We start from the raw sequence: 112,889 nt of genomic DNA on the forward strand, positions 1-112,889 counted from the left end.
ACCCGGGCTGCCAGGTCTCGGGCACGGCGGTCACGGTGCTGCTGCAACCCGGTGACAACTGGATGATGCATGTGGCGGCCGAGCAGATCCAGCCGGGCGACGTGGTCGTCGCGGCGGTCACCGCCGAGTGCACCGACGGCTATTTCGGTGACCTGCTGGCGACCAGCTTCCAGGCCCGTGGCGCGCGCGCGCTGATCATCGATGCCGGCGTGCGCGACGTGAAGGTGCTGCAGGAGATGGGCTTCCCGGTCTGGAGCCGCGCCATCAGCAGCAAGGGCACGATCAAGGCGACGCTGGGCTCGGTGAACATCCCCGTGGTCTGTGCCGGCATGCTGGTCACGCCCGGCGATGTCATCGTGGCCGACGACGACGGCGTGGTCTGCGTGCCGGCCGCGCGGGCGGCGCAGACGCTCGAAGCCGCGATCAAGCGCGAGAGCTTCGAAGGCGAGAAGCGCGCCAAGCTGGCCAGCGGCGTGCTGGGCCTGGACATGTACAAGATGCGCGAGCCGCTGGCGGCTGCGGGCCTGAAGTACATCGACTGAGTCACCTCGACCGAATCAACGCACCCACAACCAAGAGACAAGACCCATGACCACGACCCGCCAAGCCGCCAAGCGGCACACCCTGCGCCAGATCGGCCTCGCCACGCTGGCCAGTGCCGCGCTGCTGGCCGGCCTGCCCGCACAGGCCGAGGACTTCCCGAGCAAGCCCGTGCGCATCATCACGCCCTTCCCGGCCGGCGCCGGTCCGGAAGCCGTGCTGCGCGTGCTGGCCGAGAAGCTGCAGAAGAAGTGGGGCAAGCCGGTCGTGGTCGAGAACAAGCCCGGTGGCAACGGCTTCATCGCGATCGACGCCTTCAAGCGCGGCGCTACCGATGGGCATGACCTGATCCAGCTCGACAACGTCCACCTGGTCGCCTATCCGCACCTGTTCAAGAAGCTGCCGTACGACCCGGTGAAGGACTTCGACGTCGTCGCGCCGCTGTTCCGCACCTACTTCTTCGTCGGCGTGGCCTCGACCAGCCCGTACCGCACCGTCGGCGACATCCTGGCCGATGCCAAGGCCCATCCGGGCAAGCTGAACTACGGTTCGTGGAGCGTGGGCAACCCCGTCCACCTGGGCTCGGCGCTGCTGGAGTCGATGACCGGCACGGAGATGCAGCACATCATCTACAAGGAAACGTCGATGCTCTACACCGGCGTGGCCAACGGCGAACTGAACTGGTCGCTCGGCTCGCTGGCCACGGCCGGCCCGCTGCAGCGCACCGGCAAGCTCAAGTTCATCGCCGTGACCGCGCCGAAGCGGCATCCGGCCTTCCCGGACGTGCCCACCGTGGCCGAGTCGGGCGGCCCGGCCGGCTACGAGGTGACCGGCTGGACGGCGGTCGCCGCGCCCAAGGGCCTGCCCAAGGCGGTCGCCGACAAGATCCAGAAGGACATCAACGAGGCGCTGGCCGAGCCCGACATCGCGCAGCGTTACGCGACCTTCGGCTACGAGCAGTTCCCGGTCACGCGCGATCAGTTCAACGCCTTCATCGGCAGCGAATCGACCAAGTGGGCCGGCGTGGTCCAGCGCGCCAAGGCCTCGCTGGACTGAGGCCGACATGGCACACGACGGCATCGTCAAGCGCGTCGGCATCGTCGGCGTCCTCGGCTATGGCGAGGTCGGCCGCATCCTGGCCGAGGACCTGCGCGCACAGGGCGTGGCGGTCTGCGCCTTCGACCTGAAGCTGGCCCGCACGGCGGATATGGCCACGCGCGCCCCGCTGGTCGCGCATGCACAGGCTCACGGCGTGAGCCTGGCCGACAGCCATGCGGCGCTGGCCGCACAGGCCGACCTGATCCTGAGCGCGGTGACCGCCAGCCAGGCGGTGCCGGTGGCGCAGGCCTGCGCGCCGGGCGTGCGCAACGGTGCCTTCTTCCTGGACTTCAACTCGGCCTCGCCCGGCGCCAAGCAGCGCGCCGCCGCGCTGATCGACGCGGCCGGCGGCCGTTATGTCGAAGGCGCGGTGATGACCAGCATCCCGCCCTACCGCATCCGCGTGCCGCTGCTGCTGGGCGGCGCATCGGCCGACGCGCTGCTGCCGGTGCTGGCCGCCCTCGGCTTCGCGCCGAAGGTGTCGAGCACGACGCTGGGCGTGGCATCGGCCACCAAGATGTGCCGCAGCGTGATGATCAAGGGCCTGGAGGCGATGGTCATCGAGAGCTTCACGGCGGCGCGCTTCCACGGCGTCGAGGACGCGGTGATCGCGTCGCTGCACGAGACCTTCCCCGGCATCGACTGGGAGAAGCAGGCGAGCTACTTCTTCCAGCGCGTGATCGAACACGGCCGGCGCCGCAGCGAGGAAGTGCGCGAGGTCGCCGAGACCGTGCGCGAGGCCGGCCTGACGCCCTGGTCGGCCAGCGGCACCGCCGACCGGCAGGCCTGGGTTGCCGACCTGGCCGACGACGGCCTGTTCGGCCCCAAGGGCACGCCCGGCTTCGCCCGCAGCGCCGACTGGCGCACCGAGGCCGACCGCATCCTGGCTGCCGTCCAACCCCACAAGGAATGACCTCCATGAGCAAGCCCACCACGGGTGACTTCACCAAGACCGCCGGCTGGATGGACTGGTACACCGGCCCGGCCAAGCCGCGCTTTGCGTTGCCGGCCGGCGCGGTCGACGCGCACTGCCACGTCTTCGGACCCGGTGCCGAGTTCCCCTACGCCCCCGAGCGCAAGTACACGCCCTGCGACGCCAGCAAGCACCAGCTCTACGCCCTGCGCGACCACCTGGGCTTCGCGCGCAACGTGGTCGTGCAGGCCACCTGCCACGGCGCCGACAACCGCGCGATGGTCGATGCCCTCGTGAACAGCGGCGGCAAGGCACGTGGCGTGGCCACCGTGCGGCGCAGCGTCAGCGATGCCGAGCTGCAGGCCATGCACGACGCGGGCGTGCGCGGCGTGCGCTTCAACTTCGTCAAGCGCCTGGTCGACTTCACGCCCAAGGACGAGCTGCTGGAGATCGCCGGCCGCATCGCGAAGTGGGGCTGGCACGTCGTCATCTACTTCGAGGCGGTCGACCTGCCCGAGCTGTGGGACTTCTTCACCGCCCTGCCCACCACCGTCGTGGTCGACCACATGGGCCGCCCGGACGTCAGCAAGCCGATCGACGGCCCCGAGTTCGAGCTGTTCCTGAAGTTCATGCGCGAGCACCCGAACGTCTGGAGCAAGGTCAGCTGCCCGGAGCGCCTGTCGGTCACCGGCCCGAAGGCGCTGGACGGCGAACAGGCCGCCTACCGCGACGTCGTGCCCTTCGCCCGCCGCGTGGTCGAGGCCTTCCCGGACCGCGTGCTGTGGGGCACCGACTGGCCGCACCCGAACCTGAAGGACCACATGCCCGATGACGGCCTGCTGGTCGACTTCATCCCGCACATCGCGCCGACGGCCGAGCTGCAGAAGAAGCTGCTGGTCGACAACCCGATGCGGTTGTACTGGCCCGAAGAAGCCTGACGCGGAAGACGCCGTGACGAGCCTGCGCCTGACCCTCATTGCCGGTGCCGCGCTGCTGGCGAGCTGCAGCAGCCTGCAGCCCGCCACGAAGCCGCTGGCCTGCGAGGCGCTGCCGGCGGCGCTGGCGACGCTGTCGTCGCCGCCCGCGCTGCAGTCGGTGCGGCTGACGCTGGCCCGCCAGGTCGCGGCCGATGCCCAAGGCAACCCGGCCCATTGCCTGGTGCAGGGCGAGGCCAACCCGCGCACCGGCCTCGACGGCCGGCCCTACGCGATCGGCTTCGAGATGCGCCTGCCCGACGACTGGAGCCGGCGCTTCGTGCACCAGGTCAACGGCGGCAACGACGGCAAGGTGGTGCCGGCCCTGGGCGCCCTGGGCATCCAGCAGCGTCACGCGCTGCAACGCGGCGACGCGGTGATCAGCTCGGATGCGGGCCACAGCGAGGACTCGCCCGCCAACGCCGCCGCCGGCCTGGCGCGTGGCAACGTCTTCGGCGAGGACCCGCAGGCGCGGCGCGACTATGGCTACGCCGCCAACGACACCGTCTACCGCATCGCGCAGGCGCTGATGGCCGGTCGCTACGGGCAGAAACCGCAGCGCAGCTACATGCTGGGCTGCTCCAACGGTGGCCGTCATGGGCTGGTCGCGGCCAGCCGCTACGGTGACCGCTACGACGGCATCCTGGCCGGCGCACCGGGCTTCAACCTGCCGCGCGCGGCGGTCCAGCATGCCTGGGACGTGCAGAGCTGGCAGCAGGCCGATGCCGACATCCGCCGCGCCTTCAGCCCGGCCGACATGCGGCTGGTGGCCGACCACGTGCTGGCGCGCTGCGATGCGCTGGACGGCTTGGCCGACGGCATCGTCGCGGACCTGGCGGCCTGCCAGCCGCGCGTGAATCTGGCCGAGCTGACGTGCCCTGGCGCCAAGACCGCCCAGTGCCTGAGCGCCGCGCAGGTCGGTGCCCTGCAGCGTTCGCTGGCAGGGCCACGCAACAGCCGCGGCGAGGCGCTCTACAGCGACTGGCCGTGGGATGCCGGCATGGGCGCGGGCAACTGGCGCTTCTGGAAGCTCGAAAGCCAGATTCCGCCGTGGGACCGCCTGCCGCTGATCGCGACGATGGGCGCCGGCTCGCTGGCCCATGTCTTCACGACACCGCCGACCGCCATGCCCGGCACGCCGGCCGCGCTGCTGGCCTACCTGAGCCGCTTCGACTTCGACCGCGACGCGCCGGGCATCCTCGCCACGTCGGGCGCGTACAGCGAGTCGGCGATGGCCTTCATGACGCCGCCCGATGTCGACGACCCGAAGCTCGCGACCTTCCGCGCCCGGGGCGGCAAGCTGCTGGTCTATCACGGCCACAGCGACGCGGTGTTCTCGGTCCACGACACGCGCCGCTGGGTCGAGCGGCTGCAGGCCAACGGCGGCGCCGATGCGGTGCGCCACTACGGCGTGCCCGGCATGGCGCATTGCAGCGGCGGCCCGGCGACCGACCAGTTCGATGCCTACGGCGCGCTGGTCGACTGGGTCGAGCAGGGCCGCGCCCCGGCCGCCCTCGTCGCCACGGTCAACCCGGCCAACCCCGAGCTGCCGGCCGGCTGGTCGAAGCAGCGCAGCCGGCTGCTGTGCCCCCATCCCCAGGTTGCCCGCTACCTCAGCGGCAACCCCGAATCGGCCGCCAGCTTCCGCTGCCTGGCGCCCTGAAGAACCGTTCCAGGAGACCCGACCCATGGCCCTCGACAAGCCCTACCAGGACGTGCCCGGCACGACCATCTTCGACGCCGAGCAGTCCCGCAAGGGCTACTGGCTGAACCAGTTCTGCATGTCGCTGATGAAGGCCGAGAACCGCGAGCGGTTCAAGGCCGACGAACGCGCCTACCTCGACCAGTGGCCGATGACCGAGGAGCAGAAGCAGGGCGTGCTGACGCGCGACCTGAACCGCTGCATCGCGGCCGGCGGGAACATCTACTTCCTGGCCAAGATCGGCGCCACCGACGGCAAGAGCTTCCAGTTCATGGCCGCCAGCATGACGGGCATGACCCAGGAGGAGTACATGGCCATGATGCTGGCCGGCGGCCGCTCGGCCGAAGGCAACCGCCACCTTGGCGAGGACGGCGACGCGCAGCCCCACCGGCAGCCGCAAGGCAAGGCCAACCAGAAGAAGGAGGCCTGACATGGCCCGCATCACCGCATCCGTCTACACCTCCCACGTGCCGGCCATCGGCGCGGCGCTCGACCTGGGCAAGACCGCCGAGCCGTACTGGCAGCCGGTGTTCGCCGGCTACGAGCCGAGCAAGCAGTGGATGAAGGACAACAGGCCCGACGTGATCTTCCTGGTCTACAACGACCACGCGACGGCCTTCAGCCTGGAGATGATCCCGACCTTCGCGATCGGCTGCGCGGCCGAGTTCCAGCCGGCCGACGAAGGCTGGGGCCCGCGCCCGGTGCCCAAGGTGATCGGCCATCCGGACCTGGCCGCGCACATCGCGCAGAGCGTGATCCAGGACGACTTCGACCTGACCATCGTCAACAGGATGGACGTCGACCACGGCCTGACCGTGCCGCTGAGCCTGATGTGCGGCCAGCAAAGCCCGACCGACGGCGCCTGGCCCTGCCCGGTCATCCCGTTCGCGGTCAACGTGGTGCAGTACCCGGTGCCCAACGGCCGGCGTTGCTACAACCTCGGCCGCGCGATCCGCAAGGCGATCGAGAGCTACGACGAGCCGCTGAACGTGCACATCTGGGGCACCGGCGGCATGAGCCACCAGCTGCAGGGCGCGCGCGCCGGCCTGATCAACCGCGAGTGGGACAACGCCTGGCTGGACCAGCTGATCGCCGACCCCGAGGCCGCCGCCGCGACGCCGCACATCGACTACGTGCGCGAGGCCGGCAGCGAGGGCATTGAACTGGTCATGTGGCTGATCGCGCGCGGCGCGATGGCCGATGCCGACGGGGGTCCGAAGCCCACGCTGCGTCACCGCTTCTATCACGTGCCCGCCTCGAACACGGCGGTCGGACACGTCATCCTCGAGAACAACGTCTAAGGAACGAACGACATGAGCGACAAGACGATCAAGGTGGCCCTGGCAGGCGCCGGCGCCTTCGGCATCAAGCACCTGGACGGCATCCGCAACATCGACGGCGTCGAGGTGGTCTCGCTGATCAGCCGTGACCTGGAGAAGACCCGCGAGGTCGCCGCCAAGTACGGCATCGGCCACGTCACCACCGAGCTGGACGACAGCCTGTCGCTGCCCGAGGTCGACGCCGTCATCCTCTGCACCCCCACGCAGATGCACGCCAGCCAGACGCTGGCCTGCCTGAAGGCCGGCAAGCACGTGCAGGTCGAGATTCCGCTGTGCGACGTCTACCGCGAGGGCCAGGAGGTGCTGGCGCTGCAGCGCCAGACCGGCCTGGTCGCGATGGTCGGCCACACCCGCCGCTTCAACCCGAGCCACCAGTACGTCAACGGCAAGATCAGGGCCGGCGAGTTCAACATCCAGCAGATGGATGTGCAGACCTACTTCTTCCGCCGCACCAACATGAACGCGCTGGGCCAGCCGCGCAGCTGGACCGACCACCTGCTGTGGCACCACGCCGCGCACACGGTCGACCTGTTCGCCTACCAGTGCGGCTCGCCGATCGTGAAGGCGAACGCGATCCAGGGCCCGATCCACCCGACGCTGGGCATCGCGATGGACATGAGCATCCAGCTGAAGGCCGCCAACGGCGCGATCTGCACGCTGAGCCTGTCCTTCAACAACGACGGCCCGCTCGGCACCTTCTTCCGCTACATCGGCGACAGTGCGACCTACATCGCGCGCTACGACGACCTTTACACCGGCAAGGAAGAGAAGATCGACGTCTCCGGCGTGGCCGTGTCGATGAACGGCATCGAGCTGCAGGACCGCGAGTTCTTCGCCGCGATCCGCGAGGGCCGCGAGCCCAACAGCAGCGTGGCCGGCGTGATGGACTGCTACCGCGTCCTGCACGAGCTCGAACAGCAGCTCAACGGCTGAGCCAGCCCTTGCGCTTCATCCTCTCGGTCACCGTCCCGATCTACCTGCTGATCGGGGTGGGCTGGCTCGCCGTGCGCGGGGGCCTGTTCCAGAAGGCCGAGATGCGCGTGCTGGGCCGCTTCGTCGTCAACTTCTGCCTGCCGGCGCTGGTGTTCACGGCGCTGTCGCAGCGCCGCATCGCCGAGGTGCTGCACCCGGTCTACCTGCTGGCCTATGCGGCCGGATCGCTGCTGATGCAGCTCGGCGGACTCTGGTACGCGCGCCGCGTGCGCGGCCTGCCGCTGTCGCCGGCCGCGCTGCGCGGGCTGGGCATGTCGGCGTCCAACAGCGGCTTCGTCGGCCTGCCGATCGCGCAGCAGGTGATCGGCCCGATCGCCGGCGTCGTGCTGGCGCTCAACATGATCGTGGAGAACCTGCTGGTGCTGCCGCTGGCGATGGCGCTGGCCGACAGCGGCGCGCAGCAGCGCAGCCGCATGTGGCCGGCGCTGGCCGTGTCGCTGCGCGGGCTGCTGCGCAACCCGCTGATCCTGTCGATCCTGGCCGGCCTGCTGTGCGCGCTGACCGGCCTGCGCCTGCCCGAGCCGGTGGCCCGCACCGTCGCGCTGGTGTCGACCGCATCGAGCCCGCTGGCCCTGTTCCTGATCGGCGGCACGCTGGTCGGGCTGCGCCTGCAGGGCATGTTCGGCGCGGTGCTGGAGGTCGTCTTCGGCAAGCTGGTGCTGATGCCGCTGACGATGGCCGCGCTGCTCTGGCTGCTGCCGCCGGTCGACCCGCTGCTGCGCACCGGCGCCGTGCTGTTCGCGGCGATGCCGATGCTGAGCGTCTACCCGGTGCTGGCGCAGAAGCACCACGACGAGGACTTCTGCGCCGCCGCGCTGCTGGCCGCGACGGTGGCCTCGTTCTTCACGATCAGCGCGCTGATCTGGGGCCTGGGCGAGCTCGACGGCTGGCTGCCGTGAGCGGCTCGCCCGGTCGTTCAGAGTTCCAGATCGGTCGCCTGGGTCGGGCCGGTCTCGCCTGAGGCTTCGGCGGCGATCTGGCGCAGCGCGGCGACGAAGACCTCCGGCGGCTGGCCGCCCTCGATCAGGTGGGTGTCGTTGACGATGAAGGCCGGCACCGACTGGATGCCCAGCTCCTGCCAGTACTGCTCGCGCTCGCGCACCGCGTCGGCATGGGCGTCACCGGTCAGGATCACGGCGGCCTCGTTCGGGTCCAGCCCGACCGCATCGGCCAGCCGGATCAGCAGGCCCGGATCCCCCGGGTCGCGGCCATCGGTGAAGTGCGCGCTCAGCAGCGCCCGCTTGAGCGCCAGCTGGCGGTCGCCGCCGTCGGTCTCGTCGACCTCGCCGGCCCAGTGCAGCAGCCGGTGGGCGTCGAAGGTGTTGTAGGTGCGGCTGCGCTTGTCCATCGAGAAGGCGAAGCCGACTGCGGCACCGCGCTCGGCGATCTTGGCGTGCATCTGCTCGATCTGGGCCGGCGAGGAGCCGTACTTGCGGCTCAGGTAGTCGACGATGTCGGCGCCACCGGGGCCGAGCGTCGGGTTCAGCTCGAAGGGCTCGAACCGGATGCGCGGGGCCAGTTCGCCCTCCAGCTGTTCAAGCGCCCGCATCAGCGAGCTGACGCCCACGGCGCACCAGGGGCAGACCACGTCGGAGACCACCTCGATGGTCATGGGCTTGTGCTGCGCGTTCATCTCGACACCTGCTGACCCGCCTCGCCGGCGACACCCATCGCCCGGGCGTCGGGCCCTGAGGGAGCGAAGTCTAGGACGGTCGGAGCATCCGCACCGGCATCGGCCTACAGTCGCGCGATGGACCGCATCACCAGCGTTCAGCTCTACATCCGCGTGGTCGAGACCGGCAGCTTCAGCCGCGCCGCGGTCGAGCTCGGCATCACCCAGCCCACGGCCACCAAGGCGGTCGCCGCGATGGAACAGCGGCTCGGCGCGCGGCTGCTGCACCGCTCCTCGCGCGGGGTCACGCCCACCGAGGTCGGCGCGATCTACTACGACAAGTGCAAGCGCATCGCGCACGAGATCGACGAGGCCGACAACCTCGCCACGCTGCTGCAGAGCCGCGTCGGCGGCACGCTGCGCGTCAGCACCTCGGTCGCCTTCGGCCGGCGCGTGCTGGTGCCGCGCGCGCTGCGCTACATGGCGCTGCACCCGGGCGTGACGATCGACCTGAGCTTCGAGGACCGCTACGTCGACCTGGTCCAGCAGGGCGTGGACCTGGCGATCCGGATGGGCCGGCTGGCCGATTCATCGCTCGGCGCGCGTTACCTGGGCGACAACCCGTGGGTCATGGTCGCCTCGCCCGACTACCTCGCACGGCGCGGCCGGCCGCAGGGGCTGGACGACCTGGCGCGGCACGACTGCCTGGTCTACAGCAGCGTGCAGGGCGACGACCGCTGGAGCGTCGGCGCACCGGGCGGCACGCCACCGCAGTCGATCGCCGTGCGCGGCCCCCTGCGCTCGAACAACCTGTCGGCCGTGCTGGCCGCCGCACGCGGCGGGCTGGGGCTGGCGATGCTGCCGTGGTACGTGGCGCGCGAGTCGGTCGAGAACGGCCGCGTGATGCCGGTGCTGACCGACCACACGCTGCCGTCGCAGGAGATCCACGCCGTCTTCCCGTCGCCCAAGCTGGTGCCCTCGAAGGTCACCAGCTTCATCGCCCACCTGCAGGAGTCGCTGCAGGGGCGGTGGTGGGAGATGGCCGATCCGGGCTGATCAGCTCCGGATCAGGTGGTCGAACGCGCCGAGCGCCGCCTTGGCGCCCTCGCCGACCGCGATGACGATCTGCTTGAACGGCACGGTCGTCACGTCGCCGGCGGCGTAGATGCCGGGCACGCTGGTCTGGCACTTGGCGTCGATGATGATCTCGCCGAAGCGGCTCAGCTCGACCGTGCCGCGCAGGAACTCGGTGTTGGGCACCAGGCCGATCTGCACGAACACGCCGGCCAGTTCGAGCGTGTGCTCGGCACCGGAGACGCGGTCCTTGTAGCGCAGGCCAGTCATCTTCTGGCCGTCGCCGATGACCTCGGTGGTCTGCGCGTTCACGTGCACCGTCACGTTGGACAGGCTGCGCAGCTTGTTGACCAGCACCTGGTCGGCCTTGAGCTGGTCGGCGAACTCCAGCAGCGTGACGCTGCGGACCACGCCGGCCAGGTCGATGGCGGCCTCGACACCCGAGTTGCCGCCGCCGATCACCGCGACGTCCTTGCCCTTGAACAGCGGGCCGTCGCAGTGCGGGCAGTAGGCCACGCCCTTGGTCTTGTAGGTGTCCTCGCCGGGCACGTTCATGTTGCGCCAGCGCGCGCCGGTGGCCAGGATCACCGTGCGGGCCTTCAGCTCGGCGCCGTTCGCCAGCTGGACCGAGGCCAGCGCGCCGGGCGCCGAGGCCGGCACCAGCGCCTGCACGCGCTGCAGCGTCATCACGTCGACGTCATAGGCCTTGACGTGGGCCTCCAGCGCGGCGGCGAACTTCGGGCCGTCGGTCTCCTGGACCGAGATGAAGTTCTCGATCGCCATCGTGTCCATCGTCTGGCCGCCGAAGCGTTCGGCCACGATGCCGGTGCGGATGCCCTTGCGGGCCGCATAGACCGCCGCCGCCGCGCCGGCCGGGCCGCCGCCGACGATCAGCACGTCATAGGGCGCCTTCTCGCTGAGCTTGAGCGCCTCGCGCGCCGCCGCGCCGGTGTCGATCCTGGCGAGGATCTCGCCGAGCTCGATGCGGCCGCTGGAGAAGTCGGCGCCGTTCAGCTCGGTCTTGGGCACGGCCATGATCTGGCGCGCCTCGACCTCGGCCTGGAACAGCCCGCCGTCGATCGCGACGTGGCGCACACGCGGGTTCAGCACGGCCATCAGGTTGAGCGCCTGCACGACGTCCGGGCAGTTGTGGCAGGTCAGGCTCATCCAGGTCGTGAAGCTGAAGTCGCCCTGCAGCGCGCGGATCTGCTCGACCACGGCCGCCTCGACCTTCGGCGGATGACCGCCGGCCCACAGCAGCGCCAGCAGCAGCGAGGTGAACTCGTGGCCCATCGGCAGGGCGGCGAAGTGCACGCCCATGTCGTGGCCGACGCGGGTGATCTGGAACGAGGGACGGCGCTCGTGGCGACCGTCGAAGCGGGTGGCGATCTTCTGCGGCGCGATCGCGGCGATCTCGGTGATCAGCTCGCGGATGTCGGCGGCGCCCTGCGAGTCGTCGAGGCTGGCGATCAGCTCGATCGGCTGCGTGATCTTCTCGAAGTAGGCGGCCAGTTGGCCCTTGGTGGTGTCGTCCAGCATGGTGCGGTCCTTTCGGTGACGTGTCGCGGGGGCGAGTCGATTCCCGGCCCAGTTGAAAGCACGCCGGCCTCGGCCGTCACATGCTTTCAACTGCTCCGCAGCAAACTTTCTCGCATCGCTCGGTGCATCGTCTTCATCCAGCGCAGACGGTGGATCCGGCTTGGCCGGTCCACCCGTCTGGCCCCCCTTGAGGGGGGAGCGGCATCAAGCCGCTCCGGGGGGTGGGCCAGGAATCAGATCTTGCCGACGAGGTCGATGGAGGGAGCCAGCGTCTTCGCGCCTTCCTTCCACTTGGCCGGGCAGACCTGGCCGGGGTTGGCGGCGGTGTACTGGGCAGCCTTCAGCTTGCGCAGCGTTTCCGACACGTCACGGGCGATCTCGTTGGAGTGGATCTCGGCGGTCTTGATGACGCCGTCCGGGTTGATCACGAAGGTGCCGCGCAGCGCCAGGCCTTCTTCGGCGATGTGAACGCCGAACGCGTTGGTCAGCGTGTGGGTCGGGTCGCCGACCAGCGGGAACTTGGCCTTGCCGACGGCCGGCGAGGTCTCGTGCCACACCTTGTGCGAGAAGTGCGTGTCGGTCGTGACGATGTAGACCTCGGCACCGGCGGCCTGGAAGGCGGCGTAGTTGTCGGCGGCGTCCTCGATCTCGGTCGGGCAGTTGAAGGTGAAGGCGGCCGGCATGAAGATCAGGACCGACCACTTGCCCTTCAGGCTCTCGTCCGACACGGTGATGAACTTGCCGTTGTGGAAGGCCTGGGTCTTGAACGGCTGGACTTGGGTGTTGATGATGGACATCGTGTTTCCTCGGGTTGTGGAGAGGGGTGGTGAAGAATCTATAGCCTGAATGCTATCGACGTTTCATGTGCGATTGCATCAACGATCTCAATCACCCTCGTTAACCCGCCGCTATCGACCTCCGCTCATCCGTTGTCTGCGCAAGCCTGCGCCGCTGGCGCCGCCTCAGTCCGGCGCGCCCATCAGCGAACGCGAGTTCTTCGGGTCGCGGAACACCAGCGGGCGTTCGACCACCCGGCCGGCGTCGGCCGCCTGGACCGCCTTCATCACCTCGGCGTGGTGCGGGCTCTTCGGGCAGACCGGGTCGGCGGCGGTCGGGTCGTTGGCCAGCAGGAAGGCCTGGCAGCGGCAGCCGCCGAGGTCCTTTTCCTTGTCCGGGCAGGACACGCAAGGCTCCTTCATCCAGCCGGTGCCGCGGTAGCGGTTGAAGCCCTCGCTGTCGCGCCAGATGTGGGCGATGCCGTGATCGCGCACGTTCGGGAAGCTCAGGCCCGGCAGCATCTTGGCGGTGTGACAGGGCAGCGCGGTGCCGTCCGGCGTGACGGTCAGGAAGACGTTGCCCCAGCCGTTCATGCACTTCTTGGGCTGGCCCTCGTGGTAGTCCGGCGCGACGAAGAACAGCCGCATCCGGCCTTCGAGCTTCTGCCGCCACGCGTCGGTGACGGCCTCGGCGCGGCGGATCTGGTCGGAGGTCGGCAGCAGCTGGTCGCGGTTGAGGTGGGCCCAGCTGTAGTACTGCGAGTTGGCCAGTTCGAGGTACTCGGCCCCGAGCGCCTCGGCCATCGCGATGATGCGGTCGATGTGGTCGATGTTCAGGCGATGCAGCACCACGTTCATCACCATCGGCCAGCCGTTGGCCTTGATGCGCTCGCCGACCTGCTGCTTCAGGCCGAAGGTCTTGGTGTGGCTCAGGAAATCGTTGAGCTCGCGGGTCGAGTCCTGGAAGCTCAGCTGGACATGGTCCAGCCCGGCCGCCTTCAGCGCGGCGGCGCGGGCGTCGGTCAGGCCGACGCCGGAGGTCAGCAGGTTGGTGTAGTAGCCCAGCCGGTGCGCCTCGGCGATCAGCAGCTCCAGGTCGTCGCGTTCGAGCGGCTCGCCGCCCGAGAAGCCGCATTGCACGGCACCCAGTTCACGGGCCTCGCGCAGCACGCGCAGCCAGTCCTCGGTGGACAGTTCCTGCGCCTTGCCGGTGGCCGCGAAGTCGAGCGGGTTGTAGCAAAACACGCAGTGCAGCGGGCAGCGGTAGGTGACCTCCGCGAGCAGCCAAAGCGGCGGGCCGATCGGCGGGTTGACGGGTGCCGCGCTCATGACCAGCGCACCCAGCCCTGTTGCCGCGCCATCTGCAGGAAGGCGATCACGTCGGCGCGCAGGCCCTGCGCACCGAAGGCCGATTCCAGCTGGCTCACCAGCTGAGCCACCGAGACGACGCCGTCGCAGCGGCTCAGGATCTCGCCGGCGCTGCGGTTGAGCTTGACCATGCCCTCGGGGTAGAGCAGCACGTGGTTGCCCTGGGCCTGCTCCCACTGCAGGCGGAAGCCGGCGGCGACGGCGGGCACGCTGTCGTCGTGCAGGTCGATCGTCGGGCTCATGCGTTCACCCCGTAGCGCTGCGCCATCGCGTCGTTCATGGCCCACAGGATGTCGAGCTTGAACTGCAGGATCGTCAGCGCGCGTTCCTGCTGCGCGCGGGTGCGGAAGTGCGCCAGCGTCACGGCCAGTCCCTGTTCGACATCGCGCCGCGCCTGGCTGACGCGGTTGCGGAAGTAGCTCAGGCCCTCGGTCTCGATCCACGGATAGTGCTCGGGCCAGGTGGCCAGGCGCTGCTTGTGGATCTCGGGCGCGAACAGCTCGGTCAGCGACGAGCAGACCGCCTCCTGCCACGGCGCCTCGCGGGCGAAGTGGATGTAGGCATCGACCGCGAACTTCACCGCCGGCACGACATGGCGCAGGTCGGTGATCTCCTCGCGGCTCAGGCCGGTCGCCGTGCCCAGGCGGATCCAGGCCTCGATGCCGCCAGCATCCTTGACCTCGCCGATCTCGAAGCCGTCGTGGTCCAGGATGCGCTGGATCCAGCCGCGCCGCACCTCGCGATCGGGGCAGTTGGACAGCACGGCGGCGTCCTTCACCGGAATGGCGATCTGGTAATAGAACCGGTTGGCGACCCAGCCGCGGATCTGCTCGGGGCTCGCGCGGCCGGTGTTGAGCATCACGTTGAACGGGTGGTGGATGTGATAGCTGCGGCCACGCTCGCGCAGCTTCTGCTCGAAGGTGACGGCGTCCCAGGCGGGCGCGTCGGCCAGCGCGGCGGCGGCCTCGGGGCTCAGGGGCGGCAGGGTGGCGTGGTTCATGGCGGGGCCTCTTGCGGGGTCAGAACATCAGTTCGAGGCCGTCATGCGTGACCTCGACCCCGTGGGCCTCGACGGTGCGGCGCTCGGGCGAGGCCTCGTCGAGGATCGGGTTGGTGTTGTTGATGTGGATGAGCAGCTTGCGGGTGCGCGCCGGCAGGCGGCCCAGCACCTCCAGCATCCCGCCGGGGCCGGACTGCGGCAGGTGGCCGATGTCGCGGGCGGTCTTGCGCGAGAAGCCGAGCTGGATCATCTCGTCGTCGGTCCAGAAGGTGCCGTCGACCATCACGGCGTCGACGCTGTTCATGGCCTCCCACACGGCCGCGCTGATCGCGCCCAGGCCGGGGGCGTAGAAGACCCGCCCGCCGGTGGCCGTGTTCTCCAGGATCAGGCCGACGTTGTCGCCGTCGACCGGCGACTCGCGGTGCGGCGAATACGGCGCCGGCTTGCTGTCCAGCGGCAGCGCGGTGATGCGCAGGTGGGCCAGCCCGGGCGTGCCCGGCGCGGTCGGGAGCGTGACGGGCGTGCCGTCGATCGGCAGCTCGTGCCAGTCGACACCGCAGTAGTGGCCCAGCACGCGCAGGATCGGGTTGCCCTGGCTCAGGTCCTCATGGGCCGGCCGGGTGCTCCACAGCGGCAGCGGCGTGCCGCGTTCACGCAGCATGAACAGGCCGGTGCTGTGGTCGATCTGGCCGTCGCACAGCAGCACGGCGGCGATGCCGGTGTCGCGCAGCGCACGGGCCGGCTGCAGCGCCGGGCTGCGCTGCAGCTGGGTCAGGATGTCGGGCGATGCGTTGACCAGCAGCCAGTCGTCCGGGCCGCCGACGGCGATCGACGACTGGGTGCGGGCGCGGTGGTGCGGCGAGCCGGCGCGCACCGCCGCGCACTGGCGGCAGTTGCAGTTCCACTGCGGGAAACCACCGCCGGCGGCGGAGCCCAGCACGCGCACGGTCAGGGCTTGCGGGGCGAGGGTCGGGGAGTCGGTCACGGGGGCGGTCACAGGGCGGTCTCGGCAGCAGTCTCGAGGACGTCAGACGCGACACGGCCCGGCGTCGGAACGAGTCCGGGCCGGGCCGTGGCGGCTCGCAAGGGGACGTGGTGTCGCGGTGCCCGCTCAGCGGGCGGCGACGTACATCGTGATCTCGAAGCCGAAGCGGAAGTCGATCGCGGCGGGGGTTTCCCAGGTCATGGCAGTCTCCAGTTCAAGTGTCGAAGGGGGTTCGGAAGCACCGGTGGTGTTCCGATGCGTAGCCAGTGTCGGCAATCGACGCGGCGCTGTCGTCGCTCGGACCATGAGCCGGGGCTCATGAAAATCGCCATTCGGCGGGCGGGTAGTCCCCAGCCTCCGGGGCGCCGCCAGGCCGCCGCGACGCCGGGACAATCGCGTCATGGCCAGCATCACCGCCCATTCCGAACCCGTTGCCGACGCCAGCATCGCCACCGCGCGCACCAGCCGCCGCAGCCTGCGCTTCAAGGTCCAGGTGCTGCTGGCCGTGCTGATGGCGGGGTTCGTCGCGGCGCTGCTGCTGCTGCAGATCTTCGCGACCCGCAGCAGCGTCCACGAGGAGATCGTCGCCGGCAACCGCGTGGCCGCGCAGATGCTGCAGCGGGTCGGCTGGGTCTACCGCCTGTCCGGGCCGGACGGCATGCTCGATTTCCTGCGCCAGCTCGGCCGGGTGCGCGCCAACGAGATCACGCTGGTCGACCGCGAGGGGCGGCCGATCTACCGCTCGCCGCCGTCGGTCTACAAGCAGGGCCGCGAGGCTCCGGCCTGGTTCACCGACTGGATCGCGCCGCCGCCGCAGCGCCAGATCATCGAGCTGCCCGGCGGCGGCAAGCTGACGGTCGAGGCCGATGCCTCCCGCGCGGTGCTGGACGGCTGGGACGACCTGCAGCGCCTGGCCGCGCTCGGCGGCGTGGCGCTGTTGCTGATCAACGCGCTGGTGTTCTGGTTCGTCGGCGTCACGCTGCGACCGTTCGCGACCATTCTGGAAGGCCTCGGCCGGCTTGAACGCGGCGACTATGCGGCCCGCCTGCCGGCCCTGCCGGGGCGCGAGGCCGGCTCGATCGGCACGGCCATCAACCGCATGGCCGCCGCCGTCGAGGACCAGCTGCAGGCCCGACTGGCCGCCTACGAGGCCCAGCGTTCGCTGGCCGAGAGCCGCGAGATCGCCCATCAGGTCGAGCTGCACACCGAACGCGAGCGGCGCGAGATCGCCCGCGAGCTGCACGACGAGCTGGGCCAGTCGGTCACCGCGATGCGCAGCCTGGCGATGTCGCTGTCCAACCGGCTGGCCACGCGCGACTCGGCTGGTCAGGCCACCGCGACGCTGATCGCCGACGAGGCCGGCCGGCTCTATTCCGTCATGCACGGCCTGATCCCGCGCCTGACGCCGCTGGCGCTCGACAGCCTGGGCCTGGCCGACGCGCTGGCCGACCTGGCCGGCGGCGCGCGCCAGCACCCGGGCGCACCCCGCATCGAGCTGACGGTCACGCCGTTGCCGGCCGACCTGGACGGCGACCTGGCGCTGGCCGCCTACCGGGTCGTGCAGGAGGCCCTCAACAACGCGCTGCGCCACAGCGGCGCGACGCTGCTGCACATTGCCGTCCAGCTCGATGACCTGCCCGGCCAGCCGCGCCTGCGGGTGCGGGTCGACGACAACGGCTGCGGCCTGCCGGCCGACTGGCAGCGGCCCGGCCACTACGGCCTGCGCGGCCTGCGCGAGCGGGTCCGCAGCCTCGGCGGCACGCTGGCGGTCGAGGCGGCCCAGCCGGGCGGCGAACGACCGGGCGTGCGGATCGAGGCCGATCTGCCGATCCTGGCTGCCGGGGCGATCGGCACGGGAGCCGGCCGATGATCCGCGTCATGCTGGTCGACGACCACACCATCGTCCGGATGGGCTTCAAGATGCTGCTGGAGTCGGCCGATGCCGGCATCGAGGTGGTCGCCGAGGCGGCGTCCGGCGACGAGGCGCTGGCGCTGGTCGAGCGGGTCCGGCCCGACCTGCTGGTGCTGGACCTGTCGATGCCCGGCATGACCGGCCTGGAGCTGCTGCGCCGGCTGCGCGCCCGCGACGACACGCTGCGCGTGCTGGTGCTGTCGGCCCACGAGGACACCGCCCACCCGCGCCGCGTGCTGGCCGCCGGCGCGCAGGGCTACCTGAGCAAGCGCGGCGCGCCCGAGGCCCTGGTCGACGCGATCCGCCGCGTCGCCGCCGGCCAGCGCTACATCGACCCGGCCATCGCCCAGAAGCTCGCGCTGGCGCAGCTCGGCAACGAGCCCAACCCGGTCGACGCGCTGTCCGAGCGCGAGTTCGAGGTCTTCGTGATGCTGGCCCGCGGCGCCAGCGTGGCCGACATCGCCAGCCGCCTGAAGCTCAGCGCCAGCACCGTCGGCACCCACCTCTACAACGTCAAGCAGAAGCTCGGCGCGGCCAACCAGGCCGAGCTCACGCTGCTCGCGCTGCGCTGGGGCCTGCTGGAGGCATGAGCGGTCGCGAGGGGCCACGGGCCGAGCGCCGGGCCGCCCCAAGCCGGCCCGCATCCCCCCGGGGGATCGACGGGCGTATTCGCCCGGCGAGGGGCCCACATCACACCTGCACCCGAGTGCCCAGCTCCACCACCGCGTTGTCGGGCAGTCGGAAGTAGGCGGCGACGTCGCTGGCGTGGCGGCTCATGACCGCGAACAGCGCCGCGCGCCAGGCCGCCATGCCGGGGTCGGCGGCCGGCACCACGGTCTCGCGGCTCAGGAAGTAGCTGGTTTCGAACACCGGCACGCGCAGCCCGTGCGTGGCCGCCAGCGTCAGCGCCTGCGGCACGTCGGGCGTGTTCATGAAACCGTAGTGCAGGGTGACGCGCCAGAAGCCGTGGCCGAGCGGCTCGACCTCGATGCGCTCGGTCATCGGCACCCACGGCACCGGCTCGAACACGACCGTCAGGATCACGTTGCTGCGGTGCAGGACCTGGTTGTGCTTGAGGTTGTGCAGCAGCGCCTGCGGCACCGTCGCCGGGTCGGCCACCGGGTAGACCGCCGTGCGGTCGGCGCGGCAGATGCCGGTGGTGTCGAGCGCGTCGACGAAGGGCCGCAGGTCCAGCCCTTCCTGGCGGATGCCCGCCAGCAGCCGGCTGCGGCCACGCGCCCAGGTGCTCATCGCGACGAACAGCAGCAGGCCCAGCGCCAGCGGGAACCAGCCGCCGTCGAGGAACTTGACCGCGCAGCCGGCCACCAGCAACAGGTCCAGCACGAGGAAGAAGGCGGTCGCGCCGATCGCCAGCGGCGCCGGCACGCGCCAGGCGCGCCGCACCACGAACCAGGTCAGCAGCGTGGTGATCAGCATCGTCAGCGTCACCGCGATGCCGTAGGCCGCCGCGAGCGCGGACGAGCTGCCGAAGTGCAGCACCGCCGCCACCACGCCGGCCAGCAGCACGGCATTGACGGCCGGCATGTAGATCTGGCCGGCCTCGCGGGCGGAGGTGTGGCGCACCCGCATGCGCGGCAGGAAGCCGAGCTGGATGGCCTGCTGCGTCATCGAGTAGGCGCCCGAGATCACCGCCTGCGACGCGATGATGGCCGCCGCCGTCGCCAGCACGACGGCCGGCAGCACCCAGGCGTCGGGGAAGAGGCGGTAGAACGGGTTCTCGATGGCGCCCGGATCGGCCATCAGCAGGGCCCCCTGGCCCAGGTAGTTCAGCGCCAGCGACGGCAGCACCAGGCCGGTCCAGGCCAGCTGGATCGGCCGGCGGCCGAAGTGGCCCATGTCGGCGTAGAGCGCCTCGGCGCCGGTCAGCGCCAGCACGATCGCACCGAGCGCGGCGAAGACGTGCCAGCCCCGCGCCAGCAGGAAGTCGAGCGCGTGCACCGGGTTCAGCGCCGCGAGGATGGCCGGCGACTCGGCGATGTGGAACAGGCCCGACACGCCCAGCGTGACGAACCACAGCACGATCACCGGCCCGAACCAGCGCCCGACCGCCGCCGTGCCGTGGCGCTGCATCGCGAACAGGCCGATCAGCACGAGCACCGCCAGCGGCACGACCCAGGCGTCCAGTGCCGGCGTGACCAGCTGCAGGCCCTCGATGGCACCGAGCACCGAGATGGCCGGCGTGATCACGCTGTCGCCGTAGAACAGCGTCGCGCCGAACACGCCCAGAAGCAGCAGGCCGTGGCGCAGCCGGGGCTGCTCGCGCACCGCCTGCGCGGCCAGCGCCGTCAGCGCCAGCCCGCCGCCTTCGCCGTGGTTGTCGGCGCGCAGGATCAGCACGACGTACTTCAGCGTCACCACCAGCATCAGCGCCCAGAAGATGACCGAGACCGCGCCGATCAGGTTGGCCGCGTCCAGCGGCACGCCGTTGGCGGGCGAGAAGACTTCCTTCATCGTGTAGAGCGGGCTGGTGCCGATGTCGCCGTAGACGACGCCGATGGCGCCCAGCGTCAGCGCGGCCAGGCCCTGGCGGCGATGGGACGACGGCTGTGCGGCGTCGTGGCTGTTGCCGTTGCTGTTGCCGTTGTCGGTCGGGTGACGCGACGTGGGCAGGTCGGCACTGGCGGAACGGGATTCGGGCATGGACATGACCCTGGAAACTGCGAGGCCCCGAGCGTGCCGCCGCTCGCATCAGGATCGCATCAGGACGCCGTCAGCCACGCATCACGACCCAGGCCGCTCCGGATCGGCCAGCCGGTAGCCGATGCCCGGCTCTGTCAGCAGCAGCCGCGGATCACCCGGCGTGGCTTCCAGCTTGGCGCGCAGCTGGCCCATGTAGAGCCGCAGGTACTGGGTCTGGTCGACGTGTTCGGCGCCCCAGACATCGGCCAGCAGCTGGCGGTGCGTGACCACCTGGCCGGCCTGCCGCACCAGCCGCGCCAGCAGCTTGAACTCGGTCGGCGTCAGGTGGACCTCGACGCCGTCGCAGCAGACCCGGTGGGCCGGCAGGTCGACGCAAAGGCCACCGGCCTCGTAACGGGTCTGGGCTGGCGCGACGACCGCGCCGCGATGACGCCAGGCCACGCGCATGCGCGCCAGCAGCTCGGCCAGGCTGAACGGCTTGACGAGGTAGTCGTCGGCACCGGCATCGAGCAGCGCGACCTTGCCGGCCTCCTCGCCACGCGCCGAGATCACGATCAGCGGCAGCGATGCGCGGCTGCGCAGCTCGGTGACCAGTTCGGTGCCGTCGCCGTCCGGCAGGCCCAGGTCCAGCAGCACCAGGTCCAGACCGTGCGTGGCCAGCGCCTGGCGGGCCTGCGCCCGGGCGTCGGCCAGGCTGGCGGCGGCCAGCACGCGGTGACCTTCGACGCTGAGCGCCTCGCGCAGCGTGGTGCGCAGCTCGCGGTCGTCCTCGACCAGCAGCACGGTGCGGCTCATGTCGGCGCTTCCATCGGCAACGAGAGTTCGAAGCTCGAGCCGCCGTGGCCGCGCGGGCGCAGCACCAGCTCGCCGCCGTGCACGCGCGCGATCGAGCGGCACAGCGCGAGCCCGAGTCCGGCGCCGTGGCGGCCGTCGCCGGCCGGATCACCGCGCCCGGCATCGCCACGGGCATAGGGCTCGAAGATGCGGCCGCGCAGCGCCGGTGGCACGCCCGGACCGCGGTCGCGCACGGCGATGACGACCCGTTCGGCGGCGACCCGCGCCAGCACCTCGACCGGCCGGTGCGGCCCGCCGTGCCGCAGCGCGTTGTCGAGCAGGTTGTCGAGCAGCTGGACCAGCAGCACCGCGTCGACCCGCAGCAGCGGCAGCGGGCCGATCAGGCGGGACCGCAGCGGCGCTTCCGGGTGGCGGGCGCGGACCCGTCTCAAGGCCGTGCCGACCAGTTCCTCGACCGATTCCCAGTCGCGCCGCAAGGCCAGGCCGGGCGCGTCGAGCCGGGCCAGCTGCAGCGTGTTGTCGGTCAGGCGGGCCAGCTGCGTGGCCTCGTCGACGATGGTCGCCGCCAGCCGGCGCCGCTGCGCCGCGTCGAGCCGCTCGCCCTGGTCGTGCAAGGACGACGCCGCGCCGAGGATGGTCGCCAGCGGCGTGCGGTGGTCGTGTGCGATGGCCGCCAGCAGCGTGTTGCGCAGCCGCTGGGCCTGCGCGGCCGCGTCAGCCTGACGCGCCGCCTCGCGGGTGGCGGCCCGGTCCAGCGCCGCGCCCATCAGGTCGCACAGCGCCTGGGCCTGGTCACGGGCCGGCATGGGCCAGGGCTCGGCGTCATCGCTCACGCCGGGCAGGCGCAGCAGCGCGACGCCGTGCACCGCCGAAGGCCCGCGCAGCGGCAGGTACCAGGCCGGCTGTTCCTCGTGCCGGCCGGTGCCGGGGCCCATCGGCCGGCCGGTGTCGCGGCACAGCACCAGCCCGGCGATCTCGTCGGCGCTGCAACCGGGCGGCGGCGCATCGGGCGGCGGCGCGTCAGGCCCGATCTCGATCGCCACGACGACCGACTGCACGAACCCGGCAGCCTCGGCCAGCTCGGTGCGCAGCCGCGGCAGCAGCGACGGCAGGTCCGCCGCGTCGCGCAGGGCCTCGCCGAAGCGGCGCAGCTGTTCGGACCGGCGCTCGCCCGCCCGCGCCGCATCGGCCAGCGCGCGCTGTCGGGCGACCAGCAGCGTGACGATCCAGCTGACCACGAGCACGGTGACCAGCAGCAGCACGTGCTGGTGCAGGGCCACCTGCCAGGTGCCGCGCGGCGGCACGAAGGCGAGGTCGAAGGCCAGCACGGCCAGCCCGCTGGCGACCAGCGTCCGGCCCGGCGACCCCCACGGCGAGGCCAGCGCCGACCCCAGCACCAGCAGCAGCGCACCGGTGGCCAGCTCGATGTGGCGGTCGAGCAGGAACAGCAGCCCGAAGGTGGCCGCCCAGACCGCCAGCGCGGGCCAGCCGCGCCGCCCGTCGCGCCATCCTGAAGACCGTGAGTTCATGGCGACGAAGCTAGCACGGCCGGCCTCAGGATCGCGTCAGGACGGGGCGGCGGCGACACTTCACGCCATGCTCTTCAGCCCTCTCGAACGCCGTCTGCTGCCCTACATCGCGGTGCAGGCCGGCGTGTCCACGCTGGTCGGCTTCGGCGCCGTGCTGGTCCATGCCGAAGGCGGCATCGTCGCCACGGTCACCTACACGCTGGTGATGCTCAGCGCGGTCATGGCCGGGCTGTCGCTGGTCTATGCCAGCGGCGCGCTGTGGCGGGTCGACAGCCGGCGCATGAGCCGGGCGGCGATGCTGCTAGCCGCCGGGCTGCTGCCGTTCGCGCATCGGCATCCGGGCCTGCTGGCCCTGGCGGTCGGCGGCTTCATCGGCCTGGCCTGGGCCGGCCGGCACTGGATCGAGCTGCGCCAGGTCGAGGATGCCGAGCGCGACAGCTACGCCTCGCACGTCACCGTCACGTCGGTGGTCGTCAGCCTGGTGGTGATGGCACTCGCCAGCCTGTGGCTGACCTGGGCCGGCGACGGACCGGACGCCACGCGCGGCCTCTACCGGGGCTATGCCGCGCTGGCGGCGTTCGGCGCGCTGGCCACCGTGCACCGCCTGCCGGACACGCCGCCGGTGCGCCTGCATCGGCCCTGGGCGCTGGTGCGGCAGGCGGGCTGGCGGGCGTCGATGCGGCTGTACGGGCTGTCGTCGGTGATGTTCGCGGTCGGCACGGTGATGAGCGCCAGCGGCGCCATGCAGGCGCTCGGCAAGGCCAGCCACTACGGCTGGGTCGCGACGCTGGCGACGCTGGCCGGCGCGTTCGGCCTGTGGGCGCTGCGGCACCGCCGCCATGCCGGCAACCGGGTCCGGACCATGGCCCTGTCGACGCTGGGCCTGGCCACCGCCCACCTGCTGCTGGGTGCCAGTGCCTGGGTACCGGCCCTCTACGTGCTGCACCTGGTCATGCAGGCCGGCATCAGCCCGTTCTGGCAGGCCAGCGAACAGGTGCTGCACCAGCGCGCGATGGACTTCCACGGCTCGCTGGCCGACCGCATCGCGATGCGCGAAGCGGGGCTGTGGCTGTTCCGGATGATCGCGCTGGGCGGTTTCTGGACGGTGATGCACGACGCGACGCCGGCCACCATCCTGGCCAGCGGCGCCGGCCTGATGGCGCTGGCGACGACGCTGGAGTTCCTGATCGGCCGGGCCTGGTTGCGCCGTGCCGATCAGGCCGACGGGACGGGTCTAGGCGCCTGACGCCGGCGTGATCGGCGTGCCAGGCGCGACGGGCGGCTCGCTGGCCATGCCGTGTTCGCGCCGCCAGGCGATCGCGGCATGCACCGCCAGCTGCTGCGCCTCGGTCATGCGCGACCAGCCGGCGATCTCGTCGAGGCGGCGCAGGCAGCCGGTGCAATGGCGCTGGGCGGCGTCCAGCCGGCAGACGTTGATGCAGGGGCTCGGCACGCGCCCGGGCGGCGTGGCCTGGGGGCGGGCGGTCGTCATGGTGTGCCCGCCGCAGCCGGTGCGACGCCCTCCACGACATCCCGCACCGGCGCGTCGCCACACAGCCGGGCCAGCTCGGCCGGGCTGAGCGGGAAGACCGCGCACGGATGGCCGGCCGCCGCCCAGATGACCGGGAAGCGCCCCAGCGAGGCATCGACCAGCACCAGCGGCGCGTTCAGGTGGCCGACCGGCGACACGCCGCCGATCGAGAAGCCGGTCTGCGCCTTGATGTAGGCCGCATCGGCACGGCCGATCGGGCCGGCATGGGCGACCACGCGGGCCTCGTCGACGCGGCGGTCGCCGGCCGTCACGACCAGCACGGCGACGTCGTCGGCGCGGCGCCGGAAGATCACGCTCTTGGCGATCTGGCCGAGCGACACGCCCAGCGCGTCGGCCGCTTCCTGCGCGGTGCGGGCCGGCACGTCCAGCCAGTGGACCGGGTGGCCGTGGCCCCGGGACGCCAGCTCGGCGACGACGCGGCGGACCGGCTCGGGGCGGTCGGGGTCGTCGACGCGGACGAGGGAGGTGGACGCCAGCGGGCGGTCGATCGGATCGGTCATGGGGCACGCGTTCAACGGGGAAGGCGCGATTGTCCAGCGCCCGGGATAGGCCGCAGCGGCGCTAGGCGATGTCGTCGACCAGACCGTCCGGGCCCAGCTCGGCGGCGAGGCCCGAACGCTGGATCAGCGAGCGGGCCTGCGCCTGCGGGGCCGCCAGCACCAGCGCGATGCCGGCGCGGCCCAACTGGCGGTGCAGCTGGCGCAGCGCGTCGACGCCGGAGGTGTCGATCCAGATCAGCCGGTCCAGGTCCAGCACCAGCCGGGTCGTGCCGGCCGGCAGGCGTGTCTCCAGCCCTTCGAGCTTGCCGACCGCGCCGAAGAACAGGGCGCCCTGCAGGCGCTGCAGCACGGTGCCTTCGGGCAGATCCGCCAGATCGGGCCGGTCGACCGGCTCGACGCTGAACAGCTGGCTCATGCGCCAGATGAAGAAGCCGCAGGCCAGCAGCAGGCCGACCTCGACGGCGACCGTCAGGTCGAACACCACCGTCAGCACGAAGGTGCCCAGCAGCGTCGTGCGGTAGGGCAGGTTGAACTGGCGCAGATGCGCGAAGGCGCGCCACTCGCCCATGTTCCAGGCCACGAACAGCAGGATGCCGGCCAGCGCGGCCAGCGGCACGTGCTGCGCCAGCGGCGCGGCGACCAGCATCACGACCAGGATCGCGGCCGCGTGGACCATGCCGGCGACCGGCGTGCGGGCGCCGGCGCGCACGTTGGTGACGGTGCGGGCGATGGTGCCGGTGGCCGGGATGCCGCCGAACAGCGGCGTCACGAGGTTGGCCACGCCCTGCGCCATCAGCTCCTGGTTCGGATCGTGGCGCGGGTGGTCGGCCAGGTTGTCGGCCACGCGGGCACACAGCAGCGACTCGATCGCGCCGAGCAGGGCGATGGTCACCGTCGGGATCAGCAGCAGCTTGGCGCTGGCCCAGCTCAGCGCCGGCAGCTCGATCGGCGGCAGGCCCTGCGGGATGGCGCCGAAGCGCGAGCCGATGGTCTCGACCGGCAGGTGCAGCCACGCGGTCGCGGCGGTCGAGGCGACCAGCACGACCAGCGTGCCGGGCAGGTGCGCGGCGATGCGGCCGATGCGGGCCCGCCAACCCTGCGGCGCGACGTCCATGCGGTAGGACTTGGGCCACAGCACGACCACCGCGAGGCTGGCCAGGCCGATCAGCAGCGCCAGCGGATCGAGCCGCGGCAAGGCGCCGGCCAGCACGCCGAGCTGGGTCAGGAAGTCGGCCGGCAGCTTGTCGATCGGCAGCCCCAGCAGGTCCTTGACCTGCGACAGGCCGATCAGCACCGCGATGCCGTTGGTGAAGCCGGTGACGATGCTGACGGGGATGTAGCGCACCAGCGCGCCGAGACGGAACCAGCCCATCAGCAGCAGCAGCACGCCGGCCAGCATCGTGGCGATCAGCAGGTTCGCCAGGCCGAAGCGCTCGACGATCCCGTAGACGATGACGATGAAGGCGCCGGCCGGCCCGCCGATCTGGACCTGCGAGCCGCCCAGCGCCGAGATCAGGAAGCCCGCGACGATCGCGGTGACCAGACCTTGTTCGGGCTTGACGCCCGAGGCGATGGCGAAGGCCATCGCGAGCGGCAACGCCACCACCCCGACCGTGAGTCCCGCAGCCGCGTCGGCCGCGAACGTCCGTCGGTCATAGCCGCGCCAGGCGTCGAGCAGGCGCGGGTGGAAGCGGTGGAGTGGCGGCAGGGTCTCAGGAGCCGGAGGCGGCCGAGGCGGCCGGAGCGGCGGCCGGTTCCGAGGCGGCGGCCGATGCGGCGCCGGAGGCGGCCGGGGCGGCCTCATGCGTCTCGGTGCCGTGCTTCTCGCCGCTCATGTCGATGTCGCCACCCTTGCTGAGGACGAACAGCGCCAGGGCTGCGAACAGGATGAAACCAACGACGAGCTTCCACATGACGGATGTTCCTTGGGTCTTGAGAGATGGGGAAAAGGTGCGGCCCGATCCTGTGCCGCGAGGTGGCCATGATGCGGTCGGGCACTGACGCACCGCTTGCGCTGCGCCAAACGACGACGCCCGGCACGGGGCCGGGCGTCAAGAGGGTGCCGACCCGACCGATGCGCGTGGCATCGGCCGGTCTGCGCGGGACTGGGATCAGTCGCCGGCGTAGATGTCGACGTCCTTGGTTTCCTTCACGAACAGCAGACCGATCACCAGGGTGATGGCAGCGATCGTGATGGGGTACCAGAGGCCGTAGTACATGTTGCCGTTCTGGGCCACCATCGCGAAGGCGATCGTGGGCATCAGGCCGCCGAACCAGCCGTTGCCGATGTGGTACGGCAGGCTCATCGAGGTGTAGCGGATGCGGGTCGGGAACATCTCGACCAGCATGGCGGCGATCGGGCCGTAGACCATCGTCACGTAGATCACCAGGATCGACAGGATCAGGATGACCTTGACCTTGTCCAGCTTGGCCGGGTCAGCCTTGGCCGGGTAGCCGGCTTCCTTCAGCGAACCCGTCAGTTCCTTCTTGAACGCGGCGATGGCCTTGCCCGACTCGTCGTCGAACTTGTGACCGCCGGCGGTCAGGACGCCGGTCGGAACCGCCAGTTCCTTGTCGCCGATCTTGACGATCGTCGGGGTACCGGGCGCCACGGCTTCGTTCACGTAGCTGGCCGAGTTCTGGGCCAGGGCACGCTTGGCGATGTCGCAGGGGTTCGTGAAGTCGACTTCACGGGCGATCGGGCTGCCCTGGAACGAGCAGGTCTTCGGGTCAGCCTTGACCGAGATCTGGGCGGTGGCTTGCGCCTTGGCCAGGTCCGGGTTGGCGGCTTCCGTCAGCGCCTTGAACAGCGGGAAGAAGGTCAGGATCGCGAGCAGCAGGCCGGCCATGATGATCGGCTTGCGGCCGATCTTGTCCGACAGGGTGCCGAAGACCACGAAGAACGGGGTGCCGATGATCAGCGACGCGGCGACCAGCAGGTTGGCGGTGGAACCGTCGACCTTCAGCACGCTGGTCAGGAAGAACAGCGCGTAGAACTGACCCGTGTACCAGACCACGGCCTGACCGGCGACCAGGCCGAACAGGGCCAGCAGCACGATCTTCAGGTTCTTCCACTGGCCGAACGACTCGGACAGCGGGGCCTTCGAGGTCTTGCCCTCTTCCTTCATCTTCTTGAAGGCGGGCGACTCGTTCATGCTCAGGCGGATCCACACCGAGATGGCCAGCAGCATGATCGAGACGATGAACGGCACGCGCCAGCCCCAGTCGGCGAAGGCTTCCTCGCCGACGATGGTGCGGGTCGACAGGATGACGATCAGCGACAGGAACAGACCCAGCGTCGCGGTGGTCTGGATCCAGGCGGTGTAGGCACCGCGACGGCCGTGCGGCGCGTGCTCGGCGACGTAGGTCGCGGCACCACCGTACTCGCCGCCCAGGGCCAGGCCCTGCAGCATGCGCAGGCTGATCAGGATGACCGGAGCGGCCACGCCGATCGACGCGTAGTTGGGCAGCACACCGACGATGAAGGTGGCCAGACCCATGATCAGGATCGTCACCAGGAAGGTGTACTTGCGGCCGATCATGTCGCCCAGACGACCGAACACCAGCGCGCCGAACGGACGCACGATGAAGCCGGCGGCAAACGCGAGCAGCGCGAAGATGAAGGCGGCGGACGGATCCAGGCCGCTGAAGAACTGCTTGGCGATGATCGCTGCGAGCGAGCCGTACAGATAGAAGTCGTACCACTCGAACACCGTGCCCAGCGAGGAGGCGAAGATCACCTTCTTTTCCTCGGCGGTCATCGGAGTTGCGGCGGCCGGTGCATTGGCGGTGGTGCTGGCCATGAAATCTCCTGGGAAGAAACTTGAGACGCTGCGGGTGCGGCGCTTGGGGCGGACTGTCAAAGGAGCCACTGACCAAGTCCTGACGCCCTTCCAACACAAGCTGACAACCCACGGGTTAACCCGCGCGTGATTTTTTGCATGGCGAGATTTCACGGACATCTCGACACCTGTCGAGGGTTAGTCCCACCTAGGAACAGTCCCGAGCCTCGTCAGGAAAGCCACGCCAGGACAGCCAGCCACAGCGGTGCGCTGAAAGCGAACAGCACGGTCGACACCACGATGACCGCGCTGGCCTCGCCTTCGCGGGTGCGGTAGCGCTGCGCGAACAGCAGCGCGTTGCTGCCGATCGGCAGCGCGGCGGCCATCACCAGCACCGACAGCGGCAGACCGCGCAGGCCGAAGATCCACCAGCCCGCCGCGCCGATCAGCGCCGGCAGCAGCAGCAGCTTGAGCAGCACCCGGCCCAGCAGCGCCCGGGGGTCGGTGGCCAGGCCGTGCTGTGCCAGCGAGGCGCCGATCAGGATCAGGCACAGCGGCACGCCGGCCTGCCCGAGCGTCACCAGCATGTTGTCGACAACCGGGTGCAGCGTCAGGCCGGCGAGCCGCCAGCCCATGCCCAGCAGCACCGGCAGCACGACCGGGTGCAGCAGGCTCTGGCGCAGGATGCCCGCCAGCATCGGCAGCAGCGCGGCGCCCTGGCCCTGGCGGGCGGCGGCGCGCGCCAGGTCCACCTCGGCCAGCACGGTGATCAGGCTCAGGATGCCCAGCGCATGCAGCGCGACGATGGCCAGGTGCAGCTGCAGGCCGGCCTCGCCGAACAGCGCCGCCGCGAACGGCAGGCCGACCTGGACCGAGTTGCCGAAGGTCAGCCCGACCGAGCGCACCGCCGGATCGGCCGGATGGGCATCGGCGACGTCATGCGCCGCCGCGCGCCGGCGTTCCCACCACCAGACCGCCAGCGCCCACAGCGACAGCGGGCCGAAGAAGGCCAGCAGCAGCGGGCCGGGCAGGTGCGACAGGTCCAGCACCGCCATGGTCCGGAACAGCAGCGCGGGCAGGAAGATCCCGAAGGCGGCACCGGCCAGCGCACGCTGGCCCTCGGCACCGCCGAGCAGGCCGCGACGGGTGGCGATCCAGCCGATCGCGATCATCGCGAAGAGCGCCAGCAGCTTGAAGGCAAGGTCCCAGGTCATGGCCGCAGTGTCGCGGCTGACGGCCTGCGTCCGTCTCAGCCCAGCGGGTCGGGATCGTGGAAGCGCAGGCGCAGCGCCTCGAAGGTGTCGACCTCGGCCATCAGGGCCTCGACGATGCCGGCATCGAGCCGGCCGCGGCTGGCCAGCCGGCGCAGCTCGGCCAGCGTGGTCTCGACCGGCCAGGCCGGCTTGTAGGGCCGCTCGCTGCGCAGCGCGTCGTAGATGTCGGCGACCGCGACGAGGCGGGCCGCAGCCGGCACCTCGTCGCCCTTGAGACCGCGCGGATAGCCGCTGCCATCGAGGCATTCGTGATGCGCCGCGACGATCTGGCGCAGCACCTGCACGCCCGGCAGGTGCTCCAGGCCGAAGGTGCTGACCATCTCCTCGACGATCTGTTCGCCCTTGGTGACGTGGGTGGTCATCTCGGCCCATTCGTGCGGTTCGAGCCGGCCGGGCTTGAGCAGGATCTCGTCGGGCACGCCGACCTTGCCGATGTCGTGCAGCGGCGAGAACAGGAAGACGTGTTCGATGAACTCGTCGTCCCAGCCACGTTCGGCCGCCAGCCGGCGCGCCATCAGGCGGGCGTAGGCCGAGATGCGGCTCAGGTGGCTGCCGGTCTCGATGTCGCGCAGGTTGGCGAAGGCCTGCGCCAGCTTGATCGAGCCGACCAGCATGCGCATGGTGGTCAGCTCCTGGCTCAGCAGCAGCGCGACCAGGTTGGCATAGGGGCGCAGCCGTTCGCACACCAGCGCGCTGAAGGCGCCGGGCGTCAGGGCGTCGAAGAACAGCAGGCCGAGCAGGCGGTCATGCTCGAACAGCGGGATCGTGTAGGAGCTGCGATAGCCCTGTTCGACCAGCCAGCGCGTGTGGGCATGTTCGTGGCTGGCGCCTTGCAGGTCGACGCCGATGTCGTCGATGACCCGTTCGCCGCGCCGGGCCACCAGCTCGCTCAGCGGCTGGCTGTCGGCGAGCCGGAAGCGGTAGGCCCGCAACGGTTGTGCCGACACCGTGCTGTGGACGAAGGTGACCAGCTCGTCGCCATCGGCCTCGTAGAGCGCGCAGGCGATGCGGTCGACCGCCGGCACGGCCCGCCGGACCTGGGCGTGCAGGCTGGCCAGGCGTTCGGTGAGGCTGTCATGACTGCGCGCCCCCACTTCGAGCAGGTGCAGTGCATCAGGCTGTGTCATGGGCTGGTCCAGCGGTGCGGCGGATCGCCGTCAGACCGAGGACAGCGCGCAACTTTACTCGCGCGCTTTCAGGCCGAACCATGAAAAAGGCCCGCTGCAGCGGGCCTTCCAGACGATCGGTGTGGCGCGGATGGCTCAGGCCGGATCGCTTTTCGCAGTCCGGGCCGCCTTCTTGGCCGGCACCCGCGCGGCACGCGGCTCGAACTCGAAGACAACCTTGCCTTCCTTCTTGTCATAGCTCAAGAAGGCCTTGAACTTGCGCCGCGTCTTGTTGGAGACGAAGCCGTCGAGCAGGTCGGTCTTCCCGCCGGCCAGCAGCTTGCGCACCTGCTCGTGCGTGACCGGCTGCTGCAGGATGATCGCGCCGGTCTTGAAGTCGCAGGTCTGGTGCGCACCGACCGCGTGCTCGCAGACGTAGTTGGTGCCATGTTCGTAGACATGGCCGGCGCACTTCGGGCAGGCGCCCAGGCTCTCGGCGCCGCTGAAGTCGACCGGCTCGCCGTCCTCCTGGGCCTTCTTCTCGTCCTCGCCGAAGTCGAACTCGAGCTTCCAGTTGTGGATCTCGTCGTCGCGCACCAGCTTCAGCTCGGCGGTGAAGGGCCAGCCGGCCTTGGAGCGGAAGCCCTCCAGCGGGCCGATGCGGTGGTCGCGCAGGAAGGCGTCGGCCTCGTGCAGCTCGAAGCTGCGGCCGGCGGGGATCTTGGTGATCGAGAAGCCGCAGCCGGCGCCTTCGGCCACGTCGGTGGCCTCGGCTGTCTTGCCGACACACGCAAAGCGGCGGTAGTTCTCTTTCACGGTGCCGCCGCAGTTCGGGCAGGGCGCGGACAAGGTCGCGTAGTCGCCGGGGATCGTGTCGCGGTCGTATTCCTTGGCCTTGCGCACGATGCGCTGGGCCATGTCGGCAATGCCGGCCATGAACTCGTCGCGGCTGAGCTTGCCCTTCTCCATCTGCGCGAGCTGGTGCTCCCACTGGCCGGTCAGCTCGGGCTTGGTCAGGTCCTCGACGGCCAGGCCGCGCAGCAGCGTCATCAGCTGGAAGGCCTTGGCGGTCGGCACGAGGTCGCGGCCGTCGCGGTACATGTACTTCTCGAGGATCAGCCCTTCGATGACCTGCGCGCGCGTGGCCGGCGTGCCCAGGCCCTTCTCCTGCATCGCGGCCTTCAGCTCCTCGTCGTCGATCAGCTTGCCGGCGCCTTCCATCGCGCTCAGCAGCGTGGCCTCGTTGTAGCGGGCCGGCGGACGGGTCTTTAGCGCGGCGATGCGCAGTTCCTCGGCCGACACGCGCTCGTCGGGCTGCACCGGCACGAGGTTGGCGTCCTCGTCCTGCGCTTCCTTGCCGTAGACGGCCAGCCAGCCCGGGTTGACCAGCACCTTGCCGTTGGTCTGGAAGCTCAGCGTGCCGCCCACCGCCTTGGCCAGATCGGCCGGCAGGCCGTTGCCTGCGGACACCTCGGTGATCCGGGTCGTGACCATGAACTCGGCCGACGGGTAGAACACCGCGATGAAGCGCTTGACCACCATGTCGTAGAGCTTGGCCTCGATCTCGGTCAGCGCACGCGGTGCCTGCAGCGTCGGGATGATGGCGAAGTGGTCCGAGATCTTGGTGTTGTCGAAGATCCGCTTGCTCGGCTTGACGTAGCCGTCGTTGAGCGCCTTGCGGGCATGCTGGGCCAGCTCGCGCAGCGGGCCGGGCAGGTCCTCGTCGGCAATCATGCCCAGCGTCTGTTTCGCCACCGGCAGGTAGTCCTCGGGCAGCGCGCGCGCGTCGGTCCGGGGGTAGGTCAGGACCTTGTGCTTCTCGTACAGCGCCTGCGCGATCGACAGCGTGGTCTTGGCCGAGAAGCCGAAACGCGAGTTGGCCTCGCGCTGCAGCGTCGTCAGGTCATACAGCAGCGGGCTGGCCTGGTTGCTGGGCTTGGCCTCCTCGCGGACCCGGCCGTGCTGGCCGCGCACCGCCGCGGCGATGGCCTCGGCATCGGCCGCGTTCCACAGCCGGTCGGCGCGACGTTCGGCGTCATCGTCCTTCTTGAACTTCGGGTCGAACCACTTGCCTTCGTAGAGGCCGGCGGCGGCGCCGAAGTCGGCCCGGACTTCCCAATAGGGACGCGAGACGTGCTTGCGGATCTTCTCCTCGCGTTCGACCACGATCGACAGCGTGGGCGTCTGGACCCGGCCGACGGTGGTCAGGAAGAAGCCGCCGTCGCGCGAGTTGAACGCGGTCATCGCGCGGGTGCCGTTGATGCCGACCAGCCAGTCGGCCTCGCTGCGGCTGCGTGCGGCCTGCGCCAGGCCCTGCATCTCGGCATCGCCGCGCAGCTTGGCGAAGCCGTCGCGGATCGCCTGCGGCGTCATGCTCTGCAGCCACAGCCGCTGCACCGGCTTGCTGCCGGCCTTCGCGCCGAGCGCGTACTGCTCGATCAGCCGGAAGATCAGCTCGCCCTCGCGCCCCGCGTCACAGGCGTTGATCAGGCGGGTCACGTCCTTGCGCTTGATCAGCTTGACGACCGCGCTGAGGCGGCCCTTGCTCTTGTCGATCGGCTCCAGATCGAAGTGGGGCGGCAGCACCGGCAGGTTGGCGAAGCTCCACTTGCCGCGCTTGACGTCATAGGCCTCGGGCGCCTTGATCTCCACCAGGTGACCGACCGCCGAGGTGACGACGTAGTCGTCGCTCTCGAAGTGCTCGGCGAATTTTTCGAACTTGCCCGAGGTCGACGTCAGCGCGCGGACGATGTCCTGCGCGACCGACGGCTTCTCGGCGATGACCAGTGCTTTGCTCATGTCTTGTGACCTTGTCGGCCCCGGCAGTGCCCGGGGCGCTCCATACAATCCGGCTCTCTCGCGCGCACGCACACACATGTACGCATGTGCACGCGCGCACCCACACCCTCAATCTAACCAATTCCGAAACCCACATGCCCACGCGCCGAGCCCGCCCTGCCGCCCCCGCCCCGGTCGTGAGCCAGGACACCCGGCGCATCCAGGTCCGGCGTTCGGGGGTCCACGGCAAGGGCGTGTTCGCGCTCAAGCCGCTGGCCGAGGGCGAGACGCTGATCGAATACAAGGGCGAGGTGATCGACTGGCCCGAAGCGCTGCGCCGTCATCCGCACGACCCGAGCCAGCCCAATCACACCTTCTACTTCCACGTCGACGAGGAACACGTCATCGACGGCGCCGTCAATGGCAATGCGGCACGCTGGATCAACCACGCCTGCGAGCCCAACTGCGAGGCCGAGGAAGACAACGGCCGCATCTTCATCAAGGCGCTGCGCGAGATCGCTCCCGGCGAGGAGCTGTTCTTCGACTACCGCCTGGTGATCGACGAGCGCTACACGCCCAAGCTGAAGAAGGAATACGCCTGCTGGTGCGGCGCGAAGACCTGCCGCGGCACGATGCTCGCGCCCAAGCGCGGCGGCCGATGAACACGGGGATGTCCGCGAGCCCGACCCTGAACTGGCGCGCCGAGGACCTGTGGCTTGCGCTGCAGGCCGAGGTGCCGGGGCTGTCCATTGAGGTTCTGCCCGTGGTCGGCTCGACCAACACCGCGCTGCTGGACCGCATCCGCCATGGCGACCACGGCCCGGCGATGCTGGTGGCCGAACGGCAGGTGGCCGGACGTGGCCGTCTGGGCCGGCCCTGGAGCGCGGCGCACGGCGCGTCGCTGACCGTGTCGGTCGGCCTGACGATGGCGCCGAAGGACTGGTCCGGCCTGTCGCTCGCGGTCGGGCTGGCACTGGCCGAGGCGCTGCATCCGCGCATCGGCCTGAAGTGGCCCAACGACCTGTGGCTGCGCGACGAGGACCGCAAGCTCGGCGGCATCCTGATCGAGACGGTCAGTGGCTCGGCGGGTGAGCCTGCCGGCGCGGCCCGGTCGGTCGTCATCGGCATCGGCCTGAACATCGCCGCGCTGCCGCCGCAGGCCGATGCGTCGGGCGCGGCGCCGGTCTACGGCAGCGGCTATGCCGGGCTGGCCGAGCTGATCCCGGGGATCGACGCACCGGCCGCGCTGCACCGCATCGCACGGCCGCTCTGGCGGGCGCTGCAGGCCTACGAACGCGACGGCCTGGCGCCGCTGCTGGCGGCCTGGTCGGCGCGCGACGTGCTGGCCGGCCGGGCGGTGCAGGCCGGCGCGCTGCAGGGCGTCGCGCAAGGCATCGCGGCCGACGGCTCGCTGCGCATCGGGCGTGGCGACGGCACGGTCGAGACGGTCCACAGCGGCGAGGTCAGCGTGCGCCCGCAGGCGCCCCGACAGGCCAATGCCGACGACGGAAACGCCGCCGCCACCGGGGGCACACGATGATGCTGCGCCGCCTGTTCGTGCTGCTGCTGCTGGCCAACGCGGGCCTGGCCGCGCATCAGGCCGGCTGGCTCGACGGCCTGCTGGGAACGGCTGCCGGTGCGCACGAACGCGAGCCGCAGCGCCTGGAAGCCCAGGTCGCGCCGGAGGCCCTGCAGGTGCTGTCGCCGGCCGCGCTGGCCCGCCGCATCCCGCCGCCGGTCTGCCTGGAGATCGGCCCGCTGGCCGCCAGCGAACTGCCGCAGGCCGAGGCCGCGCTGCGCCAGCTGATGCCCGAGGGCGGCTGGTCGCAGATCAGCCGCGAGCGCCCGGGCAGCTGGATGGTCTACATGGGGCGTTACGCGTCGCGCGTGACGATGGAGAAGCGGGCCGACGACCTGCGCAAGCACGAGGTCGCGTTCGAGGAAGTGCGCGGCCTGCCCGACTACGAGCCCGGCTTCCTGTTCGGTCGTTATGCCAGCGAGGCCGATGCCAACGCGGCGCGCGACCGCCTGCAGTCGCAGAAGGTGCGCCAGGCCCGTGTGGTCCGGCTGGAACCGCCGACGACCTCGCACGTTTTGCGGATCCAGAAAGCAGACGCCGAGCTGCAGCAGAAGGCTGCTGCGCTCGGCGAGCTGGTCAAGGGTCGGGCGCTGCACGCCTGCCCTCGGTGAGGCGACACATCCCCATCGCGGGGATGTGCCGGTGGCGGCATCAGGCGGCGACGACGCGCACCATCTCGAGCACCTTGTTCGAGTAGCCCCACTCGTTGTCGTACCAGGACACGACCTTCACGAAGGTCTTGTCCAGCGCGATGCCGGCTTCGGCGTCGAACACCGAGGTGCAGACCTCGCCGCGGAAGTCGGTCGCGACGACCTTGTCCTCGGTGTAGCCCAGCACGCCCTTGAGCGCGCCCTGGCTCTGGGCCTTCATCTCGGCGCAGATCTCGGCGTAGCTGGCCTCGCTGTTGAGCTCGACGGTCAGGTCGACCACCGACACGTCGGAGGTCGGCACGCGGAAGGCCATGCCGGTCAGCTTCTTGTTCAGCTCGGGGATCACCACGCCCACGGCCTTGGCGGCACCGGTGCTCGACGGGATGATGTTCTCGAGGATGCCGCGGCCGCCGCGCCAGTCCTTGTTCGACGGGCCGTCGACGGTCTTCTGCGTCGCGGTGGCGGCGTGCACGGTGGTCATCAGGCCACGCTTGATGCCCCACTTGTCGTTCAGCACCTTGGCGACCGGTGCCAGGCAGTTGGTGGTGCACGACGCGTTGGAGATGATGGCCTGACCGGCGTAGGTCTTGTCGTTGACGCCGTAGACGAACATCGGCGTGTCGTCCTTGGACGGCGCGCTCATGATGACCTTCTTGGCGCCGGCCTTCAGGTGGGCTTCGGCGGTTTCCTTGGTCAGGAACAGGCCGGTCGACTCGACGACGACATCGGCGCCGACCTCGTCCCACTTCAGCTCGGCGGGGTTCTTCACGGCGGTCAGGCGGATGCGCTTGCCGTTGACGATCAGCGTGTTGCCGTCGACCGAGACCTCGCCCTTGAAGCGGCCGTGCACGCTGTCGTAGGTCAGCATGTAGGCCAGGTAGTCGGGTTCGAGCAGGTCGTTGATGCCGACGATCTCGACGTCCTTGAAGTTCTGCACCGCGGCGCGGAACACCATGCGGCCGATGCGGCCGAATCCATTGATACCGATCTTGATGGTCATGTCTGACTCCTGGAGGTGACTGGAACGGGGGGACCGTGCCGCGCGGGGCTGGACAGGGGATGTCTAGTGTGGCGCGACGACGGTTACGGCGCGAGTACGAACTCCGCTCAGCGGCCCAGCACCGTGCGCACGGTGGCGACGACGTTGTCCGCGGTGAAGCCGAAATGCTTGAACAGCACGCCGGCCGGAGCCGACTCGCCATAGGTGTCGAGGCCGATCACCGCAGCGCAGCCGTACTTCCACCAGAAGCCGGTGACACCGGCCTCGATGGCAATGCGGGGCAGCTTCGCGGGCAGCACTTCCTTCTGGTACTTCGGGTCCTGGCGGTCGAACACGGTGGTGCTGGGCATCGACACCACGCGGACCGGAATCTTCATCTTGGCCAGCTCGGCCTGCGCGTGCAGCGCGAGCTGGACCTCCGAGCCGGTGGCCACGAGCACGGCCACGGGCTTCTTCTTCAGGCCGACCTCGGCGGGCTCGGCCAGGATGTAGGCGCCCTTGGTGATGACGTCGGCATCGGTCTTCGGCGCATACGGCAGGTTCTGGCGGCTCAGCAGCAGCGCGCTCGGGCGGTGCTTGTTGGCCAGCGCCATGGTCCAGGCGACCGCCGTCTCGGCGGTGTCGGCCGGACGCCAGACGTCCAGGCCCGGGATCAGGCGCAGCACGGCGGCGTGTTCGACCGACTGGTGGGTCGGGCCGTCCTCGCCCAGGCCGATCGAGTCGTGCGTGAAGACGTGGATGACACGCTGCTTCATCAGCGCGGCCATGCGGATGGCGTTGCGGCTGTAGTCGCTGAAGGTCAGGAAGGTGCCGCCGTAGGGGATGAAGCCACCGTGCAGCGCGACGCCGTTCATGATCGCGGCCATGCCGAACTCGCGCACGCCGTAGTTGATGTGGCGGCCGATCTGGCCGGCCTCGTTGAGCACCACGCTGCCATCGGCGGCCACGCGCAGGGCGGGCGTGCTCTTGGTGTTGGTGAGGTTCGAGCCGGTCAGGTCGGCGCTGCCGCCGAGCAGCTCGGGCAGCGCGGCGGTGAAGTGCTCCAGCGCGATCTGGCTGGCCTTGCGGGTCGCGACGGTCTCGGCCTTCTCGTGCGCGGCGGCCACGGCGGCGACGGCGATCTCGGCGAAGTTGTCGGGCAGGTCACCGGCCATGCGGCGCTCGAAGTCGACCGCCAGCGCGGGGTAGTCGCGCACGTACAGCGAGTAGCGGTCTTCCCAGTCGGACTGGGCGGCGGCACCGGCGGCGCGGCAGTCCCAGGCGGCGGCGATGTCGGCGGGGATCTCGAACGGCGCGTGCGGCCAGCCGATCGCCGCGCGGGTCAGCGCGATCTCCTCGGCGCCGAGCGCCTCGCCGTGCGCCTTGGCAGTGCCGGCGCGGTTGGGCGAGCCCTTGCCGATGCTGGTCTTGCAGACGATCAGCGTGGGCTTGTCGGCGCTGGTCTTCGCCTGCGCGATGGCGGCGTCGACGGCGTCGACGTCATGGCCGTCGACCGGGCCGATCACGTTCCAGCCATAGGCCTTGAAGCGGGCCGGCGTGTCGTCGATGAACCAGGGGGCGACCTGGCCGTCGATCGAGATGCCGTTGTCGTCGTACAGCGCGATCAGCTTGTTGAGCTTCCAGGCACCGGCCAGCGCGCAGGCCTCGTGGCTGATGCCTTCCATCAGGCAGCCGTCGCCCAGGAAGGCGTAGGTCCGGTGGTCGACGACGGCATGGCCGTCGCGGTTGAACTCGGCCGCCAGCAGCTTCTCGGCCAGCGCCATGCCGACCGCGTTGGTGATGCCCTGGCCGAGCGGGCCGGTGGTGGTCTCCACGCCCGGGGTGATGCCGACTTCCGGGTGGCCCGGCGTCTTGCTGTGCATCTGGCGGAAGGCCTTCAGGTCGTCGATCGACAGCTCGTAGCCGCTCAGGTGCAGCAGCGCGTAGATCAGCATCGAGCCGTGGCCGTTGCTGAGCACGAAGCGGTCACGGTCGACCCACATCGGATCGGCCGGGTTGTGCTTGAGGTGACGCTTCCACAGCGCGACGGCGATGTCGGCCATGCCCATCGGAGCGCCGGGGTGGCCGGAGTTGGCCTGCTGGACGGCATCCATGGCCAGCGCCCGGATGGCATTGGCGAGCTGGGCGGGGGAGGTGTCGAGGGTGTCGGCCATGCGCACGGAGTCCGGAAAGTGGGTGACTGAAACTGGGACGAAACCGCAGATTTTACCGAGCGTTTCCGGCCCGCCGATCACCGACGGCAGGCCCGGCCGACAGGCGCAGCCACCCGTCCGACACTTGAGTCAGGTCAAGTCGCGCAGGCCCGGCGGCTGCGACGCTGGCGACCTTGCAGCCGGTCATCCCGAACACCCGGCGCACCCGACCAACGGAGCCCGCCCCATGAACCACGCCGCCCTGCGCATCATCCGCGCCGAACACGAGGCGCTCGCCGCCATGCTGCAGTCGATGACGCTGCTGCTGGCGCACTACCGCCGCGACCGCCTCGAACCCGACTTCGAGCTGCTGCGGGCGATGCTGTTCTACATCGACGAATTCCCCGAGCGGCTGCACCACCGCAAGGAGACGCAGCTGCTGTTCCCGATCCTGCGCGAACGCGGCGCGCCGTGTGTCGACACGCTCGACAAGCTCGACCGCGACCACGCCGCCGGCGAACGCGCGATCCGCTCGCTCGAACACGCGCTGCTGGCCTGGGAGATGCTCGGCGAGCCGCGCCGCGAGACCTTCGAGGTCGCGCTGACCAACTACATCGACTTCTACCGCGCCCACATGCGCGCCGAGGAGGACGTGGTCCTGCCGGCCGCGCTGGCCACGCTCGACGAGGGCGACTGGCGCCTGCTCGACGCCGCCTTCGCCGAGAACGCCGATCCGCTGACCGGCCACGCGCCGGATGCCGTCTACGAATCGCTGTTCCGGCGCATCGTCAACAGGGCGCCGGCCCCGATCGGGCTGGGCTGACGACGCCGGCGGGCGGTCCCTAAACTGGCCGGATGAACCCGGCCGACCACCCGACCCAACCGTCTCACCCGTCCCACCCGCCCTTGCGCGCCATCGTCCTGGCCGCCGGGCGCGGCGAGCGCATGCGCCCGCTGACCGACCACACGCCCAAGCCGCTGCTGCCGGTGGCCGGCCGGCCGCTGATCGAATGGCAGCTGCTGGCGCTGGCCCGTGACGGCGTGCGCGAGGCGGTCATCAACACCGCCTGGCTGGAAGACCAGTTCCCCGCCGCGCTGGGCGACGGCAGCCGGCTTGGACTGGGCCTGCGCTACTCGCACGAAGGCGCCCGCTTCGGGCAGGCGCTGGAGACCGCCGGCGGCATCGCCGAGGTGCAGGACTGGCTCTGCGAGGACGGCCGGCCGGCCTTCTGGGTCGTCTCGGCCGACATCTGGTCGCCCGACTTCCGCTTCGATGCCGCGCTGGCCGACCGCTTCGTCGCCAGCGGCCTGGACGCCCACCTGTGGATGGTGCCCAACCCGCCCTTCCACCCGCGCGGCGATTTCGCCCTCGGCCCGGTCCGCGCCGACATCGCGCCGGACGTCCATCTGGCCGTGCCGATCACGCCCGACCAGCCCGGCGCGACCTACGCCAATCTGGCATTGCTGCGCCCGGCGTTGTGCGCACACGTCGGCCGGGGCCGCCGCGAGGCCCTCGGTCCCCACCTGCATCGGGGGGTCGGTGACGCTCGGATTTCGGTCTCGATGTATCAAGGGCGCTGGGAGAACGTCGGCACCCCCGCGCAATGGGAGGCGCTGCAGCCGTCCTGATGGACCGGGTGACCGGCCTGGCGGCCCCCCTGTCGTCGAGGAGCGTCACCGTGAACCCTGTCCTGCTGGCCTGGCCCGAGGCCGCCGCGCTGTTGCGCGGCACGGGCATCCTGCTGATCGCGCTGGGCGCCGTGCTGGCGCTCGAACAGGCCCTCGCCGGGGTGCTGCGCGCGCTGGCACTCAAGCGCGAGCCGCTGGTCTCGGACGGCCACCGGCTGGCGAGCTACCAGCAATCGATCTGGACCTGGTCGGCGCCGGAAGTCCGCGCGCTGTGGCTGGGCCTGCTGGCCTGCGCGATCTGCCTGCGCATGGTCGGCCTGCACGACCCGCTGTGGGCGCTGCCGGCCGGCGTGCTGTTCCTGCTGTCGCTGGCCTGGGACCTGGAGCGCTGGACCTTCGTGGCCGTCAGCCGCTGGCAGATCGCCTGGCGCTGCGGCTGGCGCGGCCGCATCCGGCGCGTGCCGACGGCGCAGCTCGCGCGCGTCCACCGCATCGAGACCCCCGCATGGCCGGCCCGCCGCAAGCCGCGTCGCGACCAGCCGCTGCGGCGCGTCTGGCATCGCCTGACCGGCAGCGGCCAGCTCGGGCTGGAACTGCACAACGGCCACGCCGTGCGCCTGCCCGCCACCGACCTGCTGGTCGGCCGTCCGGCGTTGCGCGCGATGGCCGCGATCCTCAAGGCCCGTCAGGTCGAGGCGATGGCGCAGCGCCAGGAAGACCGCCGGCATCACCAGGCCTACCAGCGCCAGCAGGCCGAGCGGCGCCGTCTGGCGCGCCAGCAGGTCCGCCACGTGGCGCGGCGTCTGGCGCTCGCGCAGGACAGCCAGCCGGGCGCCCTGACGGCGGCCGCCGCCGAGGCCGCGCCGTCGCACGGCCTGGTCAACGCGCCCCCGCCACTGACCGACGGCAGCGCCGCGCTGCAACGCCAGGTCGCGCTGCTGCGCGATGCCCGCGCACGCAGCCGGCAAGGCCGCACCGATGACGCGCCGGCCGGTCGCACCGACCTGCACGACCTGCCCCCGGCCGACCCGACGCGGCCGGCCCCGGACACGCTGATGATGGGTTGAGCCCGCGCCCGTCCCCGCACGGTGGCGCGGGGGAGGGCAAACACAGTCGTTTCGCACGCCGGGCCTTGGGGGCTGACCCCTAGAATTCGCGGCTTTCGCCCTCTGCACCTTGCGGGCTGTCGCGGCCCGCCCGCCACCATGCTGACCTTCCAGCACATCATCCTGCGCCTGCAAGACTACTGGGACCGCCAGGGCTGCGCCCTGCTGCAACCCTACGACATGGAAGTCGGCGCCGGCACCAGCCACACCGCCACCTTCCTGCGGGCCCTCGGCCCCGAACCCTGGAAGGCCGCCTACGTCCAGCCCAGCCGCCGCCCGAAGGACGGCCGCTACGGCGACAACCCGAACCGCCTGCAGCACTACTACCAGTACCAGGTCGTGCTGAAGCCCGCGCCGGCCAACATCCTGGACCTCTACCTCGGCTCGCTCGAAGCCCTCGGCTTCGACCTGAAGAAGAACGACATCCGCTTCGTCGAGGACGACTGGGAGAACCCGACGCTGGGCGCCTGGGGCCTGGGCTGGGAGGTCTGGCTCAACGGCATGGAAGTGACCCAGTTCACCTACTTCCAGCAGGTCGGCGGCATCGACTGCAAGCCCATCACCGGCGAGATCACCTACGGCCTCGAACGCCTGGCGATGTACCTGCAGGGCGTCGAGAACGTCTATGACCTGGTCTATGCGGACGGCCTCAAGTACGGCGACGTGTTCCACCAGAACGAGGTCGAGCAGTCGACCTACAACTTCGAGCACAGCAACGTCGAGTTCCTGCTGACCGCCTTCGGCGCGCACGAGGGCAACGCCCAGCACCTGATCGCCAGCCAGCTCGCGCTGCCGGCCTACGAGCAGGTGCTGAAGGCCGCCCACACCTTCAACCTGCTGGACGCGCGCGGCGCCATCAGCGTCACCGAACGCGCCGCCTACATCGGCCGCATCCGCAACCTGGCCCGCAGCGTCGCGGCCAGCTACCTGGACAGCCGCAAGCGCCTGGGCTTCCCGATGGCCCCGAAGGCCTGGGCCGACGAGGTCGTCGCCAAGCTCGATGCCGAGGCCGCCAAGGCCGCCGCCGCGAAGAACAACGACAAGAAGGCCGCCTGAACATGACCGTCGACACGAAGAACCTGCTCGTCGAACTGTTCGTCGAGGAACTGCCGCCCAAGGCGCTGAAGAAGCTGGGCGAGTCGTTCGCCGGCACGCTGGCCGCCAGCCTGAAGGCCCAGGGCCTGGCCGGTGCCGATGCCGCCGTGACGGCCCATGCCTCGCCGCGTCGCCTGGCCGTTCAGGTCGCCGGCGTGGCCGCCCGTGCCGCCGACAAGGCCCAGCAGACCAAGCTGATGCCGGTCGCCGTCGCGCTCGATGCCGCTGGCAACGCCACGCCCGCGCTGCTCAAGAAGCTGGCCGCCGTCGGCGCCGATGCCAGCGTCGTCCCGAGCCTGAAGCGCCTGCCCGACGGCAAGGCCGAGGCCCTGTTCCTCGACAGCATCGTGCCCGGCGTGAGCCTGGCCGACGGCCTGCAGAAGGCACTCGACGAGGCGCTCGCCAAGCTGCCGATCCCGAAGGTGATGGGCTACCAGCTGGCCGACGGCTGGTTGACCGTGCAGTTCGTGCGCCCGGCCCACGGCCTCGTCGCGCTGCATGGCGCGGACGTGGTGCCGGTCAGCACGCTCGGCCTGAACGCCGGCCGCACGACCACCGGCCACCGCTTCGAGGCCGCGCAGGCGGTCGTCACGCTGCGTGATGCCGACAGCTACGCCGACCAGCTGCGCGACGAGGGCGCCGTGATCGCGAACTTCGACGCCCGCCGCGCCGAGATCGTCCGCCAGCTGACCGAGGCCGCCGGCCGCGAAGGCCTCAAGCCGATCGACGACGAGGCCCTGCTCGACGAGGTCACCGCGCTGGTCGAACGCCCGAACGTGCTGACCTGCCAGTTCGAGCCCGAGTTCCTGGCCGTGCCGCAGGAATGCCTGATCCTGACGATGAAGGCCAACCAGAAGTACTTCCCGCTGCTGGACGGCCACGGCAAGCTGACCCACAAGTTCCTGATCGTCAGCAACATCCGCCCGGCCGATGCCAGCGCGGTGATCGGCGGCAACGAACGGGTCGTGCGCCCGCGCCTGGCCGACGCCAAGTTCTTCTTCGACCAGGACCGCAAGAAGACGCTGGAATCGCGCGTGGCGGGCCTCGCCAAGGTCGTCTACCACGGCAAGCTCGGCACCCAGGGCGACCGCGCCGAGCGGGTGCGCGCCATCGCCCACGCCATCGTCAACCAGCTGCGCATGGCCACCGTGCCCTACACGGTCGAGGCGCAGGACGAGTTCGCGGTGCTCGACAGCAAGGTCCAGCAGGCCGCCCGCCTGGCCAAGACCGACCTGCTGACCGACATGGTCGGCGAGTTCCCCGAGCTGCAGGGGATCATGGGCGCCTACTACGCCCGCCACGAGGGCCTGCGCGACGGTGTCGCCATCGCCATCGAGGACCACTACAAGCCGCGTTATGCCGGCGACGCGCTGCCGCGCAACCACACCGGCACGGTGCTGGCGCTGGCCGACAAGCTGGAGACCCTGGTCGGCCTGTTCGGCATCGGCCAGCTGCCCACCGGCGACAAGGACCCGTTCGCGCTTCGCCGCCATGCGCTGGGCGTGATCCGCATCCTGACCGAGAAGAACCTGCCGCTCGAACTGCCGGCGCTGATCGCCGCGGCCGTGCCGCCGTTCGGCGAGCTGGTGACCGACCCGAGCGCCGCGCTGCTGGGCTTCATGCACGACCGCCAGGCGGTCTCCCTGCGCGACCAGGGCTACAGCGCCCAGGAGGTCGACGCGGTGCTGGCGCTGGCCCCCAGCCGCCTGGGCGACGTGCCGCGCCGGCTGGCCGCCGTGCGTGCCTTCGCCGCGCTGCCCGAGGCCGCCGCGCTGGCCGCCGCCAACAAGCGCATCGGGAACATCCTGAAGAAGGTCGAGGGCCCGGCGGTCGAGGCGCGCGTCGACCATGCGCTGCTGAAGGAAGCCGCCGAGCAGCAGCTCGCCACCGCGCTGGAGACGGTCGGCCCGCAGGCCGATCGCCTGTTCGAGCAGGGCGAGCACACCGCCAGCCTGCAGGCCCTGGCCGCGCTGCGCGCGCCGGTCGACGCCTTCTTCGACGGCGTGATGGTCAACGCCGACGACCCGGCGCTGCGCACCAACCGGCTCGGCCTGCTGGCCTCGCTGCACGCGGCGATGAACCGCGTCGCCGACCTGTCACGGCTGGCCTCCTGAGACGCCACGCGATGCCCGAACGCGCCCCCACCCGACTGGTGATCGTCGACCGCGACGGCACGCTCAACGAGCCGCGCGACGACCACGTCAAGACGCCCGAGGAATGGGCGCCGCTGCCGGGCGCACTGGAGGCCGTCGCCCGTCTCAACCAGGCTGGCTGGCACGTGGTGATCGCCACCAACCAGTCCGGACTGGGCCGCGGCCTGCTGGACATGTCGTCGATGAACGCGGTCCACCAGGTCATGAACGCGAAGCTCGCGCAGCTCGGCGGCCGCATCGACGCGGTGTTCTTCTGCCCGCACGCGCCGGAAGACCAGTGCCGCTGCCGCAAGCCGTTGCCCGGCCTGTTCGAGGACATCGCCGAGCGCATGGGCGTCGACCTCGACGAGGTCTACGCGGTCGGCGACAACATCCGCCACCTGCAGGCCGCGCAGGCCGCCGGCTGCCGCACCCACCTCGTGCGCACCGGCCGCTCGGCCGGGCTCGACGACGCCGGCCTGGCCGCGCTGCTGGCGCAGGTCGGCGGCACGGTCGGCGTGCACGACGACCTGCCGGCCTTCGCCGAACAGCTGCTGGGCGCCGAGCGCAAGCGCATCCAGGACGCCAGGCGTCCTGCTTCCAACTAGATCCCCGACATGCTGAACCTGCTGCGCTCCGCGCTCTACCTCGCCTGGCTGACCGTCACCGTGATCCCGTGGGCGCTGCTCGCGGTGATCCTGTCGCCGGTGCTGCCACGCACGAAGCTCTACTGGTTCTGCGTCGGCTGGCTCAGCCTGTCGATCAAGGCCGCGACGTGGATCTGCGGCGTCCGGTACCGCGTCCAGGGCCTCGAGAACGTGCCCGATGCGCGCGACGGCAAGGCCGCCGTGCTGCTGGCCCCGAAGCACCAGTCGACCTGGGAGACCTTCGCGATGCCGGCGATCATGCCGCACCCCCTCGCCTACGTGTTCAAGCGCGAGCTGCTGTGGATCCCGTTCTTCGGCTGGGCCATCGGCCGGCTCGACATGGTCCACATCGACCGCAGCCGCCGCGCCGAAGCCTGGCGCAAGGTCCAGGAACAGGGCCAGCGGCTGATGGCGCAGGGCAACTGGGTGATCATGTTCCCCGAAGGCACGCGCACGCCGCGCGGTGGCCAGGGCAGCTACAAGACCGGCGCGTCGCGGCTGGCGATCGCCACCGGCACGCCGATCGTGCCGATCGCGGTGACGTCCGCGAAGTGCTGGCCGCGCAAGAGCTTCCTGCTCAAGCCCGGCACGATCGATGTCTCGATCGGCAAGCCCATCCCGGTGCAGGGTCGCCAGGCCGACGAGCTGATGGCCGAGGTCGAGGCCTGGATCGAGGCCGAGATGCGCCGCCTCGACCCCGAGGCCTACGCCGGTCAGGCGGAAGCTGCGGTTTCCGCCACATCCGGCACGAAGCAGGCGTCCTGAAATCGTCTGCGCGCGGTCCGGACACCCGTCGGCACTGCCCCCGCCGCAAGCCCTGTTCTAGACTTGCCGCCCATGAAAAACCGGCGCGTCGCAGCCCGTTCGGACACCGCAATGCCCCAGCTTGAACTGCCGCTGTTCGAGCTTGATGAGCTGCTTCCGACACACGCTGCCGCCGGCACCTCCGCCGTCACCCCGCCGCCCGTGCCCGTCACCCCCGCCAGCCCGCCGATGTCGCTGCGCGTGGCCGACACCCCGCAAGGCGAATCGGCCCTGTGGCGTCACCCGCGCGGCAACCGCGAGATCCGGCTCGGCGGCCAGACCGTCTCCTACGAGCTCAAGCGCGCGCGCCGCCGCACCATCGGTTTCGTCATCGGCGCCGAAGGCCTGGTCGTCAGCGCGCCGCGCTGGGTCGGCCAACCCGAGATCGACGCCGCGCTGCAGAGCAAGACCCGCTGGGTGCTGCGCAAGCTGGCCGACCAGCACGAGCGCATCGAACGCATCGCCGCCGCCCGCGTCAGCTGGCGCGACGGCACCAGCCTGCCCTACCTCGGCGAGCCGCTGCTGATCGTGCTGGACGCCCGCGTCGCCGGCGCCGAACTGCGCGACGGCCGCAGCCAGCAAGCCTGCGCCGACGGCATCGCCGCGCCCAGCCCGCAGGCCGGCCTGGACGGCATGGCGCAGCGCACGCTGCACATCGGCCTGCCGCAAAGCGCCGACGCGACCCAGATCCGCGACGCCGTGCAAAGCTGGCTGCAACGCCAGGCCATCGCCCTGTTCGAGACCCGCTGCCGCCACTACGCCGCCCAGCTCGGCGTGCGCGTCACCCGCTTGCGCCTGAGCTCCGCCCAGACCCGCTGGGGCAGCGCCAGCGCCGACGGCACCGTGCGGCTGAACTGGCGCCTGATCCACTTCAGCCTCGCCAGCATCGACTACGTGGTCGCCCACGAACTCGCCCACCTGCGCGAGATGAACCACAGCGCCGCCTTCTGGGACGTGGTCCGCTCGGTCATGCCCGACTACGAAAGCCGGCGCGGGCAGCTCAAGGATGGGCAGGTGCCGGTGTTTGACTGACGGGCTCCCGTCAGGACAGCGGATTCGCCGCCAGCCACGCCGATTCGGCGTTGTTCCACAGCCGCGTGCGGGTGCCGGGGCCTGGTGGTTCGCCCACGTCACCACACGTCCCGGGCAAGGCTGGCGAGGTATCCCAGGCGTTTGAGAAGATGCGGGCCGCCATCCCAACCGGCACGCCCTGACCACGACACATGACGATCAAGAAGTCCGACCTCTATTCCAAGCTCTGGGCATCGTGCGACGAACTGCGCGGCGGCATGGACGCCAGCCAGTACAAGGACTACGTGCTGGTCCTGTTGTTCATCAAGTACGTCAGCGACAAGTACGCCGGCCAGCCCTTCGCGCCCATCCAGATCCCTGCGGGCGCCAGCTTCGCGGACATGGTGGCGCTCAAGGGCAGGAGCGACATCGGCGACCAGATCAACAAGCGCATCGTCCGCCCGCTGGAAGAGGCGAACCGCCTGCGCATCAAGGCCGACTTCAACGACGACGCACTGCTCGGCCAGGGCAAGGAGAAGGTCGACAAGCTGACCAACCTGATCGGCATCTTCGAATCGCGGGACCTGGACTTCTCGAAGCACCGCGCCGATGGCGACGACATCCTGGGCGACGCCTACGAGTACCTGATGCGCCACTTCGCCACCGAGAGTGGCAAGAGCAAGGGCCAGTTCTACACGCCGGCCGAGGTCAGCCGCGTGATGGCCCAGGTGCTGGGCATCGCCAAAGCCAGAACCAGCCCCGACACCACCGTGTACGACCCGACCTGCGGCTCGGGCTCGCTGCTGCTGAAGGTGGCCGAGGCCGCGCCCACGCCGGTCAGCGTCTACGGCCAGGAGAAGGAAGAGGTCACGAGCGGCCTGGCCCGCATGAACATGATCCTGCACCACAACCCCGGCGCGGTGATCGAGCAGGGCAACACGCTGGCCGACCCCAAGTTCCTGGACGGCGGCCAGCTCAAGACCTTCGACTACGTGGTGGCCAACCCGCCGTTCTCCGACAAGCGCTGGAGCAACGGCCTGGTGGGCGACGCCTACGGCCGCTTCGACGGCTTCGGCACGCCGCCCGACAAGCAGGGCGACTACGCCTATCTGCTGCACATCATCCGCTCGCTCAAGAGCACCGGCCGGGCCGCCTGCATCCTGCCGCACGGCGTGCTGTTCCGCGGCCATGCCGAGGCCGAGATCCGCAAGAGCCTGGTGCGGCGCGGCCTCATCCTGGCCATCATCGGCCTGCCGGCCAACCTGTTCTACGGCACCGGCATCCCGGCCTGCATCCTCGTCATCGACAAGGCCGGTGCGGCTGCGCGCAAGGGCATCTTCATGATCGACGCCGCCCAGGGCTACATGAAGGACGGCCCCAAGAACCGGCTGCGCGAGCGCGACATCCACCGCATCGTCGACGCCTTCACCACGCTGGACGGCAGCGATCCGCGTTACGCCCGCATGGTGGGGTTCGATGAGATCGAGAAGAACGACTTCAACCTCAACCTGCCGCGCTACATCGACAGCAGCACGCCGGAAGACCAGCAGGACATCGATGCCCACCTCAACGGCGGCATCCCCGAGGCCGACGTGCAGGCGCTCGGCCGCTACTGGGCCGTCTGCCCGCAGCTGCGCGCCGCCCTCTTCAAGCCCCGGCGGCCCGGCTACCTGGACCTGGCCGTGGCACCGGCCGCCATCAAGTCCACCATTCACCAGCACCCGGAGTTCCAGGCCTACATGGCCGCCATGAACGCGCACTTCGACCAATGGCGCGCGCCAGCGGCGGCGCGGCTCAAGTCGCTGGACAAGGGCGGGTTCCATCCGAAGGACCTGATCCGGGGTGCCGAAGGTCTGCTGGACCACTACGAGCACCAGCCGACCGCTGCGGGCGGGGCCGCCAGGCTGATCGACCCCTATGCCGTCTACCAGCACCTGATGGACTACTGGGCCCAGACCCTGCAGGACGACGCCTACCTGATCGCCGAAGACGGCTGGAAGGCCACGCCCTACCGCGTGCTGGAGACCAGGAAGAACAAGGACGGCTCTTCGGGCAAGACGGTCGAAAAGGGCTGGGCCTGCGACCTGGTGCCCAAGTCCCTGCTGGTGCAGCACCACTTTGCCGCCGACCAGGCCGAGCTGGACCGCCTGTCCGCCGAGCTGGAAGGCACGCTGGCGACGCAGACCGAGCTGGAGGAAGAACACGGCGGAGACGACGCCGTGTTCGGCGGCTTCGACAAGATCAACGACAAGGAAGTGAAGTCCCGCATCAAGGAGATCGGGGGCGATGCTGCCGCCGACGCAGATTCGGCCGATGAACTGGCCGTGTTGAAGCAGTGGCTGGCCTTGTCAGAGCGGGCCAGCAGCCTGAAGAAGCGCATCAAGACCCTGGACGCCGAACTCGACACCCAGGCCCTGGCCCGCTACGCCACGCTGACTCCCGACGAGGTGAAGGCGCTGGTCGTGGACCACAAATGGATGGCCGCATTGGGTGCGGCCGTGCACGGCGAACTGGACCGCGTGAGCCAGGCGCTGACCGGGCGGGTGAAGGAACTGGCCGACCGCTACGGCCAAACAATGCCGGAACTGGCGCAACAGGCGGACGACCTGGAGGCCCGGGTGGCGGGGCATTTGGCGAGGATGGGGTTTGTATGGGAATAGGCTCGACAGCCGTGAAGGCAATACTTCCGGTTGGTTGGCGACAGGCTCGCGTGATCGACATCGCGGCGAAGCGAGCGAATGCCACAGTAGGCGGCCCGTTTGGGTCGGATCTAGTTGCCAAGGACTATGTCGATTCTGGAGTGCCCGTCATTCGCGGGCAGAATATGGGGCAGCGCTTTGTCTCAGGGGAGTTCGCTTTCGTCACCTCAGCGAAAGCCAGAGCATTGCAGGCGAACGTTGCCAAGCCCTCAGACCTCGTATTTACACAACGAGGAACCTTGGGTCAAGTGGCCCTAGTACCGGCCGCCCCATATGAGGAGTACCTGATTTCGCAGAGTCAGATGAAACTGACCGTTGATTTCAAAGTCGCAGCTCCGGGGTATATCTACCAGTACTTCGCAAGTGCGCTAGGCCAGAAGCAAATTCTTAATAGTGCGATTCAAACCGGTGTACCACACACGAACCTCGGCATATTGCGGAGCTACGCAATTCCACTGCCGCGAAGGTTGGCAGAGCAAGAAGCGATTGCATCAGCCCTCACCGACGCAGACGCCCTGATCGACTCACTGGAGCAACTGCTGACCAAGAAGCGCCAGGTCAAGCAAGGGGCCATGCAGGAGTTGCTGACTGGGAGGCGGAGGTTGCTTCAGGGCGAGGCAGCTTGGCGTCGAACGCCGCTTGGCAGCCTGGGCAAATGGTCGGGAGGCATGACTCCATCGATGGCAAGGATCGATTATTGGTCTCCTGCACAAGTGCCATGGCTTTCTTCTGGAGACCTGAAGACGACTCAACTTTCCGAGTCTGCAAAGTTCGTATCGAAGGCCGCCGTCAGGGATGGAGCGACAACGGTCGTGCCTGCAAAGTCGGTTGTTTTCGTGATGAGAAGCGGCATCCTCCGCAAGTATTTGCCGGTCGGCATCACGCTCAATCCGATGGCGATAAACCAAGATCTGAAGGCGATTCAGCCGACCACGGAAGTCGCCGCTGAGTTCCTCCTACATGCCTTGGCGTATTGGGGGGAGCGCATCTTGGCGACCTGCTTGAAGGCTGGCACCACGGTCGAGAGTCTCGAACCCCGCTGGCTCAAGGCGTTCACGATTGAACTGCCATCGCTGTTGGAACAAATGGCGATCGCTGGTGTGCTATCCGACATCGACACCGAAATCACCGCCCTCGAATCCCGCCTCACCAAAGCCCGCGCCCTCAAGCATGCGATGGCTCAGGCGCTGTTGACCGGGCGGATACGACTGGTGGAGCCTGCCGAGTGAACCCGCTCGACGAAGGCTGGATCCGGGTGTGCCGTAGCAGAATCGGCGCCTGTTCGCCTCTCTCACCATGACCGGAGCGCCCACCATGCCTCGCATCCCTGTTCTGGACGAAGCATCCATGCAGTCCGCCGAGTCGCAGATTCCGCAGTTGGCCCATCGGGCCGGGCTGGCGGCGCACCGGCGTGCGGTGAGCAGCCATGTCACCACCCTGGTCATGAAGGCCCCCAGCGGCGACCTGGTGGCGCGCCAGAGCAGCGGTCTGGAGGTGGTCCTCAAGAAGCTGCCCGCCGCCACGCCCGTGCGCGCGGGCACGGTGCTCAAGCGGGCTGCCCAGCGCGCCGCCAAGACCGGCGGACGGTGAAGGCAGCGGTGGCCGCCGCACAGCCTCGTCTGCGTGTGTTCGCCGGACCGAACGGGTCGGGCAAGAGCACCATCCACGAGATCTTGAAACCCGAGTGGATCGGCGTCTACGTCAACGCCGACGAGATCGAGAAACAGCTGCGCCACACCGGTTCGCTGGACTTGAACAGCCTTGAACTGACGGCAACGGCTGACGTGCTGCAAGCACGCATCCGCACGCATCTGGCGGCCTCGGAACTGTTGGCCAAGCACGGGTTGTCGCAGGTGGCCCAGGCCGTGTCCGTCAGCCCGGATCGCCACTTGCACCTGCCGCCGGAATCGGCCAATTCCTATGTGGCCGCAGTGCTGGCCGACGCCCTGCGCCGCGCCTTGCTGGCCCAGGGCAGCACCTTCACGTTCGAGACGGTGATGTCGTCGCGCGACAAGATCGACTTCATGCGCGAGGCTCAGTCGCTCGGCTACCGGACCTACCTGTACTTCGTCGCCACGGACGACCCCGAGATCAACATCTCGCGGGTGCAGCTGCGGGTCAGCCAGGGTGGCCATGACGTGCCCGAAGACCTGATCCGCTCACGCTACGTGCGCTCGATCGGCCTGCTGGACGATGCCTGCGCGGCCGCCAATCGGGCCTACATCTTCGACAACTCGGGCGACGCGCACCAATGCATCGCAGAGGTTCGAGACGGCTCGGAAATGACCGTGCAGGTGGACGCGCTCCCGGCCTGGTTCACGGGCACCACGCTGTGGCGATCATTCAACTCGGGCGACGATCTGCCCCCTGACGAGCCAGGGTAGGCCGGGCATCGCCACACGTCGGACAGGTAGCCCGCAAGCCCGGTACAGGGCACGGATCGACCCCACAACTGCGCCCAGGGAGGGCGGCATGAGCGACAGCATCACCAAGCCAGAACGCGCCACGCAGGAGCGCGTCATCGCACTGTTCGTCCAAGGACTGGGCTACCGCTACCTGGGCGACTGGTCAGCACGCGAGGGCAACCACTGCATCGAGGACGTGCTTCTGACGGCCCATCTGGCAGGCCAGGGCTACAGCCCCGTGCACATCAGCGCGGCCCTGCACCGGCTGCGCGCCGAGGCCCTGCTGCACGGGCGCACGCTCCATGCCGCCAACCAGGCCGTGTACCAGCTGCTGCGCTACGGCGTGTCGGTGAAGGTGGCCGCGGGCGAGGTGAGCGAGACCGTTCATCTGGTGAACTGGGACCAGCCCGCCAGCAACGACTTCGCGATCGCCGAAGAGGTGACGCTCAAGGGCGGCGGCATGTCGGGACATGAGCGCCGGCCCGACATCGTGCTGTACCTCAACGGCATCGCGGTGGGCGTGCTGGAGCTCAAGAACAGCCGGGTGGGCCTGGGCGAGGGCATCCGCCAGTGCCTGTCCAACCAGCAGCCGGAGTTCAACGACTGGTTCTTCAGCACCCTGCAGCTGGTGCTGGCCGGCAACGACTCGGAAGGCCTGCGCTACGGAACCATCGGAACGCAGGAGAAGTACTTCCTGACCTGGAAGGAAGACGAGGCCGACAACGCCGGCTACAAGCTCGACAAGTACCTCGTCAAGCTGTGCGGCAAGCAGCGCCTGCTGGAGTTGATGCACGACTTCGTGCTGTTCGACGGCGGCGTGAAGAAGCTGCCTCGTGTGCACCAGTACTTCGGCATCAAGGCCGCACAGACGCATGTGCAGCAGCGGCGCGGCGGCATCATCTGGCACACCCAGGGGGCGGGCAAGAGCATCCTGATGGTGCTGCTGGCCCGGTGGATCCTGGAGAACAGGCCCGCCGCGCGCGTGGCCATCATCACCGACCGGGATGAGCTGGACCGGCAGATCGCGCGTGTCTTCCAGGATGCCGGCGAAACCATCCACCGCAGCCAGAGCGGCCGTGACCTCATGGCGCAGCTGGCACAACCCCATCCGCGCCTGCTGTGCTCGCTGGTTCACAAGTTCGGCCGTCGGGGAGTTGCCGCCGGTGAGGACGACTTCGAGGCCTTCCTGCGTGATCTGGCCGCGCAGCCCAGCCGGACGCAGGGCGAGATCGTCGTCTTCGTGGACGAATGCCACCGCACCCAGGGCGGCAAGCTGCACCGGCTGATGAAGGCCATGATGCCCAACGCGGTGTTCATCGGCTTCACCGGCACGCCGCTGCTCAAGAGCGATGCCCAGACCAGCCTGGAGGTGTTCGGCGGCTACATCCACACCTACAAGTTCGCCGAAGCGGTGGAAGACAAGGTGGTGCTCGATCTCGTCTACGAAGCCCGGGACATCGACCAGAAGCTGGGCAACACCCAACAGATCGATCAGTGGTTCGAGGCCAAGACCAGGGGCCTGAACGACTGGCAGAGGGACGAGCTGAAGAAGCAATGGGGCACGATGCAGAACGTGCTCAGCTCGCGCGCCCGCATGGACCGGGTGGTCGCCGACATCGTGTTCGACTTCGCCGTGAAACCACGCCTGTCGAGCGAGCGCGGCAACGCCATCCTGGTGGCCTCCAGCATCTACGAGGCCTGCAAGTACTTCGTGCTGTTTCGCAAGACGGTGTTCAAGGGACGCTGTGCGGTGGTCACGTCCTACAACCCGCAGGCCTCGGACGTCAGCAAGGAAGAGACCGGCGCCAACTCCGACACCGACAAGCAGTTCATCTTCAACACCTACACCGAGCTGCTGAAGGACGTGGTGCCCGAGCCCGGCAAGACCAGGACCGAGACCTACGAGCAACTGGCGAAAGACCGCTTCATCAAGGCCCCCGCGCAGATGAAGCTGCTGATCGTGGTGGACAAGCTGCTGACCGGCTTTGACGCCCCGCCCTGCACCTACCTCTACATCGACAAGTCCATGCAGGACCACGGCCTGTTCCAGGCCATCTGCCGCACCAACCGGCTGGACGGCGATGACAAGGACTTCGGCTACATCGTCGACTACAAGGACCTGTTCAAGAAGGTCGAGAAGGCCATCGCCGTCTACACCGCCGAGCTGGACCACAGCGCCGCCGGCGGCGACCCGGAGATCCTGGTGAAGGACCGGCTGGAGGCCGGCCGCGAACGCCTGGACGATGCCGTGGAGGCCTTGGCCCTGCTGTGCGAGCCGGTGCAGCCGCCCAAGGGTGACCTGGAGCACATCCGCTACTTCTGCGGCAACACCGAGATCGCCGACGACCTGAAGGCGCGCGAGCCGCACCGCGTGGCGCTCTACAAGGCCGTGGTGGCCCTGGTTCGCGCCCATGCCAACCTGGCCGACGAGCTGGAGGCGGCCGGCTACACGCCCGCCCAGATCGATCACCTGAAGGCACTGCAGGCGCACTACCTGAACCTGCGCGAGATCATCCGCAAGGCGTCCGGCGAGACGCTGGACCTGAAGCCCTACGAGGCGGACATGCGCCACCTCATCGACACCTACATCGAAGCCCAGGCACCGCGCAAGATTTCGCCGTTCGACGGCATCGGCCTGCTGGACCTGATCGTCAAGACCGGCATCGCCGACGCGATCGCCGAGCGACTGGCCGACATGAAGGGCAACCAGGAGTCGATTGCCGAGACGATCGAGAACAACGTCCGCAGCAAGATCCTGAAGGAGCAGCTGACCGACCCGGCCTACTTCGCACAGATGTCGGCGCTGCTCGACGAGATCATCCGCCTGCGCAAGGAAAAGGCGATCGAGTACGAGGACTACCTCGCCCGCATCGCCGACGTGGTCAGGAAGGCGAGCGCCGGCAAGTCCGACGACATGCCGATGCAGTTGAAGTCGGACGGCCAGCGGGCGCTGTACAACAACCTGAAGGACCATGTCTCCACCGACACGGCACAGGAGCCCGCCGCACCCTACGCCGGCAGGACAGTGGCGCTGGAAACGGCGCTGAAGCTGGACGCCACCATCAAGGCCAGAAGACCCGACGGCTGGCGCGGTGTGGTCGCCAAGGAGCAGATGGTCAAGCAGGCCATGTTCGACGTGCTGCAGGACATCCAGGAAGTGAACCGCCTCTACCCCATCGTCTTCGCGCAGAAGGAGTACTGAACCATGCGCGACATGCTCGACCTGGGCGAGCTGCACGCGGAGGTCACCCGCAAGGCGATCAAGCACGTGCACCTGAGCGTGCTGCCACCGGCGGGCAAGGTCCGCGTGGCCGCGCCCCAGTCCATGCCGCTGGACACGATCCGCCTGTTCGTCGTGTCCAAGCTGGGCTGGATCCGCTCACAGCAGCGCAAGCTGCAGGCCCAGGAGCGCGAGACGCCGCGCGAGTTCCTGAACAAGGAAAGTCACTACCTGTGGGGCAAGCGCTACCTGCTGGAAATCATCCATGCCGACGCCGCCCCCATGGTCAGCCTGAGCCCCCGCAAGCTGCACCTGCAGGTGCGCCCGGATGCCGATCAGGCCCGTTGCGAAGAGGTTCTGGACGCCTGGTATCGGCAACAGGTGCGCGATGCCATGCCCGCACTGCTCGACAAGTGGCAGCCCCTGCTGGGCGTGACCGCCCACCGCGTCTTCGTGCAACGCATGAAGACCAAGTGGGGCAACTGCACGCCCGAGTCAGGCCACATCCGGCTCAACACCGACCTGGCCAAGAAGCCACCGGAATGCCTGGAGTACATCGTGGTGCATGAGCTGGTCCATCTGCTGGAGCCGACGCACAACGCACGGTTCTTGGCGTTGATGGATTTGTATTTGCCGCATTGGCAGCAGTTGAGGAGGCGACTTAATGGGTTGCCTGTGAGGCATGAGGAGTGGGGGTATTAAATCCCTGATTCCTCAACCACGAAATCGTTACTACCACGGCGGAATCCCGCCAACTTAGAAGATTGGTCTACAAAATAATCGTGAACAAATGAGACGATTTCAATACGATCGTCATAGATGATATGCAGCTGGTTGCTGTAGTGCTCAGACCTTGGGAACACACGCCAATGGACAGGCTCACCCATTATGACTTCAAACCGACCATCACTCCGAATAACAACCAATCTGTCATCGAATTCCAAAACCGTTCCGAAAGGCGCAGTACCTGTTGCAATTACCGATCCGGGATCGAAGTCTAGCGACACCCTCCCGTGCTGAGAAAACTGCGTAGTATCGTGTAGACTGCTGGCTTTAGCCTTCGATCTTCTCGCGGGCATGTGCGCGTAATTCGTGACCTCAAGACCGGTTGAGGTAATGCGGTACATTTTCTCCCTACAGCCCCAAACAAGACCTTTTGACCCCTCCGGATCGAAGAGAGAGTCTTGAAAGATTTCTTGCGCATTGACGATGCGATCGAATACCCTAGAAAACCTCTTGCTCGAAGGGTCCTTTTCTTGTCGGAAGCTTGCCAAGAATGCGCTTTGAACAGTCCAACCCATTACGCTTTGGAAAGCCCAATCACACGAACTGCATGGCCGGCCTACAAGGCGTCGTTCGTTGTCAAGCACATTTGACTCGGATTTTTTGAAGGCGAACTCAAAGAGTCCATCGTCACCAGCTGCCGCAGCGACTGCGGTGAAGTGATCCGAAGCTTTTACCTGGAGGATCTTTGCGTCGTGGTGCTTCTGGACTTTTTTTCCGAACGGCCGTCCAGCACCTACGCCACTCCTGGGAGCCGAAAAAAGCCCTGAGTTGCCCGCTGCGAATATATTGTTGTAGTAAACGTCGGTATCGGTGGGAAGAAAATCAAAGGGCGTATCCTCGACTTTCCAATTGTCACCCCAATCTCGACGAGCAGCCTGAAGACTCAATCCTGCCAACTGGGAGAGTTGCGCCTTGATTGGCACTTCTATCTGGGGGTCGCATAAGATCTTTCTTACCTTCTGATTGTAAAAAAGATCACTATCCGAGAATGCAACACGGATCGCCGTTTGAACGGACGGATTTTTGTCGGCTATTGAATCGACGACGCCACGCCAATCGATACGATGAACTGCGCCATCCGCGTCGAAAAGAAGCATTTCTCCCGAGTAAATCTGGGAATCCCAGTAGACACCGTCAATAGTGAGTTTCACAGGCTGCATCGCTTACCCCTGTGAATCTTAGCCATGGTCGGTCGACTAATAAAACCGGAGTTATGCCAAGCCTGCAAGACTGGCGCATCCGGCTTATCAAAGGGGGACAACCAGTGCGCAACAGGATAACCATGCCAGTTACCCACGGCATCACCCACAAATTTCGCAATCTGCAATGGATATTGATCGGGCAATGGCGAAACGCCCAACTTCACAGGCACCTGCGTGGGAGCGTGAAGCCCCCAATAAAAACCACAGCATGTCCACCCATTGGCTTCAGCGGTCTGATAGCAGACATGCTCGTCGTTTACAGCAATAGACCACTGTGACTTTACGGTAGCAAACGCAGCACTTCTGTGTTGCGGGTGCGGCGTGTATGGCATTTCACCCCCTCGGTAAGTCCGCCACGTCCATCTCAAGCTCTAAGACTCGATTGGTTATTCTCGCTCAGCTTTGGCGACACATCAAACACGTCCGGCGCGGCCGACCTTCAACCACGTCTATAACTTCATTGCGGCGTCTACGACTCTATTGCGCTGTCTACGACTTTATTGGCACGGAACACTCACGCCCCTCCCGCCCCCCTCACTCCACCGTCACCGACTTCGCCAGATTCCGCGGCTTGTCCACGTCCGTGCCGCGTGCGCAGGCCGTGTGGTAGGCCAGCAACTGCAGCGGGACGACGTGGAGGATGGGGCTGAGGGCGCCGTAGTGTTCGGGCATGCGGATGACGTGGACGCCGCTCTCGCTCTCGATGCGGGTGTCGCCGTCGGCGAAGACGTAGAGCTGGCCGCCGCGAGCGCGGACTTCCTGCATGTTGCTCTTGAGCTTTTCCAGCAGCGCGTCGTTAGGGGCCACCGTCACCACCGGCATCGCGCTGGTGACGAGGGCCAGCGGGCCGTGCTTGAGTTCGCCGGCGGGGTAGGCCTCGGCGTGGATGTAGCTGATTTCCTTGAGCTTGAGCGCGCCTTCCAGCGCGATCGGGTAGTGCAGGCCGCGGCCCAGGAACAGCGCGTTTTCCTTGCTGGCGAAGTCCTCGGCCCAGGCGATGACCTGCGGCTCCAGCGCCAGCACGGCCTGCAGCGCGACGGGCAGGTGGCGCATGGCCTTGAGGTGGTCGGCTTCCTGGTCGGCGCTCAGGTGGCCGCGCACCTTGGCCAGCGTCAGCGTCAGCAGGAACAGGCCGGCCAGCTGGGTCGTGAAGGCCTTGGTCGAGGCCACGCCGATCTCGGCGCCGGCGCGGGTGATGTAGGCCAGCTTGCACTCGCGCACCATCGCGCTGGTGCTGACGTTGCACACCGTCAGGGTGTTCGTCATGCCCAGGCTGCGGGCGTGCTTGAGGGCGGCCAGCGTGTCGGCCGTCTCGCCGCTCTGGCTGATGGTGACGATCAGCGTGCGCGGGTCGGGCACGCTGTCGCGGTAGCGGTATTCGCTGGCGATCTCGACCTGGGCGGGGATCTTGGCGATCGACTCCAGCCAGTACTTGGCGGTCATGCCGCTGTAGGAGCTGGTGCCGCAGGCCAGGATCAGCACCTTGTCGACGGCGGCGAAGACCTCCGCCGCGCCGTCGCCGAACAGCTCGGGCGTGATGCCCTCGATGCCTTCGAGCGTGTCGCCGATGGCGCGCGGCTGCTCGAAGATCTCCTTCTGCATGTAGTGGCGGTACGGGCCCAGCTCGGCCGCGCCGCTGTGGGCGTGCACGGTCTTGACCGGACGCTCGACGCGGCTGCGCGCCGCGCCGGCCTCGCCCTTGGCGGTGATCCAGTACTTGCCCTGCTGCAGGTCGACGACGTCGCCCTCTTCGAGGTAGACGATCTGGTCGGTCACGCCGGCCAGCGCCATGGCGTCGGAGGCGAGGAAGTTCTCGCCCTGGCCCACGCCCAGCACCAGCGGCGAGCCTTCGCGGGCGCCGATCACGCGCAGCGGCTCGTCGCGGCAGAACACGGCGATGGCGTAGGCGCCCTTGAGGTGGGCGATGGCGCGCTCGACCGCGTCGAACAGGTCGCCGTCGTAGAGGGAATCGACCAGGTGGGCGATGACCTCCGTGTCGGTCTGGCTGGTGAACTCGTAGCCGCGCGCCTTCAGGTCGGCACGCAGCTCGTCGTGGTTCTCGATGATGCCGTTGTGGACCAGCGCGATGCGCCCGGCCTTGGCCGACTTGGCCTCGGTGCCGGTGCCGTGGCTGAAGTGCGGGTGGGCGTTGTGCACCGCCGGCACGCCGTGGGTGGCCCAGCGGGTGTGGGCGATGCCGACCAGACCTTCGACGCCGTCGACCGCGACCATCTCGTTGAGCTCGGCCACGCGCGAGGTGCTGCGCGCCCGGCGCAGTTCGCCGCCCTGGTGGACGGCCACGCCGCAGGAGTCATAGCCCCGGTATTCGAGCCGCTGCAGGCCCTGGATCAGGATGGGGACGATGTTGCGTTGACTGACCGCGCCGACGATGCCGCACATGGAGGGGAATCCTTGTTCAGGTTGCAGGGTGGACTGCCGAAAACCCGGATGGCTGGCAGCGATGGCGCGATCCTAGCGATCGGGCCAAGAAATGAATCGCCATAATTCACGGTTCTTCGCAACAATAGATCAACAGCTTGTATCGTCGAAATAAATGCTCGACGAATCGATTCTTCTTGATCAATGATTGCACCGTGACGCCCACCCGCCCTCAAGAATCTGCCACCACCGTGACATCGGCCACGCCCGCCGAGCCGCTGGCGCTGGACACCATCGACCTGCGCCTGCTGGACGCGCTGCAGCGCGACGCGTCGCGCTCGAACCAGGCGCTGGCCGAGGCGATCCATGTCTCGCCGGCGACCAGCCTGCGACGTCAGCGTCGGCTGGAAGAGGCCGGCGTGATCGAGCGGACCGTCGCGGTGCTGTCGCCCGAGGCGCTGGGGCACGGGCTGACCGCGATCGTCGAGATCACGCTGGACGTGCAGGGCGCCGAACGCATCGCCGCCTTCGAGGCCCGCGCCGCCGCCGATGCCGGCGTGCAGCAGTGCTACCGCACCAGCGGCGGGCCGGACTTCGTGCTGATCGTGCAGGTGGCCGACATGGCGGCCTACCAGGCGCTGGCGCAGCGCCTGTTCAACAGCGACGCGAACGTGCGCAACGTGCGCTGCTTCTTCAGCGTCCACCGCGCCAAGGCCAGCCTGGCGGTCAGCCTGCCGGCCGCCTGACGGCGACTCAACCGAGCAGCCAGGCCAGCACCGCGATCGCGGTCAGGCCGACCACGATCGACACGCCCTTGTGGACGCGCGCGCTGTGCATCCAGGCGACCCAGCCGGAGCTGCCGGCCGCCGACGTCAGCGTGTGCCGGTGCTCGGCCAGCCAGCGGTCGTAGACGGCGCGCCGCACCGGGTCGGACAAGACGTCATGCGCCAGCTCGCGTTGCCGCGCCCGGACCTGCGGCGTTTCCAGCGCCGAGCCTTGCGGCCACGGCAGGGCGTTCAGCGTGGCCGCGCGCAGGGCCGTGTGGCCTTCTGCATCGCTGCCGGGCGGGCGCAGGCGCTGCCAGGCGGCGGCGATCTCGGCGGCGCTGGCCGTCTCGGTGACGCCCAGGCGGGCGTAGTGCGTCGGCGTGACCAGCGCGGCCGGGAACGGCAACAGGGCATCGTCACCGCCACCGCGTTCGGCCAGCACCGCGACGTCGACGCGGTCGACCTCCGGTGGCGCCGACGCTGCCGGATGCGGCACCGGCCGGCGCACCGGCGCACCCGGCGGACGCTCGCCGGTCTCGCTGCGGGGACGCGCCGGCTCGGCCGGACGGGCCGGCGCGACGCGGTTGACGGGATCGATGCCCAGGGTCATGTCCGGTGAGGTCGTGGGGTCGATGAACTGGCCGACGCCAGGCGCCGGTCAGGCCTTCTTCTGCTTGACCGGACGCTTCCAGCCGGCCAGCGCGACCTGCTTGCCGCGGCCGATCGCCAGCGCGCCGGCTTCGACGTCCTTGGTGATGGTCGAGCCGCCACCGATCGTCGCACCGGCGCCCAGCGTCACCGGCGCGACCAGCACGCAGTTGCTGCCGACGTGCACGTCCGCGCCGATGGTCGTGCGGTGCTTGTTGGCGCCGTCGTAGTTGGCGGTGATGCTGCCGGCGCCGTAGTTGACACGCTCGCCGACCGTCGCGTCGCCCAGGTAGGCCAGGTGATTGGCCTTGGCGCCGTCGGCCAGCGTGCTGTTCTTGACCTCGACGAAGTTGCCGATGTGGACCTCGCGGCCCAGCGTCGCGCCCGGGCGCAGCCGCGCGAACGGCCCGACCAGCGCGCCTTCGCCGACCTGCACGCCGGCCGCTTCGCCGTCGATGTGGGTGAAGGGGTGGATGACCGCGCCGGCGGCGATGCGGGCGTTGCGGATGACGCAGTTGGCGCCGATCTGGACCTCGTCGCCGAGTTCGACCGAGCCCTCGAAGACGCAGTTGACGTCGATGGCGACGTCGCGGCCGGTCTTCAGCGTGCCGCGCAGGTCGAAGCGGGCCGGATCCATCAGGCGCACGCCGGCTTCCATCAGCGTGTCGGCCTGCTGGCGCTGGAAGCGCCGTTCCAGTTCGGACAGCTGCAGCGGGCTGTTGACGCCCAGCACCTCGGTTTCGCTGGTGGCCTGGGCGGCGACGACCGGCACGCCGTCGGCGGCGGCCATCGCGACGATGTCGGTCAGGTAGTACTCACCTTGCGCGTTGTCGTTGCGCAGCGCGGCCAGCCAGCGCTTCAGGTGGGCGGTGGGCACGGCCATCATGCCGGTGTAGCCCTCGGTGATCGCGCGCTGTTCGGCGCTGGCGTCCTTGTGTTCGACGATGGCGAGCACCCGCTCACGGTCGGCGGCGTCGCGCACGATGCGGCCGTAGCCGGTCGGGTCGGCCAGCACGACGGTCAGCAGTGCCAGGCGCTCGCCGGCGCAGGCGGCGACCAGCGCGCGGGCGGTCTCGGCGCGCACCAGCGGCACGTCGCCGTTGAGGATCAGCGTGGTGCCGCTGTCGGCCAGTTCGGGCACGGCCTGCTGCACGGCGTGGCCGGTGCCGAGCTGCGGCTCCTGGCGCACGAAGGCCAGCGGCGCCTCGGGCAGCGCGGCGCGCATGGCCGTCTCGACCTGCTCGGCGCCGTGGCCGGTGATGGTGATGAGGCGATCGGCACCCAGGCCGGCACCCATCGCGAGGACATGCTGCAATAGGGGTCGCCCCGCCAGCGGGTGCAGCACCTTCGGGCGCGCCGACTTCATCCGTGTGCCTTTGCCGGCAGCCATGATCACGACTTCGAGCCTCATGCGTCCTTCCTGTTGCTGCGGTGCGATCCGCGAATCTCGCATTATCAGGACGCTGCGGCGCCTGACCGGGGGGTGGGCGGGTCACGGACCGGCGCGTGTCGTGACCCTCGTCGCGCTGATGCTCGCCGCGTTGTCCACCGCCGGCTGCAGCACCCTGCGGCTGGCCTACGGCCAGGGTCCGACGCTGACCTACTGGTGGATCGACCGCCATGTCGACTTCGACGCCAGCCAGGCGCCACGGGTGCGCGCCGCGCTCGACCAGTGGTTCGACTGGCACCGCCGCGAGCCGCTGGCCGACCTGGTGGGGCTGCTGGAACAGGCCGCCGCCGATGTCCGCCAGGACCTGACCCCGGCCCAGGCCTGCGTCTGGTGGCAGCGGCTGGAAGAACGCCGCGACCGCTACCTGCTGCGCTACGCGGCACCGATGGCCGAGATCGCCGCGACGCTGTCGCCCGAGCAGATCGCCCACGTCCGCGCCCGCTTCGACAAGGTCAATGCCGAATGGCGTGAAGAGATGATCGACGGCGACGCCCGCCGCCGCGCGCAGGCCTCGGTCGAGCGGGTGATCGACCGTTCGGAGCGCCTCTACGGCCGACTTGACCGCAGCCAGAAGGACTGGGTGGCCGACTGGATGCGCCGCTCGCCGTGGGACCCGCAGCGCTGGCTCGACGAGCGCGAGGCCGATCAGCGCGACACGATCGCGCTGCTCAACGAGCTGAGCGTGCACACCGGCCTGGGTGGCCAGAACCTGACCCAGGCGCAGCGGCTGGAGAAGGTGCGGGCGTGGATGCGCCGGGTGTTCGACCCGTCCAGCGAGGTCAGCCGGGCGCAGCAGGAACGGGTGCTGGAGAACCAGTGCGCCTTTGCCGCCGCGCTGCAGTCGCGCACGACGCCGGCCCAGCGCGAACACGCCGCCGCGACCTTGCGCGGCTGGGCCGACGACCTGCGCAGCCACCAGCTGCCGGCACTTCCGGCCGGCAACGCGCTCGGGATCAGCGCCCCGGCAGCGCGACCGTGACGGTGCGTTCGCCCGCCGGCAGGTCGGGGAAGCCGTCCAGCGCGGCGTCGAACAGCGCCTGCAGGACATCGTCGCCGAGGCCGTAGCGGCTCTCGTGGCGGGTCTGAACCTCGACCAGCACCTTGCGGCTGGACCGGTCGATCAGCAGCAGCCCCATCTCGCGCAGCTCGCGCACGCGGTCGGCGTACCACGGGTGACTGCCCATGCCGAAGCCGACGCCGCCGTGACGGCCGATCGGCGTGCCGATGCCGAAGCCGAAGCTCACGCGCGGCGGCGGGTCGATGACCTGGGCCTGGCGGGCACCGAACTGCACCAGCACGTCCGCATGTTCGGCATCCGGCGCGGCGCTGAAGCCGATGCGTTCCAGTGCGGCCGACGCGGCCGACTCCAGCGCTGCCCGGCGGTCGACCGACGCCTCCTGCGACGGCAGGCGGTCGAAGGCGTAGCTGCCGGGCTTGCGGCCTTCGGGCCAGCTGCCGAAGGTGCGCACCTCGACGTTGACCGAGGTGATCGCCGCGCAGCCGGCCAGCCCGAGGCTGGCCACGGCACCGAAGGCGGCGGCGAGGACGATCAGGCGGCGGCGGGCGGGACGCGACATGGCAAGGCTCCGGTTCAGGCCGGTCGGGACTTCGAGACCGGCATCGCGACGGTGGCGACCGCCGGCAGGGCCGAGGCGGCCGCAGTGGCTGATGTGCCGGCCGGCGTGGCGCAACCCTCGTCGTCGCCATCGTCCTCGTCGAAGGCCTTGTCGCCGGCCGCATCGGGCACGCCGGTCGGCTGGATCGTCCCGAACGGGAAGAGTTTCCGGTCCATCAGGTGCGAGGGCACGACCTGCGAGAAGGCGCGGTGCAGGTTGTCGATGCGGCCGGGGAAGTTGCGGTCCCACTCGCGCAGCATCTTCTTCATCTGCACGCGCTGCAGGTTCTCCTGGCTGCCGCACAGCGAGCACGGGATGATCGGGAACTGCCGGTGCTCGGCCCAGCGCTCCAGATCGGTCTCGGCCACGTAGGCCAGCGGCCGGATGACGGTGTGGCGGCCGTCGTCGCTGACCAGCTTGGGCGGCATGCCCTTGAGCTTGCCGCCGAAGAACATGTTGAGAAAGATCGTGCCGAGGAAGTCGTCGCGGTGATGGCCCAGCGCGATCTTGGTCGCGCCCAGCTCGCCGGCGACGCGGTACAGGATGCCGCGCCGCAGCCGCGAACACAGGCTGCACATCGTCTGGCCCTCGGGGATCAGGCGCTTGACGATCGAGTAGGTGTCCTGGTTCTCGATGTGGAACTCGACGCCCCGGCTCTTCAGGTAGGCCGGCAGGATCTCGGCCGGGAAGCCCGGCTGCTTCTGGTCGAGGTTGACCGCGACGATGCTGAAGCGGATCGGCGCGCGCTGCTGCAGCCCGAGCAGGATGTCGAGCAGGCCGTAGCTGTCCTTGCCGCCGGACAGGCAGACCATCACGCGGTCGCCGTCCTCGATCATGTTGAAGTCGGTGATCGCCTGGCCGACCTGGCGGTGCAGGCGTTTGCTGAGCTTGTTGATCTCGAAGGCGGCCTTCTTTTCGGCTGTCTTCTCGGCGGCCTTGTCGGCCGCGTGGTCGACGGCAGCCGTCGTCTCGGTGGTCGTGTTCATGGCGTCGTCGTCTTCATGCGGAACACCTCGACGCCGACGCTGCGGCAATCGGGGTAGACATCGGGCTTCTGGGTCGAGACGCGCACCGCGCGCACCTTGGGGTGGGCCAGCATCAGCGTCACCACGTCGTCGACCAGCGTTTCCTGCAGGTGGATGTGGCCGCGCGCGACCCGCTCGGAGATGCTGCGGCGCATGAAATCGTAGTCGACGACCTCGTCGAGCTCGTCCTTGGTCGGCGTGCTCTCGCCGATCGGCACGTACAGGTCGACGTTGATCAGCACGCGCTGCTCGCCGCGTTTCTCGAAGTCGTGCACGCCGATGTTGATCCAGACCTCGTAGTCGGACAGGAAGAGGCGGCGGCAGTCCATCAGCGAGGGATGGGCGAGTTGGCTGATCATGAAGTCGGCTTTCAGGACGATGCGCCGCCGGCCGTGGCCTGCTGCTGCACCAGGAACAGGACGTCGCGCGGCTGGCCCAGCAGGTGCTGGCCGCCGTCGACCATTAGGGTCGAGCCGGTCACGGCCGGCGACTCGATCGCGTAGCGCACCGCGCGGGCGACGTCCTCGGGGGTCGAGGAACGGCCCAGCGGCGTCAGGCGGTGGGCGGCGGCGAACTCGCCCTCGCTCATCGGCCCGGACACCAGCGTGACCCCGGGCGACACGCCGACCACGCGCACCAGCGGTGCCAGCGCCAGCGCCTGCATCTGCGTGGCGGCCTGCAGCGCGGCCTTGGACAGCGTGTACGAGAAGTAGTCGGGGTTGAGGTTGGCCAGCTTCTGGTCGAGCAGGTTGACGACACAACCCTGCGCATGCGCCTCGCCGGCCGCGCGGCGGGCGGCCAGCTGGCCGTGCAGCGCCTGCGCCAGCAGGATGGCCGGCGCGGTGTTGGCGCGCAGATGGCGCTCCAGCGCGGCCTGCGTGAAGGTCTCGGGCGCGTCGTACTCGAAGGTCGAGGCGTTGTTGACGACCGCGTCCAGCGGCCGGCCCTGCGCGGCCAGCACCTGCGGCACCAGCGCGCGGCAGGCGGCCTCGTCGGCCAGGTCGGCGGCGTGCAGCGTGACGTTCGCACCGAGCGCGCGCAGCTCGGCGGCGGTCGCCTCGGCCTCGTCACGCGAACGGCCGGCGGCGCTGCGGTGGTGCAGCGCGATGTCGTGGCCGGCGCGTGCCAGCGTCAGCGCGATCACGCGGCCGACACGGCGCGCACCGCCGGTGACCAGCGTCAGCGGGCGGCGGGCATCGGAAGGCAGGGCGGCGGTGGGCATGGGCGTCGGCGTAGGGAAGCTGGAAGGGAGCTGGAGCGAGCAGGAGCAAGCGCTGGGACGGATCGGCGCGGTCCGGGCCAGTCCGGACAGGCGGGCCACCGTGAGGGCCGGACCCGCTTCCTACAATCGTCCGGTGACCCCGAACGTACCGCCCCGCGACCCGGCCGGCAGTGTAGCCAGCCCCCCCCAACCGACGCCCGCGTCGGGCTTGCCCGGCCCGGGCGCCTCGCCGGACTCGATCGCGCTGCTGCACCGCATCGCCAGCGTCATCGAGGACGCGGGCGGCTGGATCGGCTTCGAGCGCTACATGGCGCTGGCCCTCTACAGCCCCGGCCTGGGCTACTACAGCCGCGGTGACCGCCAGTTCGGCGCCCTGCCCGCCAGCGGCAGCGACTTCATCACCGCGCCCGAGCTGAGCCGGTTCTACGGCCGCGCGCTGGCCCGGCAGGTGGCCCAGGCGCTGCGCGCCCTGCCGGCCGGCACGCCGCGCGAGGTCTGGGAGTTCGGCGCCGGCTCCGGCGCACTGGCCGCCCAGCTGCTGGCCGGTCTGGCCGACGAAGGCGTGCCGGTCGAGCGCTACACCATCGTCGACCTGTCGGGCGCGCTGCGCGAGCGCCAGCGCCTGACGGTCGCCGAACAGGTGCCGATGCAGGCCGGCAAGGTCCGCTGGATCGGCCAGCTGCCGGCCACCTTCGACGGCGTGGTCGTCGCCAACGAGCTGCTCGACGCCATCCCGGTGGTGCTGCTGCATTTCGACGGCCACGGCTGGTTCGAACGCGGCGTCGCGCTGCGGCCGGGTTCGGTCGCGGCCGGTGCGCCGGCGCTGGTCTGGGCCGACCGGCCGACCGAGCTGCGCCCGCCCGTCGACGACGTGCCCTGGCCGCCCGGCACCGTGATCGAGCTGCCGCGCCAGGCCGAGGCGTGGGTGCGCACGCTGGCCGCGTCGCTGCGTTGCGGCGCCGCCTTCCTGGTCGACTACGGCTTCCCGGCGCACGAGTTCTATCACCCGCAACGCCACGCCGGCACGCTGGTCTGCCACCGCGCCCACCAGGTCGATGCCGACCCGCTGGAGGCGCCCGGCGACAAGGACATCACCGCCCACGTCGACTTCACCGCCATCGCGCTGGCCGCGCAGGACGCCGGCCTGGACGTGCTGGGCTACACCAGCCAGGCGCGCTTCCTGATCAACTGCGGCCTGATCGGCGACCTCGCCGAAGCCGACCTGCGCGAACGCGCGGCGGCGCAGAAGCTGATCACCGAACACGAGATGGGCGAGCTGTTCAAGGTCCTCGCGCTGGCCAGCGCCGGCCTGCCGCTCGACCCGATCGGCTTCATCGCGGGCGACCGCAGCCACACGCTCTGAGGGCCGGACGACATGCGCTGGCTCATCACGCTGATCGCCGCCTTCATCATCTTCAACAGCCTTCAAGGCTGGCTGCGCCGCATCGGCCTGGGCCGCCTGCCGGGCGACCTGGAATTCCGCGTGCGCGGCCGCGTCTGGACCTTCCCGTTCGGCTCGACCGTGCTGCTGATGCTGATCGCCTGGGTGATCGGGCGGCTGATCTGAAGGTGCCCGTGCTGTTCTTCCCCCCTTTGCGAAGGGGGGCCAGGGGGGATTTGCGGTGGTGGCGGATGCTCTGTTCAAGAGCCCAAATCCCCCCAGCCCCCCTTTTGCAAAGGGGGGAGTCAGAGGGGTGAACTGGCCGGCGAGTCGTTCACCGCCGCGACCCGCGCGGCATGCAGGACGCCGCCCAGCGCCGGGCCCTTGAGGCCGCGCGACTGGGCCTCGGCGACCACGGCGCGGCAGTCGATCGCCTGGGTGATCGGGCGGCTGATCTGAGGGTGCTCAGCCCTGTGCCCCGTACGCGAAGGTGCCAGTGCGGTTGTTCCCCCCTTTGCGAAGGGGGGCCAGGGGGGATTTGCAGTGGTGGCGGATGCTCTGTTCAAGAGCCCAAATCCCCCCAGCCCCCCTTTTGCAAAGGGGGGAGTCAGAGGGGTGAACTGGCCGGCGAGTCGTTCACCGCCGCGATCCGCGCGGCATGCAGGACGCCGCCCAGCGCCGGGCCCTTGAGGCCGCGCGACTGGGCCTCGGCGACCACGGCGCGGCCGTCGATCGCCTGGGCGGCGGCGAGCGCGGCGCGCAGGCGCGGGGCCTGGGGGTAGTCGCGGTCCTCGAGGCCGAGTCGGCCGCGGGCGTCGGCCTCGCAGGCCTGCAGCATCTGCTCGAAGCGCTCGGGGCGGCGCCAGGCGTCGCAGCGATCCATCAGGCGGACCTGGGCGGCGGCGTCGAAGCTGGCGCTGGCATGCACGTTGCCGTGTTCGCGCGCGACCAGGTCGGCCAGCTCGCGGCAGTCGACCGGCACGCGCAGGCGTTCGCACAGCGGCTTGAGCAGCGCGGCGCTGCGGCCCTCGTGGCCGATGTGGCGCGGCAGGATGTCGGCCGGCGTGGTGCCCTTGCCCAGGTCATGCGTCAGCGCGGCGAAGCGCGCGGCCAGCGACAGGCCCAGGCGCGCAGCCTGGTCCAGCACCATCTCGACGTGCACGCCGGTGTCGACCTCGGGGTGGTAGTCGGCCCGTTGCGGCACGCCGTAGAGGCGGTCGACCTCGGGCAGCAGGCGCGCCAGCGCGCCGGCCTCGCGCAGCACCTGCAGCATCCGCGACGGGCGCGGCGACATCAGCCCGCGGGACAGTTCCTGCCAGACCCGCTCGGCGACCAGCGCGTCGACCTCGCCGGCGGCGGTCATCTGGCGGCACAGCGCCATCGTCTCGGGCGCGACGCGGAAGTCGGGCCAGCGGGCGGCGAAGCGGGCCAGCCGCAGGATGCGCACGGGGTCCTCGGCGAAGGCCGGGCCGACATGGCGCAGCACCCGCGCGGCCAGGTCGGCCCGGCCGCCCCAGGGGTCGATGACGGTGACGCCGTCGGCATCGAGCGCCATCGCGTTGACGGTCAGGTCGCGCCGCGCCAGGTCCTGTTCGAGCGTGACGTCCGCGCCGGTGTGGAAGACGAAGCCGTGATAGCCGTGACCGGACTTGCGCTCGGTGCGGGCCAGCGCGTGTTCTTCCTGCGTGCGGGGGTGCAGGAAGACCGGGAAGTCGAGCCCGACCGGGCGGAAGCCGGCGGCGGTCATCTGTTCGGGCGTGGTGCCGACGACGACCCAGTCGCGGTCGCCTTCGGCCACGCCCATCAGCCGGTCACGCACCGCGCCGCCGACCAGGTGGACGCGGGCGCCGGGCGGCAGGATCGGGTCGTCGGTGCTCACGGCGCCTGTCGATACGGTTCCTCGAAATCGAGGAAGTCGTGTTCGGCCAGCGCATCGGCGATCCACGCGGCCACGCCGGGGCTGGCGCTCAGGCGCTCGATGTAGTCGGCCACCGCCGCATGGACCGGCAGGCCGTAGGTGCGCAGGCGCATTGCCACCGGGGCGTAGTAGGCATCGACGATGCCGAGCCGGTCGCCCATCAGCCACGGGCCGCCGTGGGCGTCCAGGCAGCCGGTCCACATGGCCTCGATGCGTGCCAGGTCGGCGCGCACGCCAGGCTGTTCGGCCATGATGCGCTGGCCGACCTCGGGCAGGTGGGCCTCGATGTTCATCGGGCAGTGGCTGCGCAGCGCCGTGAAGCCGCTGTGCATCTCCGCGCACAGGCTGCGCGCCAGCGCGCGGCGGCGCGCATCGGCGGGCCAGAGCTGGCGCTCGGGGTGACGCTCGGCCAGCGTCTCGGCGATGGCCAGGGTGTCCCAGACCACCTGCGGCGCCCGGCCGGGCTGGTCGTCGATCGCCAGCGCCGGCACCTTGCCGGTCGGCACCAGGTCGCCCATCGTGCGCTTGAAGCTCGACTCCGGCGCGAAGCTGTCGAAGCGGACCTTGACCTCCTCGAACGCGATGTCGGCGGCCTTCATCAGCACCCACGGGCGCATCGACCAGGACGAGTAGTTCTTGTTGCCGATGTAGAGCTTGAGCATGGCGGTTCCTTCGAGACGATGTGCCCGCGATGCTATCGGCGCGCCGCCAGCCGGGCGGTGAGAACGGCGCATCGCTGTGATGCGCCGGGGGGCCAACAGCTCAGGTCTTGTCGTCCGAGCGCATGTCCAGGCGCTCCAAGCGATAGCGCAGCGTGTCGCGCGACACACCCAGCAGCCGTGCGGCGGCGCTGACGTTCTGCTTGGTCTTCTCCAGCGCACGCTGGATCAGGCGGCGCTCCATGCGTTCGAGGTGCAGGTCGTCGTCGTTGATCGGGATCTCGTGCATCTGCGTGGCCAGGCCGCTCAGGCGCAGGTGGCGCACGCCGACCTCGTTGCCTTCGAGCACCAGCACGGCCTGCTCCATCACGTTGCGCAGCTCGCGGATGTTGCCGGGCCAGCTGTACTGCAGCAGCGCCTGGCGGGCATCCGGGCCCAGCACCAGGCCGGTCTTGCGGTAGCGCTGGCCGTGCAGCTGCAGGAAATGCTCGGCCAGCATGATGATGTCCGAGCCGCGCTCGCGCAGCGGCGGCACGCGGATCTCGACGATGCGCAGGCGGAAGAACAGGTCGGCGCGGAACGAGCCGTCGCGCACCATCTGCTCCAGCGGCCGGTTGGTGGCGCTGATGACACGCGCATGCACCTGCAGCTCGCGCAGACCGCCCAGGCGGCGCATGCGCTTCTCTTCCAGCAGCTTCAGCAGCTTGACCTGCGTGCTCAGCTCGGCCTCGCCGATCTCGTCGAGGAAGACGGTGCCGTTCTCGGCCGTCTCGACCAGACCGGCCTTGCGGGCGCGGGCGTCGGTGAAGGCGCCCTTCTCGTAGCCGAACAGCTCGGCCTCGATCAGCTGCGCCGGCATCGCGCCGCAGTTGATCTCGACGAAGGGCTCGGTGCGGCGCGGGCCGCCGAAGTGCAGCGCGCGCGCCACCAATTCCTTGCCGGTGCCGGTCTCGCCGACGATCAGCACGGCCGGCGGGTCGCGGTCGGACAGGCGCGATTCGGAGTCCAGCAGCGTCGAGATGGTGTGGCGCAGCTGGCGCACCGCCTCGGACTCGCCGACGATCTTGTCGAGCCCGCTGTCCTGCGCATCGCGCTGGGCGTAGTAGTCGACCGTGCTGGCGAGCTTGCCCTGCACGCTGAGGCGGTCCAGCACGATCTTGAGTTCGCTCAGCACGAGCGGCTTGGTCATGAAGTCGGAGGCGCCGGCCTTCATCGCCTCGACCGCCAGCTCGGTGCTGCCGTAGCCGGTGACCATGATGATGCGGGCATCGGTGTCGATGGCACGGATGCGCGACAGCGCCTCCAGGCCGGTCATCCCCGGCAGGTTGTGATCGAGGATGACGATGTCGGGCCGCCAGGTCTCCAGCAGCGTCAGGCCGTCCTCGGCGCGTCCGGCGATGCGGACCTCGTCGCCCAGGCGCTCCAGGTACATGGCCAGGTTGCGCGCGAGCGTGGTTTCGTCTTCGATGATCAGGATGGCTCTTGCCATGGGCTTCCCTGGGTGGAACGCGGAAATTATCGGTGGCCGTGGCGCGGGCGGACGGGGTGTCGGATCAAGCCGACGCCCGCTTGAGCGGTTCGACCGGAATCGCGTGCGCAACCGGCAGGTGCAGCGTCACGGTGGTGCCGTCGCCGGGCCGGCTGTCGATGCGGACCGAGCCGCCGAGCCGGTCCAGCACGCGCTTGACCAGCGCCAGCCCCATGCCCAGGCCACGCGGCTTGGTCGTGAAGAAGGGCTTGAAGACGTTGGCCAGCGTCTCGGCCGGCATGCCTTCGCCGCGGTCCTGGACCTGGATGCGCACCATGTCGCCCTGCGTGTCGGCGCGCACCGTGACGGTGGCCTGCGGGCCGCTCGCCTCCAGCGCGTTCGACAGCAGGGAGTTCAGCACCTGCTGCAGCAGCACGACGTCGCCGCGCACGGTCGGCAGGCGCCCGGTCCAGTCCAGCACCAGGTGCTTGTTCTGGCCGTCGAAGGCCGGCCGGTAGTGCTCGGCGGCGCCGCGCAGGATCTCGCCCGGGTCGGCCTCGCCCAGCACCTCGGCCGGGTCGCGGGTGTAGGTCAGCAGCGTGCGCACCAGGCGCTCGATGCGGTCGACGTGGACGATGGTCTCGTTGCACATCTCGGGCGGCATCGCGCCGATCTCGCGCTGCAGCTCGGCGGTCGAGCGGATCGACGCCAGCGGGTTGCGGATGCTGTGCGCGGTCGCCGCCGCGATCTCGCCGACCAGCGCCAGCGCGTCGGCCTCGACCAGCCGGCGGCGCTGTTCGTGCATCAGCGCGCTGGCCTTGCGCACCAGCCCGAGCGTCGACAGGTAGAGCACGGTGCCGCCCAGCAGCGAGCAGATCCAGACCAGCGCCGTGCCCATGCGCAGCGTCTCGTTGAGGTGGCTGGGCACGCGGTAGAGCTCGACCACGCCGACCTGGCGGCGCAGCTCGCCTTCGCCCAGGAACACCGGCAGGTAGTTCTCGACGAAGAAGTTGGCGTGCGCCCCGCCCAGCCGGACGTGTTCGCCCTTCATCGGCGAACCATCGTGCTCGGCCACGCCGCGTTCCCAGACCAGCTCGCCGCGCAGCGCGGTCTCGAGCTCGTCGTTGCGGTCGAAGTAGCGCCCGATCAGCGCCGGGTCGCTCGACCACAGCACGCGCCGGTCCAGGCCGTAGACGTTCGAGCGCAGCACGTCGTTCATCGTCGCGACGTGCTGGAAGAACTCGGCGAAGGCCGCGCTGCGCACCGAGTCGCCGCCGGTCAGGAAGTCGTTGCCGACGTTCTGCGTCTCGACGATGTTCTGCACGAAGTCGCGGCTCAGCTCGGCGTCATGGTCGAGCAGGCGGTTCTCCAGGAAGCTCGCCAGCACCAGCGCCATCGACACGCTGACGACCGTGACCGCCAGCAGGCTGACGAGCGAGAACCAGCGCAGCAGCGGAAAGTCGTCGCTCGCGTCGCCCCTGACCAGCTTCAGCCACTGCATCGTGCCGTCCTCCCGTGATGCGTCCATCGCCGCAGCGGGATGCGGCGGCGTGCGGATTGTCGGGTGCCCGGACCGGGCCGGCATTCAGGGTCTGCGCCGTTCGGCCGGGCAGAGCCGGCCGCAGCGTGACGGATCAACGCCCGGCGAGCCGGCGCAGCCGGTCCGGCAGGCTCAGGCCGGGCGCCAGGTGGGGCGCCATGACGTCGGCCATGCGGGTCGGACGCAGGCCCAGTTCGGCCAGACCGGGGTGGGTGCCGGTGGCGACGTTGGGCAGCCGCATCGACGCCAGGTTGTCGGCCGACATCAGCGGCTCGCCGGGCAGCAGGCCCAGCGCGGCGGCCTGCAGGCGGCCGGCCCAGTCGGGCAAGGCGACGATCGGGCGGCGCCGGCCGCTCCAGCGTCCGGCCCGGCGGACCAGTTGCGCCAGCGTCAGCACCTCGGGCCCGGCGGCCTCGAAGACACGCCCGACGCTGCGGACCGGTTCGCGCAGCGCGACGACCATCGCGCGCGCCACGTCCTCGACCCAGACCGGCTGGAAGCGCGCCGTCGCGCCGGCCAGTGCCATCACCGGCGCGACCGCCTGCAGCGCGGCGAACAGGTTGATGAAGCGGTCACCGGTGCCGAAGATGACGCTCGGCCGCAGCACCGTCAGGTCGATCGCGCCGGCCGCCTCGGCCTCGCGCAGCAGCCGCTCGCCGCGGGTCTTGCTGGCCAGGTAGAGGGAAGGCGCGAGCGCCGCCGGATCGCCCGGCCCGTCCTGCACCCCCAGCGCGCTGACATGCAGCACGCGCCGCACGCCGGTCTCGGCGCAGGCCGCCAGCAGGCGGCGCGGCAGCTCGACGTGGACCTTCTCGAAACGCGCCGCGTCGCCGTGCAGCACGGCCACCAGGTTGACCACCGCGTCGCAGCCGGCCAGCAGCCCGCGCAACGCGGCCGGGTCGTGCACGTCGGCGGCCAGCAGCTCGACGCTGGGCAGCATCGCCAGCGCCTTGGCGCGGGCCGGCCGGCGGCTCGGCACGACCAGGGTCGCGTCCATGCCGGACTGGCGCCAGGCGGCGGCGAAGGAGCGGCCGACGAAGCCGGTGCCGCCCAGCACGAGGATGCGGCGCGGCGGGGCGCAGGCCAGGAGAGCGGTCACGGCAGGTCCTTGTTCTCGGGTGGCGCAGTGGCCGGGCGGGGCGCGATCGGCGGGCCCAGCCGGGTGCGCAGCGGCACCACGCTGTTGCCGCCCAGCAGCGCACCGTAGTAGCTGGCGTTGGACAGCACCTTCTTGACGTAGTCGCGGGTCTCGTTGAAGGGGATGCCCTCGGCCCAGGCGGCCACCTCCAGCGGCGGGCCGTCACGCCAGCGGCGCAGCCGGCTCGGGCCGGCGTTGTAGGCGGCAGCGGCCATCGGCAGCGAACCTTCGACGTCGTCGAGCACCAGCTTCAGGTAGCCCACGCCCAGGCGCAGGTTGACCTGGCGGTCGGTGATCTGCTCGGGCTTGAAGTCCAGGCCCAGCTTGCGCGCGGTCCAGCGCGCGGTCGCGGGCATCAGCTGCATCAGGCCGGACGCGCCCACGCTGGATTTCGCGTCCAGGATGAAGCGCGACTCCTGCCGGATCAGGCCGTAGACGTTGGCCGGGTCGACCCCCAGCTCCTGCGCGGCGGCGACGACGTCGGCGCGGAAGGGCGTCGGGAAGCGCTGCGCCACGTCGATCTCGGCGCGGGTGCGTTCGCTGGTGTGGATGCAGCGGTCCCAGACCTCGCGGTCGCAGGCGCGCTGCGCGGCGGCCAGCAGCTCGCGGTCGCCCAGGCCGACGACCGAGTAGTTCCACTCGCGCACGCCCTCGGGCCGCAGGCCCAGCGCCAGCAGCGCCAGCGCCCGGTTCAGGCCCGGGTTCTGGTCGGCCGCGCGGCGCTCCTCGGCGGTCGGCGGGGCCGGACGAGGCGGCAGCGCCTGGGTCCGGCCGAGCGCCTCGCTGGCCAGCTTGCCGTAGAAGCTGACGTGTCCGGCGATGCGCTCGAACAGCACCGACGCGCCGGTGCGCTGGCCGTCGCCGTCCGGGCCGGGCGCCGCCAGCGCGGTCAGCGCGCGGGCCTTCCAGTAGACCCAGGTCGGCTCGGCCTGGACCGGTGCGCTCATCGCGTCGATGGCGCTGCGCACGCGCGCCCAGCGGCCGTCGTCGGTCGCCCGCAGCGCGACGCGCGCCCGCCAGGCCAGCGTCTCGTCGCTCCAGTCGACATCGCGGGCCTGCGGCACGGCCAGCGCGCGCTGGAACCAGGCGTCGGCCTCGGGCATGACCTTCCAGGCCGCCTGCTTGGCGATGGCCGCCCAGGTCCAGGCGGCGGCATCGGGCGCCAGCGCGGCCTGCCAGCGGTCGTCCAGCAGCGTCGCGGCGGTCTGCGGGTCGGTGGTGGCCAGCCGCACCAGCGCCAGCACGACCAGTTCGGCGCCCTGGCGGGTGCCGGCGTCGGCCTTCTTCTGCAGGTAGCGCTGCGGCTGTTCCCACAGCTCGTTGAGCGGCGCGGCGGGCTTGTCGACCAGCTTCTCGTCGATCAGCGCGACGGCCTCGCGCGCCAGCACGCGCCGGCCGGCCTCGGCGCTCAGGCGCGCCTTGGCCCAGGCGTCGGCGCTGCCCAGGCGACGGGCCTCGAACAGCGTCGAGGCCATCAGCGCGCAGCCGGGCAAGGGCTCGCGCTGGGTCAGCCACAGGCTGCGGGCGGTGGCGCGCACGTCCTCGCCGGCCAGGTGGCGCACGACCTGCTGGTAGCAGTCGACCTGGCGGTCATCGGCCAGCTTGAAGCGCGGCTGTTCGGCCGCGAAGCCGCGCCAGTCGCGCCGCAGCCCGAGTTCGAGCAGCCAGTCGTTGCGCAAGCGGTCTTCCAGGTAGCTGCCGGGCCAGCGGGCGTAGAAGGCGTCCAGGTCGGCCTGCCCGACCTCACCCAGGCGCAGCCCGATTTCCCAGTAGTCGACCCAGATCGCGAGCGGGTGACGACCGGCGGTCAGCTCGTCGCGCAGCGCGGCCAGCCGCGCGCGGTCGCGCTTGCGCAGGGCCTCGCGGGCGTCGAGGAAACGGCCGTCGAGCGGATGCGCCGTCGTCACGACGCCGGCCGCACCGGCTGCGGCGGCGGGCGCTGCGGGGTTCGGGGTGCTGGCGGATGACGGAGCGGCCGGCTGGGCCGGCTGGGCCTGCAACGGCAGACACGGGAGCGCCAGCGCCAGGACGGCGCCGGCCAGCGAGATCGGGAACGCGGCGCGGCGGCCGGTGATGCGGGTCAAGGAGAGTCCTCAGGCGGCCCCGGGTCCGGGGCAGTTGACGAAGCGGTGCCACGAAGGCGTCAGCCGGGTTTGTAGCGCAGCGACCGGTGCGTGGCTGCAGCGGGGTTGTCGCGCCGGCCTGCGGGCGTGAGAACGTGGACGGGGGCTCATCGGCTTGTCCTGCTCAGGCGCCGGGCACCCGCGCCCGCACGTCGGCCGCCTGCGCCAGCAGCCAGTCGCGCAGCTGGCGGACCTCCGGCCGTTCGCCCGAGGCCGGCGCGACCAGCAGCCAGTAGCTGCAGGGCACCGGTTCGCGCGCCGCCGCATCGAAGGGTTCGACCAGCTCGCCGCGCGCCAGCGCATCGGCGATCAGCGGCAGGCGGCCCAGCACCACGCCCTGGCCGGCCTGGGCCGCCTGGACGCGCTGGTGGTCGTAGTTGAAGGACAGCCAGTTGCGCGGCTGCAGCGTGCCCAGCCCGCGCCGGCCGAGCCAGTGATGCCAGCCGCGCCAGGCGGTGCTGGGTGTCGCCGGCGGGTCGTCGATCTCCAGCAGCGTGTGGCCGCCCAGGTCGGCCGGCTGGCGCAGCGCCGGGGCCTCGCCGCGCCGGGCCCGGTCGAGCAGCCACGGGCTGACGATCGGCGCCAGCACGTCGCCGAACAGCGTGGTGGCCTCGGCCGGCCGGTCGGCATCGCGGCCGTAGCGCAGCGCGAGGTCGATCTCGCGGCCTTCCAGGTCGTCGAGCGTGTCGGTCGCGGCGATGCGGATGTCCAGCGCCGGATGGGCGCGCTGGAAGGCCTCCAGCCGGGGGATCAGCCACAGCGTCGCGAACGACGCGAAGGTGGTGATGGCCACGCGCGGCCGGGCGCTGGCGCTGCGGATCTGGCGCACTGAGCCGTCCAGCCGCTCCAGCATCGGCTGGACTGCGCGCAGCAGCGTCGCGCCGGCCTGGGTCAGCGCGACCTGGCGGGTGTCGCGCTCGAACAGCTGCGCGCCGAGCTCGTCCTCCAGCCCCTTGATCTGGCGGCTGATGGCCGACTGGGTCAGGAACAGCTCCTCGCCGGCCAGCCGGAAGCTCAGCAGCCGGGCGACCGCCTCGAAGGCGCGCAGGAAGGTCAGCGACAGGGGGCGGGAACGCGGGTTCATCGGGCAGGTTCCGGAGCGGTCAGCTCATGCATGGATCGCAACAATCCGGCCGCTCGATCTCATTGGACGGAACGGCCTGACGCCCCGAGGATACGCCCATCGTCAGCGCAACAGGAGTCCGCCATGACCGACCGCTTCATGCCCCGATCGCATCAATCCCGCCAGCCCGACCGGCCCTGGACGGTGCCCGCCGAAGGTTGCCTGCAGGTCGACGCCGGGCCGCTCTGGGTGACCCGCGACGGCGACCCGGACGACCACATCCTGGCGCCCGGCGACCGGCTGGCCCTGCGTCGCGGCGACCGCATCGTGGCCGGCGCGTGGCTGCCCGACCGGCCGGTGGCGTGGCACTACGTGGGCGGACGGACGACCTTCCGGGCGACCTTCCTGACCACCTGGCGCGCCACCTTCTTCGCCGCCCTGGCCGATGCCTTCGACGCCGTCGCCGCCCGTGCCCGCAGCGCGGCGGCCAGTGCCAGCCGGGCCCAGGGCTGCATCAGCATCGGCGACTCGATGGCCTCGTCGGGCGGGCTGAAGTAGCTCAGCGTGCCGCTGTGGCCGTCCTTGTCGACGTAGACGAAGGGGCTGCAGGCGGCCCGCTCGAAGGCCGGGCGGGATTCGGCGTCGACCTTCAGGAACAGCCGCTCGTCGTAGACGATGGCGATGAACAGGTCCTCGACATAGATGCCGTGCCCGCCAAAGAAGCGCCGCACGCGCAGGCTGCCCAAGGGTTCGAGCAGTTCGAGGCAGTGGTTCACGAAATCGGGGCTGTTGGACATGCGGGGCTCCTGACGGGCTTCATTGTTCCGACCCGGTCGGGCCCGCACAATCCGGATTCCGTCCCGCACCTGCCGCCCCGAGCGCCCCGCCGCATGTCCACGACCCCGTTCAAGCTGCCCGAACCGCCCCGCGACAAGGCCACGCTGCGCAAGCAGCTGCAGGCCGAACGCATGGGGATGAGCGACCGCCACCAGCGCTCGGTGCACCTGCAGGAAGTCCTGATGGTGTGGCTGCTGACGCGCCGCGAGAAGACCATCGGCGCCTACTGGGCGATCAAGGGCGAGTTCGACGCGCTGCCCGCGCTGTACCGCTGGAGCGAGGGCCACGCCGACCGCCGCATCGGCCTGCCGGTGATGGACCGCAAGACCAAGGAGCTGCGCTTCCACGTCTGGTACCCCGGCTGCCCGATGGAGGAGGACGCCTTCGGCATCCTCAAGCCCAAGGATACCGAGGCTTTCCACCCGCAGCTGCTGCTGGCGCCCTGCGTCGGCTTCGGCCCGAAGGGCATCCGGCTGGGCTATGGCGGCGGCTTCTACGACCGCACGCTGGCCAAGCTCGACCCGATGCCCTACACGGCCGGCATCGGCTATTCGCACGGCTTCATCCCGTGGCTGGAGGCCGAGCCGCATGACGTGCCGCTCGATGCGATGCTGACCGAGGAAGGCACGATCTGGGACAAGGACGCCTGAGGGGCGTCCGGGCTCCCCTTAGCCGTTCAGCCGCCGCACGATCTCCAGCACCGTCGCGCTGGCGTTCATCGTGTAGAAGTGCAGGCCCGGCGCGCCGGCGGTGCGCAGCTGGTCGCACAGGTCGGTGACCACGTCCAGGCCGAAGGCCTTGATGCTCTCGACGTCGTCGCCGTAGCTCTGCAGGCGCAGCCGGATCCAGCGCGGCACCTCTGCGCCGCAGCCGTCGGCGAAGCGCAGGATGCCGCTGGCGTTGGTGATCGGCATGATCCCCGGCACCACCGGGATGTCGGCGCCCAGCGCGGCCGCGTCATCGACGAAGCGGAAGTAGGCGTCGCTGTTGAAGAAGAACTGCGTGATGGCCGAGTCCGCGCCCGCCTTCACCTTGGTCGCGTAGGCCTGCAGGTCGGCCTGCGGGCTCTTGGCCTGCGGGTGCATCTCCGGGTAGGCGGCGACCTCGATATGGAAGTGCTGGCCGGTCTCCTCGCGGATGAAGCTGACCAGGTCGCTGGCATGGCGGAACTCGCCGAACGGGCCGTAGCCGCTGGGCAGGTCGCCGCGCAGCGCGACGATGCGGGTCAGGCCCATCGACTTGAACAGCGCCAGCTTCTCGCGCACCGAGTCACGCGTCGCGCCGATGCAGGTGAAGTGCGAGGCGCCGTCGTGGCCCTCGTCGAGGATGGCCTGCACGGTCTGCAGCGTGCCGTCCTGGGTCGAGCCGCCGGCGCCGTAGGTGACCGAGCAGAACACCGGCTGGAGCGCATACAGCTGCTGGCGCACGGTGGCGAGCTTGGTCACGCCCTCGGGCGTCTTGGGCGGGAAGAACTCCAGGCTCAGCGGCAGGCCGGTCGACGGTTGGTGCGTGGCGGTCATGGGCTTGTCTTCTGCGAGTAGGGGTCGTCAGGGATCACGGGATCACGGGATCGGGGATCACGGATCAGGGGTGGACGGCGCGGCCGGCTCAGGCCGCCGGATGCCGCACCCACATGAAGAATTCGGTGTTGCCGTTGCCGCCGGTGATGGGGCTCTGGAAGTAGGCGTGGACCTTCATCGGCCGGTCGCGCGCGCATTGCCGCACGCGGGTCTCGACGTCCTGGAACAGCGCCTTGTCGCGCACGATGCCGCCCTTGCCGATCTGGTGCGGCTGCAGCTCGAACTGCGGCTTGACCAGCACCAGCAGGTCGCCGTCCGGCGCGAGGTGGTCGAACAGCGTGGGCAGCACGTGGGTCAGCGAGATGAAGGACACGTCGGCGGTGATGAAGCCGAAGCGCCCGGCGCCATCGGCCGGCCAGTCCTGCGCGAAGGCGCTGCCGGCGACGTCGCGGGCATTGACGCCCTCGTAGCAGACCACGCGCGGATCGGCCTTGAGCTTGGCCGCAAGCTGGTCGCGGCCGACGTCGATGCCGACCACCTTCACGGCGCCCTGCTGCAGCAGCAGGTCGGTGAAGCCGCCGGTGCTCTGGCCCACGTCCAGGCACAGGCGGCCCTGCACGTTGATGCCGCACTTGGCCAGCGCGCCTTCGAGCTTGAGGCCACCGCGCGAGACGAAGCGCAGCTCCGCGTCGTCGGTGACCTCGACCTGCGCATCGGCCGGCACGTCCTCGCCGGCCTTCGACGGCAACACCCAACCCTTCGGGCCGAGCCAGCGCACGGCCTTGCGCTCGATCAGCCGCTGGGCCGCCGAACGGGTGGGGGCCAGTCCGGCCTGGAGGATGAGTTGGTCGATGCGCATGGGGTCCGATCAGTAGCGGTAGGTGTCGGGCTTGTAGGGGCCGACCTTGGGCACGCCGATGTAGGCGGCCTGCTCGTCGCTGAGTTCGGTCAGCTTGGCGCCGATCTTCTTCAGGTGCAGGCGGGCGACCTTCTCGTCGAGGTGCTTGGGCAGCACGTAGACCTTGCCCTGCTCGTAGAAGTCGCTGTGCGTGAACAGCTCGATCTGGGCGATGGTCTGGTTGGCGAACGACGAGCTCATCACGAAGCTCGGGTGGCCGGTGCCGCAGCCCAGGTTCACCAGCCGGCCCTTGGCCAGCAGGATGATCCGCTTGCCGTCCGGGAAGATGACGTGGTCGACCTGCGGCTTGATCTCCTCCCACTGGCACTTCGCCTCGATCGACGCGACGTCGATCTCGTTGTCGAAGTGGCCGATGTTGCAGACGATCGCCTGGTCCTTCATGCGCGCCATGTGCTCGTAGGTGATGACGCTCTTGTTGCCGGTGGCCGTCACGAAGATGTCGCCCATCGAGCAGGCCTCGTCCATCGTCACGACGCGATAGCCTTCCATCGCCGCCTGCAGCGCGTTGATCGGGTCGATCTCGGTGACCCAGACCTGCGCGGACAGCGCGCGCAGTGCCTGCGCCGAACCCTTGCCCACGTCGCCATAGCCGGCCACGACGGCGATCTTGCCGGCCACCATCACGTCGGTCGCGCGCTTGATGCCGTCGACCAGCGACTCGCGGCAGCCGTAGAGGTTGTCGAACTTGCTCTTGGTGACCGAGTCGTTGACGTTGATGGCCCGGAACATCAGCGTGCCCTTGGCGCTCATCTCCTTCAGGCGATGCACGCCGGTGGTGGTCTCCTCGGTCACGCCGATGATCTCGGCCGACTTGCGGCTGTACCAGGTCGGATCGACCGCGAGCTTGGCCTTGATGGCGTTGAACAGGCAGATCTCTTCCTCGCTGCCCGGGTTGGCCAGCACCGACAGATCCTTCTCGGCGCGCTTGCCCAGGTGCATCAGCAGCGTGGCGTCGCCGCCGTCGTCCAGGATCATGTTCGGGCCTTCACCGGGGGTGCCGGCGGCGCCGAAGTCGAAGATGCGGTGGGTGTAGTCCCAGTAGTCGACCAGCGTCTCGCCCTTGTAGGCGAACACCGGCGTGCCCTCGGCGACCAGCGCGGCGGCGGCGTGGTCCTGGGTGCTGAAGATGTTGCACGAGGCCCAGCGCACCTCGGCGCCGAGCGCCTGCAGCGTCTCGACCAGCACGGCGGTCTGGATCGTCATGTGCAGCGAGCCGGTGACGCGCGCGCCCTTGAGCGGCTGCTTCGCGGCGAACTCCTCGCGGATCGCCATCAGACCGGGCATCTCGGTCTCGGCGATCTTGATTTCCTTGCGGCCCCAGGCGGCCAGCGACAGGTCGGCGACGACGTGGTCGACGGCGGGGACGGGTTTGACAACAGCGTTCATCGAAAGACTCCGGTGGGTCCGTCGCAGGCTGCGGTCTCGCGGGGAAGAAGGGGCCGCGCATCCGGTGCGGACCGGACGCGATGCAACTCACCCAGGAGACTCGCAGGAGGTGCGAGCGGGTGAGCGCCGTTGGCCATTCAAGGGTCTTCGAGCCTGGGGCGGATCGGTGTCGACCGGCCTTGCAACGCTCCTCGAAAACGGGCGCGATTCTAGCCACCCCATGCTTGGGGGGGGTGCCGGGCGGGGTGATCGGGGGCGCGGCGGAGGGGGCGGGCGTGAAGTCGTGCCGATCCGGAGGCGCCAACGGGCATCGACGCCTAGACTGCCCCGACGATGCCGCCCGACACCCTCGCCCTTCCGCCCCGGCCCACGGAGCCCCACCCCGCCGACCTGCTCACCGCCCTCGGCCTGGCGCTCGCCGCTGCCGTGTCGCTGGGCCTCGCGCGGTTTGCCTACGGGCTGGTGTTGCCGGCGATGCGGGCGGAGCTGGGGTGGAGCTATTTCCTGGCCGGGGCGATGAACACGGCCAATGCGGCCGGGTATCTGGCCGGTGCGCTGCTGATGCCGCGGCTGCTGGTGCGGCACGACGCGCGGGCGCTGCTGCTGTGGGGCGGCTGGGGGGCGGCCGCCCTGTTGGCCGCCCATGCGCTGACCCGCAGCGACGCGCTGCTGTTCGTGCTGCGCTTCCTGTGCGGCACGGCCAGCGCGTCGAGCTTCGTCTGTGGCGGGTTGCTGGCCGCGCGGCTGGCGACCGGGGCGGCGCCGGCGGGCGGGTCGGCGCGCCATGCGGGGCTGATCCTGGGGCTGTATTACGGCGGCGTCGGGCTGGGGATCATCGCGGCGTCGCTGGGCGTGCCGGCGCTGGTCGGAGCCGAACCCGCCCCGCCGTGGACCGGCTGGCCCGGTGCCTGGCTGCTGCTGGGCGCGCTGGCCGCGCTGTTCACCGCGCTGACGGCCCGGCTGACCCGCCACCTGCACGCGCCGCCCGCCATCGGCGCGGCCACGACCCGCGCCAGCGCCGCCTGGTGGCCGATGGGCTGGCTGCTGGCCGGCTACCTGATGTTCGGGCTGGGCTACATCGGCTACATGACCTTCGTCGTCACGCTGCTGCGCGAACAGGGCCGCAGCACGGGCGAGATCGTGGCCTTCTACAGCCTGCTGGGCGCCGGCGTGTGCGCCTCGTCCTGGCTCTGGGCGGGATTGCTGCAGCGCCACCGCGACGGCCAGCCGCTGGCGCGGCTCAACGGCCTGCTCGGCGTGGCCACCGCGCTGCCGGTGCTGGCGGCCTGGGCCGGCGGGGCGTCGCTGCTGGTCTGGCTGTCGGGGCTGCTGTTCGGCGCGGTGTTCCTGAGCGTCGTCGCATCGACCACCGCCTTCGTGCGCCACAACCTGCCGCCCGCCGCCTGGCCGGCCGGCATCAGCGCCTTCACCATCCTGTTCGCGGCCGGGCAGATCGTCGGGCCCGGCCTGACCGGCAAGGTCGCGGACGCGGCCGGCGGCGGCGTCGCCGGGCTGATGCGCGGCCTGGCCGTGTCGGCCGCGACGCTGCTGTTCGGCGCCTGGCTGGCCAGCCGCCAGCGCGCGCTGATCCCACCTGAAGGAGACCCCGCATGAGCTCACCCGACCTGCGCACCCCGCCCGACCAGCCGGCGCGCCGCGACGGCCTGCGCCTCGGCACCGGCCTGGCGCTGCTGGCGATGCCGGCGCTGTGGCTGACCTCCAAGGCCCAGGACACGCCGCCGCTGCGGCCGACCGTGTCGCAGTCCGAAGGTCCGTTCTACCCGGTACGTTTGCCCGCCGACGGCGATGCCGACCTGATGCGCAACGGCGCGCTGACACCCCGGCGCGGTCAGCCGGTGCAGCTCGACGGCCGGCTGGTCGACCTGCGCGGCAGGCCGCTGGCCGGGCTGACGGTAGAGATCTGGCAGTGCGACGCCGACGGCCATTACCACCACCCGGGCGACGGCGACCGGGCCGATCCGGGCTTCCAGGGCTGGGGCCGCGCAACCGCCGACGGTGACGGGCGCTGGCGCTTCCGCACGCTCAGGCCGGCGCCCTACACGGGCCGCACGCCGCACATCCACGTCAAGGTCAAGGACGGCGCGCGCGAGCTGCTGACGACCCAGCTCTACGTCGCCGGAGACCCGGGCAACGAGCGCGACGGGCTGTTCCGATCGATCCGCGATCCGCGCGACCGGGCCGCGCTGACGGTGGCCTTCGAGGCCGGTCCGCAGGGCCTGGCCGGGCAGGCTCGGCTGGTGCTGGACACCTGACGCGGCGCGCGGGCCCGGCTGGCCCGACAATCGCGGCCTCGTTTCCTGCCGAACGGCCATTTCCGAGCCGCCGCGCCATGTCCATCGACCCGACCCAAGACCCGACCCAACCCGCTGCCACCGAGGCCCCGCCGGCCCAGCTCCCCGCCGAGGCTGACGTGGCCGCAGCGCCTGCAGCGGCCAGCGCCGATGCGCCCACCGAGGTCGAAGCCGTGGCCGACGCGGTCGCCGATCCCGCCGAACCCGCCGATCCCGCCGATCCCGCCGAACCTGCCGAACCTGCCGACCCCGCCAAGCCCGGCCTGTCGCCCGCCGACTGCGCCCGCGAACTGGCGCAACGGTTCCCCGCGCTGTTCGACGGCCCGGCCAAGCCGCTGAAGCTGCGCATCCAGGCCGACATCCAGGCGCGTGCGCCGGGCGTCTTCAGCCGCTCGGTGCTGTCGGCCTTCCTGCGCCGGCTGACCGGCAGCACGGCCTACCTGAACGCGCTGAGCCGCGCCCCGCAACGGATCGACCTGGACGGCCAGCCGGCCGGCGAGATCAGCGACGAGCACCGCCAGATCGCGCTGGAAGAGCTGGCCCGCCGCCGCGCGCTGCGCCAGGAACGCCGCGTCGCCGAGGGTGGCGCACAGCCGCCGCGCGGTGGCCGCGGTCCGCGCCCGCCTGCCGCCGAAGGTGCCGCGCCCGAAGGTGGCGCACCGGCCGCCCCGGGCGCCGCCCGCCCGCCGCGTGGCCCGCGCCCGCCGCGTGATGGCGCACCGCGTGAAGGCGCACCGCGTGGCGAACGCCGCGACCGGCCGCCGCGTCCGGAAGGCGCTCGTCCGGAAGGCGTCCGTCCGGAAGGTGCCCGTGCCGATGCCCCGCGCCGCGACGGTCGGGGTCCGCGTCCGGAAGGTCGTCCGCAGGGCCGTCCGGAAGGTCGACCCGAAGGTCGCCCGGAAGGCCGTGGCGACCGCCGCCCGAACGACCGGCCCGGCAACCGCCCGTCACAGCAGGCCGGTGACCGGCCGCGCCTGGACCGTCGCCCGGACCCGCGCGCCGAGCAGCGTCCTGACGCCGCCGAGGCCCGCATCGAGGACCCGGAACGCCGCCATCGCGCCCGTCTGCTGCGCGAGTGGGAGAGCACCTCGCTGACACGCGCCAACTTCTGCGTGCTGCGCGGCGTGCCCGAGGCGCAGTTCGACGCACTGCTGGCGCAGGCCCGCGCCGAAGCCGGCGAACGCGGCCCCAAGTCGCGCGGCTGAACACCACCAACGGCAGCTGAACTGCCGCGTCGCAAGGGCGCTTATCGGCCCATTGCGACGGCAGCGCGGAACTAGTCTCGGAAGATCGTCGCCTCATGCCGCGCAGTCCAGGCTGCGCGGGATCGGGGCGTCCCTTCCATCCAGGCCCGACAGGGCCGAGGCTGACCGCGATGCCCAGCGATCCTTCGTCCCCACCGACGCCTGAAACGGACGGCCGAACGCCCTGCCCGGGGCCAGTCGCCGTGCCGATCAGCGGGCCCGCGCCGCGCGCCAAGGCCGATGCGGCGCTTCAGGAAGCCTTGCGCCAGGTCGCCTGGCACGCCGGCATGCTGGCCCGCACCGAGGCGCTGAGCCGCTCCGGTTCGTTCGAGGTCGAATGGCCGTCGGGCCGCATCACGCCATCGCTGGGCCTGCGCACGTTGCTGGGCGATTGCGAGGCGGTCGAGCTCGGCAACGTCGTGGCGAACGACAACGGCAGCGGCGGCCGCGGCCTCGACCAGGCGATCAACCCCTGTCGCAGCCTGAACCTGGCACCGGGCTGCACCCGCGACTGCGGTCAGTCGCAGGAGTTCATGGCGGTCGATGCGCTGGCCTGGGTACCGGCCGAGGAGCGGGCCTACGTGGCCGGGATCTGGCGCAACGCCGAGCTGAACGAGCCCTTCGAGTTCCAGCACCGCGTGATCTGCCGCGACGGCAGCCGCCTGGTCGTGCTGCACCGGGGCGTGCGCGACGCCACCCACGGCGTCGCCCTGCTGCATGACCTGACGGCGCAGCGCGAGGCCGAGCAGCGCATCCAGCACCTGGCCCACCACGACGAGATCACCGGCCTGGCGAACCGCGCCGCGCTGCTCGACCACATCGATGCCGCGCTGCATGCGGCGCGCTGGAGCGGCAGCGATCTGGCGCTGCTGGCGATCGAGGTGCCGCGCATCGCCGAGATCAAGGCCGGCATGGGCTACGGCGCCGGTGACACGCTGGCGATGGCACTGGCCGCCCGGCTGAAGGAACACTGCGGCGAAGGCGCCGAGATCGCCCGCATCGGCGACACCGAATTTGCCTGGCTGATCGAGATGCCGGCGACCGGCACCCCGGCCTTCGCCACCCAGCCCGCCGATCCGGCCGATGCCAGCCGCGCCGAAGCCCGGGTGCGCGAACAGGCCGAATCGCTGCTGAACTGCCTGCGCGCCTCTGTCCGGCTGGGCAGCACCGAGGTCTACCCGCAGGTCGGCATCGGCATCGCCACCTTCCCGTCCGACGCCGACAGCCCGGCCGGCCTGATCGAGTCGGCCCAGGCCGCCCGGCTGGACCTGACCGGCGGCACCGGCGTCGCCCGTTTCCACCAGGCCGTGGCGGACCGGGCGCGGCGCGACATGCACGTCGAGTCGGCCCTGCGCCACGCCATCGAGCAGGACGAGCTGAGCCTCGTCTACCAGCCCCAGGTCGAGCTGGGCGGCGGCACCGTCTGCGGCGCCGAGGCGCTGCTGCGCTGGAATTCGGCGCAGCTCGGCGTCGTCTCGCCGGCCGAGTTCATCCCGATCGCCGAACGTTCCGGCCTGATCGGCTCGATCGGCGACTGGGTGCTGCGGCGCGCCTGCGAGCAGATCGTGGTCTGGCGCCGCGCCGGCATGCCGGCGCTGCGCATCTCGGTCAACCTGTCGCCGATCCAGCTGCAGCGGCCCGACTTCGCCCGTCATGTCCAGAGCGTGCTGGAGGAGACCGGCGCGACGCCCGAGCTGCTGGCCGTCGAGCTGACCGAGAGCACGCTGCTGCACGACCTCGACGGCGCCACCAGCGCGCTGCACGCGATCAAGGCGCTGGGCGTGGAGATCGCGCTGGACGACTTCGGCACCGGCTACTCCAGCCTCAACAGCCTGAGCCGCCTGCCGATCGACGTGCTCAAGGTCGACCGCTCCTTCGTCCACGACGTGACGGCGGCAACGCAGCGGGTGTCGGTCACGCGGGCCATCATCCACATGGCCCACGGGCTGCAGATGCGCGTGCTGGCCGAGGGTGTCGAGACCGAAGGGCAGCTGGCGCTGCTGGCCTCGCACGGCTGCGACCTGATCCAGGGCTACTGGTTCAGCCGGCCGCTGGACCCGGTCGCGTTCGAGGCGCTGGTGCGCTCCGGCCGGCGCCTGCCCGAACCCTTCGTCAAGCGGCTGGAGCGCGAACGCACGCTGCTGCTGGTCGACGACGAGCCCAACATCCTGGCCTCGCTCAAGCGCCTGCTGCGCCACGACGGCTACCGCATCGTCACGGCGACCAGCGCGGCCGAGGGCCTGCAGCGGCTGGCCGAACAGCCGATCGACGTGATCGTCTCGGACCAGCGCATGCCCGGCATGACCGGCGTCGAGTTCCTGCACCGCGCCCGCGCGCTCTACCCGTCGACCGTGCGGCTGGTGCTGTCGGGCTTCACCGAGCTGCAGTCGATCATCGACGCGGTCAACGAGGGCGCGATCTACAAGTTCCTGACCAAGCCGTGGGACGACCAGCGGCTGCGCTCGCATGTCGCCGAGGCCTTCCGGCAGAAGGAGCTGGCCGACGAGAACCGCCGCTTGGCGCAGCAGGTCGAGACCGCCAATGCCGACCTGGCCACGCTCAACGAACGCCTGGGCGCCCTGCTGGGCCAGCAGCGCGCCCGCACCGAGCTGATGGCCGCCAGCGCCGACGGCCTGCGCGACGTCCTCGACGAACTGCCGGTGGCCCTGCTGGGGGTCGATCCGGACGGCCTGGTGGCCTATGCCAATGGCGCTGCCGAAGGGCTGCTGCACGGCCGCGGCCTGCCGCTGGGCCTCGATCTGGCCGAGGTCCTGCCCGAACTGCAGGACCTGCACGACCCCAGCCTGGCAGCGGGCCAGTCGCGCCCGCTGCGGCTCGACGGACGCGACTTCCGCCTGATCGTCAGCCCGGTTCGCCGCCACGGGCAAGACCCCGAACTGCCACCGCGCGCGGTCCTGTTCTGGCCCGAGGACGGCCAGCCCGCCGGCCTCTTGCCGCCACAGGCCGCCGACCCGATGGAGCTTCAACCTTGATCGCCGCAGAACCCGCCACACCCTCGACCCGGCCGAGCGACCGGACCCGGCACCTGTTCCGCCGCAGCGCCCGCGCCGGCGAGGTGCACCCGCTGCAGCGGCTGATCGGCCTGTACCGCGAACACGATCCGGAGACCGGCTTCGGCGGGCTGGAGGCGCCATCCCGCGACACCTCACGCGACACCTCAAGCGACACGTCACGCCCGACACCCGCCCGCCCGGTCGCCAGCGACGACAACGGCCCGTGGCGCCTCAACCCCGAACACGTCGCCCGCCGCGTCGGCCAGCTGCCGGCGCTGCCGCAGGCGGTGCTGCAGGCGCTGGCGCTGCTGCGCAGCGAGACCGCCAGCAACCAGGACTGCGCCCAACGCATCTCGCTGGACACGGCGATGACCGCGCGCACGCTGCGGCTGGCGAACTCGGCCTTCTACGGCGTCTCCGGCCGCGTCGCGACCATCCGCGATGCCGTGCTGCTGCTGGGTCGGCGCGCGATCGGCACGATGCTCGCGGCGGCCAGCGTGGCCGACTCGATCGGCCGCAGCGACATCGCCAGCGGCCCCGGAGCGGCCGACGCGATCGGCCGCTTCTGGCGCCATGCGCTGGCCAGCGCGCTGGCCGCGCAGATCCTGGCGCGCCGGCGCACGCCCGATCAGGACGTCGCCTTCACCGCCGGGCTGCTGCACGACATCGGTCAGCTGGTGCTGCGCGCCCATCACGCCGAGGCCCTGCTGGCGGTGCGCGCCGCCGCCACTGCCGAGGACGCCGGCGCGCTGCCGTTCGAACGTGCGCTGCTGGGCCTCGACCATGCCGAGGTGGGCGCGATGGTGGCGCGCCACTGGCACTTCCCGCCCGAGGTGATCCAGGCGATCGGCAGCCACCACGACCCGGCGCCCGGCGACGGTGCGGTCTCGCTGGCCGACCTGGTCCACATGGCCGACGCGCTGGCCCACGCGCTGGACCTCGAAGGTGACCCGGACGCCGCCGTGCCCGAGGTGGCCGCCGCGACCTGGCGCCGTGTCGCGCTGGGCGCCGACGAGGCCCATGCCCTGTTCCACGACGTCGAGACCGGCGTGCGCGCCCTCTCGCGCTCGCTGCTGGGCTGAGTCCCGCGCCCGACCGATCCCCACGCTCCTGCCGCTCGACCCCGAGCCACCGCCATGAATGCCGCCATGAACGCCGCCTCGATCTCCGACCCCTCCAACCCGACCGACGGCGTCGCCCGCGTGAGCGCCATGCTCGAGTCGGCCATGCGCTGCCAGAAGTGCCCGTACGCCGAGCAGGTCGACAACCTGATGCGCAGCAACGACTCGCTGCACCAGGTCAACCGCCAGCTGCAGACCACCCGTGACCAGCTGACCCAGTCCGAGCGCCTGGCCTCGATCGGCCAGCTCGCCGCCGGGGTCGCGCACGAGATCAACAACCCGGTCGGCTACGTGTTCTCGAACTTCGGCACCTTGCAGAAGGTGCTGGCCGACCTGTTCAGCATGCTCGATGCCTACGAGCAGGCCGAGCCGCTGCTGGCCGGCACGCCCGCCGCCACGACGCTGGCCGGGCTGCGCCGCTCGATCGACCTGGACTACCTCAAGGAAGACGTGCCGGCGCTGATGAACGAGTCGCTCGAAGGCCTGACGCGGGTGCGCAAGATCGTGCAGGACCTGAAGGACTTCTCGCGCGTCGACGCCCGCCAGGAATGGGAGTGGTCGGACCTGCGCAAGGGCCTGGACTCGACCCTCAACATCGTCAACAACGAGATCAAGTACAAGGCCGACGTGGTGCGCGAGTACGGCTCGATGCCCGACGTGCAGTGCCTGGCCTCGGAGATCAACCAGGTCTTCATGAACCTGCTGGTCAACGCCGCCCACGCGATCGACAAGGCCCGCGGCACGATCACGATCCGCACCGGCCACGACGACGGGCCCGACGGCGGCACGGTCTGGATCCAGATCGAGGACGACGGCTGCGGCATCCCGCCCGAGAACCTGCAGCGCATCTTCGACCCCTTCTTCACGACCAAGCCGGTCGGCCACGGCACCGGCCTGGGCCTGTCGCTGTCCTACGGCATCGTGCAGAAACACGGCGGCCGCCTGACGGTCGACAGCCAGGTCGGCGCCGGCACGCGCTTCCACATCGTCCTGCCGGTGCGCCGTTCGGCCGGGGTGATGGCATGAACCAGCCGGACGTCGGCACGGCGCCGTCCACCGTCCTGTGCGTCGACGACGAGACCAACATCCTCGCCGCGCTCAAGCGCGTGCTGCGCGCGGCCGGTCACCAGGTGCTGACCGCGCCGGGTGGCGAGGCGGCGCTGGAGATCCTCGGCCAGATGCCCGTCGACGTGGTGATCTCCGACATGCGCATGCCCGGCATGGACGGCGCGCAGCTGCTCGAAGCCGTGCGCGCGCGCTGGCCGCTGGTCGTGCGCATCCTGCTGACCGGCCATGCCGACATGGCCTCGACGGTGGCGGCAATCAACCGCGGCCAGGTGCTGCGCTACGTCCACAAGCCCTGGGACGAGCCCGAGCTGCTGGGCGCCGTCCGCGAAGGCCTGGAGCGGCTCGCCCTGCAGCGCGAACGTGACCGGCTGGAGGCGCTGACGCTGGCCCAGAACGACGAGCTGAAGGTGCTCAACGGCGAGCTGGAAGCGCGTGTGCAGGCCCGCACCGCCGAGCTGGCCGAGGCCAACGACAAGCTGCGGCGCAACTACCTGAAGTCGATCAAGGTCTTCTCCAGCCTGCTGGAACTGCGTGGCGCGCAGTTCGCCGGCCACGGCCGCCGCGTTGCCGAGATGGCGCGCGACATCGCCCGCAAGATGGGCCTGCCCGAGCCGGAGGTGCTCGACATCTTCGTCGCCGGCCTGCTGCACGACATCGGCCAGATCGGCCTGGGCGACGAGATGCTGGGCCGTCCGCTGGCCCGCTACGACGACACCGAACTGGCCGCCTACCGCCGCCATCCGGTGCTGGCCGAACAGTCGCTGATGGCGCTGGACGACCTGCAGCAGCTGGTGCCGATCATCCGTTCGCACCACGAACGCCACGACGGCAACGGCTTCCCGGACAAGCTGGCCGGCACGGCGATCCCGATCGGTGCGCGCATCCTGGCCGTCGCCGACGCCTACGACGACCTGCAGAACGGCCACCTCGCCGAGGCCCGCCTGAACCCGCTCGAAGCCCGCACCGTGATGCGCCGCGCCCGCGGCAGCCAGTTCGACCCCGAGGTGCTCGACGTCTTCCTGCACCTGACCGAACCCGCCCCGCCCGCCGTGCGCGTGCCGCCGCTGCTGACGGCCGCGCTGGAGCCCGGCATGGTGCTGTCGCAGGACCTGATCTCCGGCCGCGGCCTGCTGATGCTGACGGCCGGCCACAAGCTGACCGCCTCGCTGATCGCCCGGATCCGCGAGTTCGAGGCGCGCGAGGGGAGCGTGCTGGAGGTGAATGTGGCGAGGTGAGGCCGAACGGGCGGTCGTCAGCGCGGTGCCGGGGGTGCCGGTCAGAATCCGCGACTTCCTTCACACCGTCACCCCGCCCGCCATGACCACCACCCTCGGCACCCCGCTGTCCCCCCACGCCACCCGCGTCATGCTGCTGGGCAGCGGCGAGCTGGGCAAGGAAGTCCTGATCGCGCTGCAGCGGCTGGGGGTCGAGACCATCGCGGTCGACCGCTACGAGAACGCGCCGGGCCAGCAGGTTGCCCACCATGCGCGCACGATCGCGATGAGCGACGGCGCGGCGCTGCGCGCGCTGATCGAGGCCGAGCGGCCCGACCTGGTCGTGCCCGAGATCGAGGCCATCGCCACGCCGGTGCTGGAGGCGCTGGAGGCCGAAGGCCGCATCCGCTGCGTGCCGACCGCCCGCGCGGCCCGCCTGACGATGGACCGCGAGGGCATCCGCCGGCTCGCCGCCGAGACGCTGGGCCTGCCCACCAGCCCCTACCGCTTCTGCGATTCGGCCGAGCAGCTGCAGGCCGCGATCGACGGCAGCGACGGCCAGCCCGCGATCGGCTACCCGTGCGTGGTCAAGCCGGTCATGAGCAGCTCGGGCAAGGGCCAGAGCAAGGTTGACGGCCCGGCCGATGTCGCCAAGGCCTGGGACCACGCGATGGCCGGCGGGCGCGTCAGCCACGGCCGCGTCATCGTCGAGGGCTTCATCGACTTCGACTACGAGATCACGCTGCTGACGGTGCGCGCACGCGCGGCGGACGGCTCGGTCGAGACGCATTTCTGCGCCCCGATCGGCCACCTGCAGGTCAGCGGTGACTACGTCGAAAGCTGGCAGCCGCACCCGATGTCGCCGCTGGCACTGGAACGCGCGCAGCAGATCGCCGGCGCGGTCACCGCCAACCTGGGCCTGGGGCTGGACGGCCAACCGGCCGGGCTCGGGCTGTTCGGCGTCGAGCTGTTCGTCAAGGGCGAGCAGGTGTGGTTCAGCGAGGTCAGCCCGCGCCCGCACGACACCGGCATGGTGACGATGACGACGCAGTGGCAGAACGAGTTCGAGCTGCACGCCCGCGCGATCCTGGGCCTGCCGGTCGACACGGCGCTCAGGAGCACCGGCGCCAGCGCGGTGATCTACGGCGGCGTGGACGCGGCCGGCATCGTCTTCGACGGCGTCGACGAGGCCCTGCGCGTGCTCCGCAGCGAGATCCGCCTGTTCGGCAAGCCCGAGAGCTACGTCAAGCGCCGCATGGGCGTGGCGCTGGTCCGCGACGACGATGTCGAGCACGCCCGCGCGCAGGCCCGGCTGGCGGCGTCGAAGGTCCGGCCTCGAACCGCCTGAATTGAAAGAACCTCGTATTGATCGGCATTCCAGCGTGGCGCCGGGCCGACGACAGGTATCCGCAGGGGTATCCGGACGGCCTCCGTGACGACACCCCTGTGGCATATTTCCCGGCATGAAAGCGCTCAAGAGTCCGCTCGCCCGCGAAGTCCTCGCCGACCCCCTGGCCAGCGAGCAGCTGCGCCAGTTCATGGTGGCCCGCGAACGCAGCGCCGCCGGTGAACGGACCGTCCCGGCACCGCAGGTGATCGTGCTGCGCCAGCCCAAGGGCCGCACCTTGCGCCTGAAGCCGGTGGTCGTGCCCAAGGCCGCCTGAGCCGCGTCCCCCCTTGAATCCCGCCACGTCGCGCATCCGGCGATGAACATCGCCCTGCCCGCCCTCGTCGTCTTCCTGGCGCTGCTGCCGGGCTTCATCGCCCGTTCGCGCATCAAGCGGGCCGAGCGGCTGTCGCTGGACTACTCCCCGTTCGGGCAGGTCGCCACCGAGGCGATGGTCTGGGCCATCGTGCTGCATGCATCGTGGCTGGGACTGGCCTCGCTGCTGTCGGCCTTCGACACGCTGATCGGCGCCGAACCGCCGGCCGGCCGTCCGCCGCTCGATGCCGGCGTGGTGCTGCACCTGCTGGCCGCACACGGCCCGACGCAGTCCGAGGCGCTGGACGTGGTCGCCCAGCACGCCGGGCGCATCGCGGCCTACCTGGCCAGCCTGATCCTGTTCTCCTACGCCGGCCCGACGCTGCTGCGCCACGCCGTCACGCGCTGGCGCATGGACCGCCGCGGCGCACGCTTCAGCGCCTGGCTGCGCTTCTCGCAGGCGCCCTGGTACTACCTGCTCAGCGGCGCCGACTTCGCCGAGGACGAGGTGCCCGACTTCATCGCCGTCAGCGCCCTGGTCGACGTGGCCGGCCAGCCCTGGCTCTACAAGGGCATCCTCGACGACTACGACATCCAGCCCGACGGCCAGCTCGACCGGCTGATCCTGGGCCAGGTGATCCGCCGCCCCCTGTCGGCCGACAAGGGCAGCGCCGACGGCACCGAACGCCCCGGCTGGGGCCGCTTCTACCCGGTCGACGGCGACTGCTTCGTGCTGCGTTACGCCGAGACGATCACCCTCAACATCGAATACATCAAGCTCGCCCGCGCCGACGACGCCGAGCCCCGCCTGCCCCCGCCCATCCTGACCCCCGACGAAGCCTTCGCACCGACGCAGCCGGTGTGGTGAAGGTGAGCCCCTCGCCCGGCGGGTACGCCGGTCGATCCCCCGGGGGGATGCGGGCCGGCTTGGGGCGGCCCGGCGCTCGGCCCGGGGCGCGGCCGCCATCGACGGTGTGTATGCGGGGCGCGCCGTGCAACGTGGCGCGGAACGGGTGGTCCATCGGCACGAGCCCGTCGGACACCGGAGGTGTCCGACCTACCGGGGATCCATCGATCGCGAGGGTGGATGCGGGCCGTCGGACGCTGCGGGTGCCGGACCGGCCGGGCTGGTTCGGTGCCGTTGCGTCTTCGGTAGGTCGGACACCTCCGGTGTCCGACGGGCTGGTGGCGGATGCGCCTGGGGCTGGGGATTGGAGGGGTTCGTCGATCCAGACGGACTCAGCGCGCTTCCCAGGGGTCCAGCAGGTTGACGCCGGTGGGCTCGAAATCGGTGCGATTGCGGGTGACCACCGTCATGCCGTGGACGAGGGCCGTGGCCGCGATGAGCGAGTCGGAGATCGGGCGCGGATCGGGGACGTGAAGGCGGGCGGCGCGCAGCGCCACCGCCTCGTCGACGCCCAGCACACGACCCGCGAAGGAGGGTTGCACCTGGGCGGTCAGCCAAGCTCGCAACAGGGCGCCCTGACGCGCATCGCGACGCTCCATGATCAACACGCCGGATTCCAGTTCCATCAGCGTGATGACCGAGATGAACATCCGCGCGGCGGGCACGGATGCCGCCCAGCGCAGCACATTCGGATCCGCCCGTCCCGAGCCGGACTTGCGGATTTCGGAGATGACGTTGGTGTCGAGCAGGTACATCACGATCCGGCGCCGGGATCGACCCCGTCACCCAGGTCAGCCGGTCGATGCAGCGCCCGGCTGCGCGGTGCCTCGAACTCGATCAGGTCGGCATCCGGCATGGCCAGCAAGTCGACGATGCTGGGTTGCGCCCCCAACAGCGCCTCGTAGTCCTGGATGGTCAGCAGCACATGCGCGGGGGTGCCCCGGTCGGTGATGAAGACAGGCCCGGACTCGGCGGCGCGCTTGGCGCGGCTGGCGTCCTGATTGAACTCTCGACTGGTCAGCGTGGTGGCAGGCATGGCGCGGGCTCCCTTGTAGGCACGTACCTACATTGCCATACAACGGTGTGGACGACAAGCCCTCAGACCACGCCGAGGAACTCGCCCATCCGCCCCAGCTCATCCTCCAGCGCCCGCTCGAACGCCGGGTCGGCGGGGCGGCCTTCGACGTAACCCAGGTCGACCTGCAGGCGGCCGGCGGCGAGTTTCAGGTTGGCCCAGCCGATGACCTGGTCGCGCCAGAGCAGCGGCATGGCGTAGTGGCCACGCTGGCGCTGGGCGGCGGGGACGTAGGCCTCGAAGCGGTAGGGCCAGCCCCAGAAGATCTCGAAGCGGCGGCGGCCCCAGACCAGCGGGTCAAAAGGGGCGAGCAGGCAGAGCCGGTCCGGATCGTGGCGGCGGCTGCGGGCCGGGTCCTCGTCGTCGGGCCAGTACCAGCGCAGGCCATCGACCTCGGCGCTCGGCCAGCGGGCGCGCGCGCGGTCGAGCGTGGCCGCGCGAAGGTGGCGCCATTGCGGCGTGCCGCCCTGCATCAGCAGGCCGACGAGCTGCGTCAGGCCCGGTGCGGGCAGCGGCGCGTAGGTCTTGAGGATCAGGTCGGCGAGCGCATCGAGCGCGGCCTGCGGATCGACCGGTTCGGCCGTGGCGTCCGGCACCTCGCGCACGGCATACAACCGCGTGCCGCCCTCGCGCCGGGCGACGCGCAGGCGGCCGCGGTAGAGCAGGCCGTCGAGCAGCTCGGTGCTGGCGCGGGTGCGGCCGCCGAACCAGTTGTCGACGCTGCCGTGGTCGAAGTGGGCGTCGACCTCGGCGGGATGCACGACGCCGCGTTCGCGCACGAAGTCGAGCACGGCGCGGGCCTGCAGCCAGCGGGTCTCGTCCCAGACATGGCGCGGTTCGCGCGGGTGCAGCAGCGGCTGGATCTCGCGCGGCAGGAAGCCGTGGTTGACGAAGAAGTCTTCCTCGATCGCCAGCGCCGGATAGCGCCGTTCGAGGTCACCGGCGCGGTAGTCGCGCACGCGGTGGCGCAGCGTCAGGTCCTGCGCCTTGGCGGGCGCGCGCAGCGGGTCGGCCTGGACGAAGCCCAGGCGCCGCAGCGCGGCCGGCAGGGTGGTGGGGGCGAAGAGGCTGCGGGCCAGCGCGTGGCGCCGCAGCTGGTCCAGGCGCAGGGGCATCGTCAGGTGACCGCCCTGCGTCCTGGGAGTTGGCCTTACAGCCCGGCCGCCGCGCGCAGGGCGGCGGCCTTGTCGGTGCGTTCCCAGGTGAACTCGGGCTCCTCGCGACCGAAGTGGCCGTAGGCGGCGGTCTTCGAGTAGATCGGCCGCAGCAGGTCGAGCATCTGGATGATGCCCTTGGGCCGCAGGTCGAAATGCTCGGCCACCAGCGCCGACAGCTTCTCGTCGGAGATCACGCCGGTGCCTTCGGTGTAGACGGTGATGTTCATCGGCCGGGCCACGCCGATGGCATAGGCGACCTGCACCTGGCACTGGCGCGCCAGACCGGCGGCCACGACGTTCTTGGCGACGTAGCGGGCGGCATAGGCGGCCGAGCGGTCGACCTTGGACGGGTCCTTGCCCGAGAACGCGCCACCGCCGTGCGGGCAGGCGCCGCCGTAGGTGTCGACGATGATCTTGCGACCGGTCAGGCCGCAGTCGCCCTGCGGGCCGCCGATGACGAAGCGGCCGGTCGGGTTGATCAGGTACTGGGTGTCGGCGGTCAGCCACTCCTTGGGCAGCACCGGCTTGATCAGCTCCTCGCGGATCGCCTCGTAGAAGGCGTCGGTCATGCGGTCGCCCAGGCTGTACTCGGGCGCGTGCTGGGTCGACAGCACGACGGTGTCGATGCTGTGCGGCTTGCCGTCGACATAGCGCATCGTCACCTGGCTCTTGGCGTCCGGGCGCAGGAAGGGCAGCCGGCCGTCCTTGCGCAGCTGGGCCTGGCGCTCGACGAGGCGGTGGGCGTAGTAGATCGGCGCGGGCATCAGTTCGGGCGTCTCGTCACAGGCGTAGCCGAACATCAGGCCCTGGTCGCCGGCACCGGTGTTGAGGTGGTCGTCGCTGGCGTGGTCGACGCCCTGGGCGATGTCGTTGCTCTGCTTGTCGTAGGCGACCAGCACCGCGCAGCCCTTGTAGTCGATGCCGTATTCGGTGTTGTCGTAGCCGATGCGCTTGATGGTGTCGCGCGCGACCTGGATGTAGTCGACGTGCGCGTTGGTCGTGATCTCGCCGGCCAGCACCACCAGGCCGGTGTTGCACAGCGTCTCGGCGGCGACGCGGCTGCGCGGGTCCTGCTCGAAGATGGCGTCGAGGATGGCGTCCGAGATCTGGTCGGCGACCTTGTCGGGGTGGCCTTCGGAGACGGATTCGGAGGTGAAGAGGAAGTCGTTCGCCACGGTAGGCACTCCAGTTTTTCAATTGAGGGTCGGCTGGTTCGCCCGCCTCGCTGATGGAGCCTGTGGCGAACGCTTTAGCGGATCTGGTTCAGCAGCGTGTCGCTGCCGCGTGTCGGACAATCCTGGGTTGGATCACCGGCCCGTCGCCCCGCAAGTTGTTCTTTAACTCGGCGAAGCCTTCATTTTAGTCTTGTGATTTCGACCCTATTCCGTCTAACAGCCCGGTTTCCGCTGGGCTTCTTGCACCGTGCCGGCGCGTTCGCCGGGGGCCTCGCCTTCCGCCTGTCGCCGAGCTATCGGCAGCGTTTCCGCGAGCAGGCGGCGCAGGCCGGCGTGGACTGGGAAGCCGCACGTCCGGCGATCGGGCAGTCCGGCTGCATGCTGGCCGAACTGCCGTGGCTGTGGGCCCGCCCGCACGACAGCCGGCTCGGTGACCTGGTCAGCTGGGACGGCGCCGAGCACATCGACGCCGCGCTGGCGGCCGGTCGCGGGCTGGTCATCCTGACGCCGCACCTGGGCAGCTTCGAGATCATCGGCCAGGCCTACGCCGAACGCTGGGGCCACCGCCAGCCGATGACGGCGATGTACCGCCCGCCGCGCAAGGAATGGCTGCGCGAGCTGGTCGCGCATGCCCGCAACCGGCCGGGCCTGCAGACCGCGCCGGCCACGCTGGTGGGCGTGCGGCAGATGATCCGCGCGCTGCGCAGCGGCGGCACGATCGGCCTGCTGCCCGACCAGGTCCCGCCCGAAGGCATGGGCGTGTGGGTGCCCTTCTTCGGCCGCCCGGCCTACACGATGACGCTGGCCGCGCGGCTGCTGCAACAGACCGGCGCGGCCTGCCTGATGGTCTCGGCCGAGCGCCTGGGCGGCCTGCGCGGCTACCGCCTGCGGGTCGAGCTGCCGGCCGAGCCGATGCCCGGCACCGACGCGATGCCGATGGCCGGCGTCGACGCGCAGGCCCTGGCCGAGGCCGGCGCCCGGGTCGTCAACCGCGAGATGGAACGCATGATCCGGCGCCTGCCCGGCCAGTACCTGTGGGGCTACCACCGCTACAAGGGCCCGCGCGAGGCCGACGCAGGAGGATCGCCGTGAGCCGGCGCTCGAACAGCCTCTCGGCCCGCCTGACCGCACATGCGCTGCTGGCGCTGCTGCACACGATCCAGTGGCTGCCGCTGGCCTGGCAGGCGGCGCTCGGACGTGGCGTCGGCCGGCTGTTCTGGCACTTCGCGCACGGCCGTCGCCAGATCGCGCTGCGCAACCTCGAGCTGTGCATGCCCGAGCTGACACCGGCCGAACGCGAGGCGCTGGTGCGTGATCACCTCGGCTGGCTCGGCCGCAGCCTGCTCGAACGCGGCCTGCTGTGGTTCGCGCCGCCGGACCGGCTGCGCCGGCTGATCCAGGTCGAGGGCGATGTCGGCCTGGCCGAACGCAGCGAACGGCCGGTGATGTGGCTGGTGCCGCACTTCCTCGGTCTCGACGTGGCCGGCGCGGCGACGCAGCTGTTCCAGACGCGCTGGGTCAGCTCGATCTACCAGACCCAGAGCAACCCGGTGCTGGACACCGCGATGCGGCGCGGCCGGCTGCGCTTCGGCGTCGGCGAGGTCCACCCGCGCAGCGACAGCGCCAAGCCGCTGTTTCGCGCGATCAAGCGCGGCGACGCCTTCTTCAACCTGCCCGACATGGACTTCGGCGAGCGCGACGCCGCCTACGTGCCCTTCTTCGGCGTGCCGGCCGCGACGCTGCTGGCGCCCTCGCGCATGGCCCGCGCGCTGGGCATGGTCGTACAGCCCGTGGTGGCCGAGATCCTGCCCGGCGGCCAGGGCTACCGGGTGCGCTTCCTGCCGCCCTGGGACGACTTCCCGAGCGCCGACGCCGAGGCCGACACGCGCCGCATGAACGCCTGGATCGAGAGCGAGATCCGCCGCAACCCGGCGCAGTACCTGTGGGTCCACAAGCGCTTCAAGACCCGGCCGAAGGGCGAGCCGCCGCTGTACTGAGCGGCGCGTCGCCCTGTCGCCGACGATCTTTTCGACACTTGCGTCCGCGCCCCGAAGCAGATAATTCGCCGATGCGTTTGCACTTCACCAAGATGCAGGGCGCCGGCAACGACTTCGTCGTGCTGGACGCCACCCGCGCGCCGCTGGCGCTGTCGGCAGCCGACTACCGTTTCCTGGGCGACCGCCGCTTCGGCGTCGGGGCCGACCAGATCCTGGTGGTCGAGCGCAGCACGACACCCGGCGTCGATTTCCGCTACCGGATCTTCAACGGCGGCAGCGGCGACGAGGTCGAGCAGTGCGGCAACGGCGCGCGCTGCTTCGCCCGCTTCGTGCGCGACACCGGCCTGACCAGCGCGGCCAGCGTCAAGGTCGAGACGGTCAACAGCCTGATCGAGCTGCACGTGCAGCACGACGGCCGCGTCACCGTCGACATGAACCAGCCGGTGTTCGCGCATGACCGCATCCCCTTCGATGCCAGCGGCCTGAGCCCGCGTCCGCACAACGGCCATTCGAGCGACAAGGCCGATGGCTTCGACCTCTGGCCGCTCGCCCTGCCCGGCGCCAGTCTGCCGTCGGTCGATGTCGCGGTGCTGTCGATGGGCAACCCGCACGCGGTCCAGCGCGTCCACGACGTCGACACCGCACCGGTGGCCGAGATCGGCCCGCTGGTCGAGGGCCACGCGCGCTTCCCGCGTCGGGTCAACGCCGGCTTCCTGCAGGTCGTCAGCCGCCGCGAGGTCCGCCTGCGCGTCTACGAACGCGGTGCCGGCGAGACGCTGGCCTGCGGCACGGGCGCCTGCGCGGCGGTGGTGGCCGGCATCCGGCTGGGCTGGCTCGATGCCGAGGTGGACGTCCACACCCGCGGCGGCCTGCTCACGATCGCCTGGGCCGGCCCGGGCCATCCGGTGCTGATGACCGGCCCGGCGCAGACCGTCTACACCGGCGAGATCCAACTTCCCGACCACGCAGCATGACCATCCAAGGGATCACCGAACAGGACATCGCCAACTACCTGGCGAACACCCCGGGCTTCTTCGAGCGCCATGCCGAGCTGCTGGCCAGCGTCGAGCTGGCCAACCCGCACGGCCAGCGCGCGGTCTCGCTGCAGCAGCGCCAGATGGAGATGCTGCGCGAGCGCATCCGCGGGCTGGAGCGCCGGATCATGGACATGATCCGCCACGGTCAGGAGAACGCCGGCCTGGCCGACCGCCTGCACCACTGGACCCGCAGCCTGATGCTGGTGGCCGAGCCGGCCGACCTGCCCGACGTGCTGGTCGACGACCTGCGCGAGCAGTTCCTGATCCCGCAGGCGGCGATCCGGCTGTGGGACCTGGCGCCCGAACACGCCGGACGCGCATGGGCCGCCCCGATCGGCGACGAGGTGCGCGGCTTCGCGGCCGGCCTGACGCAGCCGTACTGCGGCGCCAACGCGGCCTTCGAGGCCGTCCACTGGCTGCCCGACGCGGCCAGCATCGCCTCGCTGGCGCTGATCCCGATCCGGCCCGACAGCGCCAGCCCGGTGTTCGGCCTGCTGGTGCTCGGCTCGCCCGACCCGACCCGCTACAGCGCCGACATGGGCACCGACTTCCTCAACCGCATCGGCGAACTGGCCGGCGCGGCGCTGAGCCGGCTGCTGCCCGAGACCGCCTGAGCATGAGCCTCGGCCCGGTCGATTCGGGCCTGCCGGCCGAGCCGCTCGGCCCGGTGCCGTCGGCCTTCCTCGAACACCTGCGGGTCGAACGCCGGCTGGCCGAACGCACCCGCACGATGTACGGCGGCGCGTTGCGCCGGCTGCAGGCCGCGATGGCCGATCAGGCCCTGGCCTTCGACCAGGTCCGGCCGCACCACGTGCGCCGCTGGGCCGCCGTGCTGCACGGTCAGGGCCTGGGCTCGCGCAGCATCGCGATCCACCTGGCGGCCTGGCGCGGGCTGTTCCGCTGGCTCGGGCGCGAGGGCCGCGTGTCGTCCAACCCGGTCGACGGCCTGCGCCCGCCCAAGGGTCAGCGGCCGCTGCCCAAGGCGCTGCCGGTCGACCAGGCCGTCGCGCTGGCCGATCACCACGACGAGACCGGCGCGAACGACCCGCGTCTCGAAGCCCGCGACCACGCGATCACCGAGCTGCTCTACGGCTGCGGCCTGCGCAGCGCCGAGCTGACCGGGCTGGACCTGCACCCCGGCGGCCCGGGCGGCGGCTGGATCGACCTCGACAGCGGCGACGCCGACGTGCTGGGCAAGGGCAGCCGGCGCCGCGTCGTGCCGGTCGGCAGCGCCGCGCTCATCGCCCTGCGCGCCTGGCTGGCGCTGCGCCCGCAGATGGCGCGGGCCGACGAACCGGCACTGTTCGTCAGCCAGCGCGGCACCCGCCTGACCGACTCGCAGATGCGCCGTCGCCTGACCGCCCGCGCGGTGCAGGCCGGCCTGCCCAGCCACGTCCACCCGCACATGCTGCGCCACAGCTACGCCTCGCACCTGCTGCAGTCCAGCGGCGACCTGCGGGCGGTGCAGGAGCTGCTGGGCCACGCCCAGATCAGCACCACCCAGGTCTACACGCGGCTGGACCACCAGCACCTCGCGAAGATCTACGACGCGGCCCATCCGCGGGCCCGGCGCAAGGGCTGAGACCGGGGCAGCGGTCCGGGTCGGCAGGGGGCCTCCTGCACAGACTCGCCAGATGGATCGGCACACCAACCGAAATCTGTCATGAATCAGGCTGGCGGTCGCCGATAGCCTCGGTGTTTCTTCGCCCCCGCGCGCATGACCGAAAGACGCCATGAAGATTGCCCTGATCGATCTTGACCATCCCCAGACCCTGCAGACTGCCCGCATCGACGGTCTGACCCAGCGCGAGCTTCGTGCCGCGACCTGGCGGGGCAATGACCTGCTGGTGCGCACCGCGTCGGACTCGGTGCTGGTGCTGAAGGGCGCCCTGGTCAAGCTGCTGGCCCATCCGGGCTATTTCCTGGTGCTGGACGACGCACCGCTGCCGCTGGCGGCCTTCGCGCCGGGCTTGCCGCAGCCGTCGTCCTATTCGGCCCCGCACGTGCCGCCGTTCTGTTTCCCGCTGACGATCTCGATCGGCCATTCGCCGTCCGGTCGACTCGGTGCCCAGCGGGCCGCCGCCCTGGCCGACGAGGCCTGGGCCGATCACGCCACGGCGCTGCTGGCAAGTTCGGCCGTCGAGGTAGCCGCCCCGGACCTGCCGAGCCCGGCCCTGGCCGCCGCCGGCAGCCACGCGCCGGCCGAGGCACCGTCCTTCGAACTGACGGGCGAGTGCCTGTTCCCGTCGGTCCAGACGTCGAACGCATCGGCCATCGCCGCGCCGGCCGTCACCGAGCCCGCCAGCGCCTTGTCCAGCCCGTGGGCCTGGCTGGGCTGGACCGCGCTGGCCAAGGTGGCCCATGACGTGGCGACACGCGGCAACGCCGTCGCCCAACCCGCCGCCACAACGGCCGGCAAGGCCTCCGTCCCGGCCACCGACGGCAGCCAGGACGCCACGAACACCGCCGCCGCCGACGGCTCCGACATCCCGGCCAGCCAGGACACGGCCGTCGCGTTCACCCCGACCCACGCCGCCGACCTGCTGGCGGCCGCGCTGCATGCGGTGCCGGTGATCGGCTGAGGGGCGGCGACTGAGCGGCGGCAGCCGACAGCCGGACCGTCAACCTGCTTCAGCGCGCCACGTGCTCCAGCGATGAGTGATGGACGACGATCCGCAGCTTGCCGGCGTCGTCCTTCACGAAGGTCCAGGTCTTGTCGACGGTCGTCATCTTGCCGTCGGTGCCGGTCAGGTGGACCTTGCCCATCGTGGTCGCGCTGTCGCCCGAGATGAAGATCGCGGCGTTGTCGACGTCGCAGCGGCTCCAGCCCTTCAACGCGAATCCGGTGTCCTTCGGGTAGGCGGCGTCACCGCCGACGAAGTAGGCCAGCGCACCGGCGCGGGTCAGGCGGAAGGTCTGCGGCTGGGTCGTCAAGGTGGGCTTGAACAGCACGGCGCCCATCTGGTAGCCATAGGCCGAGTCGATGACCTTCTCGGCCAGCGCACGGGCCGCCGGCTGGCCGCCTGCCGAGCCGGCCGCCGAGATGTCGACCAGCGCCTGGCACCAGTCCTTCTGCGCCGCCACGACCTCGGCTTCGCCGATGGCCTGGTTGACGACCACCGCTCGCGCCTGGGCGAGCGATGCGGCGCCGGCCAGGATGAAGGGGGCCAGGAAAAGGGTGCGGTGCTTCATGTGATGTCCTCCGGGATGGGTCGGGTCGACCGGTTGGCCGGTCTGTTGCCGGAACCGCGACGAACGCCATTCGAGCCAACCGCGATGGACGCCCCTTGACGCGCCCGTGATCGGCCGATGAAGCGGTCATGAACGCCAGATGAAGCGCCCGGAGCCATCCGACCGCTCATGGAGACTTTGAAGATGTTCCGCCGTCGCCTGTCCATCGCGCTGGGTCTGCTGGCCGCGACCGCCGTCGCGGAGGGCCTCGGCGCGGCCGCCGCACTCAGCGTGGCCGAGCTGCAGGTCGAGCGGGGCCGTGTCGCCAGCGACATCCGGACCGCCTTCGTCGAGCTGTCGGCCACCAAGCAGCGGCTGCGCAGCTGGGTCGCCCAGCGCCAGCAGGGCGGTGGCGGGACCGCCACGGTGCGCGTCCACCTGCAGCGCGACATGCGCCTGACGCTGGAACGGCTGAGTCGCCTGTCGACCGCAGCCCTGGCGCTGGACGACAGCGCCCTCACCCGGGACGAGCACCTGCGCCGCCTGGAGGCCCTGCAGGTGCTGTCGTCCAGCGTGGCCGAGCTCGAGGAAGCGGTCAACGCGGCGCAACCGCTGTCGCCCGGCACCGATGCCCAGCAGGCCTGGCTGGCCTTGTCGGCCGTGTTCGACCGGTCCCAGGGCCGCGACGTGCGCCAGCTCATCGACGACAGCGTGGCGCGCGAGTCCGAAGCGGTCCGACGCGAGCGTTCGGCCGCCGATGCCTCGCTGGCCTGGTTGCGCGGCCTCTGGCTGTCGATGGCCGCGACGCTGGCGGTGCTCGCGGTGGTCGCCGCGCTCTACTTCAACCTCGCGCTGCGCCGCCCGATGGACCTGCTCGGCCAGGGGGCCCAGGCCTTGCGGGAAGGACGGCTCCAGCACCGCATCCGCCTGGGCGGCGCCGACGAGTTCTCCGCCGTCGCACACAGCTTCAACACCATGGCCGCCGAGCTGGAACGGCATCGGCTGCAGGAGACGCAGCAGCGCCAGCGCCTGGAGGCACAGGTCGACGCACGCACCGCCGAACTGCGCGATGCGCTGCAGGCCCTGGGTCAGGCGGACCTGCGGCGCCGACAGCTGTTCGCCGACGTCAGCCACGAGCTGCGCACGCCCACCACGGTCATCCGGGGCGAAGCCGAGATCACCTTGCGAGGCGCCGACCGGCCGGCCGGGGAATACAAGGCCACGCTGCGCCGCATCGTCGAGACGGCCGGCCAGCTCGCCGAGGTCATCGACGACCTGCTGGCGATGGCCCGCAGCGACATCGATGCGCTGTCGTTGGTCAAGCGTCCGCTGGACCTGATCGAGCCGGTCCGCGAGGCGCTGCTGCAGGCCGCCGCGCTGGGCGCCGCCCGCGGGATCCGGTTGCCGTCGGTCGACGGCTGGCCCACCGGCGGCACGGTGATGGGCGACAGCCAACGGCTGCGCCAGCTGCTGCTGATCCTGCTGGACAACGCGGTGCGCTATTCGGCCGCCGGGGGCGAGGTCCGCGTGCGCCTGCTGCCGGCCGCGCAGCCCGGCGCGCCCTGCGGCATCGAGATCGCCAACGACGGCGCGGGCATCGCCGCGCACGAGCTGCCACGGGTGTTCGAGCGCCACTACCGGGGCGACGCCGCGCGCCAGCTCTGCCCGGAAGGCGCCGGCCTCGGCCTGGCGATCGCCCGGTCACTGGCCCGCGCCCATGCCGGCACGATCGAGCTGAGCAGCGCGCCGGGCGTCGGCACGGTGGCGCGCCTGCTGCTGCCATCGGCGGGCCGGGACGCCGACCGGGCGCGGCACACATGAACATCCTGATCGTCGAGGACGACGACCGCATCGCCGACTTCCTGTGCCGCGGGCTGCGCGCCGAAGGGCACCGGGTCCAGCGCGCCGCCGACGGCCAGACCGGTCTGGCGATGGCCCGGGATGCCGCCCGGCAGGCGCAGCGTCATGGCGACACGACCGTGCTGCTGCTGGACCTGATGCTGCCCGGCCTCGGCGGACTCGAGATCTGCCAGACCCTGCGCACCGCCAGGGTCGGGCTCCCCATCCTGATGCTGACCGCACAGACCTCGCTCGACGACCGCGTCGCCGGCCTGCGCCTGGGAGCCGACGACTACCTCTGCAAGCCCTTCGCCTTCGAGGAGCTGCTGGCCCGGCTCGAAGCCCTCGCGCGGCGTGGCCGCGACCTGCAGCCGCGTTCGGCCAGCCGGCTGACGCACGGCGACCTCGAACTCGACCTGGATCGCATGCAGGCCAGCCGTGCCGGCCAGCCCCTGGTGCTGACGGCCAAGGAGCTGGCGCTGCTGGAACTCCTGCTCGGCGCGCCCGGCCGGCTGTTCAGCCGCGAGCGCATCCTGGCCAACGTCTGGGGCAGCAGCGAGGACCCGCTGACCAATGTGGTCGACGTCTACATCCGCCGCCTGCGCGCACGCCTCGACGTCGCCGGCCGCCCCTCGGTGATCCAGACCGTGCGCGGGCTGGGCTATCGGCTCGCGGACGCGGCGCCGGACTGAACGCGCGGCGGCCGGACCGTCCGCCCGGGATCAGCGGCCGAACTCGCCCTTCAACGCCCCATACAGCCGCTGGAAGCGCGCATGCCGCGCCAGCAGCGCCGGGCGGGCGGCGGCGTCGGGCTCGAACACGCGTGCGACCGGCGGGGCGGTGCAGACCTCGGCAACGCTGCCGCCGTCGGCCAGCCAGGCGAGCCGCGCGGCGCCCAGCGCCCCACCGGCCTCGCCGCCTTCGCGGGTCACCATCGGCACGCCGATGACATCGGCCAGCAGCTGCGCCCACAGCGGGCTGCGCGCGCCGCCGCCGACCAGCGTCAGCGACTGCACCTCGCCCGGCTGCACGCCCAGGCTGTGCCAGCCGTCGTACAGGCCGAAGGTGACGCCCTCCAGCACCGACCAGGCCAGCGTCGCCGCATCGGTCTCGTTGCCGAGGCCGAAGAACACGCCCTGGGCCTGCGGGTCGTTGTGCGGCGTGCGTTCGCCGTTGAGGTAGGGCAGGAAGATCGGCGCGTGCTGGCGCTGGCTGGCGTCCAGCGCGGCCACCGGCGCGAGCATCTCGCCGACGCTGGCCGCGCCGAGCAGCTTCTGCAGCCAGCTCAGGCCGTTGGCGGCGCTCAGCATCACGCTCATCTGGTGCCACTGGCCGGGCAGCGCGTGGCAGAAGGCGTGCATGGCCTGGGCCGGGTTGGGCCGGAAGCGGTCGCTGCTCAGGAAGATCACGCCCGAGGTGCCGAGCGACACGAAGCCCTCGCCCGGCCGGACCGCGCCGATGCCGACCGCGCTGGCCGCGTTGTCGCCGCCACCGCCGGCCACCGGGATGCCCGGCGTCAGGCCCCAGCGGGCCGCCAGCTCGGGCTTCAGGTGGGCCGACACGGCACTGCCCTCGACCAGCCGCGGCATGTGGCTGCGGTCCAGGCCGCAGGCCGCCAGCACCGTGTCGGACCAGTCGCGCGCGCCGACGTCCAGCCACAGCGTGCCGGCCGCGTCGCTCATCTCGCTGACCGCCTCGCCGGTCAGCTTCAGGCGCAGCCAGTCCTTGGGCAGCAGCACGCGGCGGGTGCGGGCGAAGGTGTCGGGCTCATGCGTGCGCACCCACAGCAGCTTGGGCGCCGTGAAGCCGGGCATCGCCAGGTTGCCGGTGATCGCGTGCAGATCGGGGCAGGCGGCTTCCAGCGCCGTGCATTCGGCACCGCTGCGGCCATCGTTCCACAGGATGGCCGGGCGCAGCACCTCGTCGCGCTCGTCGAGCAGCACGGCGCCATGCATCTGGCCGGACAAGCCGATCGCGCGCACCGCTGCCATCGCCGCGCCGTGTTGCGTGGCCAGGCGCTGCATCGCGCGGTCGGTGGCGTCCCACCACTGCGACGGCGCCTGCTCGCTCCACAGCGGCTGCGGGCGCTGGACCGTCAGGGCCTCGCCGGTGGTGGCGACGATCCGGTGCTGCGCATCGAGCAGCAGCAGCTTGACTTCGGACGTGCCGAGGTCGATGCCGAGGTACATGGAGACTCCAGGTTCAGACCGACGCCCCGCTGAAGCGCTTCTCGGCCTGCTTGCGGAAATCGCTCGGCGTCATGCCCTTGATCTCCAGGAAGCGGCGGTTGAAGTTGGCGACGTTGTTGAAGCCGACCTCGTAGCAGATGTGCGTGATCAGCCGGTCGCTCTCCATCAGCAGCTGGCAGGCCCGGTTGATGCGCACGCGGTTGACGAAGTCGGTGAAGGTGTTGCCGGTCGCGCGGCGGAAGAAGCGGCTGAAGCGGCTCTCGCTCATGCCCAGCTCGGTGGCGATGTCGGCCGCGCTGATCGGCTGCGCCAGGTTCTCGGTCAGCCGCATGACGACCGCGTCGATGCGGTCCAGCGAGGTGTCGTCGTCGTCGCTCTGCAGCTGCACGTTCGACAGCAGCCGGTAGTCGGTGCTGGCCGCCAGGTCACACATGAACTCGCAGAACGCGGTGAAGCGGCGCAGACCGCGGGCGGCCTTGACGCGATGCCAGTGCGCCGCGCCACGTTCGCCCAGGCCGAAGAACTCGATGCCGTGCTTGGCCCGTTCCAGCAGCGGCAGCACCTCGCCCAGTTCGGGAATGGTCTCGGCGGCCTGCACCAGCGGGCCGTGCGAGAACTGGATCACCAGGTCACGCTCGGCCACGCCGCCTTCGGGCATGTCCATCGAGACCCAGTTGTGCGGCAGGCGCGGCCCCGTCAGCACGAGGTGGCCGGGCTGGAACTGGCCGATCCAGTCGCCCACGAAGGCCTTGCCCGAGGTCGAGGTGATCAGGTGCAGCTCGTACTCGTCGTGGTAGTGCCAACGTGCCAGCGGCGTCGGGAAGCCGTGCGACAGGCAACGCACGAAGCCGACCTCGGCGGTCGGCTCGTAGCCCAGCTCGGGCGAGCGGGCGTATTCGTGTTCCAGCTCGGGCTTGAGCTGGCGGGGCACGGAGCGGGGCTTGGTCGCGGACATGGTCAGGGCACGGTGCGTCGATGTCCGATTTTCGGGCTCACCGGGGAACACGCGCGCGTCAGGACATCACGCCCGATGCCGCGCCACGAAGTCCGCCACGCGCGCACTCGCCCGCCGCACCGCATCGACCAGCCGCGCATCGCCTGCCAGGTTGCCCCACAGCGGCGCATCGGCACAGAAGGCCGCAACCGGGTCGGGCGCCTCGCAGATCGCGTGCGCCACCGCCGGGTCCATCGCCTGGTCCTGGTAGGTGTAGGCGATGCCGCCGCGATGCCAGACCTGCAGGTAGGCCAGGAACAGCGCCGGCAGCATCGCGACGCTGTTGATCGATTCGTGGCGGGCCAGCCGCTCGCGCACGGTCGGCGCGATGAAGCCGGGGATCTTGCTGAAGCCGTCCATCGCGACACGCTGGTTGGTGTCGGCGATCGCGGCGTTGCCGAAGCGGTCGAGCACGACGTCGCGGTAGGTCGCGAGGTCCAGCGGCGACGGGCTCAGCACCGGGATCGCGTCGTCGGTGACGTAGTCGAAGGCCATCTTCCGGATGACCGGGTCCAGCGTGCCTTCGTGGATATACGTGTAGCCCACCAGCGTGCCGGCCCAGGCGATGCAGCTGTGCGTCGCGTTGAGCAGGCGGATCTTGGCTTCCTCGTAGGCCTGCACCGACTGCACCATCTCGCCGCCGACGTTCTCCCACGCAGGGCGGCCGGCGATGAAGTGGTCCTCGATGACCCACTGGATGAAGCTCTCGCCCATCAGCGCGGCGGCGTCGTCGATGCCGGTGGCAGCCTTGACGCGCTCGCGCACGGCCGGCGTCGGGCGCGGCGTGATGCGGTCGACCATCGCGTTCGGGCTCGTGGTGTTCGCTTCGACCCAGTCGGCAAGCTCGACATCACCGAGCTGCGCGATGTACTGCAGCAGCCCGCTGCGCGAGCGTTCGCCGTTGTGGCGCAGGTTGTCGCAGTTCATCAGCGTGACCGGGCCGGCATCGGCGGCCATGCGTGCGCGCAGCACGGCGGTCAGCGCGCCGTAGATCGTCCACGAGCGCGAGCTGTCCGGCGCGGCACCGCTGCGCAGCGCATCGAGGTCGGCGCGCAGGTCGGCGAAGGTCGCCAGGTCGAGCTGGTTCTTCGCGTCGAGGTAGTAGCCCGCTTCCGTCACCGTGAACGAGATGATCTTCGTGGCCGCATCCGCGCCCACCGCGATCAGGCCGGCCAGGTCGGGCGTGTAGCCGATGACCTTCTGGATCGACGTGATGCGCTGGTAGACGTGTTCGCCCTGAGGCGAGATCGTCTCCAGCGTGTAGGCCCCGCCGCTGGCCTGCAGCGCCGCGATGGTCTCGGCCATGTCCGGGCGGATGTGGCCGCCGGCCAGCACCCAGCGCGTGTCGCCGGCATCGTGCAGGGCCTGCAGGTAGACGGCCTGGTGGGCCCGGTGGAAGGAGCCCAGGCCGAGGTGGAGGATGACGGAAGGTTGGGTGCTGCCGGTGTTGCTCATGAGGACCTCGGTGCGTTCAATGCGGTGCCGTCAGGCCATCGGATGCGGCGCACCCGTGCGCGTGATGCGCCCGTTGGCATCGAAGATGTGGGCCGCCGCGACGTCGATGTCGACGCCGACACGGTCACCGGCACGCAGCGCGGTGCGGCTGTTCTGGCGCGCCACCAACATCGCGCCGCCTTCGGTGGAGACATAGATCAGCGTCTCGGCGCCGAGCGCCTCGACCAGCTCGACGGTGCCCTGCACCGCGCCCGAGCCGGCATGGGCCAGCGTCAGGCATTCCGGGCGCAGGCCGACGAAGCCTTCGGCCGGCACCGGCAGGCCGTACTGGCCGGCCAGCTGCGGCACCGCCTTGGCGGCCACCACGTTCATCTGCGGCGTGCCGATGAACTGGGCGACGAACTGGTTGGCGGGCCGGTCATAGAGTTCCAGCGGCGTGCCGACCTGTTCGATCAGGCCGTCGCGCAGCACCACCACACGGTCGGCCAGCGTCATCGCCTCGACCTGGTCGTGCGTCACGTAGATCGTGGTCGCACCGAGGTCGCGGTGCAGCTTGGCGATCTCCACGCGGGTCTGGCCGCGCAGGGCCGCATCGAGGTTGGACAGCGGCTCGTCGAACAGGAAGACCTTGGGCGCGCGCACGATCGCGCGACCGATGGCCACGCGCTGGCGCTGGCCACCCGAGAGTTCCTTGGGCGTGCGCTGCAGATAGGGCGTCAGGTTGAGGATCTTCGCGGCGCGATCGACCTTGTCGCGGATCGTGGCCTCGTCGACCTTGGCGAGCTTGAGCGCGAAGCTCATGTTCTCGTAGACGCTCATGTGCGGGTAGAGCGCGTAGCTCTGGAACACCATCGCGAGGTCGCGCCTGGAAGACGGCAGGTGCGTGATGTCGCGGCCGTCGAGCACCAGCTTGCCGCCGTCGATGTGTTCGAGACCGGCGATCAGGCGCAGCAGCGTCGACTTGCCGCAGCCCGAAGGGCCGACGAACACGATGAACTCGCCCTGGTTGATCGTCAGGTCCACGCCCTTGATGGCGCGGTGGCTGCCGAAGAACTTCTCGATGCCCTGGAGTTGAAGGTAGGCCATGGAATGACTCCTGATTCGTTGCGCGTGGATCACGTGCTTACTTGACGGCGCCGAAGGTCAAGCCTTGGACCAATTGCTTTTGACTGAACCAGCCGAACACCACGATGGGCGCGATGGCCATCAGCGAGGCGGCGGACAGCTTGGCCCAGAACAGGCCTTCGGGGCTGGAGTAG

At 70.5% G+C, this 112,889-nt stretch carries 103 protein-coding genes, 1 pseudogene and 1 riboswitch (2 of these 105 running past the window's edge); of the genes and pseudogenes, 54 read left to right on the forward strand and 50 right to left on the reverse strand.

The annotated features are described in order from the left end of the window. The 9 genes in view from ligK to ACWA7K_RS16290 are tightly spaced (at most 46 nt apart) and all read left to right on the forward strand, a layout consistent with a single transcriptional unit that may run on beyond the window. Positions 1-542, forward strand: partial view of a 4-carboxy-4-hydroxy-2-oxoadipate aldolase/oxaloacetate decarboxylase gene (gene ligK / locus ACWA7K_RS16250; protein ID WP_456162442.1) — the 3' portion only. The gene continues 142 nt to the left of window position 1, outside the view; the window shows 542 of its 684 coding nt (coding positions 143-684); its start codon lies off the left edge, out of view; the stop codon is at positions 540-542. A 46-nt stretch (positions 543-588) separates the two neighbouring features. Next, positions 589-1,596, forward strand: coding sequence for a Bug family tripartite tricarboxylate transporter substrate binding protein (locus ACWA7K_RS16255; protein ID WP_456162443.1), 1,008 nt, complete (start codon positions 589-591; stop codon positions 1,594-1,596). Positions 1,597-1,603: 7 nt separating this feature from the next. Then, positions 1,604-2,551, forward strand: a complete 948-nt coding sequence (locus ACWA7K_RS16260) for a DUF1932 domain-containing protein (protein WP_456162444.1) — start codon at positions 1,604-1,606, stop codon at positions 2,549-2,551. A gap of 5 nt (positions 2,552-2,556) precedes the next feature. Beyond that, entirely contained in the window at positions 2,557-3,489 is a 933-nt protein-coding gene (locus tag ACWA7K_RS16265) for an amidohydrolase family protein (RefSeq protein WP_456162445.1), read from the forward strand. A 13-nt stretch (positions 3,490-3,502) separates the two neighbouring features. Further along, entirely contained in the window at positions 3,503-5,188 is a 1,686-nt protein-coding gene (locus ACWA7K_RS16270) for a tannase/feruloyl esterase family alpha/beta hydrolase (RefSeq protein WP_456210195.1), read from the forward strand. 25 nt (positions 5,189-5,213) lie between these two features. Continuing rightward, positions 5,214-5,657: a protocatechuate 4,5-dioxygenase subunit alpha gene (ligA, locus tag ACWA7K_RS16275; protein ID WP_456162447.1), complete on the forward strand. Its 444-nt coding sequence runs from the start codon at positions 5,214-5,216 to the stop codon at positions 5,655-5,657. 1 nt (position 5,658) lies between these two features. Further along, positions 5,659-6,528: a class III extradiol dioxygenase subunit beta gene (locus ACWA7K_RS16280; protein ID WP_456162448.1), complete on the forward strand. Its 870-nt coding sequence runs from the start codon at positions 5,659-5,661 to the stop codon at positions 6,526-6,528. A 12-nt stretch (positions 6,529-6,540) separates the two neighbouring features. Then, on the forward strand, positions 6,541-7,500 hold the full coding sequence (locus tag ACWA7K_RS16285) for a Gfo/Idh/MocA family oxidoreductase (protein ID WP_456162449.1): 960 nt from the start codon (positions 6,541-6,543) through the stop codon (positions 7,498-7,500). Between the two features lie 8 nt (positions 7,501-7,508). Then, complete coding sequence (locus ACWA7K_RS16290) at positions 7,509-8,459, forward strand: AEC family transporter (protein ID WP_456162450.1); 951 nt, start codon at positions 7,509-7,511, stop codon at positions 8,457-8,459. Between the two features lie 17 nt (positions 8,460-8,476). On the opposite strand, the gene ACWA7K_RS16295 is transcribed toward ACWA7K_RS16290, so the two are convergent. Then, positions 8,477-9,193: a DsbA family oxidoreductase gene (locus ACWA7K_RS16295; protein WP_456210197.1), complete on the reverse strand. Its 717-nt coding sequence runs from the start codon at positions 9,191-9,193 to the stop codon at positions 8,477-8,479. 117 nt (positions 9,194-9,310) lie between these two features. On the opposite strand from ACWA7K_RS16295, the gene ACWA7K_RS16300 reads away from it, so the two are divergent. Further along, positions 9,311-10,228, forward strand: a complete 918-nt coding sequence (locus ACWA7K_RS16300) for a LysR family transcriptional regulator (protein ID WP_456162452.1) — start codon at positions 9,311-9,313, stop codon at positions 10,226-10,228. Here ACWA7K_RS16300 and ahpF read toward each other — a convergent pair whose 3' ends face one another. The 7 genes from ahpF to pqqA form a co-directional block, all read right to left on the reverse strand. Then, a complete protein-coding gene (gene ahpF / locus ACWA7K_RS16305) occupies positions 10,229-11,785 on the reverse strand; it encodes an alkyl hydroperoxide reductase subunit F (protein WP_456162453.1) in 1,557 nt (518 codons plus the stop codon). Between the two features lie 233 nt (positions 11,786-12,018). Continuing rightward, positions 12,019-12,582: an alkyl hydroperoxide reductase subunit C gene (ahpC, locus tag ACWA7K_RS16310; RefSeq protein WP_456162454.1), complete on the reverse strand. Its 564-nt coding sequence runs from the start codon at positions 12,580-12,582 to the stop codon at positions 12,019-12,021. A 165-nt stretch (positions 12,583-12,747) separates the two neighbouring features. After that, positions 12,748-13,890: a pyrroloquinoline quinone biosynthesis protein PqqE gene (pqqE, locus tag ACWA7K_RS16315; protein WP_456162455.1), complete on the reverse strand. Its 1,143-nt coding sequence runs from the start codon at positions 13,888-13,890 to the stop codon at positions 12,748-12,750. After that, positions 13,887-14,171 carry a pyrroloquinoline quinone biosynthesis peptide chaperone PqqD gene (gene pqqD / locus ACWA7K_RS16320; RefSeq protein ID WP_456162456.1) on the reverse strand — a complete coding sequence of 95 codons (285 nt, stop codon included), beginning with the start codon at positions 14,169-14,171 and terminating at the stop codon, positions 13,887-13,889. The genes pqqE and pqqD overlap by 4 nt, the downstream gene beginning before the upstream one ends. Next, the gene (gene pqqC / locus ACWA7K_RS16325; protein WP_456162457.1) at positions 14,168-14,929 is read right to left on the reverse strand and encodes a pyrroloquinoline-quinone synthase PqqC; all 762 of its coding nucleotides are present in this window, start codon (positions 14,927-14,929) and stop codon (positions 14,168-14,170) included. The genes pqqD and pqqC overlap by 4 nt, the downstream gene beginning before the upstream one ends. A 19-nt stretch (positions 14,930-14,948) precedes the next feature. Then, positions 14,949-15,881: a pyrroloquinoline quinone biosynthesis protein PqqB gene (pqqB, locus tag ACWA7K_RS16330; RefSeq protein ID WP_456168840.1), complete on the reverse strand. Its 933-nt coding sequence runs from the start codon at positions 15,879-15,881 to the stop codon at positions 14,949-14,951. A gap of 159 nt (positions 15,882-16,040) precedes the next feature. Further along, entirely contained in the window at positions 16,041-16,220 is a 180-nt protein-coding gene (gene pqqA, locus ACWA7K_RS16335; RefSeq protein ID WP_456162458.1) for a pyrroloquinoline quinone precursor peptide PqqA, read from the reverse strand. Between the two features lie 94 nt (positions 16,221-16,314). On the opposite strand from pqqA, the gene ACWA7K_RS16340 reads away from it, so the two are divergent. Together ACWA7K_RS16340 and ACWA7K_RS16345 are read left to right on the forward strand one after the other, a co-directional pair. After that, complete coding sequence (locus ACWA7K_RS16340) at positions 16,315-17,784, forward strand: ATP-binding protein (RefSeq protein WP_456162459.1); 1,470 nt, start codon at positions 16,315-16,317, stop codon at positions 17,782-17,784. Next, entirely contained in the window at positions 17,781-18,416 is a 636-nt protein-coding gene (locus ACWA7K_RS16345) for a response regulator (RefSeq protein ID WP_456162460.1), read from the forward strand. The genes ACWA7K_RS16340 and ACWA7K_RS16345 overlap by 4 nt, the downstream gene beginning before the upstream one ends. A 100-nt stretch (positions 18,417-18,516) precedes the next feature. Here the strand turns inward: ACWA7K_RS16345 and ACWA7K_RS16350 are convergent, their stop codons facing one another. The 3 genes from ACWA7K_RS16350 to ACWA7K_RS16360 form a co-directional block, all read right to left on the reverse strand. Next, positions 18,517-20,487: a potassium transporter Kup gene (locus ACWA7K_RS16350; RefSeq protein ID WP_456162461.1), complete on the reverse strand. Its 1,971-nt coding sequence runs from the start codon at positions 20,485-20,487 to the stop codon at positions 18,517-18,519. Positions 20,488-20,568: 81 nt separating this feature from the next. Further along, the gene (locus ACWA7K_RS16355; RefSeq protein ID WP_456162462.1) at positions 20,569-21,282 is read right to left on the reverse strand and encodes a response regulator; all 714 of its coding nucleotides are present in this window, start codon (positions 21,280-21,282) and stop codon (positions 20,569-20,571) included. Continuing rightward, positions 21,279-22,811: a sensor histidine kinase gene (locus ACWA7K_RS16360; protein WP_456162463.1), complete on the reverse strand. Its 1,533-nt coding sequence runs from the start codon at positions 22,809-22,811 to the stop codon at positions 21,279-21,281. The genes ACWA7K_RS16355 and ACWA7K_RS16360 overlap by 4 nt, the downstream gene beginning before the upstream one ends. Positions 22,812-22,878: 67 nt before the next feature. Between ACWA7K_RS16360 and ACWA7K_RS16365 the strand changes: the two genes are divergently transcribed. Then, the gene (locus tag ACWA7K_RS16365; protein ID WP_456162464.1) at positions 22,879-24,057 is read left to right on the forward strand and encodes a hypothetical protein; all 1,179 of its coding nucleotides are present in this window, start codon (positions 22,879-22,881) and stop codon (positions 24,055-24,057) included. Here the strand turns inward: ACWA7K_RS16365 and ACWA7K_RS16370 are convergent. From ACWA7K_RS16370 to ACWA7K_RS16405, 8 genes are all read right to left on the reverse strand, one after another. Beyond that, positions 24,046-24,303 carry a DUF1289 domain-containing protein gene (locus ACWA7K_RS16370; protein WP_456162465.1) on the reverse strand — a complete coding sequence of 86 codons (258 nt, stop codon included), beginning with the start codon at positions 24,301-24,303 and terminating at the stop codon, positions 24,046-24,048. The two genes, ACWA7K_RS16365 and ACWA7K_RS16370, sit on opposite strands and share 12 nt — an antisense overlap. Then, complete coding sequence (locus ACWA7K_RS16375; RefSeq protein WP_456162466.1) at positions 24,300-24,863, reverse strand: YbaK/EbsC family protein; 564 nt, start codon at positions 24,861-24,863, stop codon at positions 24,300-24,302. Before ACWA7K_RS16375 ends, ACWA7K_RS16370 begins: the two co-directional genes overlap by 4 nt. A gap of 61 nt (positions 24,864-24,924) precedes the next feature. After that, positions 24,925-26,667 carry a SulP family inorganic anion transporter gene (locus ACWA7K_RS16380; RefSeq protein WP_456162467.1) on the reverse strand — a complete coding sequence of 581 codons (1,743 nt, stop codon included), beginning with the start codon at positions 26,665-26,667 and terminating at the stop codon, positions 24,925-24,927. Further along, positions 26,576-26,776, reverse strand: a complete 201-nt coding sequence (locus ACWA7K_RS16385; RefSeq protein ID WP_456162468.1) for a hypothetical protein — start codon at positions 26,774-26,776, stop codon at positions 26,576-26,578. The genes ACWA7K_RS16380 and ACWA7K_RS16385 overlap by 92 nt, the downstream gene beginning before the upstream one ends. 198 nt (positions 26,777-26,974) lie before the next feature. Next, positions 26,975-28,666 carry an MFS transporter gene (locus ACWA7K_RS16390; protein ID WP_456162469.1) on the reverse strand — a complete coding sequence of 564 codons (1,692 nt, stop codon included), beginning with the start codon at positions 28,664-28,666 and terminating at the stop codon, positions 26,975-26,977. A 209-nt stretch (positions 28,667-28,875) separates the two neighbouring features. Continuing rightward, positions 28,876-29,859, reverse strand: a complete 984-nt coding sequence (locus ACWA7K_RS16395; RefSeq protein WP_456162470.1) for an AEC family transporter — start codon at positions 29,857-29,859, stop codon at positions 28,876-28,878. Between the two features lie 35 nt (positions 29,860-29,894). Next, a complete protein-coding gene (locus ACWA7K_RS16400; RefSeq protein WP_456162471.1) occupies positions 29,895-31,046 on the reverse strand; it encodes an HD-GYP domain-containing protein in 1,152 nt (383 codons plus the stop codon). A gap of 135 nt (positions 31,047-31,181) precedes the next feature. Next, the gene (locus ACWA7K_RS16405) at positions 31,182-33,824 is read right to left on the reverse strand and encodes a DNA topoisomerase III (RefSeq protein WP_456162472.1); all 2,643 of its coding nucleotides are present in this window, start codon (positions 33,822-33,824) and stop codon (positions 31,182-31,184) included. Between the two features lie 134 nt (positions 33,825-33,958). Here ACWA7K_RS16405 and ACWA7K_RS16410 point away from each other — a divergent pair, with 134 nt between their 5' ends. The 3 genes from ACWA7K_RS16410 to ACWA7K_RS16420 are packed head-to-tail and all read left to right on the forward strand — an operon-like array spanning position 33,959 to position 35,993. Continuing rightward, complete coding sequence (locus ACWA7K_RS16410) at positions 33,959-34,465, forward strand: SET domain-containing protein (protein WP_456162473.1); 507 nt, start codon at positions 33,959-33,961, stop codon at positions 34,463-34,465. Positions 34,466-34,473: 8 nt separating this feature from the next. Then, positions 34,474-35,343: a biotin--[acetyl-CoA-carboxylase] ligase gene (locus ACWA7K_RS16415; protein WP_456162474.1), complete on the forward strand. Its 870-nt coding sequence runs from the start codon at positions 34,474-34,476 to the stop codon at positions 35,341-35,343. Continuing rightward, complete coding sequence (locus ACWA7K_RS16420) at positions 35,340-35,993, forward strand: hypothetical protein (RefSeq protein WP_456162475.1); 654 nt, start codon at positions 35,340-35,342, stop codon at positions 35,991-35,993. Before ACWA7K_RS16415 ends, ACWA7K_RS16420 begins: the two co-directional genes overlap by 4 nt. Positions 35,994-36,033: 40 nt before the next feature. On the opposite strand, the gene gap is transcribed toward ACWA7K_RS16420, so the two are convergent. Then, a complete protein-coding gene (gene gap, locus ACWA7K_RS16425) occupies positions 36,034-37,032 on the reverse strand; it encodes a type I glyceraldehyde-3-phosphate dehydrogenase (protein WP_456162476.1) in 999 nt (332 codons plus the stop codon). 107 nt (positions 37,033-37,139) lie between these two features. After that, positions 37,140-39,185: a transketolase gene (gene tkt, locus ACWA7K_RS16430; protein WP_456162477.1), complete on the reverse strand. Its 2,046-nt coding sequence runs from the start codon at positions 39,183-39,185 to the stop codon at positions 37,140-37,142. 226 nt (positions 39,186-39,411) lie between these two features. Between tkt and ACWA7K_RS16435 the strand changes: the two genes are divergently transcribed. The 14 genes from ACWA7K_RS16435 to ACWA7K_RS16500 all read left to right on the forward strand — a co-directional run bounded on the left by ACWA7K_RS16435 (position 39,412) and on the right by ACWA7K_RS16500 (position 56,614). Further along, entirely contained in the window at positions 39,412-39,987 is a 576-nt protein-coding gene (locus tag ACWA7K_RS16435) for a hemerythrin domain-containing protein (protein WP_456162478.1), read from the forward strand. Positions 39,988-40,019: 32 nt separating this feature from the next. After that, positions 40,020-40,793, forward strand: coding sequence for a nucleotidyltransferase family protein (locus ACWA7K_RS16440; protein WP_456162479.1), 774 nt, complete (start codon positions 40,020-40,022; stop codon positions 40,791-40,793). A 50-nt stretch (positions 40,794-40,843) separates the two neighbouring features. Continuing rightward, a complete protein-coding gene (locus tag ACWA7K_RS16445) occupies positions 40,844-41,860 on the forward strand; it encodes a hypothetical protein (RefSeq protein WP_456162480.1) in 1,017 nt (338 codons plus the stop codon). A gap of 138 nt (positions 41,861-41,998) precedes the next feature. Then, positions 41,999-42,955, forward strand: a complete 957-nt coding sequence (gene glyQ / locus ACWA7K_RS16450; RefSeq protein WP_456162481.1) for a glycine--tRNA ligase subunit alpha — start codon at positions 41,999-42,001, stop codon at positions 42,953-42,955. Between the two features lie 2 nt (positions 42,956-42,957). Beyond that, positions 42,958-45,108, forward strand: coding sequence for a glycine--tRNA ligase subunit beta (gene glyS / locus ACWA7K_RS16455; RefSeq protein ID WP_456162482.1), 2,151 nt, complete (start codon positions 42,958-42,960; stop codon positions 45,106-45,108). 11 nt (positions 45,109-45,119) lie between these two features. After that, positions 45,120-45,734, forward strand: coding sequence for a D-glycero-beta-D-manno-heptose 1,7-bisphosphate 7-phosphatase (gene gmhB / locus ACWA7K_RS16460; RefSeq protein ID WP_456162483.1), 615 nt, complete (start codon positions 45,120-45,122; stop codon positions 45,732-45,734). A 9-nt stretch (positions 45,735-45,743) separates the two neighbouring features. Continuing rightward, positions 45,744-46,538, forward strand: a complete 795-nt coding sequence (locus tag ACWA7K_RS16465; protein ID WP_456162484.1) for a lysophospholipid acyltransferase family protein — start codon at positions 45,744-45,746, stop codon at positions 46,536-46,538. A 111-nt stretch (positions 46,539-46,649) separates the two neighbouring features. Then, positions 46,650-47,609, forward strand: coding sequence for a M48 family metallopeptidase (locus ACWA7K_RS16470; RefSeq protein ID WP_456162485.1), 960 nt, complete (start codon positions 46,650-46,652; stop codon positions 47,607-47,609). Between the two features lie 191 nt (positions 47,610-47,800). After that, positions 47,801-50,248, forward strand: coding sequence for an N-6 DNA methylase (locus tag ACWA7K_RS16475; RefSeq protein ID WP_456162486.1), 2,448 nt, complete (start codon positions 47,801-47,803; stop codon positions 50,246-50,248). Positions 50,249-50,298: 50 nt separating this feature from the next. After that, positions 50,299-51,516, forward strand: coding sequence for a restriction endonuclease subunit S (locus ACWA7K_RS16480; protein ID WP_456162487.1), 1,218 nt, complete (start codon positions 50,299-50,301; stop codon positions 51,514-51,516). 85 nt (positions 51,517-51,601) lie between these two features. Further along, positions 51,602-51,877, forward strand: coding sequence for a hypothetical protein (locus ACWA7K_RS16485; protein WP_456162488.1), 276 nt, complete (start codon positions 51,602-51,604; stop codon positions 51,875-51,877). An 8-nt stretch (positions 51,878-51,885) separates the two neighbouring features. Beyond that, positions 51,886-52,671 carry a hypothetical protein gene (locus ACWA7K_RS16490; RefSeq protein ID WP_456162489.1) on the forward strand — a complete coding sequence of 262 codons (786 nt, stop codon included), beginning with the start codon at positions 51,886-51,888 and terminating at the stop codon, positions 52,669-52,671. A gap of 88 nt (positions 52,672-52,759) precedes the next feature. Continuing rightward, positions 52,760-55,894, forward strand: coding sequence for a type I restriction endonuclease subunit R (locus tag ACWA7K_RS16495; protein WP_456162490.1), 3,135 nt, complete (start codon positions 52,760-52,762; stop codon positions 55,892-55,894). Positions 55,895-55,897: 3 nt separating this feature from the next. After that, entirely contained in the window at positions 55,898-56,614 is a 717-nt protein-coding gene (locus tag ACWA7K_RS16500; RefSeq protein ID WP_456162491.1) for a M48 family metallopeptidase, read from the forward strand. Here ACWA7K_RS16500 and ACWA7K_RS16505 read toward each other — a convergent pair. Both ACWA7K_RS16505 and glmS read right to left on the reverse strand, forming a co-directional pair. Beyond that, positions 56,611-57,858 carry a hypothetical protein gene (locus ACWA7K_RS16505; RefSeq protein WP_456162492.1) on the reverse strand — a complete coding sequence of 416 codons (1,248 nt, stop codon included), beginning with the start codon at positions 57,856-57,858 and terminating at the stop codon, positions 56,611-56,613. The two genes, ACWA7K_RS16500 and ACWA7K_RS16505, sit on opposite strands and share 4 nt — an antisense overlap. A gap of 576 nt (positions 57,859-58,434) precedes the next feature. Next, positions 58,435-60,300 (reverse strand): glutamine--fructose-6-phosphate transaminase (isomerizing), encoded by a 1,866-nt coding sequence (glmS, locus tag ACWA7K_RS16510; protein WP_456162493.1) that lies wholly within the window; start codon positions 60,298-60,300, stop codon positions 58,435-58,437. Positions 60,301-60,530: 230 nt separating this feature from the next. On the opposite strand from glmS, the gene ACWA7K_RS16515 reads away from it, so the two are divergent. Beyond that, a complete protein-coding gene (locus ACWA7K_RS16515; RefSeq protein WP_456162494.1) occupies positions 60,531-61,025 on the forward strand; it encodes an Lrp/AsnC family transcriptional regulator in 495 nt (164 codons plus the stop codon). 7 nt (positions 61,026-61,032) lie between these two features. On the opposite strand, the gene ACWA7K_RS16520 is transcribed toward ACWA7K_RS16515, so the two are convergent. Both ACWA7K_RS16520 and glmU read right to left on the reverse strand, forming a co-directional pair. After that, on the reverse strand, positions 61,033-61,656 hold the full coding sequence (locus ACWA7K_RS16520) for a hypothetical protein (RefSeq protein WP_456162495.1): 624 nt from the start codon (positions 61,654-61,656) through the stop codon (positions 61,033-61,035). Between the two features lie 48 nt (positions 61,657-61,704). Continuing rightward, the gene (gene glmU, locus ACWA7K_RS16525) at positions 61,705-63,105 is read right to left on the reverse strand and encodes a bifunctional UDP-N-acetylglucosamine diphosphorylase/glucosamine-1-phosphate N-acetyltransferase GlmU (RefSeq protein ID WP_456162496.1); all 1,401 of its coding nucleotides are present in this window, start codon (positions 63,103-63,105) and stop codon (positions 61,705-61,707) included. 100 nt (positions 63,106-63,205) lie between these two features. Here glmU and ACWA7K_RS16530 point away from each other — a divergent pair, with 100 nt between their 5' ends. Next, positions 63,206-64,123, forward strand: a complete 918-nt coding sequence (locus ACWA7K_RS16530) for a DUF6279 family lipoprotein (RefSeq protein WP_456162497.1) — start codon at positions 63,206-63,208, stop codon at positions 64,121-64,123. Here the strand turns inward: ACWA7K_RS16530 and ACWA7K_RS16535 are convergent. From ACWA7K_RS16535 to ACWA7K_RS16550, 4 genes are read right to left on the reverse strand one after another with little or no spacing between them, the layout of a single operon-like run. Next, positions 64,098-64,721, reverse strand: a complete 624-nt coding sequence (locus ACWA7K_RS16535) for a DUF4136 domain-containing protein (protein ID WP_456162498.1) — start codon at positions 64,719-64,721, stop codon at positions 64,098-64,100. The genes ACWA7K_RS16530 and ACWA7K_RS16535 overlap by 26 nt on opposite strands. Positions 64,722-64,735: 14 nt before the next feature. Then, positions 64,736-65,746 (reverse strand): tRNA 2-thiocytidine(32) synthetase TtcA, encoded by a 1,011-nt coding sequence (gene ttcA / locus ACWA7K_RS16540; protein ID WP_456162499.1) that lies wholly within the window; start codon positions 65,744-65,746, stop codon positions 64,736-64,738. Continuing rightward, positions 65,743-66,144, reverse strand: a complete 402-nt coding sequence (locus ACWA7K_RS16545) for a dihydroneopterin aldolase (protein ID WP_456162500.1) — start codon at positions 66,142-66,144, stop codon at positions 65,743-65,745. Before ACWA7K_RS16545 ends, ttcA begins: the two co-directional genes overlap by 4 nt. Before the next feature lie 11 nt (positions 66,145-66,155). Further along, on the reverse strand, positions 66,156-67,007 hold the full coding sequence (locus ACWA7K_RS16550) for an SDR family oxidoreductase (RefSeq protein WP_456162501.1): 852 nt from the start codon (positions 67,005-67,007) through the stop codon (positions 66,156-66,158). Positions 67,008-67,215: 208 nt separating this feature from the next. Here ACWA7K_RS16550 and ACWA7K_RS16555 point away from each other — a divergent pair, with 208 nt between their 5' ends. Then, positions 67,216-68,370: a class I SAM-dependent methyltransferase gene (locus tag ACWA7K_RS16555; protein WP_456162502.1), complete on the forward strand. Its 1,155-nt coding sequence runs from the start codon at positions 67,216-67,218 to the stop codon at positions 68,368-68,370. A gap of 12 nt (positions 68,371-68,382) precedes the next feature. Then, positions 68,383-68,574, forward strand: coding sequence for a DUF2905 domain-containing protein (locus tag ACWA7K_RS16560; RefSeq protein WP_456162503.1), 192 nt, complete (start codon positions 68,383-68,385; stop codon positions 68,572-68,574). 421 nt (positions 68,575-68,995) lie between these two features. On the opposite strand, the gene ACWA7K_RS16565 is transcribed toward ACWA7K_RS16560, so the two are convergent. The 7 genes from ACWA7K_RS16565 to ACWA7K_RS16595 form a co-directional block, all read right to left on the reverse strand. Further along, positions 68,996-70,267, reverse strand: a complete 1,272-nt coding sequence (locus tag ACWA7K_RS16565) for a multifunctional CCA addition/repair protein (protein WP_456162504.1) — start codon at positions 70,265-70,267, stop codon at positions 68,996-68,998. Next, the gene (locus tag ACWA7K_RS16570) at positions 70,264-70,968 is read right to left on the reverse strand and encodes a glutathione S-transferase family protein (RefSeq protein WP_456162505.1); all 705 of its coding nucleotides are present in this window, start codon (positions 70,966-70,968) and stop codon (positions 70,264-70,266) included. Before ACWA7K_RS16570 ends, ACWA7K_RS16565 begins: the two co-directional genes overlap by 4 nt. Before the next feature lie 100 nt (positions 70,969-71,068). Next, positions 71,069-72,454 (reverse strand): sigma-54-dependent transcriptional regulator, encoded by a 1,386-nt coding sequence (locus ACWA7K_RS16575; protein ID WP_456162506.1) that lies wholly within the window; start codon positions 72,452-72,454, stop codon positions 71,069-71,071. A 64-nt stretch (positions 72,455-72,518) separates the two neighbouring features. After that, entirely contained in the window at positions 72,519-73,961 is a 1,443-nt protein-coding gene (locus ACWA7K_RS16580) for a sensor histidine kinase (protein ID WP_456162507.1), read from the reverse strand. Between the two features lie 106 nt (positions 73,962-74,067). Further along, positions 74,068-75,072 (reverse strand): complex I NDUFA9 subunit family protein, encoded by a 1,005-nt coding sequence (locus ACWA7K_RS16585; protein ID WP_456162508.1) that lies wholly within the window; start codon positions 75,070-75,072, stop codon positions 74,068-74,070. After that, complete coding sequence (locus tag ACWA7K_RS16590) at positions 75,069-77,111, reverse strand: transglycosylase SLT domain-containing protein (protein WP_456168842.1); 2,043 nt, start codon at positions 77,109-77,111, stop codon at positions 75,069-75,071. The genes ACWA7K_RS16585 and ACWA7K_RS16590 overlap by 4 nt, the downstream gene beginning before the upstream one ends. Before the next feature lie 247 nt (positions 77,112-77,358). Continuing rightward, the gene (locus ACWA7K_RS16595) at positions 77,359-78,318 is read right to left on the reverse strand and encodes a LysR substrate-binding domain-containing protein (protein ID WP_456162509.1); all 960 of its coding nucleotides are present in this window, start codon (positions 78,316-78,318) and stop codon (positions 77,359-77,361) included. A gap of 138 nt (positions 78,319-78,456) precedes the next feature. Here ACWA7K_RS16595 and ACWA7K_RS16600 point away from each other — a divergent pair. Next, positions 78,457-78,627 (forward strand): annotated as a pseudogene (locus tag ACWA7K_RS16600) (DUF2917 domain-containing protein); the annotation flags it as partial. Between the two features lie 38 nt (positions 78,628-78,665). Here the strand turns inward: ACWA7K_RS16600 and ACWA7K_RS16605 are convergent. After that, complete coding sequence (locus ACWA7K_RS16605; protein WP_456162510.1) at positions 78,666-79,094, reverse strand: TfoX/Sxy family protein; 429 nt, start codon at positions 79,092-79,094, stop codon at positions 78,666-78,668. Positions 79,095-79,187: 93 nt separating this feature from the next. Here ACWA7K_RS16605 and ACWA7K_RS16610 point away from each other — a divergent pair, with 93 nt between their 5' ends. After that, positions 79,188-79,784 carry a 5-formyltetrahydrofolate cyclo-ligase gene (locus ACWA7K_RS16610; RefSeq protein WP_456162511.1) on the forward strand — a complete coding sequence of 199 codons (597 nt, stop codon included), beginning with the start codon at positions 79,188-79,190 and terminating at the stop codon, positions 79,782-79,784. A gap of 18 nt (positions 79,785-79,802) precedes the next feature. Here the strand turns inward: ACWA7K_RS16610 and metF are convergent, their stop codons facing one another. From metF to ahcY, 3 genes are all read right to left on the reverse strand, one after another. Continuing rightward, entirely contained in the window at positions 79,803-80,654 is an 852-nt protein-coding gene (gene metF, locus ACWA7K_RS16615; protein ID WP_456162512.1) for a methylenetetrahydrofolate reductase [NAD(P)H], read from the reverse strand. Between the two features lie 88 nt (positions 80,655-80,742). Then, positions 80,743-81,513: a TlyA family RNA methyltransferase gene (locus tag ACWA7K_RS16620; RefSeq protein WP_456162513.1), complete on the reverse strand. Its 771-nt coding sequence runs from the start codon at positions 81,511-81,513 to the stop codon at positions 80,743-80,745. A 9-nt stretch (positions 81,514-81,522) separates the two neighbouring features. After that, the gene (gene ahcY / locus ACWA7K_RS16625) at positions 81,523-82,959 is read right to left on the reverse strand and encodes an adenosylhomocysteinase (RefSeq protein WP_456162514.1); all 1,437 of its coding nucleotides are present in this window, start codon (positions 82,957-82,959) and stop codon (positions 81,523-81,525) included. Positions 82,960-83,073: 114 nt separating this feature from the next. Then, a riboswitch (S-adenosyl-L-homocysteine riboswitch) is annotated at positions 83,074-83,158 on the reverse strand. A gap of 134 nt (positions 83,159-83,292) precedes the next feature. Here ahcY and ACWA7K_RS16630 point away from each other — a divergent pair. The 10 genes from ACWA7K_RS16630 to ACWA7K_RS16675 all read left to right on the forward strand — a co-directional run bounded on the left by ACWA7K_RS16630 (position 83,293) and on the right by ACWA7K_RS16675 (position 95,502). Beyond that, a complete protein-coding gene (locus ACWA7K_RS16630) occupies positions 83,293-84,573 on the forward strand; it encodes a YbfB/YjiJ family MFS transporter (protein WP_456162515.1) in 1,281 nt (426 codons plus the stop codon). After that, positions 84,570-85,232 carry a dioxygenase family protein gene (locus ACWA7K_RS16635; RefSeq protein ID WP_456162516.1) on the forward strand — a complete coding sequence of 221 codons (663 nt, stop codon included), beginning with the start codon at positions 84,570-84,572 and terminating at the stop codon, positions 85,230-85,232. Before ACWA7K_RS16630 ends, ACWA7K_RS16635 begins: the two co-directional genes overlap by 4 nt. A gap of 77 nt (positions 85,233-85,309) precedes the next feature. Beyond that, complete coding sequence (locus ACWA7K_RS16640; RefSeq protein WP_456162517.1) at positions 85,310-86,476, forward strand: ProQ/FINO family protein; 1,167 nt, start codon at positions 85,310-85,312, stop codon at positions 86,474-86,476. Positions 86,477-86,718: 242 nt separating this feature from the next. Further along, positions 86,719-89,508 (forward strand): EAL domain-containing protein, encoded by a 2,790-nt coding sequence (locus tag ACWA7K_RS16645; RefSeq protein ID WP_456210200.1) that lies wholly within the window; start codon positions 86,719-86,721, stop codon positions 89,506-89,508. Further along, positions 89,505-90,611 (forward strand): HDOD domain-containing protein, encoded by a 1,107-nt coding sequence (locus tag ACWA7K_RS16650; RefSeq protein ID WP_456162519.1) that lies wholly within the window; start codon positions 89,505-89,507, stop codon positions 90,609-90,611. Before ACWA7K_RS16645 ends, ACWA7K_RS16650 begins: the two co-directional genes overlap by 4 nt. Positions 90,612-90,665: 54 nt before the next feature. Beyond that, on the forward strand, positions 90,666-91,676 hold the full coding sequence (locus ACWA7K_RS16655) for an ATP-binding protein (RefSeq protein WP_456162520.1): 1,011 nt from the start codon (positions 90,666-90,668) through the stop codon (positions 91,674-91,676). Next, the gene (locus tag ACWA7K_RS16660; RefSeq protein ID WP_456162521.1) at positions 91,673-92,953 is read left to right on the forward strand and encodes an HD domain-containing phosphohydrolase; all 1,281 of its coding nucleotides are present in this window, start codon (positions 91,673-91,675) and stop codon (positions 92,951-92,953) included. The genes ACWA7K_RS16655 and ACWA7K_RS16660 overlap by 4 nt, the downstream gene beginning before the upstream one ends. 82 nt (positions 92,954-93,035) lie before the next feature. Beyond that, positions 93,036-94,280 carry a formate-dependent phosphoribosylglycinamide formyltransferase gene (gene purT / locus ACWA7K_RS16665; RefSeq protein WP_456162522.1) on the forward strand — a complete coding sequence of 415 codons (1,245 nt, stop codon included), beginning with the start codon at positions 93,036-93,038 and terminating at the stop codon, positions 94,278-94,280. Between the two features lie 115 nt (positions 94,281-94,395). Then, positions 94,396-94,596, forward strand: a complete 201-nt coding sequence (locus ACWA7K_RS16670) for a hypothetical protein (protein ID WP_456162523.1) — start codon at positions 94,396-94,398, stop codon at positions 94,594-94,596. Between the two features lie 42 nt (positions 94,597-94,638). Then, positions 94,639-95,502: a hypothetical protein gene (locus ACWA7K_RS16675; RefSeq protein WP_456162524.1), complete on the forward strand. Its 864-nt coding sequence runs from the start codon at positions 94,639-94,641 to the stop codon at positions 95,500-95,502. A 371-nt stretch (positions 95,503-95,873) separates the two neighbouring features. Here the strand turns inward: ACWA7K_RS16675 and ACWA7K_RS16680 are convergent, their stop codons facing one another. From ACWA7K_RS16680 to metK, 4 genes are all read right to left on the reverse strand, one after another. Beyond that, positions 95,874-96,299, reverse strand: coding sequence for a PIN domain-containing protein (locus ACWA7K_RS16680; RefSeq protein WP_456162525.1), 426 nt, complete (start codon positions 96,297-96,299; stop codon positions 95,874-95,876). Beyond that, a complete protein-coding gene (locus ACWA7K_RS16685; RefSeq protein WP_456162526.1) occupies positions 96,296-96,577 on the reverse strand; it encodes a type II toxin-antitoxin system Phd/YefM family antitoxin in 282 nt (93 codons plus the stop codon). Before ACWA7K_RS16685 ends, ACWA7K_RS16680 begins: the two co-directional genes overlap by 4 nt. 62 nt (positions 96,578-96,639) lie before the next feature. Next, the gene (locus ACWA7K_RS16690; RefSeq protein WP_456162527.1) at positions 96,640-97,731 is read right to left on the reverse strand and encodes a DNA glycosylase AlkZ-like family protein; all 1,092 of its coding nucleotides are present in this window, start codon (positions 97,729-97,731) and stop codon (positions 96,640-96,642) included. 35 nt (positions 97,732-97,766) lie between these two features. Beyond that, complete coding sequence (gene metK, locus ACWA7K_RS16695; protein ID WP_456162528.1) at positions 97,767-98,948, reverse strand: methionine adenosyltransferase; 1,182 nt, start codon at positions 98,946-98,948, stop codon at positions 97,767-97,769. 192 nt (positions 98,949-99,140) lie between these two features. Between metK and ACWA7K_RS16700 the strand changes: the two genes are divergently transcribed. The 6 genes from ACWA7K_RS16700 (at position 99,141) to ACWA7K_RS16725 (ending at position 104,564) form a co-directional block, all read left to right on the forward strand. Continuing rightward, on the forward strand, positions 99,141-100,040 hold the full coding sequence (locus tag ACWA7K_RS16700) for a lysophospholipid acyltransferase family protein (RefSeq protein WP_456162529.1): 900 nt from the start codon (positions 99,141-99,143) through the stop codon (positions 100,038-100,040). Continuing rightward, positions 100,037-100,945 (forward strand): LpxL/LpxP family acyltransferase, encoded by a 909-nt coding sequence (locus tag ACWA7K_RS16705; protein WP_456162530.1) that lies wholly within the window; start codon positions 100,037-100,039, stop codon positions 100,943-100,945. The genes ACWA7K_RS16700 and ACWA7K_RS16705 overlap by 4 nt, the downstream gene beginning before the upstream one ends. 71 nt (positions 100,946-101,016) lie before the next feature. After that, on the forward strand, positions 101,017-101,919 hold the full coding sequence (gene dapF, locus ACWA7K_RS16710) for a diaminopimelate epimerase (protein ID WP_456162531.1): 903 nt from the start codon (positions 101,017-101,019) through the stop codon (positions 101,917-101,919). Continuing rightward, positions 101,916-102,596 carry a DUF484 family protein gene (locus tag ACWA7K_RS16715; RefSeq protein ID WP_456162532.1) on the forward strand — a complete coding sequence of 227 codons (681 nt, stop codon included), beginning with the start codon at positions 101,916-101,918 and terminating at the stop codon, positions 102,594-102,596. Before dapF ends, ACWA7K_RS16715 begins: the two co-directional genes overlap by 4 nt. 2 nt (positions 102,597-102,598) lie before the next feature. After that, the gene (locus ACWA7K_RS16720; protein ID WP_456162533.1) at positions 102,599-103,564 is read left to right on the forward strand and encodes a tyrosine recombinase XerC; all 966 of its coding nucleotides are present in this window, start codon (positions 102,599-102,601) and stop codon (positions 103,562-103,564) included. A 151-nt stretch (positions 103,565-103,715) separates the two neighbouring features. Further along, a complete protein-coding gene (locus ACWA7K_RS16725; protein ID WP_456162534.1) occupies positions 103,716-104,564 on the forward strand; it encodes a hypothetical protein in 849 nt (282 codons plus the stop codon). 49 nt (positions 104,565-104,613) lie between these two features. Here the strand turns inward: ACWA7K_RS16725 and ACWA7K_RS16730 are convergent, their stop codons facing one another. Continuing rightward, entirely contained in the window at positions 104,614-105,174 is a 561-nt protein-coding gene (locus tag ACWA7K_RS16730; RefSeq protein ID WP_456162535.1) for a hypothetical protein, read from the reverse strand. 183 nt (positions 105,175-105,357) lie between these two features. Here ACWA7K_RS16730 and ACWA7K_RS16735 point away from each other — a divergent pair, with 183 nt between their 5' ends. Further along, positions 105,358-106,974 (forward strand): ATP-binding protein, encoded by a 1,617-nt coding sequence (locus ACWA7K_RS16735; RefSeq protein WP_456162536.1) that lies wholly within the window; start codon positions 105,358-105,360, stop codon positions 106,972-106,974. Next, the gene (locus tag ACWA7K_RS16740) at positions 106,971-107,684 is read left to right on the forward strand and encodes a response regulator transcription factor (RefSeq protein WP_456162537.1); all 714 of its coding nucleotides are present in this window, start codon (positions 106,971-106,973) and stop codon (positions 107,682-107,684) included. Before ACWA7K_RS16735 ends, ACWA7K_RS16740 begins: the two co-directional genes overlap by 4 nt. 30 nt (positions 107,685-107,714) lie before the next feature. Here ACWA7K_RS16740 and xylB read toward each other — a convergent pair whose 3' ends face one another. From xylB to ACWA7K_RS16765, 5 genes are all read right to left on the reverse strand, one after another. Further along, positions 107,715-109,181 carry a xylulokinase gene (xylB, locus tag ACWA7K_RS16745; RefSeq protein ID WP_456162538.1) on the reverse strand — a complete coding sequence of 489 codons (1,467 nt, stop codon included), beginning with the start codon at positions 109,179-109,181 and terminating at the stop codon, positions 107,715-107,717. Between the two features lie 13 nt (positions 109,182-109,194). Beyond that, positions 109,195-110,136 carry an AraC family transcriptional regulator gene (locus tag ACWA7K_RS16750; RefSeq protein WP_456162539.1) on the reverse strand — a complete coding sequence of 314 codons (942 nt, stop codon included), beginning with the start codon at positions 110,134-110,136 and terminating at the stop codon, positions 109,195-109,197. A gap of 66 nt (positions 110,137-110,202) precedes the next feature. Then, positions 110,203-111,630 (reverse strand): D-arabinitol 4-dehydrogenase, encoded by a 1,428-nt coding sequence (dalD, locus tag ACWA7K_RS16755; RefSeq protein WP_456162540.1) that lies wholly within the window; start codon positions 111,628-111,630, stop codon positions 110,203-110,205. Between the two features lie 30 nt (positions 111,631-111,660). Further along, positions 111,661-112,716, reverse strand: coding sequence for an ABC transporter ATP-binding protein (locus ACWA7K_RS16760; protein ID WP_456162541.1), 1,056 nt, complete (start codon positions 112,714-112,716; stop codon positions 111,661-111,663). Between the two features lie 37 nt (positions 112,717-112,753). Next, positions 112,754-112,889, reverse strand: partial view of a carbohydrate ABC transporter permease gene (locus tag ACWA7K_RS16765; RefSeq protein ID WP_456162542.1) — the 3' portion only. It continues 695 nt past the right edge of the window; the window shows 136 of its 831 coding nt (coding positions 696-831); the start codon falls outside the window, past its right edge; it ends in the stop codon at positions 112,754-112,756.

Source organism: Leptothrix mechoopdaensis (SeqCode) (assembly GCF_053893855.1).

Bases quoted from the DNA above. Each gene is read 5' to 3' on its own strand.
- ACWA7K_RS16355 (WP_456162462.1), bottom strand. From the start codon at position 21,282: ATGAGCCGCACCGTGCTGCTGGTCGAGGACGACCGCGAGCTGCGCACC.
- ACWA7K_RS16740 (WP_456162537.1), top strand. From the start codon at position 106,971: ATGAACATCCTGATCGTCGAGGACGACGACCGCATCGCCGACTTCCTG.
- ACWA7K_RS16730 (WP_456162535.1), bottom strand. From the start codon at position 105,174: ATGAAGCACCGCACCCTTTTCCTGGCCCCCTTCATCCTGGCCGGCGCC.
- ahcY (WP_456162514.1), bottom strand. From the start codon at position 82,959: ATGAACGCTGTTGTCAAACCCGTCCCCGCCGTCGACCACGTCGTCGCC.
- ACWA7K_RS16715 (WP_456162532.1), top strand. From the start codon at position 101,916: ATGACCATCCAAGGGATCACCGAACAGGACATCGCCAACTACCTGGCG.
- ACWA7K_RS16255 (WP_456162443.1), top strand. From the start codon at position 589: ATGACCACGACCCGCCAAGCCGCCAAGCGGCACACCCTGCGCCAGATC.
- ACWA7K_RS16485 (WP_456162488.1), top strand. From the start codon at position 51,602: ATGCCTCGCATCCCTGTTCTGGACGAAGCATCCATGCAGTCCGCCGAG.
- ACWA7K_RS16260 (WP_456162444.1), top strand. From the start codon at position 1,604: ATGGCACACGACGGCATCGTCAAGCGCGTCGGCATCGTCGGCGTCCTC.
- ACWA7K_RS16670 (WP_456162523.1), top strand. From the start codon at position 94,396: ATGAAAGCGCTCAAGAGTCCGCTCGCCCGCGAAGTCCTCGCCGACCCC.
- gmhB (WP_456162483.1), top strand. From the start codon at position 45,120: ATGCCCGAACGCGCCCCCACCCGACTGGTGATCGTCGACCGCGACGGC.
- ACWA7K_RS16280 (WP_456162448.1), top strand. From the start codon at position 5,659: ATGGCCCGCATCACCGCATCCGTCTACACCTCCCACGTGCCGGCCATC.
- ACWA7K_RS16570 (WP_456162505.1), bottom strand. From the start codon at position 70,968: ATGCTCAAGCTCTACATCGGCAACAAGAACTACTCGTCCTGGTCGATG.
- pqqA (WP_456162458.1), bottom strand. From the start codon at position 16,220: ATGGTCCGAGCGACGACAGCGCCGCGTCGATTGCCGACACTGGCTACG.
- ACWA7K_RS16635 (WP_456162516.1), top strand. From the start codon at position 84,570: ATGAGCTCACCCGACCTGCGCACCCCGCCCGACCAGCCGGCGCGCCGC.
- ACWA7K_RS16300 (WP_456162452.1), top strand. From the start codon at position 9,311: ATGGACCGCATCACCAGCGTTCAGCTCTACATCCGCGTGGTCGAGACC.
- ACWA7K_RS16435 (WP_456162478.1), top strand. From the start codon at position 39,412: ATGAACCACGCCGCCCTGCGCATCATCCGCGCCGAACACGAGGCGCTC.
- metF (WP_456162512.1), bottom strand. From the start codon at position 80,654: ATGACCGCCACGCACCAACCGTCGACCGGCCTGCCGCTGAGCCTGGAG.
- ACWA7K_RS16690 (WP_456162527.1), bottom strand. From the start codon at position 97,731: ATGCCCCTGCGCCTGGACCAGCTGCGGCGCCACGCGCTGGCCCGCAGC.
- ACWA7K_RS16595 (WP_456162509.1), bottom strand. From the start codon at position 78,318: ATGAACCCGCGTTCCCGCCCCCTGTCGCTGACCTTCCTGCGCGCCTTC.
- ACWA7K_RS16390 (WP_456162469.1), bottom strand. From the start codon at position 28,666: ATGGCCAGCACCACCGCCAATGCACCGGCCGCCGCAACTCCGATGACC.
- ACWA7K_RS16345 (WP_456162460.1), top strand. From the start codon at position 17,781: ATGATCCGCGTCATGCTGGTCGACGACCACACCATCGTCCGGATGGGC.
- ACWA7K_RS16370 (WP_456162465.1), bottom strand. From the start codon at position 24,303: ATGACGACCGCCCGCCCCCAGGCCACGCCGCCCGGGCGCGTGCCGAGC.
- ACWA7K_RS16610 (WP_456162511.1), top strand. From the start codon at position 79,188: ATGTCCACGACCCCGTTCAAGCTGCCCGAACCGCCCCGCGACAAGGCC.
- ACWA7K_RS16465 (WP_456162484.1), top strand. From the start codon at position 45,744: ATGCTGAACCTGCTGCGCTCCGCGCTCTACCTCGCCTGGCTGACCGTC.
- purT (WP_456162522.1), top strand. From the start codon at position 93,036: ATGACCACCACCCTCGGCACCCCGCTGTCCCCCCACGCCACCCGCGTC.
- ACWA7K_RS16475 (WP_456162486.1), top strand. From the start codon at position 47,801: ATGACGATCAAGAAGTCCGACCTCTATTCCAAGCTCTGGGCATCGTGC.
- ACWA7K_RS16580 (WP_456162507.1), bottom strand. From the start codon at position 73,961: ATGGACGCATCACGGGAGGACGGCACGATGCAGTGGCTGAAGCTGGTC.
- glyS (WP_456162482.1), top strand. From the start codon at position 42,958: ATGACCGTCGACACGAAGAACCTGCTCGTCGAACTGTTCGTCGAGGAA.
- ACWA7K_RS16520 (WP_456162495.1), bottom strand. From the start codon at position 61,656: ATGACCCTGGGCATCGATCCCGTCAACCGCGTCGCGCCGGCCCGTCCG.
- ACWA7K_RS16375 (WP_456162466.1), bottom strand. From the start codon at position 24,863: ATGACCGATCCGATCGACCGCCCGCTGGCGTCCACCTCCCTCGTCCGC.
- glyQ (WP_456162481.1), top strand. From the start codon at position 41,999: ATGCTGACCTTCCAGCACATCATCCTGCGCCTGCAAGACTACTGGGAC.
- pqqC (WP_456162457.1), bottom strand. From the start codon at position 14,929: ATGAACCACGCCACCCTGCCGCCCCTGAGCCCCGAGGCCGCCGCCGCG.
- ACWA7K_RS16470 (WP_456162485.1), top strand. From the start codon at position 46,650: ATGCCCCAGCTTGAACTGCCGCTGTTCGAGCTTGATGAGCTGCTTCCG.
- glmU (WP_456162496.1), bottom strand. From the start codon at position 63,105: ATGAGGCTCGAAGTCGTGATCATGGCTGCCGGCAAAGGCACACGGATG.
- ACWA7K_RS16500 (WP_456162491.1), top strand. From the start codon at position 55,898: ATGCGCGACATGCTCGACCTGGGCGAGCTGCACGCGGAGGTCACCCGC.
- ACWA7K_RS16495 (WP_456162490.1), top strand. From the start codon at position 52,760: ATGAGCGACAGCATCACCAAGCCAGAACGCGCCACGCAGGAGCGCGTC.
- ACWA7K_RS16395 (WP_456162470.1), bottom strand. From the start codon at position 29,859: ATGACCTGGGACCTTGCCTTCAAGCTGCTGGCGCTCTTCGCGATGATC.
- ACWA7K_RS16545 (WP_456162500.1), bottom strand. From the start codon at position 66,144: ATGATCAGCCAACTCGCCCATCCCTCGCTGATGGACTGCCGCCGCCTC.
- ahpC (WP_456162454.1), bottom strand. From the start codon at position 12,582: ATGTCCATCATCAACACCCAAGTCCAGCCGTTCAAGACCCAGGCCTTC.
- ACWA7K_RS16575 (WP_456162506.1), bottom strand. From the start codon at position 72,454: ATGGCAAGAGCCATCCTGATCATCGAAGACGAAACCACGCTCGCGCGC.
- ACWA7K_RS16760 (WP_456162541.1), bottom strand. From the start codon at position 112,716: ATGGCCTACCTTCAACTCCAGGGCATCGAGAAGTTCTTCGGCAGCCAC.
- glmS (WP_456162493.1), bottom strand. From the start codon at position 60,300: ATGTGCGGCATCGTCGGCGCGGTCAGTCAACGCAACATCGTCCCCATC.
- pqqD (WP_456162456.1), bottom strand. From the start codon at position 14,171: ATGAGCCCGACGATCGACCTGCACGACGACAGCGTGCCCGCCGTCGCC.
- ACWA7K_RS16750 (WP_456162539.1), bottom strand. From the start codon at position 110,136: ATGTCCGCGACCAAGCCCCGCTCCGTGCCCCGCCAGCTCAAGCCCGAG.
- ACWA7K_RS16685 (WP_456162526.1), bottom strand. From the start codon at position 96,577: ATGCCTGCCACCACGCTGACCAGTCGAGAGTTCAATCAGGACGCCAGC.
- ACWA7K_RS16720 (WP_456162533.1), top strand. From the start codon at position 102,599: ATGAGCCTCGGCCCGGTCGATTCGGGCCTGCCGGCCGAGCCGCTCGGC.
- ACWA7K_RS16340 (WP_456162459.1), top strand. From the start codon at position 16,315: ATGGCCAGCATCACCGCCCATTCCGAACCCGTTGCCGACGCCAGCATC.
- ACWA7K_RS16385 (WP_456162468.1), bottom strand. From the start codon at position 26,776: ATGTGGAAGCTCGTCGTTGGTTTCATCCTGTTCGCAGCCCTGGCGCTG.
- ACWA7K_RS16550 (WP_456162501.1), bottom strand. From the start codon at position 67,007: ATGCCCACCGCCGCCCTGCCTTCCGATGCCCGCCGCCCGCTGACGCTG.
- ACWA7K_RS16440 (WP_456162479.1), top strand. From the start codon at position 40,020: ATGAACCCGGCCGACCACCCGACCCAACCGTCTCACCCGTCCCACCCG.
- xylB (WP_456162538.1), bottom strand. From the start codon at position 109,181: ATGTACCTCGGCATCGACCTCGGCACGTCCGAAGTCAAGCTGCTGCTG.
- ACWA7K_RS16350 (WP_456162461.1), bottom strand. From the start codon at position 20,487: ATGCCCGAATCCCGTTCCGCCAGTGCCGACCTGCCCACGTCGCGTCAC.
- dalD (WP_456162540.1), bottom strand. From the start codon at position 111,630: ATGAGCAACACCGGCAGCACCCAACCTTCCGTCATCCTCCACCTCGGC.
- ACWA7K_RS16360 (WP_456162463.1), bottom strand. From the start codon at position 22,811: ATGAACTCACGGTCTTCAGGATGGCGCGACGGGCGGCGCGGCTGGCCC.
- ACWA7K_RS16420 (WP_456162475.1), top strand. From the start codon at position 35,340: ATGATGCTGCGCCGCCTGTTCGTGCTGCTGCTGCTGGCCAACGCGGGC.
- ACWA7K_RS16660 (WP_456162521.1), top strand. From the start codon at position 91,673: ATGAACCAGCCGGACGTCGGCACGGCGCCGTCCACCGTCCTGTGCGTC.
- ACWA7K_RS16620 (WP_456162513.1), bottom strand. From the start codon at position 81,513: ATGCGCATCGACCAACTCATCCTCCAGGCCGGACTGGCCCCCACCCGT.
- ACWA7K_RS16400 (WP_456162471.1), bottom strand. From the start codon at position 31,046: ATGACACAGCCTGATGCACTGCACCTGCTCGAAGTGGGGGCGCGCAGT.
- ACWA7K_RS16735 (WP_456162536.1), top strand. From the start codon at position 105,358: ATGTTCCGCCGTCGCCTGTCCATCGCGCTGGGTCTGCTGGCCGCGACC.
- ligA (WP_456162447.1), top strand. From the start codon at position 5,214: ATGGCCCTCGACAAGCCCTACCAGGACGTGCCCGGCACGACCATCTTC.
- ACWA7K_RS16285 (WP_456162449.1), top strand. From the start codon at position 6,541: ATGAGCGACAAGACGATCAAGGTGGCCCTGGCAGGCGCCGGCGCCTTC.
- tkt (WP_456162477.1), bottom strand. From the start codon at position 39,185: ATGGCCGACACCCTCGACACCTCCCCCGCCCAGCTCGCCAATGCCATC.
- ACWA7K_RS16725 (WP_456162534.1), top strand. From the start codon at position 103,716: ATGAAGATTGCCCTGATCGATCTTGACCATCCCCAGACCCTGCAGACT.
- ACWA7K_RS16380 (WP_456162467.1), bottom strand. From the start codon at position 26,667: ATGAGGCCGCCCCGGCCGCCTCCGGCGCCGCATCGGCCGCCGCCTCGG.
- ACWA7K_RS16535 (WP_456162498.1), bottom strand. From the start codon at position 64,721: ATGTCGCGTCCCGCCCGCCGCCGCCTGATCGTCCTCGCCGCCGCCTTC.
- ACWA7K_RS16675 (WP_456162524.1), top strand. From the start codon at position 94,639: ATGAACATCGCCCTGCCCGCCCTCGTCGTCTTCCTGGCGCTGCTGCCG.
- ahpF (WP_456162453.1), bottom strand. From the start codon at position 11,785: ATGCTGGACGACACCACCAAGGGCCAACTGGCCGCCTACTTCGAGAAG.
- gap (WP_456162476.1), bottom strand. From the start codon at position 37,032: ATGACCATCAAGATCGGTATCAATGGATTCGGCCGCATCGGCCGCATG.
- ACWA7K_RS16295 (WP_456210197.1), bottom strand. From the start codon at position 9,193: ATGAACGCGCAGCACAAGCCCATGACCATCGAGGTGGTCTCCGACGTG.
- ACWA7K_RS16365 (WP_456162464.1), top strand. From the start codon at position 22,879: ATGCTCTTCAGCCCTCTCGAACGCCGTCTGCTGCCCTACATCGCGGTG.
- ACWA7K_RS16405 (WP_456162472.1), bottom strand. From the start codon at position 33,824: ATGAGCAAAGCACTGGTCATCGCCGAGAAGCCGTCGGTCGCGCAGGAC.
- ACWA7K_RS16605 (WP_456162510.1), bottom strand. From the start codon at position 79,094: ATGTCCAACAGCCCCGATTTCGTGAACCACTGCCTCGAACTGCTCGAA.
- ACWA7K_RS16410 (WP_456162473.1), top strand. From the start codon at position 33,959: ATGCCCACGCGCCGAGCCCGCCCTGCCGCCCCCGCCCCGGTCGTGAGC.
- pqqE (WP_456162455.1), bottom strand. From the start codon at position 13,890: ATGAGCGCGGCACCCGTCAACCCGCCGATCGGCCCGCCGCTTTGGCTG.
- ACWA7K_RS16560 (WP_456162503.1), top strand. From the start codon at position 68,383: ATGCGCTGGCTCATCACGCTGATCGCCGCCTTCATCATCTTCAACAGC.
- ttcA (WP_456162499.1), bottom strand. From the start codon at position 65,746: ATGAACACGACCACCGAGACGACGGCTGCCGTCGACCACGCGGCCGAC.
- ACWA7K_RS16630 (WP_456162515.1), top strand. From the start codon at position 83,293: ATGCCGCCCGACACCCTCGCCCTTCCGCCCCGGCCCACGGAGCCCCAC.
- ACWA7K_RS16655 (WP_456162520.1), top strand. From the start codon at position 90,666: ATGAATGCCGCCATGAACGCCGCCTCGATCTCCGACCCCTCCAACCCG.
- ACWA7K_RS16640 (WP_456162517.1), top strand. From the start codon at position 85,310: ATGTCCATCGACCCGACCCAAGACCCGACCCAACCCGCTGCCACCGAG.
- ACWA7K_RS16265 (WP_456162445.1), top strand. From the start codon at position 2,557: ATGAGCAAGCCCACCACGGGTGACTTCACCAAGACCGCCGGCTGGATG.
- ACWA7K_RS16415 (WP_456162474.1), top strand. From the start codon at position 34,474: ATGTCCGCGAGCCCGACCCTGAACTGGCGCGCCGAGGACCTGTGGCTT.
- dapF (WP_456162531.1), top strand. From the start codon at position 101,017: ATGCGTTTGCACTTCACCAAGATGCAGGGCGCCGGCAACGACTTCGTC.
- ACWA7K_RS16505 (WP_456162492.1), bottom strand. From the start codon at position 57,858: ATGCAGCCTGTGAAACTCACTATTGACGGTGTCTACTGGGATTCCCAG.